The sequence below is a fragment of the Pseudomonas sp. CFBP 5748 genome, from assembly GCF_053850495.1.
The window spans coordinates 1-115,343 of the sequence record NZ_JBSPTN010000006.1; the positions used below are offsets into that span (position 1 = coordinate 1).

General features: G+C 60.8%; 96 protein-coding genes and 3 pseudogenes (1 of these 99 running past the window's edge). 46 read left to right on the forward strand and 53 right to left on the reverse strand.

Features of this window, described 5'->3' with window-relative positions; all coding sequences use genetic code 11:
- Positions 1-549: 549 nt before the first annotated feature.
- The 5 genes from ACWNZ1_RS14990 to ACWNZ1_RS15010 all read right to left on the reverse strand — a co-directional run bounded on the left by ACWNZ1_RS14990 (position 550) and on the right by ACWNZ1_RS15010 (position 8,569).
- Positions 550-2,046: a sensor domain-containing diguanylate cyclase gene (locus ACWNZ1_RS14990; protein WP_135847081.1), complete on the reverse strand. Its 1,497-nt coding sequence runs from the start codon at positions 2,044-2,046 to the stop codon at positions 550-552.
- A gap of 229 nt (positions 2,047-2,275) precedes the next feature.
- Entirely contained in the window at positions 2,276-3,637 is a 1,362-nt protein-coding gene (locus ACWNZ1_RS14995) for a heavy metal sensor histidine kinase (RefSeq protein WP_406550148.1), read from the reverse strand.
- Positions 3,630-4,304: a heavy metal response regulator transcription factor gene (locus ACWNZ1_RS15000; RefSeq protein ID WP_135847079.1), complete on the reverse strand. Its 675-nt coding sequence runs from the start codon at positions 4,302-4,304 to the stop codon at positions 3,630-3,632. Before ACWNZ1_RS15000 ends, ACWNZ1_RS14995 begins: the two co-directional genes overlap by 8 nt.
- Before the next feature lie 9 nt (positions 4,305-4,313).
- Positions 4,314-7,415, reverse strand: coding sequence for a multidrug efflux RND transporter permease subunit (locus ACWNZ1_RS15005; RefSeq protein ID WP_256453719.1), 3,102 nt, complete (start codon positions 7,413-7,415; stop codon positions 4,314-4,316).
- Complete coding sequence (locus ACWNZ1_RS15010) at positions 7,412-8,569, reverse strand: efflux RND transporter periplasmic adaptor subunit (RefSeq protein ID WP_256453718.1); 1,158 nt, start codon at positions 8,567-8,569, stop codon at positions 7,412-7,414. The genes ACWNZ1_RS15005 and ACWNZ1_RS15010 overlap by 4 nt, the downstream gene beginning before the upstream one ends.
- A gap of 237 nt (positions 8,570-8,806) precedes the next feature.
- On the opposite strand from ACWNZ1_RS15010, the gene ACWNZ1_RS15015 reads away from it, so the two are divergent.
- Positions 8,807-9,064, forward strand: coding sequence for a hypothetical protein (locus tag ACWNZ1_RS15015; protein WP_135847076.1), 258 nt, complete (start codon positions 8,807-8,809; stop codon positions 9,062-9,064).
- Between the two features lie 28 nt (positions 9,065-9,092).
- Here ACWNZ1_RS15015 and ACWNZ1_RS15020 read toward each other — a convergent pair whose 3' ends face one another.
- The gene (locus ACWNZ1_RS15020) at positions 9,093-10,061 is read right to left on the reverse strand and encodes a LysR family transcriptional regulator (protein ID WP_135847075.1); all 969 of its coding nucleotides are present in this window, start codon (positions 10,059-10,061) and stop codon (positions 9,093-9,095) included.
- A 259-nt stretch (positions 10,062-10,320) separates the two neighbouring features.
- On the opposite strand from ACWNZ1_RS15020, the gene ACWNZ1_RS15025 reads away from it, so the two are divergent.
- Genes ACWNZ1_RS15025 through ACWNZ1_RS15040 form a run of 4 tightly spaced genes read left to right on the forward strand, consistent with a single transcriptional unit; the run spans position 10,321 to position 15,069 of the window.
- Positions 10,321-11,793, forward strand: coding sequence for an efflux transporter outer membrane subunit (locus ACWNZ1_RS15025; protein WP_265072372.1), 1,473 nt, complete (start codon positions 10,321-10,323; stop codon positions 11,791-11,793).
- Between the two features lie 7 nt (positions 11,794-11,800).
- Entirely contained in the window at positions 11,801-14,005 is a 2,205-nt protein-coding gene (locus tag ACWNZ1_RS15030) for an FUSC family protein (RefSeq protein WP_135847073.1), read from the forward strand.
- Positions 13,995-14,195 (forward strand): DUF1656 domain-containing protein, encoded by a 201-nt coding sequence (locus ACWNZ1_RS15035; RefSeq protein WP_265072371.1) that lies wholly within the window; start codon positions 13,995-13,997, stop codon positions 14,193-14,195. The genes ACWNZ1_RS15030 and ACWNZ1_RS15035 overlap by 11 nt, the downstream gene beginning before the upstream one ends.
- A gap of 10 nt (positions 14,196-14,205) precedes the next feature.
- A complete protein-coding gene (locus ACWNZ1_RS15040; RefSeq protein ID WP_265072370.1) occupies positions 14,206-15,069 on the forward strand; it encodes an efflux RND transporter periplasmic adaptor subunit in 864 nt (287 codons plus the stop codon).
- Between the two features lie 108 nt (positions 15,070-15,177).
- Here the strand turns inward: ACWNZ1_RS15040 and ACWNZ1_RS15045 are convergent, their stop codons facing one another.
- The 14 genes from ACWNZ1_RS15045 to ACWNZ1_RS15110 form a co-directional block, all read right to left on the reverse strand.
- Positions 15,178-16,002, reverse strand: coding sequence for an SDR family oxidoreductase (locus ACWNZ1_RS15045; RefSeq protein WP_135847071.1), 825 nt, complete (start codon positions 16,000-16,002; stop codon positions 15,178-15,180).
- A 34-nt stretch (positions 16,003-16,036) separates the two neighbouring features.
- Positions 16,037-16,501, reverse strand: coding sequence for a multidrug transporter (locus ACWNZ1_RS15050; RefSeq protein ID WP_456027733.1), 465 nt, complete (start codon positions 16,499-16,501; stop codon positions 16,037-16,039).
- A gap of 162 nt (positions 16,502-16,663) precedes the next feature.
- Positions 16,664-18,115 carry a mannose-1-phosphate guanylyltransferase/mannose-6-phosphate isomerase gene (locus ACWNZ1_RS15055; protein ID WP_135847069.1) on the reverse strand — a complete coding sequence of 484 codons (1,452 nt, stop codon included), beginning with the start codon at positions 18,113-18,115 and terminating at the stop codon, positions 16,664-16,666.
- Positions 18,116-18,266: 151 nt separating this feature from the next.
- Positions 18,267-18,932, reverse strand: a complete 666-nt coding sequence (locus tag ACWNZ1_RS15060; protein WP_135847068.1) for an alginate O-acetyltransferase AlgF — start codon at positions 18,930-18,932, stop codon at positions 18,267-18,269.
- 14 nt (positions 18,933-18,946) lie between these two features.
- Positions 18,947-20,122: an alginate O-acetyltransferase gene (locus tag ACWNZ1_RS15065; RefSeq protein ID WP_256453714.1), complete on the reverse strand. Its 1,176-nt coding sequence runs from the start codon at positions 20,120-20,122 to the stop codon at positions 18,947-18,949.
- 11 nt (positions 20,123-20,133) lie between these two features.
- A complete protein-coding gene (locus ACWNZ1_RS15070; protein ID WP_135847066.1) occupies positions 20,134-21,699 on the reverse strand; it encodes an MBOAT family O-acyltransferase in 1,566 nt (521 codons plus the stop codon).
- Between the two features lie 220 nt (positions 21,700-21,919).
- Positions 21,920-23,044, reverse strand: coding sequence for a mannuronate-specific alginate lyase (locus ACWNZ1_RS15075; protein WP_135848064.1), 1,125 nt, complete (start codon positions 23,042-23,044; stop codon positions 21,920-21,922).
- Between the two features lie 23 nt (positions 23,045-23,067).
- Positions 23,068-24,516: an alginate O-acetyltransferase gene (locus ACWNZ1_RS15080; RefSeq protein WP_135847064.1), complete on the reverse strand. Its 1,449-nt coding sequence runs from the start codon at positions 24,514-24,516 to the stop codon at positions 23,068-23,070.
- A gap of 11 nt (positions 24,517-24,527) precedes the next feature.
- Positions 24,528-26,117 (reverse strand): mannuronan 5-epimerase AlgG, encoded by a 1,590-nt coding sequence (gene algG, locus ACWNZ1_RS15085; RefSeq protein WP_135847063.1) that lies wholly within the window; start codon positions 26,115-26,117, stop codon positions 24,528-24,530.
- A 26-nt stretch (positions 26,118-26,143) separates the two neighbouring features.
- Positions 26,144-27,628, reverse strand: a complete 1,485-nt coding sequence (locus ACWNZ1_RS15090; RefSeq protein ID WP_135848063.1) for an alginate export family protein — start codon at positions 27,626-27,628, stop codon at positions 26,144-26,146.
- A 5-nt stretch (positions 27,629-27,633) separates the two neighbouring features.
- Entirely contained in the window at positions 27,634-29,139 is a 1,506-nt protein-coding gene (gene algK / locus ACWNZ1_RS15095; RefSeq protein ID WP_135847062.1) for an alginate biosynthesis TPR repeat lipoprotein AlgK, read from the reverse strand.
- Positions 29,140-29,154: 15 nt separating this feature from the next.
- Positions 29,155-30,324, reverse strand: coding sequence for an alginate biosynthesis protein Alg44 (locus ACWNZ1_RS15100; RefSeq protein WP_135847061.1), 1,170 nt, complete (start codon positions 30,322-30,324; stop codon positions 29,155-29,157).
- Positions 30,325-30,359: 35 nt separating this feature from the next.
- Entirely contained in the window at positions 30,360-31,841 is a 1,482-nt protein-coding gene (alg8, locus tag ACWNZ1_RS15105; protein WP_406550147.1) for a mannuronan synthase, read from the reverse strand.
- A gap of 101 nt (positions 31,842-31,942) precedes the next feature.
- Entirely contained in the window at positions 31,943-33,259 is a 1,317-nt protein-coding gene (locus ACWNZ1_RS15110) for a nucleotide sugar dehydrogenase (RefSeq protein ID WP_135847059.1), read from the reverse strand.
- Between the two features lie 472 nt (positions 33,260-33,731).
- On the opposite strand from ACWNZ1_RS15110, the gene ACWNZ1_RS15115 reads away from it, so the two are divergent.
- Positions 33,732-34,061 (forward strand): hypothetical protein, encoded by a 330-nt coding sequence (locus ACWNZ1_RS15115; RefSeq protein WP_135847058.1) that lies wholly within the window; start codon positions 33,732-33,734, stop codon positions 34,059-34,061.
- A 9-nt stretch (positions 34,062-34,070) separates the two neighbouring features.
- Here the strand turns inward: ACWNZ1_RS15115 and yaaA are convergent, their stop codons facing one another.
- On the reverse strand, positions 34,071-34,850 hold the full coding sequence (yaaA, locus tag ACWNZ1_RS15120) for a peroxide stress protein YaaA (protein ID WP_135847057.1): 780 nt from the start codon (positions 34,848-34,850) through the stop codon (positions 34,071-34,073).
- A gap of 286 nt (positions 34,851-35,136) precedes the next feature.
- Here yaaA and ACWNZ1_RS15125 point away from each other — a divergent pair, with 286 nt between their 5' ends.
- From ACWNZ1_RS15125 to ACWNZ1_RS15150, 6 genes are all read left to right on the forward strand, one after another.
- The gene (locus ACWNZ1_RS15125; RefSeq protein WP_256453712.1) at positions 35,137-36,261 is read left to right on the forward strand and encodes a polysaccharide deacetylase family protein; all 1,125 of its coding nucleotides are present in this window, start codon (positions 35,137-35,139) and stop codon (positions 36,259-36,261) included.
- Between the two features lie 336 nt (positions 36,262-36,597).
- Positions 36,598-37,992: a PhoH family protein gene (locus tag ACWNZ1_RS15130; RefSeq protein WP_025215363.1), complete on the forward strand. Its 1,395-nt coding sequence runs from the start codon at positions 36,598-36,600 to the stop codon at positions 37,990-37,992.
- A gap of 261 nt (positions 37,993-38,253) precedes the next feature.
- Positions 38,254-38,727 carry a cyclic pyranopterin monophosphate synthase MoaC gene (gene moaC / locus ACWNZ1_RS15135; protein ID WP_135847055.1) on the forward strand — a complete coding sequence of 158 codons (474 nt, stop codon included), beginning with the start codon at positions 38,254-38,256 and terminating at the stop codon, positions 38,725-38,727.
- Complete coding sequence (moaD, locus tag ACWNZ1_RS15140) at positions 38,724-38,966, forward strand: molybdopterin converting factor subunit 1 (RefSeq protein WP_135847054.1); 243 nt, start codon at positions 38,724-38,726, stop codon at positions 38,964-38,966. The genes moaC and moaD overlap by 4 nt, the downstream gene beginning before the upstream one ends.
- A gap of 3 nt (positions 38,967-38,969) precedes the next feature.
- Complete coding sequence (gene moaE / locus ACWNZ1_RS15145; protein ID WP_135847053.1) at positions 38,970-39,422, forward strand: molybdopterin synthase catalytic subunit MoaE; 453 nt, start codon at positions 38,970-38,972, stop codon at positions 39,420-39,422.
- 268 nt (positions 39,423-39,690) lie between these two features.
- Positions 39,691-40,467 carry an ABC transporter substrate-binding protein gene (locus ACWNZ1_RS15150; RefSeq protein WP_135847052.1) on the forward strand — a complete coding sequence of 259 codons (777 nt, stop codon included), beginning with the start codon at positions 39,691-39,693 and terminating at the stop codon, positions 40,465-40,467.
- Positions 40,468-40,609: 142 nt separating this feature from the next.
- On the opposite strand, the gene ACWNZ1_RS15155 is transcribed toward ACWNZ1_RS15150, so the two are convergent.
- From ACWNZ1_RS15155 to ACWNZ1_RS15175, 5 genes are all read right to left on the reverse strand, one after another.
- Positions 40,610-41,236 (reverse strand): helix-turn-helix transcriptional regulator, encoded by a 627-nt coding sequence (locus ACWNZ1_RS15155; protein WP_135847051.1) that lies wholly within the window; start codon positions 41,234-41,236, stop codon positions 40,610-40,612.
- 87 nt (positions 41,237-41,323) lie between these two features.
- A complete protein-coding gene (locus ACWNZ1_RS15160; protein WP_135847050.1) occupies positions 41,324-42,451 on the reverse strand; it encodes an NAD(P)/FAD-dependent oxidoreductase in 1,128 nt (375 codons plus the stop codon).
- An 86-nt stretch (positions 42,452-42,537) separates the two neighbouring features.
- Entirely contained in the window at positions 42,538-43,491 is a 954-nt protein-coding gene (locus ACWNZ1_RS15165) for an ornithine cyclodeaminase family protein (RefSeq protein WP_135847049.1), read from the reverse strand.
- Positions 43,492-43,615: 124 nt separating this feature from the next.
- Positions 43,616-45,091 carry an ATP-dependent RNA helicase RhlB gene (gene rhlB, locus ACWNZ1_RS15170; protein ID WP_135847048.1) on the reverse strand — a complete coding sequence of 492 codons (1,476 nt, stop codon included), beginning with the start codon at positions 45,089-45,091 and terminating at the stop codon, positions 43,616-43,618.
- A 92-nt stretch (positions 45,092-45,183) separates the two neighbouring features.
- Complete coding sequence (locus ACWNZ1_RS15175) at positions 45,184-45,840, reverse strand: alpha/beta hydrolase (RefSeq protein WP_135847047.1); 657 nt, start codon at positions 45,838-45,840, stop codon at positions 45,184-45,186.
- Positions 45,841-46,313: 473 nt separating this feature from the next.
- On the opposite strand from ACWNZ1_RS15175, the gene ACWNZ1_RS15180 reads away from it, so the two are divergent.
- From ACWNZ1_RS15180 to ACWNZ1_RS15195, 4 genes are all read left to right on the forward strand, one after another.
- Positions 46,314-47,345 (forward strand): amino acid ABC transporter substrate-binding protein, encoded by a 1,032-nt coding sequence (locus ACWNZ1_RS15180; RefSeq protein ID WP_135847046.1) that lies wholly within the window; start codon positions 46,314-46,316, stop codon positions 47,343-47,345.
- Positions 47,346-47,410: 65 nt separating this feature from the next.
- Positions 47,411-48,592 carry an amino acid ABC transporter permease gene (locus ACWNZ1_RS15185; protein ID WP_135847045.1) on the forward strand — a complete coding sequence of 394 codons (1,182 nt, stop codon included), beginning with the start codon at positions 47,411-47,413 and terminating at the stop codon, positions 48,590-48,592.
- A 10-nt stretch (positions 48,593-48,602) separates the two neighbouring features.
- Positions 48,603-49,700 (forward strand): amino acid ABC transporter permease, encoded by a 1,098-nt coding sequence (locus ACWNZ1_RS15190; protein ID WP_135847044.1) that lies wholly within the window; start codon positions 48,603-48,605, stop codon positions 49,698-49,700.
- Between the two features lie 10 nt (positions 49,701-49,710).
- Positions 49,711-50,475 carry an amino acid ABC transporter ATP-binding protein gene (locus tag ACWNZ1_RS15195; protein WP_003178331.1) on the forward strand — a complete coding sequence of 255 codons (765 nt, stop codon included), beginning with the start codon at positions 49,711-49,713 and terminating at the stop codon, positions 50,473-50,475.
- Between the two features lie 56 nt (positions 50,476-50,531).
- Here ACWNZ1_RS15195 and ACWNZ1_RS15200 read toward each other — a convergent pair whose 3' ends face one another.
- Positions 50,532-51,014, reverse strand: a complete 483-nt coding sequence (locus tag ACWNZ1_RS15200) for a type II toxin-antitoxin system MqsA family antitoxin (RefSeq protein ID WP_135847043.1) — start codon at positions 51,012-51,014, stop codon at positions 50,532-50,534.
- The gene (locus tag ACWNZ1_RS15205; RefSeq protein ID WP_256453708.1) at positions 51,011-51,322 is read right to left on the reverse strand and encodes a type II toxin-antitoxin system MqsR family toxin; all 312 of its coding nucleotides are present in this window, start codon (positions 51,320-51,322) and stop codon (positions 51,011-51,013) included. Before ACWNZ1_RS15205 ends, ACWNZ1_RS15200 begins: the two co-directional genes overlap by 4 nt.
- A gap of 161 nt (positions 51,323-51,483) precedes the next feature.
- On the opposite strand from ACWNZ1_RS15205, the gene ACWNZ1_RS15210 reads away from it, so the two are divergent.
- From ACWNZ1_RS15210 to ACWNZ1_RS15230, 5 genes are all read left to right on the forward strand, one after another.
- The gene (locus tag ACWNZ1_RS15210; protein WP_256453707.1) at positions 51,484-52,143 is read left to right on the forward strand and encodes a FadR/GntR family transcriptional regulator; all 660 of its coding nucleotides are present in this window, start codon (positions 51,484-51,486) and stop codon (positions 52,141-52,143) included.
- A 36-nt stretch (positions 52,144-52,179) separates the two neighbouring features.
- Positions 52,180-53,484: a CynX/NimT family MFS transporter gene (locus tag ACWNZ1_RS15215; protein WP_256453706.1), complete on the forward strand. Its 1,305-nt coding sequence runs from the start codon at positions 52,180-52,182 to the stop codon at positions 53,482-53,484.
- An 88-nt stretch (positions 53,485-53,572) separates the two neighbouring features.
- Positions 53,573-54,043 carry a nuclear transport factor 2 family protein gene (locus ACWNZ1_RS15220; RefSeq protein ID WP_265072369.1) on the forward strand — a complete coding sequence of 157 codons (471 nt, stop codon included), beginning with the start codon at positions 53,573-53,575 and terminating at the stop codon, positions 54,041-54,043.
- A gap of 41 nt (positions 54,044-54,084) precedes the next feature.
- On the forward strand, positions 54,085-54,408 hold the full coding sequence (locus ACWNZ1_RS15225) for a GIY-YIG nuclease family protein (protein ID WP_256453704.1): 324 nt from the start codon (positions 54,085-54,087) through the stop codon (positions 54,406-54,408).
- A gap of 79 nt (positions 54,409-54,487) precedes the next feature.
- The gene (locus ACWNZ1_RS15230) at positions 54,488-55,426 is read left to right on the forward strand and encodes a glutathione S-transferase family protein (RefSeq protein ID WP_265072368.1); all 939 of its coding nucleotides are present in this window, start codon (positions 54,488-54,490) and stop codon (positions 55,424-55,426) included.
- A 577-nt stretch (positions 55,427-56,003) separates the two neighbouring features.
- Here the strand turns inward: ACWNZ1_RS15230 and ACWNZ1_RS15235 are convergent.
- The 3 genes and pseudogenes from ACWNZ1_RS15235 to yejK all read right to left on the reverse strand — a co-directional run.
- Positions 56,004-56,087: pseudogene (locus ACWNZ1_RS15235) on the reverse strand (hypothetical protein); the annotation flags it as partial.
- Between the two features lie 111 nt (positions 56,088-56,198).
- Positions 56,199-56,555 (reverse strand): glutaredoxin family protein, encoded by a 357-nt coding sequence (locus tag ACWNZ1_RS15240; protein WP_256453702.1) that lies wholly within the window; start codon positions 56,553-56,555, stop codon positions 56,199-56,201.
- On the reverse strand, positions 56,555-57,559 hold the full coding sequence (gene yejK, locus ACWNZ1_RS15245; protein ID WP_135847036.1) for a nucleoid-associated protein YejK: 1,005 nt from the start codon (positions 57,557-57,559) through the stop codon (positions 56,555-56,557). Before yejK ends, ACWNZ1_RS15240 begins: the two co-directional genes overlap by 1 nt.
- Before the next feature lie 395 nt (positions 57,560-57,954).
- On the opposite strand from yejK, the gene ACWNZ1_RS15250 reads away from it, so the two are divergent.
- Positions 57,955-58,236: an HU family DNA-binding protein gene (locus tag ACWNZ1_RS15250; protein WP_007905514.1), complete on the forward strand. Its 282-nt coding sequence runs from the start codon at positions 57,955-57,957 to the stop codon at positions 58,234-58,236.
- A 175-nt stretch (positions 58,237-58,411) separates the two neighbouring features.
- On the opposite strand, the gene rlmF is transcribed toward ACWNZ1_RS15250, so the two are convergent.
- The 5 genes from rlmF to ACWNZ1_RS15275 all read right to left on the reverse strand — a co-directional run bounded on the left by rlmF (position 58,412) and on the right by ACWNZ1_RS15275 (position 65,073).
- Entirely contained in the window at positions 58,412-59,437 is a 1,026-nt protein-coding gene (gene rlmF, locus ACWNZ1_RS15255; protein WP_135847035.1) for a 23S rRNA (adenine(1618)-N(6))-methyltransferase RlmF, read from the reverse strand.
- A gap of 193 nt (positions 59,438-59,630) precedes the next feature.
- A complete protein-coding gene (locus ACWNZ1_RS15260; protein ID WP_135847034.1) occupies positions 59,631-62,477 on the reverse strand; it encodes a valine--tRNA ligase in 2,847 nt (948 codons plus the stop codon).
- 243 nt (positions 62,478-62,720) lie between these two features.
- Positions 62,721-63,086: a DNA polymerase III subunit chi gene (locus ACWNZ1_RS15265; RefSeq protein WP_135847033.1), complete on the reverse strand. Its 366-nt coding sequence runs from the start codon at positions 63,084-63,086 to the stop codon at positions 62,721-62,723.
- Between the two features lie 7 nt (positions 63,087-63,093).
- Entirely contained in the window at positions 63,094-63,522 is a 429-nt protein-coding gene (locus ACWNZ1_RS15270) for a DNA polymerase III subunit chi (RefSeq protein ID WP_135847032.1), read from the reverse strand.
- A gap of 60 nt (positions 63,523-63,582) precedes the next feature.
- A complete protein-coding gene (locus ACWNZ1_RS15275; protein WP_135847031.1) occupies positions 63,583-65,073 on the reverse strand; it encodes a leucyl aminopeptidase in 1,491 nt (496 codons plus the stop codon).
- A 316-nt stretch (positions 65,074-65,389) separates the two neighbouring features.
- Here ACWNZ1_RS15275 and lptF point away from each other — a divergent pair, with 316 nt between their 5' ends.
- From lptF to pdxJ, 8 genes are all read left to right on the forward strand, one after another.
- Positions 65,390-66,511, forward strand: a complete 1,122-nt coding sequence (lptF, locus tag ACWNZ1_RS15280) for an LPS export ABC transporter permease LptF (RefSeq protein WP_135847030.1) — start codon at positions 65,390-65,392, stop codon at positions 66,509-66,511.
- Positions 66,504-67,565 (forward strand): LPS export ABC transporter permease LptG, encoded by a 1,062-nt coding sequence (lptG, locus tag ACWNZ1_RS15285; RefSeq protein ID WP_135847029.1) that lies wholly within the window; start codon positions 66,504-66,506, stop codon positions 67,563-67,565. Before lptF ends, lptG begins: the two co-directional genes overlap by 8 nt.
- Positions 67,566-67,764: 199 nt before the next feature.
- Positions 67,765-69,564 (forward strand): translation elongation factor 4, encoded by a 1,800-nt coding sequence (gene lepA, locus ACWNZ1_RS15290; RefSeq protein WP_135847028.1) that lies wholly within the window; start codon positions 67,765-67,767, stop codon positions 69,562-69,564.
- Between the two features lie 5 nt (positions 69,565-69,569).
- On the forward strand, positions 69,570-70,424 hold the full coding sequence (gene lepB / locus ACWNZ1_RS15295; protein WP_135847027.1) for a signal peptidase I: 855 nt from the start codon (positions 69,570-69,572) through the stop codon (positions 70,422-70,424).
- Between the two features lie 184 nt (positions 70,425-70,608).
- Positions 70,609-71,298, forward strand: coding sequence for a ribonuclease III (rnc, locus tag ACWNZ1_RS15300; RefSeq protein ID WP_135847026.1), 690 nt, complete (start codon positions 70,609-70,611; stop codon positions 71,296-71,298).
- Complete coding sequence (gene era, locus ACWNZ1_RS15305) at positions 71,291-72,193, forward strand: GTPase Era (RefSeq protein ID WP_135847025.1); 903 nt, start codon at positions 71,291-71,293, stop codon at positions 72,191-72,193. Before rnc ends, era begins: the two co-directional genes overlap by 8 nt.
- 167 nt (positions 72,194-72,360) lie before the next feature.
- The gene (recO, locus tag ACWNZ1_RS15310) at positions 72,361-73,050 is read left to right on the forward strand and encodes a DNA repair protein RecO (protein ID WP_135847024.1); all 690 of its coding nucleotides are present in this window, start codon (positions 72,361-72,363) and stop codon (positions 73,048-73,050) included.
- A 49-nt stretch (positions 73,051-73,099) separates the two neighbouring features.
- Positions 73,100-73,843 (forward strand): pyridoxine 5'-phosphate synthase, encoded by a 744-nt coding sequence (gene pdxJ, locus ACWNZ1_RS15315; RefSeq protein WP_256453698.1) that lies wholly within the window; start codon positions 73,100-73,102, stop codon positions 73,841-73,843.
- Between the two features lie 125 nt (positions 73,844-73,968).
- Here the strand turns inward: pdxJ and mltF are convergent, their stop codons facing one another.
- The gene (gene mltF / locus ACWNZ1_RS15320; RefSeq protein ID WP_135847022.1) at positions 73,969-75,429 is read right to left on the reverse strand and encodes a membrane-bound lytic murein transglycosylase MltF; all 1,461 of its coding nucleotides are present in this window, start codon (positions 75,427-75,429) and stop codon (positions 73,969-73,971) included.
- A 288-nt stretch (positions 75,430-75,717) separates the two neighbouring features.
- Here mltF and purL point away from each other — a divergent pair, with 288 nt between their 5' ends.
- Entirely contained in the window at positions 75,718-79,614 is a 3,897-nt protein-coding gene (gene purL / locus ACWNZ1_RS15325) for a phosphoribosylformylglycinamidine synthase (RefSeq protein WP_135847021.1), read from the forward strand.
- A gap of 4 nt (positions 79,615-79,618) precedes the next feature.
- The gene (locus tag ACWNZ1_RS15330) at positions 79,619-79,930 is read left to right on the forward strand and encodes a Nif3-like dinuclear metal center hexameric protein (RefSeq protein WP_135847020.1); all 312 of its coding nucleotides are present in this window, start codon (positions 79,619-79,621) and stop codon (positions 79,928-79,930) included.
- Between the two features lie 86 nt (positions 79,931-80,016).
- On the opposite strand, the gene ACWNZ1_RS15335 is transcribed toward ACWNZ1_RS15330, so the two are convergent.
- The 3 genes from ACWNZ1_RS15335 to ACWNZ1_RS15345 form a co-directional block, all read right to left on the reverse strand.
- Entirely contained in the window at positions 80,017-80,940 is a 924-nt protein-coding gene (locus ACWNZ1_RS15335; RefSeq protein ID WP_280944361.1) for a scabin-related ADP-ribosyltransferase, read from the reverse strand.
- 632 nt (positions 80,941-81,572) lie between these two features.
- The gene (locus tag ACWNZ1_RS15340; protein ID WP_135847018.1) at positions 81,573-82,079 is read right to left on the reverse strand and encodes a L,D-transpeptidase family protein; all 507 of its coding nucleotides are present in this window, start codon (positions 82,077-82,079) and stop codon (positions 81,573-81,575) included.
- 41 nt (positions 82,080-82,120) lie between these two features.
- Positions 82,121-82,672, reverse strand: a complete 552-nt coding sequence (locus ACWNZ1_RS15345) for an NUDIX hydrolase (protein ID WP_135847017.1) — start codon at positions 82,670-82,672, stop codon at positions 82,121-82,123.
- A gap of 145 nt (positions 82,673-82,817) precedes the next feature.
- Here ACWNZ1_RS15345 and ACWNZ1_RS15350 point away from each other — a divergent pair, with 145 nt between their 5' ends.
- Genes ACWNZ1_RS15350 through ACWNZ1_RS15360 form a run of 3 tightly spaced genes read left to right on the forward strand, consistent with a single transcriptional unit; the run spans position 82,818 to position 84,164 of the window.
- On the forward strand, positions 82,818-83,417 hold the full coding sequence (locus tag ACWNZ1_RS15350; RefSeq protein ID WP_135847016.1) for a CoA pyrophosphatase: 600 nt from the start codon (positions 82,818-82,820) through the stop codon (positions 83,415-83,417).
- 16 nt (positions 83,418-83,433) lie between these two features.
- Positions 83,434-83,958 (forward strand): gamma carbonic anhydrase family protein, encoded by a 525-nt coding sequence (locus ACWNZ1_RS15355; RefSeq protein WP_256453696.1) that lies wholly within the window; start codon positions 83,434-83,436, stop codon positions 83,956-83,958.
- The gene (locus ACWNZ1_RS15360; protein ID WP_135847014.1) at positions 83,955-84,164 is read left to right on the forward strand and encodes a DUF1289 domain-containing protein; all 210 of its coding nucleotides are present in this window, start codon (positions 83,955-83,957) and stop codon (positions 84,162-84,164) included. Before ACWNZ1_RS15355 ends, ACWNZ1_RS15360 begins: the two co-directional genes overlap by 4 nt.
- Positions 84,165-84,312: 148 nt before the next feature.
- Here ACWNZ1_RS15360 and ACWNZ1_RS15365 read toward each other — a convergent pair whose 3' ends face one another.
- Entirely contained in the window at positions 84,313-84,951 is a 639-nt protein-coding gene (locus tag ACWNZ1_RS15365; protein WP_256453695.1) for a Pr6Pr family membrane protein, read from the reverse strand.
- A 9-nt stretch (positions 84,952-84,960) separates the two neighbouring features.
- Entirely contained in the window at positions 84,961-85,191 is a 231-nt protein-coding gene (locus tag ACWNZ1_RS15370; protein WP_135847012.1) for a VF530 family protein, read from the reverse strand.
- A 532-nt stretch (positions 85,192-85,723) separates the two neighbouring features.
- Between ACWNZ1_RS15370 and ACWNZ1_RS15375 the strand changes: the two genes are divergently transcribed.
- Positions 85,724-88,138 carry a glucose/quinate/shikimate family membrane-bound PQQ-dependent dehydrogenase gene (locus ACWNZ1_RS15375; RefSeq protein ID WP_135847011.1) on the forward strand — a complete coding sequence of 805 codons (2,415 nt, stop codon included), beginning with the start codon at positions 85,724-85,726 and terminating at the stop codon, positions 88,136-88,138.
- Positions 88,139-88,333: 195 nt separating this feature from the next.
- Here the strand turns inward: ACWNZ1_RS15375 and purT are convergent, their stop codons facing one another.
- The 4 genes from purT to ACWNZ1_RS15395 all read right to left on the reverse strand — a co-directional run bounded on the left by purT (position 88,334) and on the right by ACWNZ1_RS15395 (position 91,563).
- Complete coding sequence (gene purT, locus ACWNZ1_RS15380; RefSeq protein WP_063324546.1) at positions 88,334-89,515, reverse strand: formate-dependent phosphoribosylglycinamide formyltransferase; 1,182 nt, start codon at positions 89,513-89,515, stop codon at positions 88,334-88,336.
- A 102-nt stretch (positions 89,516-89,617) separates the two neighbouring features.
- On the reverse strand, positions 89,618-90,085 hold the full coding sequence (locus ACWNZ1_RS15385; RefSeq protein ID WP_135847009.1) for a VUT family protein: 468 nt from the start codon (positions 90,083-90,085) through the stop codon (positions 89,618-89,620).
- 133 nt (positions 90,086-90,218) lie between these two features.
- Positions 90,219-91,004 (reverse strand): siderophore-interacting protein, encoded by a 786-nt coding sequence (locus tag ACWNZ1_RS15390; RefSeq protein ID WP_256453694.1) that lies wholly within the window; start codon positions 91,002-91,004, stop codon positions 90,219-90,221.
- Positions 90,997-91,563 (reverse strand): PadR family transcriptional regulator, encoded by a 567-nt coding sequence (locus ACWNZ1_RS15395; protein ID WP_135847007.1) that lies wholly within the window; start codon positions 91,561-91,563, stop codon positions 90,997-90,999. The genes ACWNZ1_RS15390 and ACWNZ1_RS15395 overlap by 8 nt, the downstream gene beginning before the upstream one ends.
- Positions 91,564-91,992: 429 nt before the next feature.
- Here ACWNZ1_RS15395 and ACWNZ1_RS15400 point away from each other — a divergent pair, with 429 nt between their 5' ends.
- From ACWNZ1_RS15400 to ACWNZ1_RS15440, 9 genes and pseudogenes are all read left to right on the forward strand, one after another.
- The gene (locus tag ACWNZ1_RS15400) at positions 91,993-92,478 is read left to right on the forward strand and encodes a CS1 type fimbrial major subunit (protein ID WP_256453693.1); all 486 of its coding nucleotides are present in this window, start codon (positions 91,993-91,995) and stop codon (positions 92,476-92,478) included.
- Positions 92,479-92,604: 126 nt separating this feature from the next.
- Positions 92,605-94,095 (forward strand): annotated as a pseudogene (locus ACWNZ1_RS15405) (TcfC E-set like domain-containing protein); the annotation flags it as partial.
- Positions 94,096-94,106: 11 nt separating this feature from the next.
- A pseudogene (locus ACWNZ1_RS15410) lies at positions 94,107-95,371 on the forward strand (hypothetical protein).
- 216 nt (positions 95,372-95,587) lie between these two features.
- Complete coding sequence (locus ACWNZ1_RS15415; RefSeq protein ID WP_265073112.1) at positions 95,588-96,787, forward strand: hypothetical protein; 1,200 nt, start codon at positions 95,588-95,590, stop codon at positions 96,785-96,787.
- 67 nt (positions 96,788-96,854) lie between these two features.
- Positions 96,855-98,090, forward strand: a complete 1,236-nt coding sequence (locus ACWNZ1_RS15420) for a hypothetical protein (RefSeq protein WP_256453691.1) — start codon at positions 96,855-96,857, stop codon at positions 98,088-98,090.
- 61 nt (positions 98,091-98,151) lie between these two features.
- Positions 98,152-98,895 (forward strand): molecular chaperone, encoded by a 744-nt coding sequence (locus ACWNZ1_RS15425; RefSeq protein ID WP_256453690.1) that lies wholly within the window; start codon positions 98,152-98,154, stop codon positions 98,893-98,895.
- Between the two features lie 47 nt (positions 98,896-98,942).
- Positions 98,943-99,425, forward strand: a complete 483-nt coding sequence (locus tag ACWNZ1_RS15430) for a CS1 type fimbrial major subunit (protein WP_256453689.1) — start codon at positions 98,943-98,945, stop codon at positions 99,423-99,425.
- A 214-nt stretch (positions 99,426-99,639) separates the two neighbouring features.
- Positions 99,640-100,137, forward strand: a complete 498-nt coding sequence (locus tag ACWNZ1_RS15435) for a CS1 type fimbrial major subunit (protein WP_256453688.1) — start codon at positions 99,640-99,642, stop codon at positions 100,135-100,137.
- 189 nt (positions 100,138-100,326) lie between these two features.
- Positions 100,327-100,821 (forward strand): CS1 type fimbrial major subunit, encoded by a 495-nt coding sequence (locus tag ACWNZ1_RS15440; protein ID WP_256453687.1) that lies wholly within the window; start codon positions 100,327-100,329, stop codon positions 100,819-100,821.
- 21 nt (positions 100,822-100,842) lie between these two features.
- Here ACWNZ1_RS15440 and ACWNZ1_RS15445 read toward each other — a convergent pair whose 3' ends face one another.
- Positions 100,843-103,950, reverse strand: coding sequence for a transglycosylase domain-containing protein (locus ACWNZ1_RS15445; protein ID WP_135847000.1), 3,108 nt, complete (start codon positions 103,948-103,950; stop codon positions 100,843-100,845).
- 512 nt (positions 103,951-104,462) lie between these two features.
- On the opposite strand from ACWNZ1_RS15445, the gene ACWNZ1_RS15450 reads away from it, so the two are divergent.
- Complete coding sequence (locus tag ACWNZ1_RS15450; RefSeq protein WP_135846999.1) at positions 104,463-105,884, forward strand: amino acid permease; 1,422 nt, start codon at positions 104,463-104,465, stop codon at positions 105,882-105,884.
- Positions 105,885-106,023: 139 nt separating this feature from the next.
- On the opposite strand, the gene ACWNZ1_RS15455 is transcribed toward ACWNZ1_RS15450, so the two are convergent.
- The 6 genes from ACWNZ1_RS15455 to ACWNZ1_RS15480 form a co-directional block, all read right to left on the reverse strand.
- Entirely contained in the window at positions 106,024-107,643 is a 1,620-nt protein-coding gene (locus tag ACWNZ1_RS15455) for an FMN-binding glutamate synthase family protein (protein WP_256453685.1), read from the reverse strand.
- A 255-nt stretch (positions 107,644-107,898) separates the two neighbouring features.
- The gene (locus ACWNZ1_RS15460; protein WP_135846997.1) at positions 107,899-109,305 is read right to left on the reverse strand and encodes an ATP-binding protein; all 1,407 of its coding nucleotides are present in this window, start codon (positions 109,303-109,305) and stop codon (positions 107,899-107,901) included.
- Positions 109,302-111,104, reverse strand: coding sequence for a DAHL domain-containing protein (locus ACWNZ1_RS15465; protein WP_456027734.1), 1,803 nt, complete (start codon positions 111,102-111,104; stop codon positions 109,302-109,304). The genes ACWNZ1_RS15460 and ACWNZ1_RS15465 overlap by 4 nt, the downstream gene beginning before the upstream one ends.
- Positions 111,101-112,060, reverse strand: a complete 960-nt coding sequence (locus ACWNZ1_RS15470; RefSeq protein WP_456027735.1) for a cytochrome-c peroxidase — start codon at positions 112,058-112,060, stop codon at positions 111,101-111,103. The genes ACWNZ1_RS15465 and ACWNZ1_RS15470 overlap by 4 nt, the downstream gene beginning before the upstream one ends.
- Positions 112,061-112,103: 43 nt before the next feature.
- The gene (locus ACWNZ1_RS15475; protein WP_135846994.1) at positions 112,104-113,978 is read right to left on the reverse strand and encodes a two-component system response regulator; all 1,875 of its coding nucleotides are present in this window, start codon (positions 113,976-113,978) and stop codon (positions 112,104-112,106) included.
- Positions 113,975-115,343, reverse strand: partial view of a GGDEF/EAL domain-containing response regulator gene (locus tag ACWNZ1_RS15480; protein ID WP_256453682.1) — the 3' portion only. 923 nt of this gene lie beyond the right edge of the window; only the last 1,369 of its 2,292 coding nucleotides appear in the window; its start codon lies beyond the right edge, outside the window — the gene reads right to left on this strand; it ends in the stop codon at positions 113,975-113,977. The genes ACWNZ1_RS15475 and ACWNZ1_RS15480 overlap by 4 nt, the downstream gene beginning before the upstream one ends.

A 115,343-nucleotide genomic window follows, 5' to 3' on the forward strand; every position in this document is an offset into this window, starting at 1 on the left:
CAGCGCGGCTATCCCGGCATCCATGCCGGGATGCCCACTGCGCAATACCTGCGTTCGGCCATCGTGGTTAACGGGGCGCCGAGATCAACGTCCGCCGCGAGGCGGCCTGACAGCCGGCCTGGCTCTTGCGGGCGGTGTACACCAATCAGAGCTGTTTGGGCCGGACCTATGGGAGCAAAGCTTGCTCGTGAGGCGGCCTTACAGCCGACCTGGCTCTTGCGGGCGGTGTACACCAATTAGAGCTGTTTGGGCTGGACCTGTGGGAGCAAAGCTTGCTCGCGAGGCGGCCTGATAGCCGGCCTGGCTCTTGCGGGCGGTGTACACCAATCAGAGCTGTTTGGGTTGGACCTGTGGGAGCAAAGCTTGCTCGCGAGGCGGCCTGACAGCCGGCCTGGTTCTTGCGGGTGTACTCAATTCAATTGTGGGAGCGGGCTTGCTCGCGAAAGCGGCGGGTCAGTTTGCGGTGATGTTGGACCGCCAGTGGCCGTTACTGCAGCAATGGGTGTACACACCTACCCAAATCGGTCGAATAGCCACAGGGAGGGGGCATTACATCGCACAAACCACGCGATTACGCCCACTGGCCTTAGCCTGGTACAGCGCCTTGTCAGCGGCAAACATGAGTTGTTCGAGTTCGCCATACGGCCCTTGGGCCCAAGTGGCGATGCCGATGCTGACCGTCATGGGATCATCACCGTCGAGAGCGGGTGGCAATTGCTCCACTGCTTCGCGAATGTTCTGGGCCATGGTAAAGGCTCCGGCGGTGGTGGTTTCCGGCAGTACCACCGAGAACTCCTCACCGCCGTAGCGCGCTGCCAGGTCGGCTGGTCGGCGAACGTGCCTGCTGATCAACTGCGCCAGGGTTCGCAAGGCCTCGTCACCGCCTTGGTGGCCATGACGATCGTTGAACGCCTTGAAGTGGTCGGCATCAATCATCATGACCGACAGCGGCTGGCCTGAGCGCTGGGCCCGTAGCCATTCCTGTTGCAGCTTTTCGTCCAAAGTCCGGCGGTTGGCCAGGCCTGTCAACGAGTCGACGGCCGCCCTTTGGGCCAGTTCCCGCTCAGCGGCGTGGCGGCGCCTCAGTTCGCGGCGCAGCAGCCAAGTGAGCCAGAGCAAGCCGATGCACAGCGCGCCGGTAGCGCCGCTGACCAGTAGCGCCGTACGTTGCCATGAAGCAAAAACGTCCTGGGCCGAGAGCGCGACCACGACAATCAACGGCAAGTCGCCCACCTGGGAAAAGGTGTACAGGCGCGGCTTCTGGTCCTGACCGGACACGCTGGTGAAGCTACCGTTGCCTTCGCGCAGGATGCGCACGAAATTCGGCCGGTTACTGAAATCCTTGCCTGTCAGGTCTTCGGCCAAGGGCGGTTCTTGCGCCAATAGAATACCGTCTCGGCTGACCAGATTGACTGTACCGCCATGACCGATGTTCAGACTCTTGAACAACTGATTGAAGTAGTTCAGACGCATCGCCGCCTCGGCCACACCCATGAACTCACCCCGTTCATCGCTCAAGCGATAGCTGAAACTGATGCGCCAGTCCTGCGCGTGACTCCTTGACCGAAACGGGCGGCTGATCATCATGCCCGGGCTCGGGTCCTGGACATGGGACTTGAAATACTCCCGGTCGGCGTAGTTACCCTTTCGAGGCTCAATCGAGGCGGAATCGGCGACCACATCACCGTGCTTGTCGAGCAGCAGGATGTCGCCTTTATAGGGGGCGGCGGTGGCGCGGTCGAAGAGGGCGAGGTGGCGAATTGTCGGCGAAACGTCCTTCAGGTCGTCGCGTTGGGCGGCGGCGACCAGGCCTTGTAGCGACAGATCGTAGAGCTCCACGTTGCGCAGCACGTCGGCATCAATCAGTTGCACGATATTGGTCGCTGCGCGTGTCGCGGCCTGTTGGGCGGCGGCGTGTTCGCGGATCAGCAGAAAGGTCACGATGCTCAGGATGGCAATGACCACCAACGAACTGGCCAGTACGAGTACCCGTTCCGAACGTATCGAAAATGGGGTGTTGCCGGGGGTCGCACTGCTCGCGCTCATGGTTCCGATTTCTGCATTTGTCATGTGGCGGGGATCCGTCCCAAAGGGTTGCATAACCGGCAATGCACCAGATGCTGGCCTTTTGCTGATTGTGCTTGGATCGGTGAGAGCGGGCAATCAGTGTTCGCGCAATAACGCGTATGAGCTGTTGAGGGCGGCGATCTTTTTATTTTGCTTCATTTGGCTTTCGCCCAGCATTCAATCGCCTGGCGTTAAGCATCGGGGAGCGTCAGGCTGGCAAGCGGATCCCGAAGGTATTCACGCCTCGGTCACTGCGCACGAACACATCCCCGCCGTGCATCAGTGCAATCGCCTTGACGATGGCCAGCCCCAACCCGTGGTTGGCGCCGCTGTTGCTGCGGGAGGCATCGACTCGATAGAAGCGTTCGAACAGGCGCGGCAGGTGTTCACCGGCAATCGGCTCGCCAGGGTTGGTGACACCGAGGCTGATCTGCTCGCCAAGGGTTTCGATGCGCACGTCGATGACTTGCCCGGGCGCGGTGTGCTGCACCGCGTTGCTTAGCAGGTTGATCAGTGCCCGACGCAGGTGGGCGATCTCGATGTTGGCCTGGGCGTCACCGCTGACCCGCACCTGGACCTGGGCGTCTTCCAGAATGAAGTCCAGGTATTCGAGAGTGGTCGCCACTTCGCCGGCCAGGGAGGCGCTGGTCAGCTTGGTGGCCTTGCTGCCCTGGTCTGCGCTGGCCAGGAACAGCATGTCGTTGATGATCGAGCGCAGCCGCTCCAACTCCTCGAGGTTTGATTGCAGCACTTCGAAGTAATGTTCGGCCGAGCGCCCGCGGGTCAATGCCACCTGGGTCTGGCCGATCAGGTTGGTCAGGGGCGAGCGCAGTTCATGGGCGACATCGGCATTGAACGACTCCAGCCGTGAATACGCCTGTTCGACCCGGTCGAGGGTGGCGTTGAAGGAGCTGACGAACTGACTAAGCTCCGGCGGCAAGGGCGACAATCGCAGGCGCCCGGACAGGCGGGGCGGGGTCAGGCGCCGGGCCTCAGCGGAGAGTTTGATCAAGGGTTTGAGGCCGATGCGTGCGACCCAGTAGCCCAGCAAAGAGGCCAGCAGTACACCGACAATCGCCAGGCTCACCAGCGCCACCAACAGACGATGCTGGGTCTGGTAGAACGTCTCGGTGTCAATGCCGATCATGAAACGTAGCGGTGGGCGCTGGTCCTTGGCCGGGAACTGGCTCACCAGCACCTTCATCGGGTATGGCCGATGGGGTAACTTGAGGTCGTGTTTGCCCAGCGGTCCTTCGGCAAAGGCACGAATCTGCGGGTCGGGGTCGCCATATTCAAAGTGCGGATCGCCGCTGACGATCCAGAAGTGGATGCGCTTGTCTTCCTCGCCCAGCAATCGCAGTTTGTTGTTGATCTTCACCCAGTGCTCGGACGTACCGTAACGGCCCACCGTCGACTCGAGCACGCTGTAGCGCGCGTCGAGTTCGGCCTCGGGCAACAGGCCCAGGCCCTTGGCGACCTGCTGGTACAAGGCCCCGCCGATCAACAGGAACACCAGCGCCGCCACCAGCGTGAACATGCCGCTCAGGCGTAGCGCGAGGCTGTTACTCACTTCTGCTCTCCAGCACGTAGCCCATCCCGCGAATCGTGTGCAGCAACTTCTGTTCAAACGGCCCATCAAGCTTGGCCCGCAGGCGTTTGATCGCCACTTCCACCACATTGGCGTCACTGTCGAAGTTGATGTCCCAGACCATTTCGGCGATGGCGGTTTTCGAGAGGATTTCGCCCTGGCGGCGAGCGAGGACGCTGAGCAGGGAGAACTCCTTGGCCGTCAGGTCCAGGCGTTGGCCCGCGCGCGTGGCCTTGCGGCTGATCAGGTCGATCCACAGGTCGGCGATGCTCACCTGCACCGGTTCATGGCCGCCGCTGCGACGGGTCAGGGCTTGCAGGCGGGCCACCAGTTCAAGGAAAGAGAAGGGTTTGCCCAGGTAATCGTCGGCACCGTCGCGCAAGCCCTTGATACGGTCTTCCACCCGTTCTCGGGCGGTGAGCATGATGACTGGTGTCTGCTTGCGGGCGCGCAAGGCCCGCAGCACGCCGAAGCCGTCCAGGCCCGGCAGCATCACGTCGAGCACGATCACGGCGTAGTCGGTTTCCAGGGCCAGGTGCAGCCCCTCGATACCGTCCGGCGCCACGTCCACGGTGTAGCCCTGTTCGGTCAGGCCGCGGTGCAGATAGTCCGCGGTTTTTTCTTCGTCTTCGATAATCAGAACGCGCATGGTCCCGCCTCAGTCTGTGCTCGCCAGAGCCGCCGTCGGAGCGGGTCCAGGCCGATGGAACAGTCGTTCGAGCCACAAGTATATGACCGGTGTGGTGAACAGCGTCAGCGCCTGGCTCACCAGCAGGCCGCCCACCACCGCGATGCCCAGGGGCTGGCGCAGCTCCGCGCCAGGGCCATGGCCGAGCATCAGCGGCAGGGCGCCGAGCAGGGCGGCCAGGGTGGTCATCATGATCGGCCGGAAGCGGGTCAGGCACGCCTGGAAAATCGCCTCCTGGGGCGTCATTCCGCCGTTGCGCTGGGCGTCGAGGGCGAAGTCGATCATCAGGATGCCATTCTTCTTGACGATCCCGATCAGCAGGACCAGCCCGATCAACGCCATGATCGAAAAGTCCTGGCCCAGCAGCCAAAGCATGATCAGTGCGCCGAGGCCGGCCGAAGGCAAGGTGGAGATGATTGTCAGCGGGTGTACGAAACTCTCGTAGAGCACGCCGAGGATGATGTACACCGCCACCAGTGCGGCGAGGATCAGCCACGGCTGGCTGGCCAGGGAACTCTGGAATGCCTGGGCGGCGCCTTGGAAGTTGCCGGTGATGGCGGCCGGCATGCCGATCTCGTTCTTCGCCTGCTCAAGCATGAGTACCGCGTCCCCCAGGGCCACGCCGGGCGCCAGGTTGAACGACAGGTTGGCGGCCGGGAACATGCCGTCGTGGGCGATGGACAACGGACCATTGCTTGGCGCATCGAAGCGGGCCAAGGCCGAGAGCGGTACCATTTCCCCGCTCAGGGGCGAACGAAGGTAGAAATAAGCCAGGCTTTCGGCCTTGCCGCGTTGTGCGGTGTCGAGCTCCAGAATCACGTTGTACTGGTTGGTCTCGGTCTGGAATTCGTTGATCTGCCGCTGCCCGAAGGCGTCGTACAGGGCCTGGTCGACGTCGCTGGCGGTGAGGCCGAAGCGCGCCGCCGCACTGCGGTCGATGTTGATGTGGGTGATGCTGCCGCCCAGTTGCAGGTCGTTGGAAATGTCGCGGAACGCCGGGTTGCCGCGCAACTTGTCGGTGAGTTTTTGTGTCCAGGCGTTGAGGCTCGGCCCGTCGTTGCTCTTGAGTACATATTGATACTGGGCGCGGCTGGGGCCGGAGCTGAGGTTGATGTCCTGCCCGGCCCTGAGGTACAGCACCACACCGGGGATTTTCAGCAGTTTGGGGCGGATCCGGTCGATGAACCCGCTGGCCGAGACGTCCCGCTCGCCCCGAGGCTTGAGGGCGATCCAGAAGCGGCCGTTGGCGATGGTCTGGTTGTTGCCCGAGACGCCGACGGAATGGGAAAAGGTCTGCACCGCCGGGTCGGCGGCAACGATTTCGGCCAGGGCCTTGTGCTTGGCCACCATGTCCGGGAACGACACATCAGCGGCGGCTTCGCTGGTGCCCAGCACCAGGCCGGTATCCTGTACCGGAAAGAAGCCCTTGGGGATGAACACGTAGCCCACCACCGCCAGCGCCAGGGTCAGGGCGAACACGCCGAGCATCAGCTTCTGATGGGCCAGGGCCCGACGCAGGCCCCGCTCGTACCCGCCCAGCAGGCGCTCGCCGAAGCCGGTCTTGCTGTGGGCATGATGCACCGGGGCGCGCATGAACAACGCCGCCAGGGTCGGCGCCAGGGTCAGGGACACCACCACCGAAATCAGGATGGTCGAGGTGGCGGTCAGGGCAAACTCCTTGAACAGCCGTCCGACCACGCCGCCCATGAAGAGCAGTGGAATGAACGCGGCGATCAGCGAGAAGCTGATGGAAACCACCGTGAAGCCGATTTCGCTGGCGCCCTTGATCGCCGCTTCGCGCATGCCTTCGCCGGCCTCCAGGTGCCGATGGATGTTTTCCACCACCACAATCGCGTCGTCCACCACGAACCCCACCGAGATGACGATGGCCACCAGGGTCAGGTTGTTCAGGCTGAAGCCCATCACGTACATCAGGGCGAAACTGGCGGTCAGCGATACTCCCAGCACCGCCGAGACGATCAGGGTTGCCGAGAGCTGGCGCAGGAACAGCGCCATCACCGCCACCACCAGCAGCACCGCGATCAGCAAGGTGATTTCCACTTCATGCAGCGAGGCGCGGATGGTCTGGGTGCGGTCGATCAGCACCTTGACCTGCACGGTGGCGGGCAGCATGGCTTGCAGGGTGGGCAAGGCGGCCTGGATGCGGTCGACGGTCTCGACGATGTTCGCCCCCGGTTGCCGGAAAATCACCAGGTTGACCCCCGGTTCGTTGTCGGACCAGGCCTGGACGTAGGCGTTTTCCGAACCGTTGACCACCTTGGCGATGTCCTTGAGGTGCACCGGTGCCCCGTCCTTGTAGGACACGATCAACTCACCGTATTCCTCGGGCTGGAACAACTGGTCGTTGGTGGACAGGGTGGAAACACTCGACTCGCCGTACAGGGCACCCTTGGCCAGGTTAAGGCTGGCCTGCTGGAGCGCCACGCGGATGTCCGCCAGGGTCAGGCCGATGGCGGCGAGCCGGTCAGCCGAGGCCTGGACGCGGATCGCCGGACGTTGTTGGCCGGTGATGTAGATTTGTCCTACACCATCGATCTGACTGATCTGACGGGCCAGCAGGGTTTCGACGTAGTCGCTCAGTTCGGTGCCAGGCATCAGGGTGGAGCTGATGCTGAGGATCAGCACCGGGCTATCGGCCGGGTTGACCTTGCGCCAGGTGGGCAGGTTCGGCATGTCGTTGGGCAGTTTGCCTGCGGCGGTGTTGATGGCTGCCTGGACTTCCTGGGCTGCGGTATCGATGCTTTTATCAAGGCTGAACTGCAGGGTCAGGTTGGTCGAGCCCAAGGCGCTGCTGGAGGTCATCTGGGTGATGCCGGGGATAGCGCTGAATTGCACCTCCAGTGGGGTTGCCACCGACGAAGCCATGGTCTCGGGGCTGGCACCGGGGAGCTGGGCGTTGACCTGGATCGTCGGGAATTCCGCCTCCGGCAATGGCGCGACCGGAAGTTTGGGAAAAGCGATAAAACCCAGGAGTACCAGGGCAAACGTCAGCAACACCGTGGCGATGGGGTGATCGATGCACCACGCCGAAACCGAACCACGGCCCTTCACGGCTGAAGCTCCGAAGACTTGGCCACGGCCGGCGGATCACTGAGCACCTGGATACTGGCGCCCGGCTTGAGCCGTGACTGGCCGTCGCTCACCAGTTGGTCGCCGGCGTTCACGCCTTTGATGATGTGCATGTCGCTGTCCTGGTAAACCATCACTACCGGCACGCTCTCGACCTTGTCACCCTTGATCCGGTAGACGAAGTGCTGCTCAAGGCCCCGTTGGACCACGGTGGGAGGAACCACCAGGGCGTCTTTTTCGAGGGCGGTCTGGATCTTCAGTGTTACCAGCTGTCCTGGCCAGAGCCGTTGCGCGGTGTTGTTGAATTCAGCCTTGGCCCGCAGGGTGCCGGTGTTGGCGTTGATCTGGTTGTCGATGAGGCTCAGCCGTCCCTCGCCGAGCAGTTCCCCGGCAGTGCCATCGGCGCCGATGTAGGCCTTGACCAAGGCTTGCTCGGGCGCGGCGATCAACCGTTGCAAGGTGGGCAGCATTTGCTGGGGCAGGGAGAACTCCACCGCGATCGGATCGATCTGGGTCACGGTGAACAGACCTTCGGTGTCGCTGGTGCGCAGGAAGTTACCTTCATCCACGTTGCGAATACCGACGCGACCGCTCACCGGGGAACGGATCTGGGTGTAGGACAATTGCACCTGGGCTGAATCGATGGCCGCCTGATTGCCCTGGGCCGTGGCCTTGAGCTGATTGACCAGCGCCTGTTGCTGGTCGTAGGTCTGTTTCGAGACACCGTCGTCGACACTGAGCAATTTGTAGCGCTTGAGATTGACCTGGGCCACCGCCAGTTGCGCCTGGCTCTCGCCGAGCTGGGCGCGGGCCTGGTCGAGGCTGGCGCGGATGGAGCGATCATCGATGGTTGCCAGCAGGTCACCCTTCTTGACCCGTTGCCCTTCCTTGACCAGCAGCTTGGTGAGGATGCCGTCGATCTGCGGGCGGATCACCACGCTGTGCAGTGACAGCACCGTGCCGATGCCGCTGGCAAAACGGGGCACGTCCTTTTGCACCACGCTGACGACCCGTACCGGAACGGCAGTAGGCACACCGGGTTTGGCGGTGACAGGCTTCATGACATACCAGAGGACAAGCGCCCCCAGGGCGACCAACAGCGCAACGAGCAGGACAGTTTTTTTCTGGATGTGCATGGATGCGAAGAGCCGGTTCAGGACGGAAGGATATCTATCTTTCTTATATAGCGTTGCGAGACGGTCAGGAAGGTGACGCCTAACTGACAGGCTTGTCAGTTTGGTCCCGACTTCCTGTAAGACGAGTGATGACGCTGGTCGAATCTGCCCTGCGCGCCCCGGTATCGGGCAGGTATACTGGCGCCTTTCGCGGCTCGTTCTCCGGGCCCGACTTGCACGCATTACCCGGAGCTTTACATGACTTCCCCAACACCTTCGCCCGCGGACGAACGCCCGAGCGGCGAACAGGCCGACCTGCCTGACAGCGATGTTTCCAGCGACGAGAACGCCCAAGCGGCGATCCCTGCCTTCAAATTCCCGTTCAAGCCCGGTGAACTGGCTGCGGCCAAAGGTGCCGGGCAACAGCCGTGGTACAAGAACGGTGCGAAGAACGGCCATACCAAGACCCCGGGCGCCGCGCCTCCCGGCACGCGTCGCTCGATGGGCAAGCGCTGAGCATCATCCTCGGAGTGCGGGGGCGACTTCAGTTCGCTGCCCGTGCGCCCGCCAGGCTTCCACTCAATTCATAAGCCGTCAGCTCGGCCTGGTGCGCCGCGAGGATTTCTGGCAACGAGCCTCGCAGGTATTCGACCCACGTCTTGATTTTCGCATCCAGGTATTGGCGCGAAGGGTAGATGGCATAGAGGTTCAGTTCCTGGGAACGGTAGTTGGGCATCACCCGCACCAGGGTGCCGTTGCGCAGGCCTTCGATGGCGGCGTACACCGGCAATACCCCCACACCCATGCCGCTGGTGATCGCGGTTTTCATCGCATCGGCGGAATTCACCAGGAACGGTGAGCTGTTGATGGTGACCATTTCCTGGCCTTCCGGGCCGTCGAACACCCATTTCTCCAACGGAATGACCGGGCTGACCAGGCGCAGGCAGGCGTGGTTGAGCAAGTCGCCGGGTTTTTGCGGGCAGCCGCTGGCTTTCACGTAGGCCGGCGATGCGCAGACGATGCTGTAGGTGATGCCAAGGCGCTGGGAGACGAAGCCCGAATCCGGCAACTCGCTGGCGAGCACGATGGAGACGTCGTAGCCCTCGTCAAGAATGTCCGGCACCCGGTTGGCCAGGGTCAGGTCGAAGGTCACGTCCGGATGGGTCTTGCGGTAACGGGCGATGGCATCGATCACGAAATGCTGGCCGATGCCGGTCATGGTGTGGACCTTCAACTGCCCGGCGGGGCGTGCATGGGCATCACTGGCTTCGGCTTCGGCTTCCTCGACATACGCCAGGATCTGCTCGCAACGCAGCAAGTAGCGTTTACCCGCCTCGGTCAGGGCAATACGACGGGTGGTGCGGTTGAGCAGGCGCGTTTGCAGATGGGCTTCCAGGTTGGAAACCGCGCGCGAGACGTTGGCTGTCGTGGTGTCCAGTTGCGCGGCGGCGGCAGTGAAACTACCGGCTTCGGCAACGCAGCTGAATGCGCGCATGTTTTGCAAGGTGTCCATGGAGGGCTCTCTTGGGCGGTGGCAAATTGTGACATGAAGTTACAGCGCTACGGGACCCGACTAATGGATTATCGCGTTAACGGTAACAAAGATTCACAGAAAGGTCGGCTTATCGCCGGGGAGGGCGATGCCTAGAATTGCCGCCAAAGCAGGAGCGGGCCTTGGCGGGCACCTGTGGGAGCGAGCTCGCTCCCACAAGTTTTGCGTTAACAGGCAGCCATCCTCGTCGTCATGCCCCCCTCTCAGGAATTTTGCGCAAGTGCCGCGTTGCATCAGCAGAGAGCTGAAGACTCTCAGTGTTTGGGTTCTGACATTCACCATCAGTGGTTGCATCGGGACAGGAGGGATTGGGCCGCAAAGCCAGGTATTACCGGCCAACCAATTGGCTACCGATGCGACCATCCGCGAGGCCGCCCGCGACGCCCACTGGCCTACCCGCCAATGGTGGAGCGCCTATGGCGACCCGCAGTTGAATCGCTGGATCGACCTGGCCGTGCACGATAGCCCGAGCCTGGCCATGGCGGTGGCACGGGTGCGTCAGGCCAAGGCCATGGCCGGTGTGGCCGAGGCCGCCGAGTCGCTGCAGATCAATGGCCAGGCGACCTTCAAGCGTCACAACTGGCCCACCGATCAGTTCTATGGCCCTGGCGAACTCGCCGACACCACCACCTGGGACAACAACGCTGGCCTGGGCTTGAGCTACGCCCTGGACCTATGGGGCCGCGAGCGTAATGCCAGTGAGCGGGCGGTTGACCTGGCCCATGCCAGTGTCGCTGAGGCGCGGCAGGCGCAACTGGAACTGCAGAGCAACATCGTGCGCGCCTATATCCAGTTTTCGTTGCATTACGCCCAGCGCGATATCGCTGTCGCCACGCTCCACCAGCAAGAGCAGATTCTCGACCTGGCGCAAAAACGCCTGGACGGTGGCATCGGTACCCATTTCGAAGTCAGCCAGGCCCAGGCGCCGTTGCCTGAGACCCATCGCCAACTCGACGCCCTCGATGAAGCCATTGCCTTGAGCCGCAATCAATTGGCGGCATTGGCGGGCAAGGGGCCAGGAGAGGGCGCGCGGTTGCAACGTCCAACCCTGGCCCTCGGCGCGCCTTTGAAGCTGCCGTCGGCATTACCCGCCGAACTGCTGGGCCAGCGCCCGGATGTGGTGGCCGGGCGTTGGCAAGTGGCGGCCCAGGCGCGGGGCATCGAGGTGGCCCGCGCCGGCTTTTATCCCAACGTCGACCTGGTGGCGAGTGTCGGCTACATGGCCACTGGCGGTGGGGCGCTGGAGTTTTTGACCGGCAAAAAACTCACCTATAACGTCGGCCCGGCCATCTCGCTGCCGATCTTCGACGGCGGGCGCCTGCGCTCACAGTTGGGCGAGGCGGCCGCCGGTTATGACATCGCCGTTGCCCACTACAACCGGACCCTGGTGAACGCGCTCAAGAGCATTTCCGATCAGTTGATCCGTCGTGAATCGATGGACAAGCAACAAGCCTTTGCCGCCGAGTCGGTGGCGGCCGCCCAGCGCACTTACGACATTGCGCTGGTGGCGTTCCAGCGCGGGTTGACGGACTACCTCAACGTGCTCAACGCCCAGAGCCTGTTGTTCAAGCAGCAACAGGTGCGGCAGCAGGTAGAAGCAGCGCGCCTGATGGCCCATGGCGACCTGGTGACGGCGTTGGGCGGTGGGCTGGAAGCCGGCAACGACACCCCTGACTTGAGCCAGGCTAAGTAGGTCTATTGTGACGTCTTTACTCGCCCCCGTACGCTGGCTGTACCGCCTCGAATGGCGCCGTGGTTTCTTCGACTGGGCCCGCAGCGATGGGGTGACCTGGGTCTACATCTTCAAAGTCCTGTTCGCCGCGTTCCTCACGCTGTGGCTGGCGATGCGTCTGGAACTGCCGCAACCGCGTACGGCGATGATCACCGTGTTCATCGTCATGCAGCCCCAGAGCGGCCAGGTGTTCGCCAAGAGTTTCTATCGTTTCCTCGGCACCCTGGCGGGCTCGGCGGTGATGGTGGCGTTGATCGCTCTGTTCGCCCAGAACACCGAACTGTTTCTCGGCTGCCTGGCCATTTGGGTCGGCATCTGTTCGGCCGGTGCCGCGCGTTATCGCAACTTCCGCGCCTATGGTTTCGTATTGGCCGGCTACACCGCGGCGATGATCGGCCTACCGGCCCTGGCTCATCCGGAAGGGGCGTTCATGGCGGCGGTCTGGCGGGTGTTGGAAATTTCCTTGGGGATTGTCTGCGCCACTCTGGTCAGCGCCGCGATCCTGCCGCAAACCGCCAGCGCCGCCATGCGCAACGCCTTGTACCAGCGCTTTGGGGTGTTTGCCCTGTTCGTCACGGATGGCTTGCGCGGGCGCAGCAAACGGGAGACCTTCGAGGCGCGCAACGTGGGCTTCATTGCCGAAGCGGTGGGCCTGGAAAGCCTGCGCAGCGTCACCGTGTTCGAAGACCCGCATATGCGTCGGCGCAATGGTCGGCTCAGTCGCTTGAACAGCGAGTTCATGGGCATCACCACCCGTTTCAATGCCTTGCATCAGTTGCTGGAGCGCTTGCGCAGCAGTGCGGCCGATGATGTGGTGAACGCCATCAAACCCGGGTTGCAAACGTTGGCTGAATTGCTCGACGGTTTCAGCGCACGGGCCCTGACCGACGCCGATGGGGCGCGTCTGGCGGCGGCGCTGGCCGACTACAAGGCTGAGTTGCCGGCCCAGGTGCGGCGACTGCGGGCGTTGTTCCAGGAATCGGCGCCCAGTGATGGGGCGCAACTGGACTTCCACACCGCCTACGAATTGCTTTATCGCTTCGTCGACGACTTGCACGGCTATGCCTTGACGCACGCGTCCCTGGCCGACCATCGGCACGAACGCGAGCGTTGGGACGAACCGTTCGTGCCGCAGACCAATGGGTTGGCTGCGGCGGCTTCGGGGTTGCGCGCCGCCTTCATCCTGTTGGTACTGGGCAGTTATTGGGTCGCCACGGCCTGGCCAAGCGGCGCGACCATGACCATGATCGCCGCGGCCACGGTGGGCCTGTCTGCCGCGACGCCGAACCCCAAGCGCATGGCATTCCAGATGGCCTGCGGCACGTTGTTCGGGGCGTTGATTGGCTTCGTCGAGATGTTTTTCATCTTCCCGCTGATCGACGGTTTTCCTCTGCTCTGTGTGATGCTCGCGCCAGTCATCATGCTCGGCTCGTTCCTCAGTTCGCGACCGCAATACGCCGGGGTCGGGTTGGGGCTGCTGATCTTTTTCAGCACCGGCTCGGTACCGGACAACCTGACGGTCTACAACCCCTACGCCTTCATCAACGACTACTTCGCGATGATCCTCGGCATGCTGGTGTGCGCCGCCGCCGGGGCGATCATCCTGCCGCCCAATAGCCGCTGGTTGTGGCGCCGGCTGGAGCAGGATTTGCGCGAACAAGTGGTGTTTGCCATCAGCGGCAAGCTCAAGGGCCTGGCGTCGAGCTTTGAAAGTGGCACCCGCGACTTGCTGCACCAAGCCTACGGGCTGGCGGCGGGGCAGCCCCAGGTGCAACGGGGATTGCTGCGTTGGATGTTCGTGGTGCTGGAGGTCGGCCACGCGATTATCGAGTTGCGCAAGGAGCAGGCGATTTTGCCCGTGCATCCGGCTTATGCCGAAAGCCAGCCGTGGCGCCAGGCGATCCGTGTGATGGGGCGGGCGCTGGTGCGGCTGTTCCGCCTGCCGAGCCAGAGCAATCTGGAGCGCGCGTTGGTGGCGGTGGATCACGCCATCAGCCGCGTTCAGGCCACCGACGAACCCTTCGCCCCGCATTTCGACACCTCAGCCCTGCGCCGGGTGAAAAGCTACCTGCATTTCATCCGCACTTCGCTGCTGGACCCGCAATCGCCGTTGGCCGGCTATGCCATACCGCATGCCACAGCGCTGTCCCAGGAACCTGAACATGCCCCGTGAGATCGCCTTCCATGGCGTGTACATGCCCACCATGACCTTGATGTTCTTCATCGCCGCGGCCCTGGCCTGGGCGTTGGATCGCTTCCTGTCGGGGCTGGACCTGTACCGCTTCTTCTGGCACCCGGCGTTGCTGCGCCTGAGTCTGTTTACCTGCCTGTTCGGCGCGTTGGCGCTGACGGTCTACCATTGAGATCGATGCGATGAAAAAGTTTTTCAGCCTGCTGGCGACGTTGTTGGTGCTGGCCTTGGCGTTGTGGATCGGCCGTGCGCTGTGGGTGCATTACATGAACACCCCCTGGACCCGCGATGGCCGGGTGCGGGCCGACATCATCAACGTCGCTGCCGATGTCAGTGGCGAGGTGGTCGAGGTGCCGGTGCGCGACAACCAAACCGTAAGAAAGGGCGACCTGCTGCTGCGCATCGACCCCGAGCATTACCGCATCGCGGTCAAACAGGCGCGCGCCCTGGTGGCGTCGCGCAAGGCCACCTGGGAAATGCGCAAGGTCAACGCCCATCGCCGCGCCGACCTGGACAGCCTGGTGATCTCCCGGGAAAACCGCGACGACGCCAGCAACATCGCCGACTCGGCCCTGGCCGATTACCAGAACGCCCAGGCGCAACTGGAGGCGGCCGAGCTGAACCTTGCGCGCACCGAAGTCCGCGCGGCGGTGGACGGCTACGTCACTAACCTCAACGTGCACCGTGGCGACTATGCGCGCATCGGCGAGGCGAAAATGGCCGTGGTGGACATGAATTCGTTCTGGGTCTATGGCTTCTTCGAAGAGACCAAGTTGCCCAAGGTGCGGATCGGCGATGCGGCGCAGTTGCAGCTCATGAGCGGGGAAATGCTCAAGGGGCATGTGGAGAGCATCTCCCGCGGCATCTACGACCGCGACAACCCCGAAAGTCGCGAGCTGATCGCCGACGTCAACCCGACCTTCAACTGGGTGCGCCTGGCCCAGCGGGTGCCGGTGCGGATTCATCTTGATGAAGTGCCGCAGGGTGTGCTGCTGGCGGCGGGGATGACCTGCACAGTGGTGGTCGAGCCCCAGGGCGAGCGCTGAGATCGCTGGTTATTTCAGTATTGATGTTGACTGTGCCGACGCCTTCGCGAGCAAGCCCGCTCCCACAGTTTTCGAGGTGGCCGCGACAATCGCATCGCTGCATAGCCATCAAAGTGACCCACCCAAGCCAAACCGCTTCATCAACCCTTTCTCCAGCAAGCCCTTGGGCAGCAATCCGGCCATCAACGGCAAGGCCCGGCTGCCATTGCCCAGGCGCAGCAGGCGCGGTGGTTTGGGTTGTTGTACGGCCTTGAGCAGGCCAGTGGCGAATTCGCTGGCGGGGGTTGGTTTGTCCTGGGAGGCCTTGGCCCGGGCGCGGATGCCGTCGCGCAGGGGCCACCAGGGTGATTGTTCGCTGATCAGCTGTTCGGCTTCATGGCCGGCATTCTTGGCGAAGCTGGAGGCAATGGCGCCGGGTTGGACTTCCATCACGCGGATGCCGAACGGCGCCAGTTCCATGCGCAGCGCATCACTCAGGGCGTGCACCGCTGCCTTCGAGGCGCAATAGGCGCCGGCAAACGGGGTGACCAGCACACCGGAAACGCTGCCGATGTTCACCACCAGGCCTTTGGTCCGGCGCAGCACCGGAAACAGTGCACGGGTTACGCCGACGAGGGCGAATACGTTGGTCTCGAACTGGCGCTGCATGGCCGGTACGCCGCCGTCCAGCAGCGGCCCCATGGCGCCGTAGCCGGCATTGTTGATCAGCACATCGAGGCCACCGTGTTGCTGGTTGATTCGCTCGCTCAACTGCTCCAGGGCCTGGCCGTCATTCACGTCCAATTGCACCGCCGTGAACCCGGCAGCGCTGAGCACTGCCACGTCCTCAACTTTGCGCGCACTGGCCCAGACCTGGTAGCCAGCGGCCTTGAAGGCGTCGGCGAGGGCGCGGCCGATGCCGCTGGAACATCCGGTAATCAACGCGACGGGCATGGCGCATTCCTTGTGCAAAAAGGGAGGAGGGCAATCAGTTGGAGAAGCTACCTTGCAATCGCTCGGCGCGAAACTCCAGGGTTTGCGGGCGATAGCCAGGGCGCAGCGGCGGCAGGGGCAGGCAGTCCTGCCAACTGGCGCCGGCTTGCAGTTCGCCCGGACCCCGGTAGCGGGGCGCGGTGTAGGGGGTGTCGGCCAGGTTGATGGTATCGCCGGGCGCGTAAGCGGCGATCCGCCAATGCAGTTCGGTCAGCGGCACGTCGTTGCCGTTGTTCATGTTCAGCAGCAGTGGACGATCGGCGGGGCAGTGTTCGGGGGCGTACGTGATGCGCAGTTCCAGGCGCTCCACCTGTCGGGTTTTACGGTTTTCCTGCCAGAGCACCCACGCGGCCACCAGGCCAAGCCCGATGAACGCCGCCAGGGACACCGGCAGCGCCTTGGCTGGATAGCGCAACAACAGGATGAGCCAGGTGATGACCAGCAAGACGCCGATAAGCATGGTTGAAGTCTCCGATACCGTAGGCACATCCTACCTAAGGGAACCGGCAATGTTGAAGCGATGATGTTCGTCCATGGCGCGTCTCAAAAAAAAGCCCCCACCCAACCCACTGCAGATAGGGGACGCAGTGGGCTGGATGGGGGCTTCTCGTGTGGCTGATCGTTACTGCGCGATGGTTTTCACCGACACGCCGCGCTCAACCGGGGTGGAACGACCGTAGATGTCCTCGAAGCGCTCGATGTCGTCTTCGCCCAGGTAGCTGCCGGACTGCACTTCGATGATTTCCAGCGGGATCTTGCCCGGGTTGCGCAGACGGTGAACCGATGCGATCGGGATGTAGGTCGACTGGTTTTCGCAGAGCAGGAACACGTTCTCGTCGCAGGTCACTTCGGCGGTGCCGCTGACCACGATCCAGTGTTCGGCGCGGTGGTGGTGCATCTGCAGTGACAGGCACGCGCCCGGCTTGACCGAGATGTGCTTGACCTGGAAGCGACCGCCCATGTCCACCGAATCATAGGAACCCCATGGACGATAGACTTCGCAGTGGTTCTGGGTCTCGGTACGGCCCTGTGCGTTGAGGGTGTTGACCATCTGCTTCACGCCTTGGACCTTGTCCTTGTGGGCGATCATCATGGCGTCCTTGGTTTCGACCACCACGATGTTTTCCAGGCCGATCACCGACACCAGTTTGCCGTTGCCGTGGATCATGCAGTTGCGGCTGTCCTGGATGACCACGTCGCCTTTGGTGACGTTGCCGTTACTGTCTTTTTCATTGACTTCCCACAGCGACGCCCAGCAGCCGACATCGCTCCAGCCAGCCGACAGCGGCACTACGCAGGCGCGTTGGGTTTTTTCCATCACGGCGTAGTCGATGGAGTTGTCCGGGCAGCAGGCGAAGGTGGCTTCGTCGAAGGTGATGGTGTCTGCGGTCTGCTCACTGCGCTCCAGGGTCAGCAGGCAGGTGTCGTAGATATCCGGGTCGTGCTTTTTCAGCTCTTCGAGGAAACGGCTGGCGCGGAACAGGAACATGCCGCTGTTCCAGAAGTAACCGCCGGCGTTGACGAACTCGGTGGCGCGCTTGACGTCGGGTTTTTCAACGAAGTGCGAGACGCGGCTCACACCTTCAGGCAGCAGCGCATCGTTGGTCGACTTGATGTAGCCGTAGCCGGTTTCCGGTTTGGTGGCCGGTACGCCGAACAGCACCATTTCGCCACGCTCGGCGGCCACGGTGGCCAGGGCCAGGGCGCGTTGCAGGGCTTTCTGGTCTTCGATCACGTGGTCGGCCGGCAGCACCAGCATCAGCTCGTCGCGACCTTCATTGACCAGCATCATCGCGGTCAGCGCCACGGCCGGCGCGGTGTTGCGCCCGAACGGTTCCATCAGGATGCGCTGGACTTCCAGTTTGCGATTGCTCAGTTGCTCGTTGACGATGAACCGGTGGTCTTTGTTGCAGACCACGATCGGCGTGTCCATGCCTTCGAACACCAGGCGCTCGAGGGTCTGCTGGAACAGGGTGTGTTCGCCGGTCAGGGCCAGGAACTGTTTAGGGAATTGCTTGCGCGAAAGCGGCCAAAGACGTGAGCCGCTACCACCTGACAAGATCACCGGAATCATGTTTGTTACTCCTACAAATCGAAATGGTTTTAGAGCTACTGCGTTCTGTCGTTTCACTCTCTTGTTATTGTTCCGTGCCCGAATGACACCCCGATTCAGGGTGGGAGCAGGCCCGCTCCCACAGGGGGACAACGTCAATCAGGCGAATTCATCAGCGGGTCGACGCCGGGCGTTTCACCCATACTGGCGACAGGCTGCTGCCACTGCCTGTGACGTACAGCACGGCCGCTTCGCCGCGTTCCAGGGCCACTGGCTTGAGGTCGCCGACTTTCTTGTCGCCTTCGAACAGCGCCAGGGTCACCTTCACTGGGTTGATTTCACGCTCGCCACGACCTTTGGCCGCTACGTTCGGCACCACTTCGGTCTTGCCATCGGCGGTCTTGAGGGTCAGTGCCTTGTCAGTGAGGTTCTGCACACGGACCAGGGATTTCTGCTTGTTCTTGAACGGTGGTTCTTCGATCAACTGAGGCTGGCCGCTGGCGTTGTTGACCAGGGTGTAATAGTGATCGGGGGCCAGTTTAACCGGAACGGTCTGGCTGCCGACCTTGGCGCTGTAGTCACCGCCAGGCATGAAGCTGAAGTCACTGCTGGCCAGCGGAGCCACGTCGCTCAAGTTGGTGCTGCCAACGGTGGCGCTGACTTCGGCGTTGCTGGCGTTGTAGACACGTACGAAGCTCGAGCCTTTTGGCGCGACTGGGCCGTACAGGGCCGAATCACCTGCAAAGGCCGACAGGGAAAGGGCGCTCATGCTGGCGACGAGGGCAATGGCCTTGAAGGAGCGAGCAGCGAGACGGCGAGGAGTAGTGTTGAAAGTCATGGTGGACCTCTCTTTCAGTTTTGCGCCCGGTCGGGCGTCTCGGATTGGGTGTTGGCGGCTACGTTTTGTTGACGTGCGCCGGCTTGTTTGAGCTCTGCGACCCACTGCGGGTCGGCGTCGCCGATTTCGTTGTTCACGGGCAGATAACGTTCAGGAAACTCCCAGATCAGCACCTGTGGCGGGCTGTTCTTGAAGGCGTCGCTCTTGAGGTAGCTGAGCATCGGCAGAATCGGGCCATGGCCGTCTTCGGCGTAGTTCACGACGTCGCTGTGCAGGGCTTGCTTGAGTGCACCGACGAAGTTCCAGTTGGGGTTGGCGCTGTAGCTGGTGCCGATCAGGGCCACAGGCACCTGGGCGTCGGCAAACAACGCGTCATCGCTGGCCGGCTGATCGTCGGCTTCGCGGGTGTTGCGCTTGACCAGTGGCTCCTGGGCAGGCATCAGGTTTTCGAACAATGGGTCCAGCGGCAGGAACTGGCGCAGGTCGCCCTTGTGGGTGATTTTTTCTGCAGGCGTGGTGATAAAACGCTGCGGCTCACCGTTGAGCGGCGTCTTCTCGGCAATGGCTTTGGCCAGGTTCTCGGCGGCCACTTGCGCGCCTTCCGGGGTCCAGTGGGTGTCGGTGCGCAGGAACACTTGCTGGCCGTTCTGTTTGGCCTGTTGCAGCGGGCCGAGCAGGTCAGGGGCGATGATCTTGTCTGCCGCCACGCGAGCGTGGAAGTCCTGGTAGAGGTTGGTGTGAATGCTGGACGGCTTCACTTCACCCATGTGTTCTGGATACAGGCGCGCCTTGGCCGGCAGGATCGCCATCACCAGGGTGATGCCTTGTTCCTTGAGCTTCTGGCGTACGCCTTCGACCAGCGCGTAGTTGCCTTGCAGGTTCAACTCTTCATTGACGATCGGGTTGAACTCCTCGTCGCTGTACAGCCACTGGTCGCGGCCCAGGACCACGCCTTTGCGGCCTTCGTTGAACAGCTTGTAGTCCAGCGCCGCCCAGATGTTGGTACCCAGGCGCTTGATCGGGAACTCTTCGTCGTAGTGAGTTTCCACGGCCTTGGCCCAGCGACCGTTAAGCACGGTCGCGTCGGGGTTGGTGCTGAAGCCGAAGAAGCTGCGCATCGACCACATGCCCAGTGCTGTCAGGATCAGCATGAACAGTGCGATGTAAAAGATGCGTAATGAGCGGGTCATGTTCAGATCCCTCAGAACTGGAAGTAAAGGAACGGCGAGAAGCTTTGCGCCGAGAGTTTGAGAATCGAGGCGATGAACAACAGCAGCACCAGGGCGCGCATCGCGTAGCGTGACCAGTCCGCGGTCCAGTAGGCCGGTTGCACCTGGGCTTCGACGCCAACGGTGTAGCCAGGTTCATGGATATTCGTCGGATTTTCACCCGGCACGGCTTTGATCAGACCCGGTTGTGCAGTGGCCGGACCATCAGCCTCGGTGCTCACTTCAGGCTTGGTCTTGACCGGCGGACGATTGGTGTAGAAGTCCCGCAGGCCGAAGAAGGCGAGGGTGATGTAGGCCACCGCCAACGTAGCGATTTGCAGGCCAGTGAGATTGGCGCGGGTCAGTTCCGACAGCGACCAGTCGCCGAAGCTGAACATGGCGCCGTACATGCGACCGGCCACGTGCAGGTTCTCTGCGCGGAAAATCACCCAGCCCATGACCACCAGCAGGAACGTCAGCGCCCAGCGGATCGGGTTGATGCTGCGTGGCGTGGTGTTGATGCCCACGGCTTTTTCGATGGCCAGCCACATACCGTGCCAGGCACCCCAGATCACGTAGGTGATGTTCGCACCGTGCCACAGACCACCGAGCAGCATGGTCAGGAACAGGTTGCGGTAGGTCATCAGCGTGCCTTTGCGGTTACCGCCCAAGGTGATGTAGAGGTAGTCACGCAGCCAGGTGGACAGGCTGATGTGCCAGCGCCGCCAGAACTCGGTGATCGACTGGCTGATGTAGGGCTGCTTGAAGTTTTCCATGAAACGGAAACCCATCATCAGGCCCAGGCCGATGGCCATGTCGCTGTAGCCGGAGAAGTCGAAATACAGCTGTGCGGTGTAGGCCAGGGCGCCGAGCCAGGCGTCGCCCGTGGTCGGGTTCTGCAAGGCGAAGCAATGGTCGGCCACCACGGCGAGGGTATCGGCGATGAACACTTTCTTGATGAAGCCCTGCATGAAGCGCGTGCAGCCTTCGGAGAACTTGTCCAGGGTGTGGGTGCGGTTGTTGAACTGATCGGCCAGGTCGCGGAAACGCAACACGGGGCCGGCGATCAGGTGCGGGAAAATGGCCACGAACGCTGCGAAGTCGATCAGGTTGCGGGTCGCCGGGGTGTCACCGCGATAGACGTCGATGATGTAGCTGATGGACTCGAAGATGTAGAACGAGATCCCGATCGGCAACAGCACGTGGGTCAGGATGAACGGATTCAAACCGAAGCCGGTGATGATCGCGTTGAGGCTGTCCACGCCGAAGTTGGCGTACTTGAAGTAGCCCAGGATGCACAGGTCCACGCCCACGCCGAGCAACAGCCAGCGTTGGGCCGGTTTGGTGCGCACGCCAGCGGCGCCGACCTTCAGGCCGATCCAGTAGTTCCACAGGGTTACGCCGGCGAACAGTGCCAGGAAATCCACCCGCCACCAGGCATAGAACACATAGCTGGCGAGCAGCAGCAGCAGGTTGCGATAGCGTTGCCCGCTCAAGTAGTACAAGCCGAGAAAGATCGGCAAGAACAGAAACAGGAACACGTTGGATGAAAATACCATCCCGATCTCTCCATGTTGAATCAACAGTCAAGGGCCAGAGCCCCCCCAAACCCCCCCATGAAAACCGGGGGGCGTAACACAGTTCATGTCTGACACTGCCCTGTGGGAGCGGGCTTGCTCGCGAAGGCGGTGTATCAGTCGACATCATTGCTGGATGACAGACCGAATTCGCGAGCAAGCCCGCTCCCACAAGGTTCCCTGCCAGGCAGGGGATACGGCATCAGCTTCCTTTTTCACCTTTTTCCCACGAAGGGTCATACACCTTGGTCAAGTCCCCACCGAGGCGGAAAGTCTTGAACGGTTGCATTTCATGCTTGCGCTCCAGCACATCCGCGGGGCAGGTGTAGAGGCTGCAGAACGGTTCGAGCCAGGCGAATTTCGAATCGATCTTCAGATCCTTCATTTCCTGTTCGTCGCCGTTCTTCTCTTCGAAGATGTCCGGATCTTTCACCCCGGCCAGCACCCGGTCACCCAGTCGCTTGAGGGCACCGTTGTTTTCCTGGCGCAGGTCCACGCCGTTGACCTGGGCGAAACTGGCGATCATCGCCAGCGGCGGCAGGGCATAGTTGTGGTAGGACAGGGCCCGTTGCTTGCGCTTGAGCTCGTTGGGCAGGAAGCCCTCGGCGTCGACTTGATTGACACCGACCTTGTATTCCTTGACGGCCCAGTCGAACAGGTCGCGACGGTTGGTCGCCACAGAGGTGGCCATCACCGACCAGGCGGCCCAGTAGGAATGGTTGTTGGTCTTGTCCAGTGGCAGGTTGTCCCAGTCGCTGACCACCTGATCGGCCATCCGGCTGAACCAGCCTTCGATCAGTTGTGCCTGTTCCTGGTGATTGGCCAGTGGGCGGGACTCGGAGAACTTCAGGCGCACATAGGCCGAAGCCATGCTGCCCAAGGCCCATTTGCGCATGGACTTGCCGGTGTGGTTGAAGTCCTTGGACATCAAGGCGTCGGCCTTGGCCCAGGCAGTCAGCCAGTTCAGGGTGCATTCCAGTTGCTCGGGGCGACCGTCACGCATGAATTGCATCACTTGCTTGCTGACGCCGCGCTCGATCTTGGTGATGTCGGCGGTGCTGTCACGGAAGGCTTTTTCCGATTGCACGTTCAAGGTTGCACGGGCCTTGTCGGAGCCTTCGTACTTGCTGCGAAACTGCAAGGAGCCGGTATAGGGTGTTGGTGTCGCGTCGCAGCCTTGGGCCGCGTCGCCCGTCTTGACCTTTTCGATCGGTGCGAAGTAACCCTGTGGCGGGCGCAGCGGGGCTGCCGCCTGCGTGGCCCCGGCGAATATCGCCAGGGTCAGCAGGGACGGCGCCAGCAGCGTTTTCAACGTTCGGGTGCGCATGGTTCTAGTCATGAGACGAGACCTCATTGTCCGATTTGAGCCGTTTGTTCGGCTTGCGGAGATACGTTGCGTTTGCAGACTTTCGCCTCAACTTGCAGTGGCTCCTTACCGGCTTCAGGCCCCTGGACTTCTACAGCCAGCAGGGTCTGGGAAGCCCAGTCCTCATCAGTACGCAATTGGAAGGCGAAACGTCCGTCAGTTTCCGAGGTATCCGGTTTTTCGATCTTGATATCCTCGTGGCGCCCATTCATGTACCAGAGGGTGGCTTGCAAGGTTTTCACCGACGTATCGGCGAAGCGGATGTCGATCTGGTGACTGCCGTTACGCAGGTCCATATTCTTGCTATTGACCATCAATTCGTTCTTGCCAGGCTTGAGCGCAGTCTTGCTGCTCATCTGTGCCGGCTTGCCTTCGCAACCGTTGTTGTCCAGCAGCGCCATCATCTGGCGGTAGATGGTTTCCTGGTCCAGGCGATAGAGCGGCGAGAATTCCCAGATCAGGATCTTCGGTGGATTCTTCTGGAATTCTTCGCTGCCCAGGTACTGGATCATCGCGCCCTCCAGACCGCCGCCAGGGAAGGCAACGTTGAGGATGTCGGCGCCGATGGCTTCTTCCAGGAAGCCGGCGAAGTTGTAGTTCTTACCGCTGTGGCTGGTGCCCACGAGGGTGATCTGCGGGTTGCCGGAATCGCCGAACAGGTCGCCGTCGCCAGCCTCGCCTTTAGGCTCGGTGGTGAACTGGTCCATGTACTGGATCGCATAGCTGGTGCCGCACAGCTGCCCGGCCATGTTGTGCAGGGTGCCGGTCTTGCCCATGCGGCCGGACTTCTTGGTCTCGAACTCACGCTTGGGAATGTCGGCGAAGGCCGGGATGCGCTTGACGTTCTCGGCGACGATCTTGGCGGTGCGCTGGGCGCCGTACGGCGTCCAGTGCTGGTCGCCACGGAAGTAGAAGTCGTGGGCCGGCAGGGTGTCGGGCAGGCTTTCATTGGTCAGTGGCGACAGGTCCGGCACCACATAACCCATCTGGGCGAAACGACCGAGCATGGACTTGTAGTTGCCTAGGGCCTTTTCGTAGTCGAAAGCGGCTTTTTCCTGTGGATTGAGCTTGTTGCGGTTCACCAGGCCACGGGTCGGCTGGTAGACGAGTACCAGCTCGATGCCTTTTTCCTTGAACGCATCGTGCAGCTGCTGCATGCGCTTGTAGCCGGCCGGGGTGGTGTTGAATTCGGTACGCAGGTCTTCCTGGGTCCGGAACAGCCAGTCACCCTGGGCCTGCACCAGCGTGGTGAAGTTCTGCTGATAACGCGTGGTGTAGTTCTTCGCATCGTGGGCCGCTGGGCACAGGTTGCAGCATGGTTCGGCGGTGAAGGTCGGTGCCTTGGTTTCGTCGGCGCGCGCGCCGCTGGTAGCGGCGAGAATGCCGGCAGTCAGGGCGGACAGGCCCAGAAGTTTGATCATTTGTGGGTTCATAAAGGTCATCCTCAGTCCCGCAATTCGGTCTGGCGTTCGACAGGGTCGATCAGCACGGCTTTCTGCTGGCGCACCAGCAGGTCGAGAATTTCATCCTGGCGCTCGCCGAGGATTCCCGTGAAGCTGATGCCGCTGGATTTGGTCGGCGCGAGCATGGACACGCGGTACAGCTCAACGCTCAAGGGCGAGTCGATGGACAGCGGGCCGCTGCCGTTGGCAGCCAATTCACCACCGACCACGATCAGCGAGACTTGGGCATCGAACGGGTCGAGCTTGATGTCCCGGTCGGTGTCGGACAGGTCCTTGATGTGGCCGTAGACACCGGTCAGGCCGTTGGCCATGGAGACGTTTTCGTAGAGGCGGATGTTCACGCTGTTACGAATCCGGATGCCGTGGCGTTGGTTGCTGATCACTTTGTTGCCCCACAGCAGGTTGTCACCACTCTCATAGAGCGTGATGCCGTCGGTGTGGTTCTTGTAGATCTCGTTGTAGGCGATCAGGTTGTTCACGCTGTTACGGTCGATCACCAGGCCCGAGAGTTTGTTGTCGTAGCTGCGGTTGTTGAAAATGAAGCTGTCGTTGACCTCACGGGAAATAATGATCCCGTGCTTCTTCTTGGTCCCGTAGACGGTGTTGTCGGCGATGATCAGCCGATGGGAACGGTCGTGGGGGTCGATGCCGTAGACGATGTTGTCTTTGTAGGTGTTGCCCTTGACCACAAAGTCACGAGTCTCGTAGCAGTAGAAGCCGTACCACATGTCCGAGAACTCGGAACCGATGATCCAGCCGGTCGGTTCGGGGCGCTTGAGGACCTTGGCCATGTTCGGCGTGTACTGGGAAATACTCACCCCGTACGACTTACTGTTGGCGTAGCCGAAGCTGGCCATCTTGGTGTTGACGATGTAGGTCTCGGTACCGCCCCACGACAGCAGGAACGGACGGAATTCCTTGGGCGAGCGGAACGTGGCGGGGCCATTTTCCTTTTCGCGCCAGCCGGTGACCTTGGTGTCGCGGATGAACATCTGGCCATCGTTGACCAGGAACGCGCCGCCCTCCTGGGACAGGCGCAGTTCCTGGGTCTGTTTGTCGATTTCCAGGATGCCTTTCTGGCCGACCACGATCGGAATCCTCGCCAGGTAGATACCTGGCGAGGTTTCGATGACGTACTTGGGGACCTTCTTGGCCAGGTCCTTGAGGTTCATATAGCCATCGTCGACGAAGATGGCCTGTGGGATACCGTGCTGACGCACCACCCACTCGGCCATCTTGTTGTCGCCGCCGATGAAGTCCTTCAAGGCGTTTTCCTGCATCATCCGGCGCACACTGACCTTGCCGGGCTTGGTCCGCACGATTTTCTTCGCGACCGCTTCGGCGGTGAAACCGGTGAGGTCGGGCAGGGTCGGCTTGGCCAGTTCCAGCGGTGCGGTCGGTGCGCTGCTGACGGTGTAGGTCTTGGCTTGTTGCAGACCTTTGACCACGTTGCCCGGCTTGACCACCGGTTCAACGTTGGCGAACGCCGGCGAGCCGGCCAGCAGCATCGCTGCGACCAACAGGCTGATCGAACCTTTCATCGCCTGGCTGTTCCTGAGGTAGCGGTTCATATCGGGCACTCCCATGGTCATTCGCATCAGAAGCGCCAGATCACGTCGACAAAGGCGCGATGCATGTACGAATCGACCTCTTTGCCGTAGGCGTCGCCTGGCTTGAACACCCCGCCACGAAAGCGCACCAGCGCCGACGGCTCATCGATGGACTGGCTCAGGGCGGCTGGCAACAGGCCTTGCTTGAAGTACTTGGTGACCACCAGGTCGACTTCCTGGCCCAGGTCCTTGTTACCGTCACGCAGCGGCAGGGACGAGGTAGACAGAATTGCGCCGGTCACGTCGTCAGTGTTGTTCTCCACGGCATTGATGCCGTTGCTACCCACCGGCTTGTTGCCGTCCACACGCCAGAACTTGTGGTACACCAGGCTGGCGTCATATTCGTCACGCAACTGCCAGGAACCGAACAGGCTGGCGCTTTGGGTGTTAGCCATTTCGCCGCGGAAAGCCTCGCCGAAACGGTGGACCCGCGAGCGGGTGCCGGTGTAGTTCGAGCGGTTGCTTTGCAGGCCGTTCTGTTCGTAGTCCTCGCTGGCGCGGGCATAGGCCGCGCCGACTTGCCATTGCGGGTCGAGGCGCAGGCGGATACCCAGGTCAGTGGCCCAGCCGTCGACGTCGTCACTGCGCTTGGCTTCTGTCGGACGCGTGCCGTCGGCGTTGAGCGGGTTGGCAGTGTTGCGGTCGCCGGTCATGCCGGTCAGGCTCGCCCAGTAATTGACGGTGTTGGTGTTGCGCCAGTTGTAGGCGTCGCTGTTGGCTTCCAGGCCCAGCCAGGAGATGTCGCCGTTCTGGGTCTTGTCCAGGGTGTCGGTGGCTTCGCCCGGGGTCGGGTAATCGAGGCTGCCATTGTCATGGGAGTGGTGGGCACGGATACCGGCCCATTGGCCGGGCATCCACTGGTAACCCACGTCACCGTAGACGTGCAGGCGATCCTTGTCCTGGGGCGACAGCTCCTTGAGGTCAGTGCGGTATTCGCTGAAGCGTTCGGCGACACCCAGATTGGCGCGCAGCAACGTGGTGTCGAAGGTCCAGTTCAGGGCTTCGATGTTGGTGTCGCGCCATTGGCCGTCGTCGTTGCGCAGGCGCTGGCGCCCGAACTTCAACTGCTCGCCCGGATAAGGGGTCAGGCCCCGATAGCCAATCCAGAATTCGCGCATGGCCAGGTAGCTTTTCTTGGCTTCGCGATCGCCGCTGTCGGTTTGCTGGGTCGCGTCATCGGACTGTTGCAGCGTATCGGTCTCGATGATGTCGGTAGACGTCACGGCCTGGGCCATGGCGTAGGCGCTCCAGGCACCGCGTTCGCCATAGATCCATGGGCGTACGTCCAGGCCGATACCGTTGACATCGCCGCCGCTCTGGGTGCCGAGGTCACGGTCGTCTTCGGACTGGCCGGTGATTTTCACTTCCAGGCCGAAGTTCTTGTCATCGGTCAGGGCCGCCAGGGTCGGACAGGACCACAACAGGGCAAACGACAGGCCAATACCGGCCTGAACAAAAGGATTGAGCTTCAAAGGCTTCATAGAGGTTCCTCGCCGTCATCTTCTTTTAGGGCTTGCAGTTCCAGCGTATCGGGGCTCATGGCGCCGCGAATGGCCTGCTCTTGTTTTAGCAGGCGCTGGGCTTGTGCGAGCTGCTCCGGCGGTAATTGGGCTTCGAGGGTCTGGGCCAGTTCAGTGGCTTGCGGGGTGTTCTGGGCCTTGGCCAACTGGCTGAACACATATGCGTTGAGCGGGTTGGGCTTGGTGCCCTTGCCCTGGGAGAACAACTGGGCAATGGCAAAGTCGGCGCTGTTCTGGCCGTTGCGCGCGGCCTTGAGCAGATGGTCCAGGGCCTTTTGCGAGTACACCTGGCCCAGGTAACCGCGGCGATAGATCTGGCCGAGGTAGTAATCGGCGGCCACTTCGCGGCCAACGGCTTTCTGGAAATGCGCCTCGGCGGCCTTGGCGTCAGCCGGAACCCACTTGCCTTCGTAGTACAGCTTGCCCAGCAGCAGCTCGGCACGAGGCTGGTCGGCGGCACGGCCGTTTTCCAGGTATTGCATCATCTTGTCGACGTCGCCCAGTTCGGGGAAGTCGTAGAGAATCTGCGCCAGGCTGACCCAGGCAGCGGGGTAGGCAGGGGCGATTTCTTCGAGCAGCGACTGGGCGGTTTTTTCGTCGGTCTTGCCCAGGCTGGCATCGGCCAGGACTCGGGCGACGCTGTCCACGCGTTGGGCGGATACCACGCCAGCGCGGTGACCGGCTTGCATCTGCTTGAGCAACTCGGCCTGCTGTTCCGGCTGGCCGCGTTTCTGATAGACCGTGGCCAGTTCGACGTAGCAGATGTCGGTGGTGGCCAATGCGGCCTTGCAGACCTTTTCCACTTCGTCCAGATGCTGGTCGTAGGTGCCTTGTGTGCGGTAGAGCAGGATCTGCGCCAGGCCCGCTTCCGGGTAGCCGGCACTGCGCCATTGGCTGATCTGCTGCTGGGCATTGACGTTCGGGAAGCTGTGGGGATATTGCAGGTACAGCATCGCCAGCGGGATGAGGGTGCCACCTTCACCGTTGGCGAAAGCTTTCTTCAACAGGCCTTCTGCTTCGTGTTTTTCAGCCTCGGTGGAACCGGGCTTGGCCACCAGCAGGCGACCCAGGCGAGCCTGGGCGCGTGGCGAGATGTCAGCCGCGGCGCGGTAAGTCGCCTCGGCTTTTTTCATCTGCTCCGGATCGTGGCTGTCCACCTGAATGTCGGCCAGGCCCACCTGGGCTTCGCTGTAGCCCAGGTCTGCCAGTTGCTGATAGTTCTGCTGCGCCAGCGACGTGTCGCCGCGCTTGAGCGCTTCGTTGGCCAGGCGCTGGTCGGGCAGGCCAGCGCAGCCGCTGAGGCCGATCGCCAGCGCCAGTGCACAAAAAGCATAGCCAGTGGGGAAGCGAGCTTGCTCGCGATGCAGGCGCTGCGGTGCCACGGTAAGACCGCGTTGATCCTTTCGCGAGCAAGCCCGCTCCCACAGGAACTGTGGCGTGTTCAGGATTTTTGTAATGGTCACGGGCATATCCTCGACTTAAAGACCGACGGCCATGGCTTTGTCGATCAGCCAGCTCAGGTTCGGGCCACGGTCGCTGTTGACTTCTACTGGACGGCCAGCCAGCGAGCTGTCCAGCGGCTCGTCAGGCTTGATCAGCACACGGATATCGGAGGACAGGTCGGCGCTTTTCAGGCTGGTGCTGCTAACGATCTTGCCGGTGCGAATGGTGTCTTCGCCGGCAACCTGGAAGCTGACCTGGGTACCTGGACGCACGTCGCCGAACTGGCGATAGGAGAAACGCGCCTCGACGTTGGCTTCGGTGCCTCGTGGGACCAGTTGGAAGATTGTGTCGCCCTTGCTGGCGTACTGACCGTCAGACACCAATTGCTGGGCCACGATGCAGTCGCACGGGGAGGTCAGGGTGCCGGTCATTTGCTTGCCGAACAGTTCCTCGACCTTGGCCGGTTGCAGCTGGTTGTCGTCCAGATGGCCCTTGAGCACGTCGAGCATGCTGGTGCTGAAGGTTGCCAGCGGGGCGCCCTTGGCGGCCACGCCGTCAGCCTTGACCAGGCTTTGCACGGTGCCGTCGCGCGGCATGGTGATGGCCGTGCCCGTTACGTTCACCAGGCCCGCCTGGGCGTGGCTGACGAAGTACATGCCGTACACCGATTTGAAGATGAAACCGAACGCCGCCAGGCCGACGAGGAAGATCGCCAGGCTGAAGGTCACGGCCCGCAGGCGGGCGATGGCGCTCATGCCGCCGTTCTCATCTTTTTGCTTGCGCGCCTTGGTGAAGTTGTCGCGCTGCAAGGTCGCCAGCACATCGCCGACGCCGACGATGTCACCGGCCAGGTGCGAAGTGATGATGTGACGCAGTGTCGAGATGTCCCGAGGCTCCAGGTTCTGGAACTGGCAACCGGTGCGACCGGTCTGGCGATCGTAGGAGCGGATCTGCAGATCCACGTCCATGGCCAGGCCAAGGTTGTCGATCACGAACTGCAGGCGGCCCTTGTAGGACTCGCCGACCTTGAGCGGCATCTGTCCGGCGTTGAAGCACAGGCCACCGGCGGAGAGGTCCAGGACCTTGACTTCCATCGGCGTTCGGTCTGGGCCGAAGAAGCGCAATTTGGCCGGGATTTTCACTCGGGCGTGTTGGCGCTGGGCTTCGGATTCATGCACTACGTTGACATTCACGGCGGTGTTCATAGGGGCGATTTCCTAGTTAATTCATTCAAGTCCGGTCAGACCATCGTCAGCAGCACGGCGACAAAAATGCTGCCGGCGGAGAAGGTCATGGTCCGAGACGACCAAGTGTTGAACCAACGTTGAAAGCTGGCGAGATCACGGGTCAGATGGGTGGGCTGGCGAGTCCAGGACTGTTGGTCGAGGCGGAAGAACACGTAAATCTTCACCAGTGCACCGACGATCTGGTTGTAATAGAGAATCGCCGGGTAGGCAGGGCCGATCCGGTGTCCGGAGCACGACAGCAACAAGGTCAGGATCAACCGAGTGATGCCGATCCACAGCAGGTACACCAGGATGAATGCGGTGCCGTACTTGAAGCTGGCGATCAGTGCCACGGTCAGACCCAGCAGCGAGGTCCACATCGACACGCGCTGGTCGAACAGCACCACCGAGGTAAACAGGCCCAGACGCTTCATGCCCAGGCCTAGTGCCCGGGAGTTCTGCCGCAGGTTGTTGCCGTACCAGCGGAACATCAGTTTTCGACTGGCCTTGATGAAGCTCTTTTCCGGCGGGTGCTCGACGGTGTTGATCGCGGCGTCGGGCACGTAGAAGGTGTCGTAGCCCAGGCGCATCAGGCTGAACCAGCTCGACTTGTCATCACCGGTGAGAAACTTGAAGCGGCCCAGGCGCCAGTGTTGCAGCGAGTCGCTTTCCACGTCGGCGATGAAGTCCGGGTTGGTCACCACGGTGGCACGGAACACCGACATGCGTCCGGTCATGGTCAACACGCGCTTGGACAAGGCCATGGAGCACATGTTGATATGGCGCTGGGCGAAACGCAGCTTGTGCCATTCGCTCATGATGTAGCCGCCGCGCACTTCGCAGAACTCGTTGGTGGTCAGGCCGCCGACGTTGCCGAACAACTGGAACCACGGCACGGTCTTGCGTACCACGCCTTCGGCGAGCACGGTGTCGCCGTCGATCACGGCTACCACCGCACGATCGTCCGGCAAGTGGCGGGAAATGGCGCGGAAGCCGAAGGCCAGGCCGTCACGCTTGCCAGTACCCGGGATGCGCACGAAGTCCAGCTTGACCCGCTCTGGTGGGTTCATGCGGGCCCAGAGGCTCTTGACCAGCAGCTCGTCGGACATTTCCACGATGGAGCAGACCACAGTGGTGGGCAGCCCGCAGTCGATGGCTTCGCGAATCACCGAGCTGTAGACCTGGGCGGTGGTCAGCGCGTCGATTCGAAAGCTGGTGACCATCAGGTACACGTGGGACGGATCCGCCGCCTTGCCCAGCTTGCGTACCTTGCGGCGCAGGTGAGGGTAGACGATGTACAGGAAGATCATGCCGCGCACGAAATGCGTCGCTCCCATGGAGTAACGCCAGATGCCCACGGCGCCGATCAGGAAGATGAAATCCTTGGATTCGGAGTCGAACGTGGACGCAGGCAACGCCATGGCGATGCCCATCAATAAAATCAAGTAAAACAGCCAACCGGCGGCCTGAAGCAGGCCGTGCTTTAGCCTGTGCATAATCTGCATCCGTCTCTATTCTCGGGCGGGCCTTGTGGGCGGCCCGATGGGTTAAGGCAGGCGAAAGGCCGGCCGGGCGCGAACCCGACCGGCAAACAGACTTACCAGCAGATGCCTTCGGTCCGGCCACTCGCGGAGGTGGCCTTGGACATGAAGCCAACCAGGTCGATGACCTGCTTGCCTTCCGGTACGTTCTCGGTCAGTGCGCGGAACTTCTCATCGCGGTTGCCCAGGATGATGATGTCGGAGCTATCGATCACTGCGTCGAAATCGGAGTTGAGCAAGGACGAGACGTGAGGGATCTTCGACTCGATGTAGTCCTTGTTCGCGCCGTGGACGCGGGCGTATTCGACGTTGCTGTCGTAGATTTTCAGCTCGAAACCCTTGCCGATCAGCATTTCCGCCAGTTCTACCAGCGGGCTCTCGCGCAGGTCGTCGGTGCCGGCCTTGAAGCTCAGGCCCAGCAGGGCGACCTTGCGCTTGTCATGGCTGGAAACGATGTCGAAGGCGTTCTGCACCTGGGATTCGTTACTGCGCATCAGCGAGTTGAGCAGTGGCGCTTCCACGTCCAGGGAACTGGCGCGGTAGGTCAGGGCGCGGACGTCCTTGGGCAGGCACGAGCCGCCGAAGGCGAAGCCAGGGCGCATGTAGTACTGGGACAGGTTCAGGGCCTTGTCCTGGCAGACCACGTCCATCACCACACGACCATCGACGCCGACGGCCTTGGCGATGTTGCCGATCTCGTTGGCGAAGGTCACCTTGGTGGCGTGCCATACGTTGCAGGTGTACTTGATCATTTCAGCGACGGCGATGTCCTTGCGGATGATCGGCGCATCGAGCTCTTCGTACAGCGATTGCAGAACGTCGCCAGAGGCTTTGTCGAACTCGCCGATCACGGTCATTGGCGGTTGATCGTAGTCTTTGATCGCGGTGCTTTCGCGCAGAAACTCAGGGTTGACCGCGACACCGAAATCAACGCCGGCCTTCTTGCCGGAGCAGTCTTCGAGGATCGGGATGACCACGTTTGCCACGGTACCTGGCAGTACGGTGCTGCGAACCACGATGGTGTGGCGGGTCGTCTTGTCACGCAGGACAAAACCGATCTCGCGGCACACGGCTTCGATATAGTTCAGTTCCAGATCGCCGTTCTTCTTACTCGGAGTACCGACGCAAATCATCGACAGGTCAGTATCGCGAATGGCTTCGGCGAAGTTGGTGGTGCCGCGCAGGCGGCCTGTTTCGATACCTTGAGCCAGCAACTCGCCAAGACCCGGTTCAACGATCGGCGATTTACCGGCGTTGATCATGTCGATTTTGTCTTTGGCGACATCTACGCCAACTACATCATGGCCCCGTGCAGACAGGCAACCGGCACATACTGCACCGACGTAACCCAAACCAAATATGCTAATGCGCATCGCATTTACCTCTGTTTTCATGCCAATAAATGGCCGGAGTTAATAGTGTTCAGCGGTCATCGAGCACTCGGAAGTGTGGAATGCAGGCGCCACAGTGCCGTGTGCAGGCATACTAAGTTCCGAGTGTCTAAATAAGTGCACTCAAGTTGTGCGCAAAGCGGCCTAGTTGTTATGACCTGCCCTGTTATGCAGCCAGTCCTCATTATCGAGAACACTCGTGCAAAAAATCCTTTACCCCTGATCCCTGGCAAAAAGCCCACAAAATCAGAAGCTTGTGTGCTCGGGTGAGCACGTTATAGGGGCGCAGCCTTGGCCTTGTAGGGGATAGTAATGGTGCGTTATCTCCTGTCCTTCATAAGATGGATCCAAATAGGCGACCGTTTCACTAAATTGCCATGACAACTTGGTTACTTGGATCGACGGCCTATGTAAGTCATCTCTTACACGCTCCGTGAGAATCGTTACGGGTGGTATGAGCCGTGCAATTTCACATAGTTCCGATCCGCTCATCGCGATTTTCGAAATTTTTCGAAATATTATGAAAGATGGCACTGCTCTCAATATGATGGCACTTGCCATTTTGGCCTTTATAAATGGGGAGTTAGGTCGGCTGGATGTTTTTTTGCCACTACTGGCGAAAAAAATTGGTGCCACTACGCAAAAAACTGACGAGTGTCGAGTGAAAAAAAAGTTAGCGAGGGGGAGGGGTGATTTATTGGCGCCATGGAACTGGCGAAGTGGTGGGGTAAGTTGGATGACAGGTTCGAGTTCAATCGAAGCCCCCGATCAGGGGGCGATATAAAGGGGTGCATTATTCAGGGGCGTGGTCGCGCAGGAAAACCAGTTTTTCCGGGGTCGACTGTTGGGCGTTGAAGCGGTAGCCCTGCACGTCGAACTGTTTGAGTGCCGCAGGATCGTCGATACGTTCCTGGATCACGAAGCGACTCATCAAGCCCCGGGCCTTCTTGGCGTAAAAGCTGATGATCTTGTACTGGCCGTTCTTCAGGTCCTTGAATTCGGTATCAATGACGCGCGCTTTCAGTGCGCTGCGCTTGACCGCCGAGAAGTACTCATTGGAAGCCAGGTTCAACAACACGTCATCGCCCTGGTCAGCCAGGGCTTCATTCAGCCATTCGCTGATCCGCGTTCCCCAGAAGGCATACAGGTCCTTGCCCCGGGCATTGGCCAACTTCGTGCCCATTTCCAGGCGATAGGGTTGCATCAGGTCCAGCGGGCGCAGCAAGCCATAAAGGCCGGAGAGCATGCGCAGGTGCTGTTGGGCGTAATCGAAATCAGCTTCGTCAAAGCTTTGTGCATCAAGGCCGGTGTACACATCACCCTTGAAGGCCAGCAGGGCCTGTTTGGCGTTGGCTGGGGTGAACGCTGGCGTCCAGCTGCCGAACCGCGCGGCATTGAGGCCGCCGATCTTGTCAGAGACGTGCATCAGTTCGCTGATTTGTGCCGGCGAGAGCTCACGTAGTTGTTCGACCAGCGCCTGGGAGTGGTCCAGGTATTGCGGCTGGGTAAAACGCTCGGTGGCCGGCGGTGTTTCGTAATCGAGGGTCTTGGCGGGGGAAATCACCATCAGCATGCAATCGTCTCCTTCAAAGGTGCCGCGATTCTAGGGGGTTGTTTGGGTGGACTCCAGCTATTGGGGCGATAGGTGATCGGTGGTGGCGGGCGTTGCACGAGCTATACCCGTACGGCGAGTGCTTTATAGGGCTATAGGGCGGGCGCTTTTGTGACGAGGGAGCGAGCTCCCTCGCCACAGAAACCCTTTAGCCACAGTCGCGCCTTTGCCACGAGGCATTCGCAGGCGGGTCTTGTGCCTGGATCAGCTATGATGCCGCGCGGGTTTCGTTATGGAGACATTCCTTTTGCGTATCGTCCTTTTGTTATCGGCCTGGCTGTTGAGCCTCGGCGCCGTTGCCGCGCCCAACGACGTCGCCAGCCTGGACCGCAGTACCTGGCCGGAGCAACTCAGCAACCCGACCCTGTTCGACGTGGCTTCGCGGGCCGAGATCCTGATGTTTGCGCGAGTCTTGCTGGACACCGATGCCATGGACGAAATCGCCCTCAAGCAGTACCTGGGGCTGCGCACGGTCAATATGGCGGCGATCGATACCCTTCGCGCGCGGCTGTGGCAGCGCTTGCTGAGCAACTACAACTTCGCCCAGCGCAGCTGTGATCAGGATGCTTCTTTCTGTTACCTGGTGGAGAACATGGCCACCCTGCGCGAAGAGGCAGGCAGATTCCAGCTTGACGACAACTCCTATTACATCAAGTGGGCCGAGCCGAGCCGGATCTTCCACACCCAATACCGCGATGAATTGCTGCGCAAGGCCGCGCTGTTTCCGCAGACCAGTAGTGAAATCGAACGTTTCGGCGACTACGAGCGCAACGGCGACGACATGAACGACCGCATGTTCCTGCTGACCTTCGACAGCGGGGCCAACGTCGTGCCGGACCATACGCCGTGGCTGACCGAGTATCTGCGCAAGTCGAACATGAGTGGCACCTTTTTTGTGCTGGGCAAGGACATCCAGACACGCCTGGCGGATCGCTCCGTCAACAGCCTCCAAACGCTGTATTCAGGCCAGTGCGTGGGGGTGCAGGGTTGGGAGTTTCGCTCCCACAGTCATTGGCAAGACTGGCAGGATTCGGTAAGGCGCAGCGTCGAGCTGGTCAAGGGGAAGTTGCCGGAGAATTATGTGCCGCTGTTCCGCCCACCCCAGGGCCAGCGCCGTGGCGATGCCCAATCGTTTTTCAGGAACCAGGGCCTGCAAGTGGCACTGTGGGATATCGATCCCCAGGATAGTAATAGTCGGCTCAAACCCGAGCAAAGCGCCCAGCGCGCGCTGACACTGATGCTGTTGTGGCGCCACGGGGTGATCAACTTCAACGCCAAGCAGGATGCGGTGAAAACAGCGATGCCCTGGCTCATCACGCAAACGGCGCAAAGCGGGATCGGTTGGGAGGATTGTCAGGACGCGTTTCGCTGATGTCGCGAAAGGCCCGTAAACACTGGGGAGGAAGGAAAAATCGGCATACATTCATGATGACCGGACTTCCGACTTTAACGGTGCGACGGCGGTACGCCAAGGGTTATTCGTCACTCTGAAAAATAAACTTCAAAAAAACGTCAAAGTACTTTTTCCTGTCATGGTTTTTGGAGTATCAAGAAGACAGACCGCCGAAACCTGCAACACAGGTGGCGTCTTCCAAGACCCAGATTGTGTGCAGTTCACCTGAATCCTCGCGGGTGAATTCGGTGGCTACTTCGAGGCGCAGCACTGTCACGGTATTGCGTCGAATGGCCCCCACATAGGTGACCGAGTATGGATGACCACGGACGTAGCCCTTCCTCCAACCAGCCAATCCTCTATGTACTCGATACCAACGTATTGATCCACGATCCAAACGCACTGCTGAACTTCGAAGAACACCACGTTGCCATCCCGATGACCGTGCTTGAGGAGCTGGACAAGCTCAAGAGCGGGCACCATAGCGTCGCCGCCGAATGCCGGCAGGCGATCCGCCTGATCGACAAAACCCTGGGTGATGCCTCTCCCGAGGACGTTGAACTCGGGGTGTCGATCCAGCGTGGCAAAAGTGGACCCAAGGGCCTGCTCTCGATCCTGATGAGCAAACGCACCGAACCCAACCTGGTGCTGCCGGAACACCTGAACGACAACATCATCATCAACCAGTTGATCGACCTGCACGCGCGCAACAAGGATCAGGCCGTGGTGCTGGTGACCAAAGACATCAACATGCGCCTCAAGGCCCGCGCTTGCGGGATCGCGGCGGAGGACTACAGCACCGACCAACTGGTCGACGATGTCTCGCTGTTGCCCAACGGCTACCACAACATGACCGGCTCCTTCTGGGACCGTGTGAGCAAGGTTGAAACCCGCCAGGACCATGGCCGCACCTGGCACCAGGTGCAACTGATCGACAACCTGCCAGCGGTGCACATCAACGAGTTCATCATCGACGAACAAGGATTCGTCGGCTGGATCAAGGAAATCCACGTCGACAAGCTGCTGATCCTCGACCTGCACCAGGAGCCCTTGCTGCATCAGGAAGCCTGGGGCCTCAAGCCGCGTGACATCTACCAGAGCCTGGCCCTGTTCGCCTTGCTCGACCCGGATATCCACCTGGTCAACCTGTCCGGCGCCGCCGGTTCCGGCAAGACCATCCTGGCCCTGGCCGCCGCCATCGAGCAGACCATGGTCAGCAAGCGCTACCGGCGCATTATCGCGACCCGCAGCGTGCAGGGCCTGGACCAGGAAATCGGCTTCCTGCCCGGCACCGAAGCGGAAAAAATGGAACCTTGGCTGGGCGCCATCACCGACAACCTCGAAGCCTTGCACATGGATGACGAAAGCACCCATGGCAGCGTCGACTACATCCTCAGCAAAGTGCCGTTGCAGTTCAAATCCCTCAACTACATTCGAGGCCGCAGCTTCCAGCAGAGCCTGATCCTGATCGACGAATGCCAGAACCTCACCCCGCACCAGATGAAAACCATCATCACCCGTGCCGGCGCCGGTTCTAAAGTGGTGTGCCTGGGTAACCTGGCGCAGATCGACACCCCTTACCTGTCCGCGACCAGCTCCGGGCTGACTTACCTGACCGAACGCTTCAAGGATTTCCCCAACGGGGTCCACATCACCCTGCAGGGCGTACCGCGCTCGATTCTGGCCGAATACGCCGAATCGCATCTGTAACCCCACCCAGACCGGGCGACCAAAGGGTCGCCCGGTTTTTTATGGATGTACGAAAAAAACCTGTGGGAGCGGGCTTGCTCGCGAAGGCGGCGTGTCAGACAGCATATTTGTAGCTGATACGCCGCCTTCGCGAACAAGCCCGCTCCCACAAGAGGATTTGTTGTTTGGGAAGTTACCGGCCCCCACACAGGTGCGACAATCAGCCCTGCCGGAATCTGACCCACAGGTTTACAATCGACACTCCCGATCAGGAGTAACCCTGTGCTGACTCATCTCGATTCCCAAGGTCGCGCCAACATGGTCGACGTGACCGACAAGGCCGTGACGTTCCGTGAAGCCACGGCCGAAGCCTTTGTGCGCATGTTGCCCGACACGCTGCAGATGATCGTCAGCGGCGGCCATCCCAAGGGCGATGTGTTCGCTGTTGCGCGCATTGCCGGCATTCAAGCCGCGAAAAAAACCAGTGATCTGATCCCGCTCTGTCATCCGTTGATGCTCACCAGCGTCAAGGTCGAGCTCAATGCCGAAGGCGAGGACCGGGTGCGCATCGTTGCCCGTTGCAAGCTGTCGGGGCAGACCGGCGTGGAGATGGAAGCACTGACCGCCGCCAGCGTTGCCGCGCTGACCATCTATGACATGTGCAAGGCCGTGGATCGGGGCATGACCATCGAAGGCGTGCGGGTGTTGGAAAAGCTCGGCGGCAAGAGCGGCCATTTCCAGGCGGATGCACAATGAAAATCACGGTGAAGTTCTTTGCCCGTTACCGGGAAGCGCTTGGGGTGGATTCGGTAAAGGTGGAAGGTGATTTCGCCACGGTTGACGACGTGCGCGCGCTGCTCGCTCAACGTGACGGTGCCGAGGTGCTGAGCGAGCAAAACCTGATGTGCGCTCGCAACGAAGACCTGTGCCAGCTCGACGAGCCGCTGGTGGATGGCGACGAAGTGGCGTTCTTTCCCACCGTGACCGGAGGCTGAACCATGGCTATTCGTGTGCAGGCCGAGCCATTCGACCCGGGTGCCGAAGTCAACGCGATGCACGCGGCCAATGTCGGTGTGGGGGCGGTGGTGAGTTTTGTCGGCTACGTGCGTGACTTCAATGACGGTCTCGAGGTATCCGGGATGTTTCTGGAGCACTACCCGGGCATGACCGAAAAGGCCCTGGGCAAGATCGCCACCGAGGCCGAGCAGCGCTGGCCGCTGCTCAAGCTGGAGGTGCTGCACCGCATCGGTGCCCTGGAACCGGGCGAACCGATCGTCTTTGTCGCGGCCGCCAGTGCCCATCGCCAGGCGGCATTCGACGCCTGCGCCTTTGTCATGGACTACCTCAAGACCCGCGCGCCGTTCTGGAAGAAGGAAAACACCGCCGACGGCCCGCGCTGGGTGGAAGGGCGCGACAGTGATCATGCGGCGGCGGGTCGCTGGAAGCAGTAGGCAGCCTGTCAGTCATTTGGAGGCTGTGAGTCCGCCTTCGCGAGCAAGCCCGCTCCCACAGGGAATCTGTGTCGTACACATATTTGTGCTCAACGCAGGGCCTCTGTGGGAGCGGGCTTGCTCGCGAAGGGGCCATCAGCCTTCCATCATTTTCCCGCTTTCCCCAATTGACGATGTGTACATTAAAGTCCAGTATGGATTTATAAGTACAAAATAGTCACGCCCACCTTTCTCTGCCAAACCAACAACAACCCGCGAGAGATCGATCATGAACAAACGCCACCTCATCACCGGCCTGGCCTTGAGCCTGCTGGCCTCCAGCAGCCTGTTCGCCGCCGAGAAAACCTTGCGCATCGGCATCGAGGCGGCTTACCCGCCGTTTGCTTCCAAGACCTCGGAAGGGAAAATCGAAGGTTTTGACTACGACATCGGCAATGCCTTGTGCGCGCAGATGAAGGTCAAGTGTGAGTGGATCGAAGGTGAATTCGACGGGCTGATTCCATCGCTGAAGGTGAAGAAAATTGACCTGGCGCTGTCGTCCATGACCATTACCGAAGAGCGCAAGAAGTCGGTGGATTTCACCCACAAGTATTACTTCACCTCATCACGGTTGGTCATGAAGGAAGGCGCGGTGGTCGATGACCAGTACGCCAGCCTCAAGGGCAAGACCGTGGGCGTGCAGCGCGCTACCACCACCGACCGCTTCGCCACTGAAGTCTTCGAACCCAAGGGCGTGACGGTCAAGCGCTACAGCAACAACGAAGAAATCTACATGGACCTGGCGTCCGGTCGCCTGGACGCGATTTTCGCCGATACCATCCCGCTGGAGGACTTCCTGTCGATGCCTCGGGGCAAGGGCTACGCGTTTGTCGGGCCGGAACTCAAGGATCCGAAATACGTTGGTGAAGGCGCGGGTATCGCGGTGCGTAAAGGCAATACCGAGTTGGTGGCGGACTTGAACAAGGCCATCGATGGGATTCGGGCCAGTGGGGAGTATCAGAAGATCCAGGCCAAGTATTTCAAGTCGGATATCTACGGCGACTGATCAATCGCCATTGCGAGCAAGCTCGCTCCCACAACGGATTTGCGGCGGACACAGTTTTTGTGTTCAACGAGATCCACTGTGGGAGCGAGCGTGCTCGCGATGAGGCCAGGCCAGGCCAGGCCAGGCCAGGCAACAAAAACCCTCAGCCCTTCAACTCCTTCAAATGCTTGTACACCGTCGCCCGCCCCATGTTCAGCACATTGGCCACGTAGTTGGACGCGCTCTTGCCCTTGAACGCGCCCTCGGCGTGCAGCGCCAGCACCAGTTCGCGTTTGTGGTCGCGGGTCAGCAGGTTCAGGCTCAGCTGGCGTTCGCGCATCCAGGCATGGAGAAAGGTGTTGATCCGCTCCTGCCAGTCATCGCGAAACAGTGAGTCCGGCTGCGGGATCAACTTGCTCGGCGAGAGGAACAGGTCCAGCGCGGCCTTGGCATTCTCGAACAGCGAAATATTCAGATTGATGCACAGTACTGCCAGCGGATGACCGTCGGCGTCGCGCAGGACGCTGCTGAGGCTGCGAATCTTCTGCCCATCCCAATTCAGCTTTTCGTACGGCCCGATGTTACGTTCGCTGACGTCTTCGCTGAGCATGTCTTCCAGGGATGAGTCATCGCCAATCTCACGCTTGGACAGGTTGTTGGCGATGTAGTCGACTTTCTGCGAGCGAAGGTCGTGCAGCACCACCTCGGCGTGGGGGTAGAACAGGGTGGCGATGGCGTCGGCGATGGTGTGGAAATTATCCAGTGCCGGATCAGTGTGAGGGGCGTTCATGACAGGGCTCCAGGCAGCGTCAGCGCCCCGTGAAGCAGGGGCGCGGGGAGTGTGCCGCAATCGAGGCGATGCGTCACCTGGGTGGATTCAACCCAGGCGTGTCGGCGAGAGCATGGCGCTGCTCAGGCCGAAACGGGCCAGGGCCTCGGGCAGCGGTTCGCCACGTACCAGCGCCGCGCTGGCCTGGCCCATGGCCGGGGAGGTCTGGATGCCATAGCCGCCCTGGGCCGCGACCCAGAACAGCCCGGGGACCTGTGGATCGAAACCGGACAGCAGGTCCCCGTCGGGGACGAAGCTGCGCAACCCGGCCCAAGTGCGGGTCGGGCGGCGGATGGTCAGGGTGGTGGCCTCTTCGATCTGGTAGATGCCCATGGCGATGTCCAGCTCTTCGGGCTGCACATCATGAGGCTCCACCGGGTCGGCGTTGGCCGGTGAGCCGAGGAACATGCCGGCGTCTGGCTTCATGTAGAACGATTCGTCGAGGCTTACCAGCATCGGCCAATTGTGGATATCTACACCCTCGGGGCCGGCGAAGATGAAGGCCGCGCGCCGCTTGGGTTGCAGGCCCAGCCTTTGCGCACCGGCCATCTGCGCAACCTGGTCGGCCCAGGCTCCGGCGGCGTTGATCAGCACCGGCGCACTGAAGGTCTGGTCGGCGGTTTTTACCTGCCACAGCCCTTGGTCGTCACGGTTCAGGCCGAGGACTTCGCTGTCGGTGTGCACTTGGCCGCCGCTGCGACGGATACCGCGCAGGTAGCCTTGGTGCAGCGCGTCGGTGTCGATGTCGCAGGCTGTGGGGTCGTAGATTGCACCGTGGACCTTGTCCCGTCGCAGGATCGGCAATCGCACGCAGGCTTCTTCGGCACTGAGCAGTTGCATCTGCGGCACCGTGGCCTTGGCGCTGAGGTACTGGTTGTTCAATTCGGCCGGGTCGCCGGTGAAGTCCACGGTCATTTCGCCCCGTGGGGTGAGCAGCGGGTGTTCGCAAAAACCGGCTGGTGGGGCATCGAAAAAATCCCGACTGGCCTGGGTCAACGCCCGCACCTGAGGCGTGCCATAGGCCGCGGTGTATAGCGCCGCCGAGCGTCCGGTGGAATGGTAGGCCGGATGGGATTCGCGCTCGAGCACAATGACCCGGCCATGGGGGGCCAGCCAATAGCCGGTGGAGGCACCGGCAATGCCGCCGCCGATGATGATGAAATCTGCTGAGGTCATGACGCTCTCCTGTGGAGCAGGGTGCCGGGCGTTCGTAGGAACTTGTGGGAGCGAGCAAGCCCGCTCCCACAGGGAATCGAGTCGTGTCAGTTGTGGTGGTGCAACCGGTAAAGCGCATTCGCCAACGCAACGTCTTCCAACCCCAGGCCGATGGAGCGGAAGAACACGTGGCGTTGGTAGTCGGGGCGTGCCACGTAGTCGCTGAGCAGTTCGGGCAAATCGCCGACGATGTTCGAGGCGTCCCAGCCGTGCTGTTCGCCGGCAATCAGCATTTCACCGGCCGAGCCCGGGGTGGTCTGACGATAGTCGCAGAACACGTCCATGTCGTTGAGGCTTTGCGGCGGTACTTCGTGGGCGCGCGGAGCGTTGGTGCTGATGGAGGTGATCAGGGCTGGTTTGCTCAAACTCTGCGGGTCGAGCACCGATTTGGCGGACGAGGTGCAGAGCATCACCACATCGGCGTCATGCAGCGCCGTTTCAAGGCTGTCGGCGATGTGCAGGCGCGGGTCCAGGCCGGTGATCAAGGCGTGCTCTTGTGCCGTTTTGCCCTTCAGGCTCGGCGAATAGAGGCTGATGTCTTGCCAGTCCCGCAGGCCCTTGACGTACTGCACGTGGGCGCGCGCCACCGCGCCGCTGCCGATGACCGCCAGGCGCCTGGCCTCGCGTGGGGCGAGGGCATCGACGGCGACGGCGGTGGTGGCGGCGGTGCGGGCGGTGGTCAGTTCGGTGGCATCGCACAGCAGCAGCGGCTGGCCGGTCTGCATCGACATCAGCAAGGTCCAGGCGGTGACCAGCGGGCCTTGCTCGCGCACGATATAGGGTGAGGTCTTGATCCCGTAGACCTGATCCTCAGCCAGCACGCCCAGGTAGTTGATGAAGTCCCCGGCGCCTTGGGGAAAAACCACCAGTTGCTGGGCTGGTTGGACGGCCTGCCCGGCGGCGAGGTCGCGGAACAGCTTGCGTAGGATCTGCGGTACGTCGACTTGTCCGAGCAGTTCTCGGGCCTGGGCTTGGGTCATCACGTAGGGCGTGCTGGACATCGGGACTCCGGGGTGCTTGTGTAAACTAATTTGTCCATTATGGACTTTTAGTTCTGTTGGGCAATATCCCGGGCGAAAAAAAAGCGCAGCGTTTGCGGCTGCGCTTTCTGGTTCCAGGCGACGGTTAAGGGCGCTTGCGCTCAACCGGCCGAAGCAGATGAGTCGGTGGGGTTTCGCAATTGATCTTCTTCCCTAGCAGCGCTTCGATCGATGGCAACTGATAGGAGTCATCCTCACCGGCGAAGCTGATCGATACGCCAGCAGCGCCTGCACGCCCGGTACGGCCAATCCGGTGCACATAGTCATCCGGCACTTCCGGCAACGTGAAGTTGATCACGTGGCTGATGCCGTCGATGTGGATACCGCGTCCGGCCACATCAGTGGCCACCAGCACGCGGATCTTGCCTTCGCGAAAGCCTTCCAGCGTCTTGATGCGCTTATGCTGTGGTACGTCGCCCGACAGTTGCGCGGCGTTGACGCCATCGCGCACCAGGCGTTCTTCGATGCGCCGTACTTCGTCCTTGCGGTTGGCGAAGACCATCACCCGTTCCCAACCGTTGTCGTTGACCAGGTTGTAGAGCAGCTTGTACTTGTCGGCACCGGCCACTGCATAGATGTGCTGTTCGACGTTTTCGCTGGCGACGTTCAGCGCCTCGATCTCGACGATGGACGGGTCGGTGGTCCATTGCTTGGCCAGGTTCATCACGTCTTCGGTGAAGGTGGCGGAGAACAGCAGGGTCTGGCGTTCGCTTTTCGGTGGGGTCTGGCGAATGATCTGGCGCACCTGCGGGATGAAACCCATGTCGAGCATGCGGTCGGCTTCGTCCAGCACCATCACCTCGACCATGTCCAGGTGCACGTCGCCACGCTGGTTGAAGTCCAGCAGGCGGCCCGGTGTGGCGACCAGGATGTCGCAGTGGCGCGCTTCGAGGTGCTTGAGCTGTTTATCGAAGTCCATGCCGCCCACGAACGTCATCACGTTCAGGCCGGTGTACTTGGTCAGGTCGGCGGCGTCCTTGGCGATCTGTACCACCAGTTCGCGGGTCGGGGCGATGATCAGTGCCCGCGGCTCGCCCATGTAGCGCTCTTTAGGCGGCGGGGTCTGCAGCAACTGGGTGATGATGGAAATCAGGAACGCGGCGGTCTTGCCAGTACCGGTCTGGGCGCGGCCGATGGCGTCTTTGCCGGCGAGGGTGAAACCCAGCACCTGGGCCTGGATCGGCGTGCAGTACGGGAAGCCCAGGTCCTGGATGGCGTGCATCAGCTCAGGGGCGAGTTTGAAGTCGTGGAAGCGGGTCTTGCCTTCCTGGGGTTCTACGACGAAGTCCTCGAGCTTCCAGGCGACGACCGGCGGTTTCGGTGCGCGTTCGCGGCGCGGCTTGGGGGCTTCGTTGCGTGGCTTTTCTGGTTCAGGGGCCGTAGCAGGCTGGGCGGCGGGTGGGGTCACCGGCTCTTTTTTTGCCTGTGCAGCAGGGGCAGCACGGCGCGGTTGTTGCGCATCGGTACGGCTCTGGCCGTTGACAGGGGCGCTTGCGCCAGGCGCGAGTTGCTCGGCCTCGCTTTTACCGAACATCTTCTTGAGTGCTTTGAGCACGGTCATCTCATCGATTGGTTAAGGAATGTACGCCGGCCAGTGTAATGCAAGAAACGGGCGCGGCGTAGTGTGATCATCAAAGGTGGCGATGAGCCTTTTTAGTGCAGCTGCTCGGTCAGCCAGGAACCGATGTCGCGAATCTCCTCGGGTAACACTTCGTGGCCCATTGGGTATTCTTGCCATGTCACGGTGACACCATGCTGCTTTAAATACTCTTTTGCGGTACGGCCCATCGGGTTGAGCACGACCTCGTCGTATTGCCCGTGCAGCGCCAGTACCGGAATGCGTTGCTGGCTGGCCGACAATTGCAGTTCATCGCTGAAAGTCGGTGCATAAGTAGACAGCGCGATCACGCCGCCCAACGGACCCTGCCATTTCACGAATGCCGTGTGATAGACCACCGCGCCGCCCTGGGAGAAACCTGCCAGGAAAATCCGCGAGGCGTCTATTCCGCTGGATCGCTGGATGTCGATCAAATCACTGACCCGCTGCGCCGAGGCTTCCAGTTGCTGTTCGTCAATGGCCCGCGCCGGGCTCAAGGCGCGGATGTCGTACCAACTGGGCATCTCATAGCCGCCGTTGATCGTTACTGGCTGGGTCGGTGCCTGGGGCAGAACGAAACGCGTGGTGAGCAGTTTTTGCTGCAACATTTCGGCGACCGGCAGGAAATCATAACGATCGGCGCCCAGGCCGTGGAGCCAGATAACGCACGCGTCGGCAGTGCCGCTGGGCTCGAGAATCAAGGGGTCGGTCATGGTTGTGCTCCAAATCTGTGCGGGCGCGCCCAATCAGTGCGTGATTACAGTGCGTGCCCGGTGCCTCAGTTAATTAGATGTCGCAAAGTTGAAAGTTTTTGTCTTGACGTGTTTTACAAGGGCCAAGCGCAGCGGTCTGGTACGGGCTTTGCTATGGGTATAGCTGAGTGATGATTCTCATGCTGCGCGGTAACACTATCAGTTCGACGCGCCGCATGGGATATCAGAAATCCGGTGATGAATGTTCGCCAGTAGCCGCTTCGGGCTTCGCGAACGTGAAGGGCTACAGCCCGTTCGGCCGATTGGTGAGAGGTGGGTATGACCACTGTGTGTGGACGTTCTCATTAATAGACTCATAGCGAAGGTCCAAACGTCGGTTGACCCGAAAAAAAGCCAACAAGGGTCGGCAATGCCTCAAAAGGGTGCGACAGGGCTCGAGCTCCGACACAACAAGAGCAAAACTGGAGGTTTGAATGAAGTTACTGAAATCCACCCTGGCCGTCGTGACTGCAGCGGCAGTACTCGGCGTCAGCGGGTTCGCTCAGGCGGGTGCAACCCTGGATGCCGTACAGAAGAAAGGCTTTGTGCAATGTGGTGTGAGTGATGGCTTGCCGGGTTTCTCGGTGCCTGATTCGACCGGCAAGATCGTCGGTATCGACGCTGACTTCTGCCGCGCCGTGGCCGCTGCTGTATTTGGTGATGCGACCAAGGTCAAATTCAGCCAGTTGAACGCCAAGGAGCGCTTCACTGCGCTGCAATCGGGCGAAATCGATATGCTCTCGCGCAACTCCACCATGACCAGCTCCCGTGACGCTGGCATGGGCCTGAAGTTTCCAGGTTTCATTACCTACTACGACGGCATCGGCTTCCTGGCGAACAACAAGCTGGGCGTCAAGAGCGCCAAGGAACTGGACGGTGCAACCATCTGCATCCAGGCCGGTACCACCACCGAGCTGAACGTTTCCGACTACTTCCGCGCCAACGGCCTGAAGTACACCCCGATCACTTTCGACACCTCCGATGAAAGCGCCAAGTCGCTGGAATCCGGTCGTTGCGACGTGCTGACCTCCGACAAGTCCCAGCTGTTCGCCCAGCGCAGCAAGCTGGCTTCGCCGAAGGACTACGTGGTTCTGCCGGAAACCATTTCCAAGGAGCCTCTGGGTCCGGTCGTGCGTAATGGCGACGACGAGTGGCTGGCCATCGTGCGTTGGACCGGCTACGCGCTGCTCAACGCTGAAGAAGCCGGTGTGACCTCGAAGAACGTCGAGGCCGAAGCCAAGGCCACCAAGAACCCTGACGTCGCTCGTATGTTGGGCGCCGACGGTGAATACGGCAAAGACCTGAAACTGCCGAAAGACTGGGTCGTGCAGATCGTCAAGCAAGTCGGTAACTACGGCGAAATGTTCGAGCGCAACCTCGGCAAGGGCACTCCGCTGGAAATCGATCGCGGCTTGAACGCTCTGTGGAACGCTGGCGGCATTCAATACGCACCACCAGTGCGCTGATGGTTCTATCACCCGGTGGGCCAACCACCGGGTGATGTTCTGTTCCATTCTTTGCGGGGCACTTCATGCAAAATTCAATCGGCGCACCTAAGCAGAGGCTCAGCCTCAGCGATCCACGAGTGCGTGCGTGGGTATTTCAGATCGTCACGGTCGTGGCGGTTATTTCGCTGGGCTGGTTTCTGTTCGATAACACGCAGACCAACCTCGAGCATCGGGGTATCACCTCCGGCTTCGGCTTCCTGGAACGCAGTGCCGGGTTCGGCATTGCCCAACACCTGATCGACTACACCGAAGCGGACAGCTATGCCCGCGTCTTTGTCATCGGGTTGCTCAACACGCTGTTGGTGACCTTCATCGGCGTGATCCTGGCGACCATCCTCGGGTTCATCATTGGCGTGGCGCGACTGTCGCAGAACTGGATCATTTCCAAGCTGGCGACTGTTTATGTCGAGGTCTTCCGTAACATCCCGCCGCTGCTGCAGATCCTGTTCTGGTACTTCGCGGTGTTCCTCAGCATGCCTGGCCCGCGTGCCGCCCATAACCTGGGCGACACCTTCTTTGTCAGCAGCCGGGGCTTGAACATGCCGGCCGCCCTGACCGCAGACGGGTTCTGGCCGTTTGTGATCAGCATCGTGCTGGCCATCGTCGCCATCGTGCTGATGACGCGCTGGGCGAACAAGCGTTTCGAGGCGACCGGCGAGCCGTTCCACAAGTTCTGGGTCGGCCTGGCGCTGTTGCTGGTGATCCCGACCCTGTGCGCGCTGCTGTTTGGTGCGCCAGTGAGTTGGGAAATGCCGGAGCTCAAGGGCTTCAACTTCGTCGGTGGCTGGGTGCTGATCCCGGAACTGCTGGCCTTGACCCTGGCCTTGACCGTGTACACCGCGGCGTTCATCGCCGAGATCGTGCGCTCGGGCATCAAGTCGGTGAGCCACGGCCAGACCGAAGCGGCCCGTTCCCTGGGGCTGCGCAACGGTCCGACCCTGCGCAAGGTGATCATCCCGCAAGCCCTGCGCGTGATCATTCCACCGCTGACCAGCCAATACCTGAACCTGGCGAAAAACTCGTCCCTGGCAGCCGGTATCGGTTACCCGGAAATGGTTTCGCTGTTTGCCGGTACGGTGTTGAACCAGACCGGCCAGGCCATCGAGGTGATTGCCATCACCATGAGTGTGTACCTGGCGATCAGTATCAGCATTTCCTTGCTGATGAACTGGTACAACAAGCGCATTGCGCTGATCGAGCGGTGAGGAAACGCGCATGACGACTCATACTTTCAAACCTGACATGCCCCCGCCGGGCAGCAGCATCGGCGTGGTGGCGTGGATGCGCGCCAACATGTTCTCCAGCTGGATCAACACGCTGCTGACGCTGTTCGCGTTTTATCTGATCTACCTGATCGTCCCACCGCTGTTGCAATGGGCGATCCTCGATGCCAACTGGGTCGGCACCACCCGCGCCGACTGCACCAAGGAAGGCGCCTGCTGGGTGTTCATCCAGCAGCGTTTCGGTCAGTTCATGTACGGCTACTACCCAGCGGACCTGCGCTGGCGTGTAGACCTGACCGTGTGGCTGGCGGTCATCGGTGTGGCGCCACTGTTCATCTCGCGCTTCCCGCGCAAGGCGATCTATGGCCTGAGCTTCCTGGTGCTGTACCCGATCATCTCCTGGTGCCTGCTGCACGGTGGCGTGTTCGGCCTGGACGCCGTGGCGACCAGCCAATGGGGCGGCCTGATGCTGACCCTGGTGATCGCCACCGTCGGTATCGTCGGCGCTCTGCCGCTGGGCATCGTCCTGGCCTTGGGTCGCCGCTCGAACATGCCGGCGATCCGTGTGGTCTGCGTGACCTTCATCGAGTTCTGGCGCGGCGTGCCGTTGATCACGGTGCTGTTCATGTCGTCGGTGATGCTGCCGCTGTTCCTGCCCGAAGGCATGAACTTCGACAAGCTGCTGCGGGCGCTGATCGGGGTGATCCTGTTCCAGTCGGCCTACATTGCCGAAGTGGTACGTGGCGGCCTGCAAGCCATTCCCAAGGGTCAATACGAAGCGGCCGCCGCGATGGGCCTGGGCTACTGGCGCAGCATGGGCCTGGTGATTCTGCCGCAAGCCTTGAAGATGGTGATCCCCGGTATCGTCAACACCTTCATCGCGTTGTTCAAGGACACGAGCCTGGTGATCATCATCGGTTTGTTCGACCTGCTCAACAGCGTGAAACAAGCTGCCGCCGACCCGAAATGGCTGGGCATGGCCACCGAAGGCTATGTGTTCGCCGCCCTGGTGTTCTGGATTTTCTGTTTTGGTATGTCCCGCTATTCCATGCATTTGGAACGCAAGCTGGACACTGGCCACAAGCGTTAGGAGTTGACTCATGAGTGAAGCGATCAAACAGCCTGTGAGCCCTGAAGGCATTATTCAGATGCAGGGCGTGAACAAGTGGTACGGCCAGTTCCACGTGTTGAAAGACATCAATCTGAACGTCAAGCAGGGCGAGCGTATCGTGCTGTGCGGCCCGTCGGGTTCCGGCAAGTCCACCACCATCCGCTGCCTCAACCGCCTGGAAGAGCACCAGCAGGGCCGCATCGTGGTCGACGGGGTGGAACTGACCAACGACCTCAAGCAGATCGAAGCGATCCGCCGTGAAGTCGGCATGGTGTTCCAGCACTTCAACCTGTTCCCGCACCTGACCATTCTGCAGAACTGCACCCTGGCGCCGATGTGGGTACGCAAGATGCCCAAGCGCAAGGCCGAGGAAATCGCCATGCATTACCTGGAGCGCGTGCGCATTCCAGAGCAGGCGCACAAGTACCCGGGCCAGCTCTCCGGCGGTCAGCAACAGCGTGTAGCCATCGCCCGAGCCCTGTGCATGAAGCCGAAAATCATGCTGTTCGACGAGCCAACTTCGGCCCTCGATCCGGAAATGGTGAAGGAAGTACTGGACACCATGATCGGCCTGGCCGAAGACGGCATGACCATGCTCTGCGTAACCCACGAAATGGGCTTTGCCCGTACCGTGGCCAACCGCGTGATCTTCATGGACAAGGGCGAAATCGTCGAGCAGGCGGCGCCGAACGACTTCTTCGACAACCCGCAGAACGACCGCACCAAGCTGTTCCTGAGCCAGATCCTGCATTGATCCCTTAGGCAGTGAAATAAACCCGGACTTGTCCGGGTTTATTTTTTGCAGCAGGTTCAATGATTCGTGAGGGTTTCGTGCTCTTTGTGCACCGTTGTCCTGAATTTTCTCAAGTCCGTTTCTTCAGCTAACGCCTGTGCATCTGCAAGCAAATGCGGGTAACGGTCAAGCAGGCGCATCAGCAACGTCAATGCTTTTGGTGGTAGTACCTCGCCGCGCTCATAGCGGGAAAACGCGTTGTGGCCGCCGCCTGATAACAATGCCACCGCTTCTTTTTGAGACAAGTGCAGTTTGCGACGGATGCGTTTCATTTCTTCGCCGATCATCTTCCTGGCAGCGGTGACCAGCTCATCTCCCGCATCTGTATAGCGATCCGAGCAACTGGTATCGAGCTCGACCTCGCCGCACATCAGGCATTCCCAGCCAGACAAATCATCGACCCGGCGCTCCAGTCCCTTGACGCACAGGGTTTCTGCGCGGCCTTCGAAATGCAGCATGCCCTGCGGAGCACCACAGCTGAAACACTGTTGAGTCTTCATGGGTTTTTCTCCTTGAATGAAATCACCGGTGGGCCTGCGCTTGGGCGGTAGGTCACTTTGATGTAAATCTCCAGACCGTGTGAGTGGGTGCGATAGACGTCATGCCAAACCCGATGATCGTCGTAGGTCGTCACGGATTTGTAGAACTGCTTGCGCTCAAGCTCACAAACAACCTCCAACATGTCCGAAACGTTCAAGCCAAGCGTCCACGCGGTTTTTTTTGCAGTGGTGGTAAAAGCGTTTCTTCCAAGCCGCTTGATGTCCGCCTTGATCACAGCCATATCGTAATGAGGTGTGCTCTTGTCCATAAAGCCCTGTGTCTTATCCTTAAATTACCCTATAAGGGTAATTTTGACTAATCGAAAATTCTGCTTCTTCCCTCCATTGACCCTAGGCGGTTGCCGTCCTACGCGAAGCTGACTAACATGTCAGGAAATTCATCCTATGATTGGATGAAAAGGCGAATCCGATGTCAGACATTTCTCCATTAATAAAGCGCTCCCTGGTTGATCAGGCCTTGGAGCAATTGCGGCGGCGCATCAGCGACGGCGTGTGGGCTGTCGGCCAGCGCCTGCCTACCGAACCGGAGCTGGTGGCGGAGCTGGGTATCAGCCGCAACACCGTGCGCGAAGCTATGCGTGTGCTGGCGTTTTCCGGGTTGATCGAGATCCGCCAGGGCGACGGCAGCTACGTGCGGGCGGTGGTTGATCCGCTGGATACCCTCAAGGTGTTGTCGCGCTGTTCGTTGGAGCAGGCCCGGGAAACCCGGCATATCCTGGAGGTCGAGGCCATCGGCCTGGCCGCGCTGCGACGCACCGCTGAAGACTTGATTGCCTTGCGCCAGGCGCTGCAGGACAGCGGTGAGCATTACCACGGCGACCTGGAGCACTACATTGCCTGCGACCTGGTGTTCCATCGCCTCCTGGTGGATGCCGCGCACAACCCTGCGCTCAGTGAGCTCTATCGCTACTTTTCCAGCGTCATCGGCGCACAGTTGCGCCAGAGCCTCAACATCACCCCGCGTCATCAACATGTGTTCGACCTGCACGTCGAAATCCTTGAAGCCGTCGAGCAACAGGATCCGCAACGGGCCAAGTCCCTGTGCCGTCAGTTGATCAATGAACCCTGAGCTCTTGAAGTCCTGAGCCCCGAACTCGAGTTTTCCATGTCCCGCGATCTGCTTGACCGTACCCACTCGACGACGCCCAAACGCACCGCCGAACTTGAACAACTGTTGATCGACGCCGAGGCCGATGATGAGCAGGCCCAGCAGCGCCAGCCGTTGGTGCGCCGGCCCTGGCTGTTGCTGCTGGGGCTGATCCTGGTGGCGCTGAACCTGCGTCCGGCGCTGTCGAGCATGGCGCCGTTGCTCGGTGACGTATCGAAAAGCCTCGGCCTGTCGGCCGCCCAGGCCGGTTTGCTGACCACGCTGCCGGTGCTTTGCCTGGGCCTGTTCGCGCCACTGGCGCCCGTGCTGGCGCGGCGCTTCGGGGCCGAGCGCGTGGTGCTGGGGATTTTGCTGATGCTGGCTGGCGGGATCATTGTGCGCAGCTCATTCGGCCAGGTCGGCCTGTTCGCGGGCAGCATCCTGGCCGGTGCGAGCATCGGCGTGATTGGCGTGCTGCTGCCGGGCATCGTCAAGCGCGACTTCGCCAAACAGGCCGGTGCCATGACCGGTGTCTACACCATGGCGCTGTGCCTGGGTGCGGCGATGGCGGCCGGGGCAACGGTGCCGTTGAGCGAGCACCTGGGCCACAGCTGGACCCTGGGCCTGGGTTTCTGGGTGGTTCCGGCGCTGCTGGCGGCAGTGTTCTGGTTGCCGCAAGTGGGCCAGAAACACGGAGCCCACCAGGTGGCGTATCGGGTCCGCGGTTTGCTGCGTGATCCCCTGGCCTGGCAGGTGACGTTGTACATGGGGTTGCAATCGTCCCTGGCCTATATCGTGTTTGGCTGGCTGCCGTCGATCCTCATTGGCCGGGGCCTGACCCCGACACAGGCCGGGCTGGTGCTGTCCGGCTCGGTCATCGTGCAGTTGATCAGTTCCCTGGCCGCGCCTTGGCTGGCAACGCGGGGCAAGGACCAGCGGCTGGCCATCGTGATCGCCATGCTCATGACCCTTGGCGGGCTGTTCGGTTGCCTCTATGGCCCTATCGAAGGCTTGTGGGGCTGGGCGATTCTGTTGGGTCTGGGGCAGGGCGCGACATTCAGCCTGGCGCTGACGCTGATCGTGCTGCGCTCGCGGGACGCCCATGTCGCCGCGAACTTGTCCAGCATGGCCCAGGGTTTCGGTTATACGCTGGCGTCGCTGGGGCCGTTCGCGGTGGGCGTGGTGCATGACGTGACGGGCGGTTGGAATGCCCTGGGCTGGATCTTCGGTCTGATCGGTCTTGGCGCGATCGTCGCTGGCGTCGGCGCGGGTCGGGCGTTGTACGTGGGGGTCAGCAGCGAAAAAGTCACCGATCTTCGTTGATGTCATTTTCATGGCGAATGCCGATAGTCTTCCCCGCCGTGGGAGATTATCGTTGCAGGTCTATTGAAGCGAATTTCGGAGTCTGTCCATGAGTGATGCCCACAACGCCTTGATCACCCGCTTTTACCAGGCCTTCCAGCGCCTGGACGCCGAAGCGATGAGTGCCTGCTACACCGACGACGTGCTGTTCAGCGATCCGGCGTTTGGCGAGCTGCGCGGGCGCGATGCCGGCGACATGTGGCGCATGTTGACGACCCGGGCCAAGGACTTTTCGCTGACCTTCGATAACGTGCGCAGCGACGAGCGTACCGGCGGTGCTCATTGGGTGGCGACCTACCTGTTCAGCCAGACCGGTAACATCGTGATCAATGACATCCAGGCGCGGTTCGTTTTTCGCGACGGCAAGATCTGCGAGCACCATGACAACTTTGATCTGTGGCGTTGGTCCCGCCAGGCGTTGGGCACCAAGGGCTTGCTGCTGGGCTGGACACCGCTGGTGCGCAACGCGGTCAGGGCCCAGGCGCTCAAGGGGCTGCGGGCGTTCCAGGCCAGTCGCTGATAAGATCGCGGCTTGTTTCCTTTACGCTCGTTGAACCTGTCGTGACGACTGCCAATCCCTCTTCCGATCTGCCTGTGCAAGCCACGACCGAACCGGGCAAGCCTTGGTTCGTCTACCTCGTGCGGGCCGCCAACGGCTCGCTGTACTGTGGCATCAGTGATGACCCGGTGCGGCGTTTCGCCAAGCACCAAAGCGGCAAGGGCGCGCGCTTCTTCCTGTCCAGCCCGGCGGTGGCGCTGGTGTACACCGAGGTCTGTCGCGACAAGGGCGAGGCCCTGCGCCAGGAGCGGCTGATAAAAAAGCTCAAGAAAAGCGCCAAGGAATGCCTGGTGGCCAGTGCGCTGTCGCTTCATCAGCCTGGCTGATAGGCCTTTATCAGGCCGGTAGGCTGGTCCGGTCAGGCGCGCTAAGCTGCAAGACTTCATTCCTGCAGTGGCGAACTCCATGTCAGAGCTGATTCTTCATCATTACCCGACGTCTCCTTTCGCAGAAAAGGCCCGGCTGTTGCTGGGCTTCAAGGGCCTGTCCTGGCGTTCGGTGAGCATCCCACCGATGATGCCCAAGCCTGACCTGACGGCACTGACGGGTGGCTATCGCAAGACGCCGGTATTGCAGATCGGCGCGGACATCTATTGCGACACGTCGCTGATCGCCCGTCGGTTGGAGCAGGAAAAAGCCTCGCCGGCCCTGTTCCCCGAAGGCCGGGAAATGCTGGCTGCGTCCTTTGCCGCCTGGGCCGATTCGGTGGTGTTCCAGCATGCCGTGAGCCTGGTGTTCCAGCCTGAGTCGGTGGCGGTGCGTTTCGCCAAGCTATCGCCTGAAGCCATCAAGGCGTTCATCAGCGACCGCGCCGGGCTGTTCAGTGGCGGCACGACCACGCGCTTGCCCGCCGATCAGGCCAAGCACCAGTGGCCGACGATCATGGCCCGCCTGGAGCAACAGTTGCAGCGCGAGGAGGGCGATTTCCTGTTGGGTGATCCGTCGATTGCCGACTTCGCCATGGCCCATCCGCTGTGGTTCCTCAAGGGCACCCCGGTGACTTCGCCGCTGGTGGACGCGTATCCGGCTGTTTCGGCGTGGTTCACGCGAGTGCTGGGTTTCGGCCATGGCGCGTCGAGTCAGATGAGTGCCGAAGAAGCCTTGGACGTTGCCCGCAACGCGACACCGGCAGCGCTGCCGGAGGAGTCGTTCGATGAACCGAACGGGTTCACGGCAGGGCAGCAGGTGACCATCGCCGCGACGGACTATGGCGTCGATCCGGTGGCTGGGGAGTTGTTGTTTGCGGGTAGCGAAGAATTGATTCTGCGTCGCGAAGACGAACGTGGCGGGGTGGTGCATGTGCACTTTCCAAGGCTAGGCTTCAAATTTTTTTCGAAAACGTGAATGTTGGTTAGATTACGAGGAGTTGCCCTTGTTTCTAAGGGCAACCCCAGATTTTTTATTGTTCAAAGGTAGAACATTAAGTCTGTGGCATAACCCGACGAGTCCGTGGGAGTCGTGCAGATTCCACCGATCACTAACACCGCGCCAGAATTTTGGTGGCTTGCTTGAGTGAGATCTAACGTGGTAGCAAAATCTCCATTTACATTGCAAATAGCGGTTCCCAGAGTGGCGTTGGTGTTGGTTTCCCAAATGGTTACTGCACTATATGGGTGACCCCTACCAGTGACGTAAGGAGGATTATTTCCTCTACTATTTGGTGCGGGGCTAGTAAAAGCGGGGGCTGTAAGAGTCATTTTTTTCTCCGGTTGCTCTGAGTTTTAATATTAAGAGGGCTGAAACGCTGAAACTCCTCTAAATATTAAGTTATGCAGTAGCTTGAGGAGGGGGTACTGTCAGGGTCGACAGTTTTTTATGATGATTCGCTATTAGGTTTTTATTTCTTGTGGCTAAGTACTTAACGCCCCAGGGTAGTTTTGAGGTTGCGCAGATTCAACTCCACATGCCGTCGGTCGTTGCCGAACTGGTTGAGGGTACGTTTATCCGCCGGGATGTCCGGGAACAACCCGTAGTCCTTGTTGCGGATGTGGTCGTAGACAGCTCGCAAAGAACCAGGTGTGCCGCATTGGGAGGAATCAGACCTCGCAGGTTGAAGATCGTTGTTGCGGGGCTGATTGAACCGCTCGTGCTGCTCCCGTTGAAAATGCCATCAGAACTATAAAGCGGACAACGCCTTGAGAATGTTCTCCGGTTCATACCCACGAATCAACGTGCCATTCACATCGAGGATCGGAATTCCCCGACCGCCCAGCGCCTCGTAGGCCTTACGCGCCTCGGCATCTTTCTCGATATCGAACTCGCGAAACGGCACGCCTTTCTCATCCAGGAACCGTCGTGTCGCCTTGCAGTAGCCGCACCAGTCGGTGGCATACAGCACGACCCGGGCGTTGCTGCGAATCTGCTGTGAAACCATCTGCGACGGGTTGAACACCCGTTCGATCTTGCCCCAGTTCTGGTACGCCACCACTACCAGCAGAATCAGCAGAAACTTCTTCAGTACCCCACCCAGCATCAGTTGCGTCGCTTGAGCTGATCGGTCAGGGACGTGGGCAAGCCCTTGATGATCAGCGTGCCGGCTTCTTCGTCATATTCGATCTTGGAGCCCAGCAGGTGCGCTTCGAAGCTGATGGACAGGCCTTCGGCGCGGCCGGTGAAACGGCGGAACTGGTTGAGGGTGCGTTTATCCGCCGGGATCTCCGGCGACAGCCCGTAGTCCTTGTTGCGGATGTGGTCGTAGAAGGCTTTCGGGCGATCTTCGTCGATCAGTTCGGACAGCTCTTCCAGGCCCATCGGCTCGCCGAGCTTGGCCTGGCTGCTGGCGTAATCCACCAGGGTCTTGGTTTTTTCTCGAGCGTCGTCTTCCGGCAGGTCCTCGCTTTCGACAAAGTCGCTGAAGGCCTTGAGCAGGGTGCGGGTCTCGCCGGGGCCGTCGACACCTTCCTGGCAGCCGATGAAGTCGCGGAAGTACTCCGAGACTTTCTTGCCGTTCTTGCCCTTGATGAAGGAAATGTACTGTTTGGATTGCTTGTTGTTCTGCCATTCCGACACGTTGATCCGCGCCGCCAGGTGCAACTGGCCCAGGTCCAGGTGCCGGGACGGGGTCACGTCCAGTTCATCGGTCACCGCTACGCCTTCGCTGTGGTGCAGCAGGGCGATGGCCAGGTAGTCGGTCATGCCTTGTTGATAATGCGCGAACAGCACGTGGCCGCCCACCGACAGGTTGGACTCTTCCATCAGCTTTTGCAGGTGTTCCACCGCCACGCGACTGAAGGCGGTGAAATCCTTGCCACCCTCCAGGTATTCCTTCAGCCAGCCGCTGAACGGATGTGCTCCGGATTCGGCATGGAAGAAGCCCCAGGCCTTGCCTTGTTTGGCGTTGTAGCTCTCGTTAAGGTCGGCGAGCATGTTCTCGATGGCCGTGGACTCGCTCAGTTCAGAGTCGCGGGCATGGAGCACTGCGGGTGTGCCGTCGGGTTTTTTGTCGATCAGGTGGACGATGCAATGACGGATCGGCATGGGTTTCTCGGCTGATGAAAGAGAGGAGGGGGCGCTCCCCAAAAAAGGCCCAGTGTACCGCAATCACTGGTTTTGGAACCTTGCAAAGGCCCTTTCAGACCCTTGCGACAGCCCATATGCAATTTTTTACCGTTTTAGCGCAAGAAACCTGACCAAATGGGTAGCTAGAAGCGGATATTTCCCCTGCTCTGTGCTAGTTTTGCCCGGTCTTACGCGAAGTCACTGCGTTAAGCGTGCATTCAGCATTTGTCAGGTCGAACCAAACCCGGTTTTCGGCATCTATTACCCCGATCCGTCGTGGTGATTGCCGAGGGTGCCTGATCAAGAGAGATCGGGCTCGATGGCTGACACTGCACTCTGCAATCCATATGAATTTGATAGGGAAGGAACACTACATGGCTCTTACTAAAGACCAACTGATCGCTGACATCGCTGAAGCAATCGACGCGCCGAAAACCACCGCGCGTAACGCTCTGGACCAACTGGGCCAAATCGTTGCCGATCAGCTGGAAAATGGCGGCGAAATCACTCTGCCAGGTATCGGCAAGCTGAAAGTCACCGAGCGTCCTGCCCGTACTGGCCGTAACCCTTCGACTGGCGCTGCCATCGAAATCGCTGCCAAGAAAGTGATCAAGCTGGTTGTGGCCAAAGGCCTGACCGACGCGGTCAACAAGTAAGACTGCTGCAATAAAAAAACCGTGCCGCGGAGTGATCCGGGCACGGTTTTTTGTTGTCTTGGATAAAGGGGCCTGTGGCGAGGGGAGTTTGTGGGAGCAAGGCTTGCCCGCGACACAGGCGATGCGATCTTTCTGAAACCGAGTCACCTTCATCGCGGGCAAGCCGTGCTCCCACTCAGTTCTTGCGGGCCCACCGCGACTGGCGCCAAGCTTGCTGTTGCTCCTCAGTCTGGAAGGTCCAGGCCACGAAGCGGCTCTGCTTTTGCCCCTGGGACATTTCCACCACCTGGCTGTGCAGTGCGCCGGCCTTTTTCAGCGCGGCCTGAATCGCCGGCAGGTTCGACGCCTTCGACACCAGCGTGCTGAACCACAGCACTTGCCGGGCAAGCTGTGCGCTTTCGCTGATCAGTTGCGTCACGAACCGGGCTTCCCCGCCCTCGCACCACAGTTCGGCGGCCTGACCGCCAAAGTTCAGCACCGGCAGCTTGCGTTTCGGATCGGCCTTGCCCAGCGCCCGCCATTTGCGCTGGCTGCCCTTGGTGGCTTCCTCCAGCGACGCGTGGAACGGCGGGTTGCACATCGTCAGGTCGAACCGCTCGGCGTCCTCCAGCAAGCCCAGCAGGATGTGCTTGCGATTGGCTTGCTGACGCAACTGGATGACCTTGTTCAAGCCGTTGGACTGGACAATGGCCTTGGCCGAGGCGATGGCCGTCGGGTCGATCTCCGAGCCCAGGAAGTGCCAGCGGTAGTCGCTATGGCCGATCAGCGGATAGACGCAGTTGGCGCCGGTGCCGATGTCCAGCACCTTGACCGCCGCCCCGCGCGGGATTTCACCGTCGTTGTGGCTGGCGAGCAAGTCGGCGAGGAAGTGCACGTAGTCCGCACGGCCTGGCACCGGAGGGCACAGGTAATCGGCCGGAATGTCCCAATGGGCGATGCCATAGAAGGATTTGAGCAGCGCCCGGTTGAATACTCGCACGGCTTCGGGGCTGGCGAAGTCGATGCTTTCCTTGCCGTACGGATTGATGATCACGAACTTGGCCAATTCAGGCGTGGACTTGATCAACGCCGGGAAGTCGTAACGGCCCTGGTGGCGGTTGCGCGGGTGCAGGCTGGCCTTCTCCCGCGGTGCCACGGCTTTGGCCTCGGTGGCGGGTTTGGGCTTTTGGCGTGCAGGTTTGGGTGTGCGGGGGGCGGTCATGGGCGGGTCGATTCGGGGAGGGTTCAAAAAGTGGCGGGTATTGTCCCACATCCAGCCCTGTCTTGATGACTGCGCGGTTTAAATGTGGGAGCGAGCAAGCCCGCTCCCACAAGGGGTCTTCATTGTTTGGGAAAAAGTGCCAGGCATAAAAAAGGAGGTCCATCAGGACCTCCTTCTTCATTGCGAGCCACCGTTACAGGCTGGCAATCCGCGCGTGCTGCTCGGCCAGCTTGCCCAAGGCCTGTTCGGCCTCGGCCAGTTTGGCCCGTTCCTTCTCGATGACTTCGGCCGGGGCCTTGTCGACGAAGCCGGCGTTGGACAGCTTGCCACCGACCCGCTGCACTTCGCCTTTGAGGCGCAGGATTTCCTTGTCCAGGCGCGCCAATTCGGCGGCCTTGTCGATCAGGCCGGCCATCGGCACCAGCACTTCCATCTCGCCGACCAGGGCGGTAGCGGACAACGGCGCTTCTTCGCCGGCCGCCAGGACGGTCACCGATTCGAGCTTCGCCAGTTTCTTGAGCAGCGCCTCATTTTCGTTGAGGCGGCGCAGGTCTTCGGCGCTGGCGTTCTTCAGGAACAGGGTCAGGGGTTTGCCCGGGCCGATGTTCATTTCGGCGCGGATGTTACGCAGGCCCAGCATGAAGGTCTTGAGCCATTCGATGTCGTCTTCGGCCGCCGGATCGATGCGGGTTTCGTTGGCCACCGGCCAAGGTTGCAGCATGATCGTCTTGCCTTGGGCGCCGGCCAGCGGTGCGATGCGCTGCCAGATTTCCTCGGTGATGAACGGCATGAACGGATGCGCCAGGCGCAGGGCCACTTCCAATACGCGCACCAGGGTACGGCGGGTGCCGCGCTGGCGTTCGACCGGTGCGTTTTCATCCCACAGTACAGGCTTGGACAGTTCCAGGTACCAGTCGCAATACTGGTTCCAGATGAACTCGTACAAGGCCTGTGCCGCCAGGTCGAAACGGAACTGATCGAGCTGGCGCGTCACTTCGGCCTCGGTGCGTTGTAGCTGCGAAATGATCCAGCGATCGGCCAGGGTCAGTTCATAGGCTTCGCCGTTCTGGCCGCAGTCTTCGCCTTTGTCCAGCACGTAGCGCGCGGCGTTCCAGATCTTGTTGCAGAAGTTGCGATAGCCTTCGACGCGGCCCATGTCGAACTTGATGTCGCGACCGGTGGACGCCAGCGAGCAGAAGGTGAAGCGCAGGGCGTCGGTGCCGTAGCTGGCGATGCCCTCGGCGAACTCTTCGCGGGTGGCCTTCTCGATCTTTTTCGCCAGTTTTGGCTGCATCAGGCCGGAGGTGCGTTTCTGTACCAGGGTTTCCAGGTCGATACCGTCGATGATGTCCAGCGGGTCGAGGACGTTGCCCTTGGACTTGGACATTTTCTGGCCCTGGCCATCGCGCACCAGACCATGGACGTAAACGGTCTTGAACGGTACCTGTGGCGTGCCGTCCTCGTTTTTCATCAAGTGCATGGTCATCATGATCATCCGGGCGACCCAGAAGAAAATGATGTCGAAACCGGTGACCAGTACGTCGGTGGAGTGGAATTTCTTCAGGAACTCGGTCTGTTGCGGCCAGCCCAGGGTGGAGAAGGTCCACAGGCCCGAGCTGAACCAAGTGTCGAGTACGTCGTTGTCCTGTTGCAGCGCTACGTCCGGGCCGAGGTTGTGCTTGGCACGGACTTCGGCCTCATCGCGGCCGACGTAGACCTTGCCCGATTCGTCGTACCAGGCTGGGATTCGATGGCCCCACCACAGCTGACGGCTGATGCACCAATCCTGGATGTCACGCATCCACGAGAAATACATGTTTTCGTATTGCTTGGGCACGAACTGGATGCGACCGTCTTCCACGGCGGCAATTGCCGGCTCGGCCAGCGGCTTGGTGGACACGTACCACTGGTCGGTCAGCCACGGCTCGATGATGGTGCCAGAGCGGTCGCCTTTCGGGACTTTCAGGCCGTGGTCGTCGACGCTGACCAGCAGGCCGGCGGCGTCGAACGCCGCAACGATCTGTTTGCGCGCTTCGAAGCGGTCGAGACCGGCGTATTCGGCCGGGATCTGGCCGTCGACGCTTTCGTTCAGGGTGCCGTCGAGGTTGAACACCTGGGCGGCGGGCAGAACATTGGCGTTCTTGTCGAAGATGTTCAGCAGCGGCAGGTTGTGGCGCTTGCCGACTTCGTAGTCGTTGAAATCGTGGGCCGGGGTGATTTTCACGCAGCCGGTGCCGAATTCAGGGTCGCAGTAGTCGTCGCCGATGATCGGGATGCGCCGGCCGACCAACGGCAGTTCGACGAACTTGCCAATCAGGGCCTGGTAGCGCTCGTCATTCGGGTTCACTGCCACGGCGGCGTCACCGAGCATGGTTTCCGGGCGCGTGGTGGCGACGATCAGGTAATCCTTGCCCTCGGCAGTTTTCGCGCCGTCGGCCAGCGGGTATTTCAGGTTCCACAGGAAACCTTTCTCGTCATGGTTTTCCACTTCGAGGTCGGAAATCGCCGTGTGCAGCTTGGTGTCCCAGTTGACCAGGCGCTTGCCGCGATAGATCAGGCCGTCTTCATGCAGGCGCACGAAGGCTTCTTTCACCGCTTCCGAGAGGCCATCGTCCATGGTGAAGCGCTCGCGGCTCCAATCCACGGACGAGCCGAGGCGACGGATCTGCCGGCTGATGTTGCCACCGGACTCGTCTTTCCATTCCCAGACTTTCTCGAGGAATTTCTCGCGACCCAGGTCATGGCGATTCTGGCCCTGGGCTTCGAGGCGACGCTCCACCAGCATCTGCGTGGCGATACCCGCGTGGTCGGTGCCCGGCTGCCACAGGGTGTTACGGCCTTGCATGCGGCGGAAACGGATCAGGGCATCCATGATCGCGTTGTTGAAGCCGTGGCCCATGTGCAGGCTGCCGGTGACGTTCGGCGGCGGGATCATGATGGTGTAGGAATCGCCCGCGCCTTGCGGAGCGAAATAATTCTCGGACTCCCAGGTGTTGTACCAGGAAGTTTCAATGGCGTGCGGCTGGTAGGTCTTATCCATGCGCGGCGGGACCCTATTGGCATTTATTCAGGAAAAGCCGGGAAGTATAGCGGGCGGGGGAGATGCAAGCCACAAGCGGCAAGCTGTAAGCGAGCAGCCCGACGGATAGTTTGTGAACACAGTTGAGCAATGTGGAAGCGGGCTTGCTCGCGAAGGCGGTGTGTCAGGTTTAAATGTGCCGGCTGGCACACCGCCTTCGCGAGCAAGCTCGCTCCCACAGGGTTATTCGGTGGGTAGAACGGGTTACTCGTACTGACTCAACAACCGCTCCATCCGCGCATCCAGTCGGCGCTTGATCTCGGTCTCGATATGCGGGGCGAAGTCGTCGATGACGTCTTGCATGATCAATTGCGCGGCGGCGCGCAGTTCGCTGTCCAGGTGCAGCAGGGCGTCGGGCCCTTTGGGCTCGGCCTTGGCGGCAGGTTTGGGTTGGGGTTGGCCGTTGACCGGCTCGAACAGCAGGGGAATCTGTTCGTCGTGGACGGGCTCGTGCTCCACTGTATCGGTCAGCAGCGGTGGTTGCAGGTTGTCGTCGCCGAGCAGTTGGCGGATCGACTCAAGGTCGTCCAGCAAGTGCGCGGGTTTTTGCGGCGTTTTTGGAGTGTCCATCGTAGGCTCAGAGTCGCTGTAAACGGTGGTCTTGCAGAGGATAGCCCTGTTCGCGGTAGAAACGGAAACTCTCCCGCGCGGCTTGACGGATGGCCGGGTCTTCCACCACCACTTCCGCCACACGGGCGAAACGCTGGGCAAAGGCCGGTACTTTCAGATCAAGGTTGACCAGCAGGTCCTGGTGCTGACCGCAGTCATCCCCCAGTCCGAGCACGATCAACCCCTCGGGTTCGCTTTCCGCCGGGCCGTGGGGTACGAAGCTTTCGCCCTTGAAGGCCCACAAGCGTGCGTCCAAATCCTCGCGCTGGGCGGCATCGCTGCAATGCAGGTAGATGCGGTGGCCCATGCGCCAAGCCTTTTCGGTGAGCTTGCAGGCGAAATCCAGCCGCGCCGACGGATCGGCGCTGGGCAGGATGTAGAAATCGACTTTGGTCATTGCAGTTCCTGAGCCGCCGATGGCGCCACCTGAGGGTGACGCCAACGACGGTCATCGGTGTCAGGCCTTGGCGCGGTCCAGCAGGTATTGGGTCAGCAGGGGGACCGGACGGCCGGTGGCGCCCTTGTCCTTGCCGCCGCTGGTCCAGGCCGTGCCGGCGATGTCCAGGTGCGCCCAGTTCAGGTTCTTGGTGAAGCGCGACAGGAAGCACGCTGCGGTGATGGTCCCGGCTTTCGGGCCACCGATGTTGGCGATGTCGGCGAACGGGCTGTCCAGTTGTTCCTGGTACTCATCGAACAGCGGCAGTTGCCAGGCGCGGTCGTCGGCCTGCTGGCCGGCGCTGAGCAATTGTCCGATCAGTTCGTCGTTGTTGCCCAGCAGGCCCGAGGTGTGGGAGCCCAGGGCGACGATGCAGGCACCAGTCAGGGTCGCGATGTCGATCACCGCTTGCGGCTTGAAGCGCTCGGAGTAGGTGAGGGCGTCACACAGCACCAGGCGGCCTTCGGCGTCGGTGTTGAGGATTTCCACGGTCTGGCCGCTCATGGTGGTGACGATGTCGCCCGGGCGCGAGGCCGTGCCACTTGGCATGTTCTCGGCGCAGGCCAGGATGCACACCAGGTTGATCGGCAGCTGCAGTTCGAGCACGGCCCGCAGGGTGCCGAACACGCTGGCGGCGCCGCCCATGTCGTACTTCATTTCATCCATGCCGGCACCGGGCTTGAGGCTGATGCCACCGGTGTCGAAGGTGATGCCCTTGCCGACCAGCGCGTAAGGCTTCTCGGATTTCTTGCCGCCGTTGTATTGCATGACGATCAGGCGCGGCGGCTGGGCGCTGCCCTGGCCGACGGAGTAGAACGAACCCATGCCCAGGTCCTTGATTTTTTTCTCGTCAAAGACTTCGACCTTCAGGCCCTTGAACTCCTTGCCCAGTGCCTTGGCCTGTTCGCCGAGGAACGTTGGGTGGCAGATGTTCGGCGGCAGGTTGCCCAGGTCGCGAGTGAAAGCCATGCCATTGGCAATCGCGGTGGCGTGGGTCACGGCGCGCTGGACTTCGGCCTGGGCGGCCTTGATGGTCAGCAGGGTGATTTTTTTCAGGGCACGGGGTTCGGCTTTCTGGCTCTTGAACTGGTCGAACTGGTATTCGCCGTCCACCAGGGTCTCGGCCAGCAATCGGTTCTTGCCGTAGCTGTCGCGGCCCTTGACCACCACCTCGTCCAGCGCCAGGGCGGCATCAGCGCCACCCAAGCCCTTGAGGGTGCCCAGCACGCCGGCGATGATTTTACGGAACGCACGGTCGCCCAGTTCGGCGTCCTTGCCCACGCCCACCAGCAGCACGCGCTCGGCCTTGAGGTTGGGCAGGTTGTGCAGCAACAGGCTCTGGCCGACTTTGCCGGCCAGGTCGCCGCGCTTGAGCACGGCGCTGAGGGCGCCGCCGCTGAGGGTATCGAGCTGGGTGGCGACCACGCCGAGTTTGCGATTTTCACCGACGGCGACCACCAGCGTGGCGGTTTTCAACGTTTCTGGGCTGACGCTTTTTACAACCAGTTCCATGTCCGGATCCCTGAGTCAATGATCAAGATGCCAGGCGCCGAGACGATGGCGCGCTGCGCGAGCTTCTTCTATATAAAAGAAGCGCCGGTGTTTGCCGGCGACAAAGGCCGCAGTTTGAACCCCGGCGCCCGAGCCTGACAACCCCACTGGCAACGCTAACTTTGCGGCTTTAAGCAGCGGTTTAAAGCGTGCGCAGTGACAGGCGCCTCCAATCACAGGATAATGCGGCTCTTTTTTCGGCGGTTCGCGTTGGCGGGCCGGCTCGATACGTTTGCTTGTTTGGCCGCCTTAGCCTGACAACCCTGGAGTGTCTGGTTTGATCGTCTTTCGTTATCTATCCCGCGAAGTCCTGCTGACCTTGAGTGCCGTGAGCGCCGTGCTGCTGGTCATCATCATGAGCGGACGCTTCATCAAATACCTCGCCCAGGCGGCCTCCGGCGCCCTGGACCCGGGCTCCCTGTTCCTGATCATGGGGTTCCGCCTGCCGGGCTTCCTGCAACTGATCCTGCCGCTGGGGCTGTTCCTTGGCATTTTGCTGGCCTACGGCCGCTTGTACCTGGACAGCGAAATGACCGTGCTGTCGGCCACCGGCATGAGCCAGCAGCGCCTGTTTCGCATCACGCTGTTCCCGGCCACATTGGTGGCGCTGGTCGTGGCCTGGCTGAGCCTGAGCCTGTCGCCCCAGGGCGCCAACCAGTTCCAACTGCTGATCAACCAGCAGGACGCCATGACCGAATTCGACACCCTGGTGCCGGGTCGTTTCCAGGCCCTGCGCGACGGTAGCCGGGTCACCTACACCGAACAGCTCTCGGACGACCGGATCAACCTGGGCGGCGTCTTTATCACGCAAAAGAACCTGTCTTCCGATACTAAAAAGGATCGCGGCATTTCCGTGCTGGTGGCTGAGAAGGGCCGCCAGGAAATCAACCCGGATGGCAACCGCTACCTGATCCTGGAAAACGGCTACCGCTACGACGGCAAACCGGGCCAGGCCGACTACCGGGCGATCAAGTACGACACCTATGGCGTGCTGCTGCCCAAGCCTGAGGTCAGCGACGAAGTCACCGACCGTGACGCGATGCCCACCGCCAGCCTGCTGGGCAGCGATGACATCCGTGCGCGCACCGAGCTGCAATGGCGCCTGTCGCTGCCGCTGCTGGTGTTCATCGTGACCCTCATGGCGGTCCCGCTGTCGCGAGTCAACCCGCGCCAGGGTCGTTTCCTCAAGCTGCTGCCGGCGATTCTTCTGTATATGGCTTACCTGACCATCCTTATTTCTGCTCGCAGTGCGCTGGAGAAAGGCAAGATTCCGCCGACCCTGGGCTTGTGGTGGGTGCACTCGATCTTCCTGGCCATCGGCCTGGGCTTGCTCTACTGGGAGCCACTACGCTTGAAACTGGCCAGTCGCCGCAGCGTGCTGGAGGTGGCCCGTGGTTAAGCTCGATCGCTACATCGGCAGCAGCGTGTTCATGGCGATCCTTGCGGTGCTGGGGATCATCCTTGGCCTGGCGACCCTGTTTGCCTTCATCGATGAAATGAGCGACGTCAGCGACACCTACACCCTGACGGACGTGGCGAGCTACGTACTGCTCACTGCGCCGCGGCGTCTGTACGACATGTTGCCGATGGCCGCACTGATCGGTTGCCTGATCGGCCTGGGCAGCCTGGCCAGCAACAGCGAGCTGACCATCATGCGCGCCGCGGGTGTGTCCATTGGTCGGATCGTCTGGGCGGTGATGAAGCCGATGCTGGTGTTGATGCTGGTGGGTGTGTTGATCGGCGAATACATCGCCCCGGCCACCGAAAATACCGCCCAGGCCAACCGTTCCCTGGCCCAGGGCGGCGGCGACGCGCAAAGCGCCAAGCATGGCCTGTGGCACCGCCAGGGCGATGAGTTCATCCACATCAACTCGGTCCAGCCCAATGGCATCCTCTATGGCGTGACCCGTTATCGCTTCGACGAGCAGCGGCACATGCTGTCGTCGAGCTTCGCCAAGCGCGCCAAATTTGCCGAGGATCACTGGCAACTGAACGATGTCACCACCACCTTGTTCCATGACAAGCGCACCGAAGTGGTCGCCGCCCCGCAGGAGCGTTGGGACGTGTCGATCAGCCCGCAATTGCTCAGCACCGTGGTGATGGCGCCGGAGTCCCTGTCGATTACGGGTTTGTGGGGATATATCCACTACCTGGCGGACCAGGGCCTGAACAATGGCCGCTACTGGCTGGCTTTTTGGGTCAAGGTGTTGCAACCGCTGGTCACCGCCGCCCTGGTGCTGATGGCGATCTCCTTCATCTTCGGCCCGCTGCGTTCGGTGACCCTCGGTCAACGGGTATTTACCGGTGTGTTGGTGGGCTTCACTTTCCGTATTGCCCAGGATTTGCTGGGGCCGTCGAGCCTGGTGTTCGGTTTCTCGCCGCTGTTCGCGGTGCTGGTACCGGCTGCTGTCTGCGCACTGGCCGGGCTCTGGTTGCTGCGTCGGGCGGGTTGATCGCGCACCTGTAGCAGGGGGCTGTGGGAGCAAGGCTATGTGGGAGCAAAGCTTGCTCGCGACACAGGCGATGCGGTCTTTCAGAAACTAAGGTGGCTGTTTCGCGAGCAAGCTTTGCTCCCACTTGCGCGGTGTATCAGGTACAATTCCCGGCTATTTTTCGGCGGGCCATGCCTGCAGCCTTTTTGAGTGTTGATCCGTGAGTGATTTGAGTCATATCCGCAATTTCTCCATCATCGCCCACATTGACCATGGCAAGTCGACGCTGGCTGATCGCTTCATCCAGATGTGCGGTGGCCTGGCCGAGCGCGAAATGGAAGCCCAGGTCCTGGACTCCATGGACCTCGAGCGTGAGCGCGGGATCACCATCAAGGCCCACAGCGTTACCCTCTACTACAAGGCCCGCGATGGCGTCACCTATCAGCTGAACTTCATCGATACCCCGGGCCACGTCGACTTTACCTATGAAGTCAGCCGGTCGCTGGCGGCCTGTGAAGGTGCCTTGCTGGTGGTCGATGCCGGCCAGGGCGTCGAAGCCCAGTCGGTTGCCAACTGCTACACGGCCATCGAGCAGGGCCTGGAAGTCATGCCGGTGCTGAACAAGATCGACCTGCCCCAGGCCGATCCGGACCGCGTGAAGGAAGAAATCGAGAAAATCATCGGCATCGACGCCACCGACGCGGTCACCTGCAGCGCCAAGACCGGCCTGGGCGTGGACGAAGTGCTCGAACGCCTGGTGGCCACCATTCCCGCGCCGACCGGCAACATCGAAGATCCGCTGCAAGCGTTGATCATCGACTCCTGGTTCGACAACTACCTGGGCGTGGTCTCCCTGGTTCGCGTGCGCCATGGCCGCGTGAAGAAGGGCGACAAGATCCTGGTCAAGTCCACCGGCAAGATCCACCTGGTGGACAGCGTCGGTGTATTCAACCCGAAACACACTGCCACCGTCGACCTGAAGGCCGGTGAAGTGGGCTTCATCATCGCCGGCATCAAGGACATCCACGGGGCGCCGGTTGGTGACACCCTGACCTTGAGCTCCACCCCCGACGTCGATGTGCTGCCAGGTTTCAAACGGATCCAACCGCAAGTCTACGCCGGCCTGTTCCCGGTCAGCTCCGACGACTTCGAAGACTTCCGCGAGGCCCTGCAAAAGCTGACGCTGAACGACTCGTCCCTGCAATACACCCCGGAAAGCTCCGACGCCCTGGGCTTCGGTTTCCGTTGCGGGTTCCTGGGCATGCTGCACATGGAAATCATCCAGGAGCGCCTGGAGCGCGAGTACGACCTGGACCTGATCACCACGGCGCCTACCGTAATCTTCGAGCTGCTGCTCAAGAACGGCGAAACCATCTACGTCGACAACCCGTCCAAGCTGCCGGACCTGTCGGCCATCGAGGATATGCGCGAGCCTATCGTGCGGGCCAACATCCTCGTGCCTCAGGAACACCTGGGCAACGTCATTACCTTGTGCATCGAGAAGCGTGGTGTACAGCACGACATGCTGTTCCTCGGCACGCAGGTCCAGGTGACCTACGACCTGCCGATGAACGAAGTGGTACTGGATTTCTTCGATCGCCTGAAATCCACCAGTCGCGGCTATGCTTCGCTGGACTATCATTTCGATCGTTACCAATCGGCTAATCTGGTGAAGCTGGATGTGCTGATCAACGGTGAGAAGGTCGATGCCCTGGCATTGATCGTGCACCGTGACAACGCGCACTACAAAGGTCGTGCATTGACCGAGAAGATGAAGGAACTGATTCCGCGGCAGATGTTCGACGTGGCAATCCAGGCCGCCATTGGCGGGCAGATTGTGGCGCGTACAACCGTCAAGGCGCTCAGAAAGAACGTATTGGCCAAATGCTACGGCGGCGACGTCAGCCGTAAGCGCAAGCTGTTGGAAAAGCAGAAGGCCGGTAAAAAACGCATGAAGCAGGTCGGTAATGTGGAAATTCCACAGGAAGCCTTCCTTGCGGTGCTCAGGTTGGATAGTTAGGTCCTATGTCGCTAAATTTCCCGCTGTTGCTGGTTATCGCCGTGTTCGTCTGCGGCCTGTTGGCGTTGCTTGATCTGTTGTTCCTGGCGCCTCGGCGCCGGGCGGCCATTGCCTCTTATCAGGGCAGCGTCAGCCAGCCTGATGGGGTGGTGGTCGAAAAACTCAACAAGGAACCGCTGCTGGTCGAATACGGCAAGTCGTTTTTCCCGGTGTTGTTCATCGTGCTGGTGCTGCGCTCGTTCCTGGTGGAGCCGTTCCAGATCCCGTCCGGCTCGATGAAGCCGACCCTGGATGTAGGCGACTTTATCCTGGTGAACAAGTTTTCCTACGGGATCCGCCTGCCGGTGATCGACAAGAAAGTCATCGAGGTCGGTGACCCGCAACGCGGCGATGTGATGGTGTTTCGCTTCCCGAGCGACCCGAACGTCAACTACATCAAGCGTGTCGTTGGCCTGCCGGGCGACTCGATCCGCTACACCGCCGACAAGCGCCTGTTCGTCAATGGTGCACTGGTGGCCGAACAACTGATCGGCTCCGAGCCGGGTACCCTGGGCAGCGCTGAGCTCTACCAGGAAAAACTCGGTGAGGCCGAACACCTGATCCGCAAGGAAATGAGCCGCTACCGCGCCGCGCCGGACCGCTCGTGGACCGTGCCGGCCGGGCACTATTTCATGATGGGCGACAACCGTGACAACTCCAACGACAGCCGTTACTGGGATGATCCAAACATTCCCAAGGACATGCTGGGCATGGTCCCCGACCGGAATATCGTCGGCAAGGCCTTCGCGGTCTGGATGAGCTGGCCGGAACCCAAACTCAGTCACCTGCCGAATTTTTCGCGGGTTGGCCTGATCAAGTAATCACACACGGCGCTGTTGAACACAGCGCCGAATGCATTTCTGGAGCCCGTACAAGGCTGCCCGAAGGCATGAAGCCAACGATACTCAGGACGTTATTTTTGAACACAGCGTTAATTGTCCCAAGCCAACGGTGCCTTGCCGCCGTGGCGGTGGAATCCAGCCACGAACTCAGCGTGGGTAAACCGTGAGCGCTTCTCTAAGTCGTCTCGAGCGTCAGCTCGGCTACACCTTCAAGGACCAGGAACTGATGGTCCTGGCCCTCACTCACCGCAGTTTTGCCGGGCGCAACAACGAACGCCTGGAGTTCCTCGGTGATGCCATCCTCAACTTCGTGGCTGGCGAGGCGCTGTTCGAGCGTTTCCCGTTGGCCCGCGAAGGCCAGCTGTCGCGTTTGCGCGCACGATTGGTAAAAGGTGAGACCCTGGCCGTGCTGGCCCGTGGTTTTGACCTGGGCGAATACCTGCGCCTGGGGTCCGGTGAATTGAAGAGCGGCGGTTTCCGTCGCGAGTCGATTCTGGCCGACGCCCTGGAGGCGTTGATTGGCGCGATCTATCTGGACTCGGGCATGGAGATGGCGCGCGAGCGCGTGCTGGCCTGGCTGACCTCCGAGATCGACAGCCTGACGCTGGTGGACACCAACAAGGATCCAAAGACCCGACTGCAGGAATTCCTGCAATCGCGCAGTTGCGAACTGCCGCGCTACGAAGTGGTGGATATCCAGGGCGAGCCGCATTGCCGAACGTTCTTCGTCGAATGCGAAGTTGTCCTACTGAATGAAAAAAGCCGAGGTCAGGGTGTGAGTCGTCGTATTGCCGAACAGGTAGCGGCCGCCGCAGCACTGATTGCCCTGGGCGTGGAGAATGGCAATGACTGATACAACCGTCACCCGCTGCGGCTATGTCGCCATCGTCGGCCGGCCGAACGTGGGCAAGTCCACGCTGCTGAACCACATCCTGGGCCAGAAGCTGGCGATCACCTCGCGCAAGCCCCAGACCACTCGCCACAACATGCTGGGCATCAAGACCGAAGGCGCCGTGCAGGCGATCTACGTTGACACCCCGGGCATGCACAAGGGCGGCGAAAAGGCCTTGAACCGCTACATGAACAAGACCGCTTCGGCGGCGTTGAAAGACGTCGACGTGGTGATCTTCGTGGTCGATCGCACCAAGTGGACCGACGAAGACCAGATGGTCCTCGAACGCGTCCAGTACGTGACCGGTCCGCTGATCGTGGCACTGAACAAGACCGACCGCATCGAAGACAAGGCTGAGCTGATGCCGCACCTGTCCTGGTTGCAGGAACAGCTGCCGAACGCCCAGATCATTCCGATCTCTGCCCAGCACGGGCATAACCTCGAGGCGCTGGAGCGGGTGATTGCCGAGCACCTGCCGGAAAACGATCACTTCTTCCCGGAAGATCAGATCACCGACCGCAGCAGCCGTTTCCTCGCCGCAGAACTGGTGCGCGAAAAAATCATGCGCCAGATGGGCGCCGAGCTGCCCTACCAGATCACGGTCGAGATCGAAGAGTTCAAGCAACAGGGCAAGACTCTGCACATTCATGCGTTGATCCTCGTCGAACGTGACGGCCAGAAGAAAATCATCATTGGCGACAAGGGCGAGCGCATCAAGCGCATCGGCACCGAAGCGCGCAAGGACATGGAGCTGCTGTTCGACTCCAAGATCATGCTCAACCTGTGGGTCAAGGTGAAGGGCGGTTGGTCCGATGATGAGCGGGCGTTGCGGTCGCTGGGTTACGGCGACCTGTAACTCGTCCAGCGGCACACCACCGACCTTGTGGGAGCGGGCTTGCTCGCGAAGGCGGTGTGTCAGTTAACGATTATGTTGACTGACACACCGCCTTCGCGAGCAAGCCCGCTCCCACATTGGTTTTATGTTGTTTATAAATTGTGCTCGGCCCGTGAGACTTCGTTTCCATGTCCCAGACCCAACCCATCGCCCAACCCGCCTACGTCCTGCACTCACGCGCCTACCGCGAAAGCAGCGCCCTGGTGGATTTCCTCACGCCGCAAGGTCGGCTGCGGGCGGTGTTGCGGGGCGCGCGGGGCAAGGCTGGGACGCTGGCGCGGCCGTTTGTGCCGCTGGAAGTCGAATTCCGCGGTCGGGGCGAGTTGAAGAATGTCGGGCGCATGGAAAGCAACGGCGTCGCGGCGTGGCTCAACGGCGAGGCGTTGTTCAGCGGTTTGTACCTTAATGAATTGCTGATCCGCCTGCTGCCCGCTGAAGATCCCCATCCCGCCGTCTTCGACCATTACGCCGCCACGCTGCAGGCCCTGGCCGAAGGCCGTGCGCTGGAGCCGCTGCTGCGCTCGTTCGAATGGCGGCTGCTGGACGACCTCGGCTACGGGTTCGCCCTGAACACCGACTTGCACGGCGAGCCTATCGCAGCAGACGGTCTGTACCGCTTGCAGGTGGATGCTGGCCTGGAGCAGGTCTACCTGTTGCAACCCGGGCTGTTCAACGGTGCCGAGCTTTTGGCCATGGCCGAGGCGGACTGGAGTGCGCCGGGCGCGTTGTCGGCGGCCAAGCGTCTGATGCGCCAGGCCCTGGCGGTTCATCTGGGCGGTCGGCCGCTGGTCAGTCGCGAGCTGTTTCGCAAGCCCTGATCAACCCGTATGCTGTGGGCCGACTATTTGTCCATTCAGGAGCCTTTTCGTGAGCACCAGCAATCGCATTCTTCTCGGCGTGAACATCGACCATGTCGCCACCCTGCGCCAGGCCCGCGGTACGCGCTACCCGGATCCGGTCAAGGCCGCACTGGACGCCGAAGAGGCGGGTGCCGACGGCATCACCGTGCACTTGCGTGAAGACCGTCGCCACATCCAGGAGCGCGACGTGCTGCTGCTCAAGGACGTGCTGCAAACCCGCATGAACTTCGAAATGGGCGTGACCGAAGAAATGATGGCGTTCGCCGAGCGCATCCGCCCGGCACACATTTGCCTGGTGCCGGAAACGCGTCAGGAGCTGACCACCGAAGGCGGCCTGGACGTGGCAGGGCAGGAAGCGCGGATCAGGGTGGCGGTGGAGCGGCTGTCGAAGATCGGTGCCGAGGTGTCGCTGTTCATCGATGCCGACGAGCGGCAGATCGCAGCCTCCAAGCGTGTCGGCGCCCCGGCCATCGAATTGCACACCGGCCGTTATGCCGATGCCGAAACGCCAACGGCCGTGGCCGATGAGCTGCAACGGGTGGCCGATGGCGTGGCCTTCGGCCTGGCCCAGGGCCTGATCGTCAACGCCGGCCATGGCCTGCACTACCACAACGTCGAAGCCGTCGCGGCGATCAAGGGCATCAATGAACTGAACATCGGCCATGCGCTGGTGGCCCATGCGTTGTTTGTCGGGTTCAAGTCGGCGGTGTCGGAAATGAAAGCGCTGATCCTGGCTGCCGCTAAGCCTTGATCCAACACTATCCCCTGTGGGAGCGGGCTTGCTCGCGAAAGCGGTGTATCAGTCGACATAATCGTTAACTGACAAATCGCATTCGCGAGCAAGCCCGCTCCCACATTAAGGGTGGTGTATGGCAATCAGAGCGGTGGGGTTTCCTGGTTCGGCTTGCTCTTGTCGACACCCGGCACGTGCAGGTTGCCCTCGGCCACCTGGTTGCCTTCGAGTTGCGGCTGCGTGACCCAGGTCAGGATGTCGTAGTAGCGACGGATGTTCGCCACGAAATGCACCGGCTCGCCGCCCCGGGCGTAGCCGTAGCGGGTCTTGCTGTACCACTGTTTCTGGGACAGGCGCGGCAGGATCTTCTTCACATCCAGCCACTTGTTCGGGTTCAGCCCTTCCTTGGCCGCCAGTTTGCGGGCGTCGTCCAAGTGACCGCTGCCCACGTTATAGGCGGCGAGGGCGAACCAGGTACGGTCCGGCTCCTGGATGCTCTCGTCCAATTGGTCCTTCATGTAGGCCAGGTACTTGGCGCCGCCCATGATGCTCTGCTTCGGATCCAGGCGGTTGGACACGCCCATGGCCTGGGCGGTGTTCTGGGTCAGCATCATCAGGCCACGCACGCCGGTCTTGGACGTCACCGTCGGTTGCCACAGCGATTCCTGATAGCCGATCGCGGCCAACAGGCGCCAATCGACTTTCTCTTTCTTGGCGTAGGCCTTGAAGTGTTGCTCGTATTTGGGCAGCCGTTGCTGCAAGTGCTGGGCGAAGGTGGTGGCGCCCATGTAGCCGAGGACATCGACGTGCCCGTAATAGCGGTCTTTCAGGCGTTGCAGCGTGCCGTTCTTCTGGACCTTGTCGAGGTAGCTGTTGATCTCGTTGAGCAGGCTGTTGTCTTCGCCGGGCGCCACCGCCCAGCTCTGGCTGCGGGCGTCGCCCAGGTCGAAGGCCACGCGTACGTTGGGGAAGTACACCTGGTTCATCGCCACTTCGTTGGAATCGACCAGGGTCAGGTCGATCTGGCCCTCATCGACCATGCGCAACAGGTCGACCACCTCAACGGCGTCGGACTCTTCGTATTCAATGCCTGGATATTGCTGTTTCAACTGCGCCAGTTGTTCGGCATGGGTGCTGCCCTTGAGCACCATGATCTTCTTGCCGGCCAGGGCGGCCGCGTCGGTGGGGCGGGACTGGCCGTTGCGATAGATGATTTGCGGGGTGACTTCCAGGTAGGCGTGGGAAAACCGCACCTGTTTCTTGCGTGGCTCGCTGCTGACCAGGCCGGCAGCCGCCAACACCGGGCCGTTGGGTTTGCCGACCTGGTTGAACAGGTCATCGAGGTTGTCGGCGGTCTCGATCTTCAGTTCCACCCCCAAATCCTCGGCGAAGCGCTTCACCAGCTCGTATTCGAAGCCGGTTTCACCGTTGCGATCCTCAAAGTAGGTGGCAGGGCTGTTTCGGGTAACCACCCGCAGCACGCCATCCTCCTTTACGCGCTCCAGTGTGTTGGGTTTCTCAACACAACCACTGAGCACCAGGAAGAGTCCGGTAGCGATCAGCCATTTGGCGTACCGCGGACGCAAAGCCGTTGGGGAAAACATCTGCGCAGTATACGCAAACGGCCCCTGCCGCCATATCTCGACAGCAAAAGGCCAGTCTGCTAGCCGTTGCAAAACATGTCCGTAACGCAGGCGGGCTGGCGTGGGACGAGCTTTGCACCGCTGAAAAATAACTCGCCATGGTCACGGCATTAGGCCCCCGACAGGGTCATTGGCGCACAGACCGACATTCGGCCTGCACCGCACGTGCCGTTTCGGGTGCCGTTGCCGGCGGTTTAGGCTAGAATGCACGGCCTCAAAGCACACCCCCTTCCCGAGGCTGTCCCGAAGATGTTGATCCTGCGCGGCGCTCCTGCCCTTTCTGCCTTTCGCCACAGCAAACTCCTTGAGCAACTGAGCCAGAAGGTACCGGCTGTCAGTGGCTTGTATGCTGAATTCGCTCACTTCGCCGAAGTCACCGGCGGTTTGACCGGCGACGAACAGCAGGTGCTTGCGCGCCTTCTGAAGTACGGTCCCAGTGTTCCCGTCCAGGAGCCGGCCGGTCGCCTGTTTCTGGTGTTGCCGCGTTTTGGCACCATTTCGCCGTGGTCGAGCAAGGCCAGTGACATTGCCCGCAACTGCGGCCTGGCGAAAATCCAGCGCCTGGAGCGCGGTATTGCCTTTTATGTCGCCGGTGAGTTCAGCGAGGCCGAGGCCCAACTGATCGCCGACGGCCTGCATGACCGCATGACCCAGGTCGTACTGGGCAACCTGGAACAGGCCGCCGGCCTGTTCAGCCACGCCGAACCCAAGCCACTGACCGCCATCGACGTGTTGGGCGGCGGCCGCGCCGCGCTGGAAAAAGCCAACGCCGAGCTGGGCCTGGCCCTGGCCGAAGACGAGATCGATTACCTGGTCAACGCCTTCCAGGGCTTGAAGCGCAACCCCCACGACATCGAACTGATGATGTTCGCCCAGGCCAACTCCGAGCACTGCCGCCACAAGATCTTCAACGCCAGTTGGGACATTGACGGCCAGAGCCAGGAAAAAAGCCTGTTCGGCATGATCAAGAACACCTACCAGATGCACAACGAAGGTGTGCTGTCGGCCTATAAGGACAACGCCGCGGTGATCGTCGGCAACGTCGCCGGTCGCTTCTACCCGAACCCTGAGACCCGCCAGTACGGTGCGGTCCAGGAGCCGGTGCACATCCTGATGAAGGTCGAGACCCACAACCACCCGACCGCGATTGCGCCGTTCCCGGGTGCGTCTACCGGCTCCGGTGGCGAGATCCGCGACGAAGGCGCCACCGGTCGCGGTGCCAAGCCCAAGGCTGGCCTGACCGGCTTCACCGTGTCGAACCTGCAGATCCCCGGCTTCGAACAGCCGTGGGAAAAGCCATACGGCAAGCCTGAGCGCATCGTCAACGCCCTGGACATCATGATCGAAGGTCCTCTTGGGGGCGCGGCGTTCAACAACGAATTCGGCCGTCCGGCCCTGACCGGTTACTTCCGTACCTTCGAACAGTCCATTACCACTCCGCGTGGTGAAGAAGTTCGCGGTTACCACAAACCGATCATGCTCGCCGGCGGCATGGGCAACATCCGCGCCGACCACGTGCAGAAAGGCGAAATCCTGGTCGGCTCCAAGCTGATCGTCCTCGGTGGCCCGGCCATGCTGATTGGCCTGGGCGGCGGCGCGGCTTCCTCCATGGCCACCGGCACCAGCTCGGCGGACCTGGACTTCGCCTCGGTCCAGCGGGAAAACCCGGAAATGGAACGTCGTTGCCAGGAAGTCATCGACCGTTGCTGGCAGCTGGGTGAACACAACCCCATCAGCTTTATCCACGACGTCGGCGCGGGTGGCCTGTCCAACGCCTTCCCGGAACTGGTCAACGACGGTGGCCGTGGTGGCCGCTTCGAACTGCGCAACATTCCGAACGACGAGCCGGGCATGGCCCCGCACGAAATCTGGAGCAACGAATCCCAGGAGCGTTACGTCCTGGCGGTCGGCCCGGCCGACTTCGAACGCTTCCAGGCCATTTGCGAGCGCGAGCGCTGCCCGTTCGCCGTGGTCGGTGAAGCCACCGCCGAGCCGCAACTGACCGTCACCGACAGTCATTTCGGCAACAGCCCGGTGGACATGCCGCTGGAAGTGTTGCTGGGCAAGGCCCCGCGCATGCACCGTTCGGCCGTTCGCGAAGCCGAGCTGGGCGATGATTTCGACCCGTCGACGCTCGACGTTGCTGATTCCATCGAACGTGTACTGCACCACCCGGCCGTGGCGAGCAAAAGTTTCCTGATCACCATTGGCGACCGCACCATCACCGGCCTCGTGGCCCGTGACCAGATGGTCGGCCCGTGGCAGGTGCCGGTGGCCGACGTTGCCGTGACCGCCACCAGCTTCGACGTCTACACCGGCGAAGCGATGGCCATGGGCGAGCGTACGCCGCTGGCACTGCTGGACGCTCCGGCGTCGGGCCGCATGGCGATTGGCGAGACCCTGACCAACATCGCGGCCTCGCGCATCGGCAAGATCTCCGACATCAAGCTGTCGGCCAACTGGATGTCCGCCGCTGGCCACCCGGGTGAAGACGCCCGTCTGTACGACACCGTCAAGGCCGTCGGCATGGAGCTGTGCCCGGAGCTGGGTATCACCATCCCGGTGGGCAAGGACTCCATGTCCATGGCCACGCGCTGGAACGATGAAGGCGTGGACAAGAGCGTGACCTCGCCACTGTCGCTGATCGTCACCGGTTTTGCTCCAGTCACCGACATCCGCCAGACCCTGACCCCGCAACTGCGCATGGACAAGGGCACCACCGACCTGATCCTGATCGACCTGGGCCGTGGCCAGAACCGCATGGGCGCCTCGATCCTGGCCCAGGTGCACGGCAAGCTCGGCTCGCAAGCGCCGGACGTCGATGATGCCGAAGACCTGAAGGCGTTCTTCGCCGTCATCCAGGGCCTCAACGCCGACGGTCACTTGCTGGCCTACCATGACCGTTCCGATGGTGGTTTGCTGACCACCGTGGTGGAAATGGCTTTCGCCGGCCATTGCGGCCTGAGCTTGACCCTCGACAGCGTTGCCGAGTCCACCGCTGAAATCCCGGCCATCCTGTTCAACGAAGAACTGGGCGCGGTGATCCAGGTTCGCCAGGACGCCACCCCGGACATCCTCGCCCAGTTCAGCGCGGCTGGCCTGGCCGACTGCGTCTCGGTGATCGGTCAGCCGATCAACAACGCCCACATCAACATCACCTTCAACGGCGACACCGTCTTCGAAGGCCAGCGCAGCCTGTTGCAGCGCCAGTGGGCGGAAACCAGCTACCAGATCCAGCGCCTGCGCGACAACGCCGACTGCGCCGAGCAGGAATTCGACGCGCTGCTGGAAGAAGACAACCCGGGCCTGAGCGCCAAGCTCAGCTACGACGTCAACCACGACGTGGCCGCGCCTTACATCAAGAAAGGTATTCGCCCACAGGTGGCGGTGCTGCGTGAGCAGGGCGTCAACGGTCAGGTGGAAATGGCGGCGGCATTCGACCGCGCCGGTTTCAGCGCGATCGACGTGCACATGAGCGACATCCTGGCTGGCCGTGTCGACCTGAACGACTTCAAGGGCATGGTCGCCTGTGGCGGTTTCTCCTACGGTGACGTACTGGGTGCCGGTGAAGGCTGGGCCAAGTCGGCACTGTTCAACAGCCGCGCCCGTGATGCGTTCCAGGGTTTCTTCGAACGGACCGACAGCTTCACCCTCGGCGTGTGCAATGGTTGCCAGATGATGTCCAACTTGCACGAGCTGATCCCGGGCAGCGAGTTCTGGCCGCACTTCGTGCGTAACCGTTCCGAGCAGTTCGAAGCCCGCGTGGCGATGGTCCAGGTCCAGGAGTCGAACTCGATCTTCCTGCAGGGCATGGCCGGTTCGCGCATGCCGATCGCCATCGCCCACGGCGAAGGCCATGCCGAATTCGAAAGCGAAGAAGCCCTGCTCGAAGCCGACCTGTCCGGTTGCGTGTCGCTGCGTTTCGTCGACAACCACGGCAAGGTCACCGAAACCTACCCGGCCAACCCGAACGGCTCGCCGCGCGGAATCACCGGCCTGACCAGCCGCGACGGCCGCGTCACGATCATGATGCCGCACCCTGAGCGGGTTTTCCGCGCAGTGCAGAACTCGTGGCGTTCGGACGACTGGAACGAAGACGCGCCATGGATGCGCATGTTCCGCAACGCCCGCGTCTGGGTGAACTGAGGCGGTGTACAAGCTCTGCTTCTTCGTCCCGGCCAGCCACCTGGAGGTGGTCAAAAGCGCCGTATTCTCCGCCGGTGGCGGGCGTATCGGCGACTATGACCACTGCGCCTGGCAAGTGCTGGGCCAGGGCCAGTTTCGCCCCTTGGACGGCAGCCAGCCGTTCATTGGCGAAGCGGGGCAGGTCGAGCAGGTCGAGGAGTGGAAGGTGGAGCTTGTCGTTGCCGATGAGTTGATCCGTTCGGTGGTGGCGGCGTTGAAGCAGAGCCATCCCTACGAGACACCGGCGTATGAGGTGTGGCGGTTGGAGGATTTTTGATCCTTCTGGCGCTTGAATGAAAAACCCGCTGATTGATTCAGCGGGTTTTTTATTGGGCGTGATTAATGCTGAAAACCCGACCTACTCTATTGGTGGATGTTCTCGAGCCTGCAAGCTTCCTTTTCTATGCCGATGCACTCGACCGGTTCACTCACGCCTTTCGCGAAACGACGGGCGTTCAACAGCAGGCCTCCCTTGATACCGCCGATGAACGCGAAGCCGCCTTCACGCGGACCAGCATTAGGTACCGACAAATCCACCGCTACGACGTTGGACCTGACTTCATAGACCCAACCGCCGTTTGAGGCTCTCTCGGTTGCCCAGAACTTGGCTTCGCTATAGTCTCGAAATGCCATAACGATCGAATGAGCCAGGTGGCTCTCCTGATCCAACGCGTATCTCAAGTTCGGTGGCAAAGAATTCCAGCCCCGTAACCCATGGGTAAGCGCATCCGCGCCCTGCACGGGGTTGACCGTCGTAGAGCCGACTGCCCAGAGGGATTGTTTGGTCGTTACCCATGCCAGTCCCACTGGAGGCGTCAGCCGGCGCCAGTCGATGGACATCGCGGCGACGTCCTGCATCGTCTCGCGGCCGGTGGGTTCACGGTAGTTTGGGTTCTGCACGCAATCGACAAAATCGATTGGCTTGCAGGCCTGCTTGATGAAGTGCCCCTTGACCCCGCCCGGGAAGCTGATTTCCTCCTCGCCGGGAAAGTGCCCCCCCGATTGCACCTGGTCGATTCCATGGGGGGCTTTGAACTCGTACAACCACTCGCTGGCGTAGTGCTCGGCGACGCTCTTTTTGCGCGTTGTGCTGCTAAACACAGACTTAGCGATCCCGCCTCCGTGGCTGTACCAGTCGTACCTCCATTCGATCTTGGGGAAGTCCACTGCTTTGGGCAACAGCCCCTTCGTGAAGGCACTGAGGCCCTGACCCGTCGTATCCCCCCGGTAGAGCGTGTCCATGTCGGTACGCCAGCGCAACGAGGGCGTGGTTTTGTGGATATCCACGCTTGGATCCGCCGTGACCTGAAGCCAGGCGGTATACCACTGCTCCTGTTTTTCATCGGCCCCCCACGCTTTGGAGCCCGACTGCCACACACACGCGCACGCTACCGCGACGACAGCTGTCGCCCGGGTAAACCGTTATGAGTTGTCATGATTTGATGTCTCATCTGGAACGGTGAAGCCCTGTCGAATCACATACGTCATGACTACCTATGCTTCGACGTGACACGTCTCACTTTGAATTCTGCGGGGGCGACCTACTGGGCAGAGCCTCGACCCACCGCATCAGTTCTGAGGGTAGATCAAGGTGGGGGGGACGGTTGCGTTGCGCTTTCGGGGACTTGTAACAAGAAGTGGGAGGGACATAGCCCCAAGTCCTGACAACTCGGTATGTCAGGCATGACTGCTTTGGGGGCTGCTGCGCAGCCCAGCGGGAGCAAGCTCTCATGGAACAAATCACAATCATGTGATTTTTAAGGCTGAAAAAACACATCGATCGTTCCCACGCTCCTGCGTGGGAATGTCGCCAGGGACGCTCCGCGTTCCGCTTCTGGAAGGTGACGCAGAGCGTCACGGGATGCATTCCCACGCAGAGCGTGGGAACGATCAATCCCCCTCGCCACAGAAGCGTGAGGCTACGGACGGATCTCGATCATCGTCCCATCCGGCACCAGGTTCCAAACCTCGCGCATGTCGACATTGCGCATGGCAATGCAGCCATCGGTCCAGTCCAGCGTATGGAACAGTTGCTCGGGGTTTTCTTCCGAATCCGGGGTGCCGTGGATCATGATCATGCCCCCCGGCTCCACGCCTTCGCGTCGGGCGCGGGCGGAGTCGCTGATGTTGGGGTAGGAGATGTGCATCGACAGGTAGAAACGGTCGCTGGTCTTGCGCCAGTCGATCCAGTAGAAACCCTCGGGAGTGCGCTTGTCGCCTTCGATCAGCTTGGGGCCCTTCTTGGCGCCCTTGCCCAGGGAGATGCGATAGGTCTTGAGCGGCTTGCCGTCGTTGATCAATTGCAATTGATGGGCGGACTTGAGCACCAGCACTTTTTCGATGGTTTTGCCGTTGTAGGTTCCCAGTGCAGAGGCCTGGGACACAGCGGTGAACGACAAGCAGAACAGGACAAGCAACCAGCGCATTGAAACGATATCCCTAGAGGTGTCGCGGCTATATTGATTTTTTATGTATTGGCAGGCTGAGCCAGTGGCGGGATCGATTCGGATCGCACCGGGTAATCCTCGGTTCGTCGGTCCGCGTAAAAATATTCCAGGGTCCGGCCCACCGTGCGGAACGCCAGTTCATCCCAGGGAATCTCCGCTTCTTCGAACAGTTTCACTTCCAGGCTCTCGGGCCCGGCGGAGAAATCCTCGTCCACCAGTTCGGCGCGGAAGAATACATGCACTTGGCTGATGTGCGGTACGTCGATCAGCGTATAGATGCTTAAATTTCGCACGCGGGCGCAGGCTTCTTCGGCGGTTTCGCGCACGGCGGCCTGTTCGACCGTTTCGCCGTTCTCCATGAAGCCCGCCGGCAGGGTCCAGTAACCACGCCGTGGCTCGATGGCGCGGCGGCACAACAAGACTTTGCTGCCCCAGGTCGGCACGCAACCGGCGACGATGTTGGGGTTCTGGTAATGGATGGTGTGGCAGGTGTCGCAGACAAAGCGCAGGCGCGAGTCGCCTTCGGGTATGCGCTGGGTCACCGGGTTACCGCACTGGCTGCAGAATTTCATGCTTGGATTCCTGAATGCTGCGCCTATCTTGGCGTGCGAGGGCGGGGTCGGCAAGTTGTCGTTTCGCGACACGACGCGGTGCGGGGGTTGGGCCCCTTGCTTGATTGGTGCATGATGCAAGGTAGCGAATAAATCGAGAAGTCTCATGCTGGACGAGCTACTGCATCGAGTAAGCAACCATACCCCGCGAACCCTGGAGACCGACCGACGTTTTCCTGAAGCGGCGGTGCTGGTGCCGATTACCCGCAGTGATGAACCGGAACTGGTCCTTACCCTGCGCGCCAGCGGTCTCTCGACCCATGGCGGCGAAGTGGCGTTCCCCGGCGGGCGTCGCGACCCGGAAGACCCGGACCTGATTTTCACCGCCCTGCGCGAAGCCGAGGAAGAAATCGGCCTGCCCCCCGGCCTGGTGGAAGTGATCGGTCCCCTCAGCCCGCTGATCTCACTGCACGGCATCAAGGTCACGCCTTATGTCGGGGTGATTCCCGATTACGTCGAGTACCAGGCCAACGATGCCGAGATCGCCGCGGTGTTCAGCGTGCCGCTGGAGTTTTTCCGCAAGGATCCCCGTGAGCACACGCACCGCATCGATTACCAGGGTTGCAGCTGGTACGTGCCCAGCTATCGCTTTGGCGAATACAAGATCTGGGGCCTGACGGCGATCATGGTGGTCGAGCTGGTGAACCTGTTGTACGACGCTGGCATCGATCTGCACACACCGCCCAAGAGTTTCATCAATACCTGAAGCCCCGAGGATTCCCATGAAATACCGCCTGGGCGATGCCCATGTCGAAACCCACCCACAAAGCTGGGTCGCGCCCAACGCCACGCTGGTGGGCAAGGTCCGCCTCGAAGAGGGCGCCAACGTCTGGTTCAACGCGGTACTGCGCGGCGACAACGAGCTGATCCTGATCGGCAAGAACAGCAATGTGCAGGACGGCACGGTGATGCACACCGACATGGGCTACCCGCTGACCATCGGCACTGGCGTGACCATCGGCCATAACGCCATGCTCCACGGCTGCACGGTGGGCGACTACAGCCTCATCGGCATCAACGCGGTGATCCTCAACGGCGCGAAGATCGGCAAGAACTGCATTATCGGCGCCAATGCGCTGATCGGCGAAAACAAAGAGATCCCCGATGGCTCGCTGGTGATGGGCTCGCCCGGCAAGGTGGTGCGGGAATTGACCGAGGCCCAGAAGAAAATGCTCGAAGCCAGCGCGGCCCACTACGTCCACAACGCGCAGCGCTATGCCCGCGACCTCGCTGAGCAAGAACAATGAATGCCCCCGAACGCCCGGTGCCTTCGCCCTGCGTGAACATCTGCGCGCTGGACGATGACGACATCTGCACCGGCTGCCAGCGCACCGTGGCGGAAATCACCCGTTGGAGTCGGATGGACAACGAGGAACGGCGCAGTGTCTTGGCGTTGTGTCATGAACGGGCCAAGAGCAGTGGGCTGGTGTGGATGTTGCCGGTGAGGCGGTGACTGTGGATACAAATCCCTGTGGGAGCCAAACCTGTGGGAGCAAGGCTTGCCCGCGATGAACGATAACGCGGTCCATCTGAAAGACCAGGGTGCCTGCATCGCGAGCAAGCTTTGCTCCCACAGGTTGGCTCTCAGCTTCCACAGGCTTCTATTTCAGCCCCAACCACCGATCCACTCCCACCACCGCCAACGCAATCCCGACAAACCCGGCCAATATCCCCCCGGCATTGATGAACACCTGTGGATAACCCAGGGTCGCCACATCAGTAAAAGGGTAGGGGTAGGCCGCCAGTAATTCCCCGCGCAGCAGGAGCCAGGCGAAATACACCAAGGGGTAGATCACCCAAAGCCCGATGTGGCCCAGACGCAAGGTCCCTTTTGGCACAGAGAGCCACCAATAGGCGAGGTACATCAACGGCACCACGTCGTGCAGTAACTCGTCGGCCACGAACTGCCAGCCTTCGGGTTGCCACAGGTGCCGCAGCAGCAGGTTATAGGCCAGGCTGACCAGGGCGATGCTCACGGCGATGCCACTGCGCACGCCGGGCAGCAGGAACCAGCGCCGCGCCGCAGATTTGCGAGGGGTCAGTTCCCAGGTCAGCACCACCGCCACCAGGGTGTTGGTCACCACCGTGAAAAAACTGAAGAAGTTCACCAGCCCGCCCAGCAGGCTTGCCCCCAGTTCCCACCGGCCCAACAGAATCAGGTACAGCTGGACGCTCAAACCGGTCCAGCCGAGCAACGCCGCCACCGCCACGAGCTGCGCGGGACGAAGACGCAGATCCATGGCCACGGCTCAGACTGGCCGCTTGGTGCGCATCAACTTGATGTACAGGCGCTCGACTTTCTCCCGCGCCCACGGCGTCTTGCGCAGGAAGGTCAGGCTCGACTTGATGCTCGGGTCGCTCTTGAAGCAACGGATATCGATGCGCTCGGCCAGCCCCGACCATTCGTAGTGCTGCACCAGGGCGTTGAGGATCTGCTCCAGCGTCACGCCGTGCAGCGGGTTGTTGTTCGGTTCGTTCATGGCAGGCCTTTGCGCGAAAAGGGTGTAAAGCCGCGCACCTTAGCCGAGGTGCCCCTGTGGTGGAAGCATAGCCTTCATCATCTCGTCTCAAGGCCTGGATCGTGCCCGGCACACTGTTACCAAAACCGAAATGATCCATGTCAACAAAAGCGCTTTCTCTATTGAGAACAGAACATTATCCTTGCGCCGCCTGCTGAAACGCTTCTTCTGTTGTGGCGAAGCTTCTGCGTTCAGCTCATTTCCAGTCAAAGATCAAAGAAAGCCTTCTCTATGCTCAAGGTTCAGACTCTGAAAGACAGCGCTGTCTTTGGGCGCATGACGAACGACTTTCTGTGGGAGTGGGCTTGCTCGCGAAGACGATTTCACCTCCGGCGTAGAAGTCGCCTGACACACCGCTTTCGCGAGCAAGCCCGCTCCCACAATGGTCCGCGTCCACCCAATTACCTTTTTTACTGAACCATGCCCCCGCAAGATCGTCATCTACAGTGACTACTTGCGCGGGACTCCTTAAAACGTCACGGAGAATCACACTATGAGCACTGAGGGTGCTTTGAGTCGAAGCCGTCTGCTACCGAGCCTGCTCGGCATTCTGCTTCTATTGATGGGCCTGGCCCTGTTGGCCGGGGGAGTCAAGCTGAGCACGCTTGGCGGCTCGTGGTATTACCTGCTGGCCGGTATCGGCCTGGCGCTGACCGGCGTGCTGCTGATCATGGCCCGTCGTGCGGCCCTGGGCCTGTACGCGCTGGTGCTGTTCGCCAGCACCGTGTGGGCGTTGTGGGAAGTGGGCCTGGATTGGTGGCAACTGGTGCCGCGCCTGGCGATGCTGTTTGCCCTGGGCATCGTCATGTTGCTGCCGTGGTTCCGCCGCCCGCTGTTGAGCGCCGATGCCCCGGCCACGGGAACCCGCGCATTGGGTGCCGCCGTGGTCATCGCCGGTGTCGCCGCCCTCGCCAGCCAGTTCACCAACCCGGGCGAGATCAAGGGCCAACTGGACCGCGACAGCGTGCCAGGGATGACCAACACTGCACCGGCGATGCCGGACGGCGACTGGAATTCCTATGGCCGCAGCGCCCATGGCGATCGTTACTCGCCGCTGGCGCAGATCACCCCCGAGAACGTCAGCAAACTAGTGCCGGCCTGGACCTATCGCACCGGCGACCTGCCAGGGCCGAACGATCCGGGTGAGACCACCGCGGAAAATACCCCGCTGAAGGTCAACGGCATGCTCTACGTGTGCACGCCCCACAGTCAGGTGATTGCCCTGGAGCCGGAAACCGGCAAGGAAATCTGGCGTTTCGATCCGAAGCTTTCCACGCAAAAAGCCGAAAACTTCAAGGGGTGGGCCCACATGACCTGCCGTGGCGTGACCTATCACGATGACGCCGCCTACGCCTCGGCCGAACAGAGCCCCACCGGCACTGCCAGCACCACGCCGGCCAGCACCTCGTGCCCACGGCGGATCTTCCTGCCGACCGCCGATACCCGTCTGATCGCCCTCAACGCCGACACCGGCAAGATGTGCGAAGACTTCGGCGACAAAGGCCAGGTCGACCTGACCGCCAACATCGGTGGCTTCACGGCGGGCGGTTACTACTCGACATCGCCACCGGCAGTCACCCAAAACCTGGTAGTGATTGGCGGCCACGTCACCGATAACGTCTCCACCGACGAGCCAAGCGGTGTGATCCGCGCCTACGACGTACACACCGGCAAACTGGTGTGGAACTGGGACAGCGGCAAACCGGATGACACCACGCCGATTGCCGAAGGCCAGACCTACACCCGCAACTCACCGAACATGTGGTCGATGTTCAGCGTCGATGAAAAACTCGGCATGCTCTACCTGCCGATGGGCAACCAGACCCCCGACCAGTTCGGTGGTAACCGCACGCCGGAATCGGAAAAATACGCCGCTGGCCTGACCGCCCTGGACATCGCCACCGGCAAGGTGCGCTGGTACTTCCAGTTCACCCACCACGACCTGTGGGACATGGACGTCGGCGGTCAACCGACCCTGATGGACCTGAAGACCGCCGACGGTGTGAAACCGGCTGTGTTGGCTTCCACCAAGCAAGGCAGCATCTACGTGCTCGACCGTAGCAACGGCCAGCCGATCGTGCCGATCAAGGAAATCCCGGTGCCGCAAGGCGCGGTGGAAGGCGATCACACTTCGCCGACTCAGCCGATGTCTGACCTGAACTTCGTGCCGCCGGTCCTTCAGGAACGGGACATGTGGGGCGTGACCCCGTTCGACCAGATGCTGTGCCGGATCGATTTCAAGTCGCTGCGCTATGACGGCATGTTCACGCCGCCATCGCTGCAAGGCTCGATCGTCTATCCAGGTAACTTCGGCGTGTTTGACTGGGGCGGCATTTCGGTTGACCCAGTGCGCCAGATCGCCTTCGTCAACCCGAGCTACATGGCGTTCAAGTCCAAGCTCGTACCGGCGGCAGAAGTGGCCGGTGGTCCGGGTCGCAAGAGCGAGACCGAAGGCGTACAGCCGAACAAGGGCGCGCCCTATGGCGTGATCCTCGAAGCGCTGCTCTCGCCCATGGGCTTGCCTTGCCAGGCGCCTGCGTGGGGTTATGTCGCGGCGGTGGACCTGACCAACAATAAAACCCTGTGGAAGCACAAGAACGGCACCGTGCGTGACAGCTCGCCGGTACCGATCCCGCTGAGCATGGGCGTACCGAGCCTGGGTGGCCCGTTCACCACCGCCAGCGGCCTGGCGTTCCTGAGCGGCACCCTCGACCAGTACCTGCGTGCCTATGACGTGAAAAACGGCAAGCAACTGTGGGAAGGCCGCCTGCCAGCCGGCGCCCAGACCACGCCGATGACCTACACCGGCAAGGACGGCAAGCAATACGTGCTGGTCGTTGCCGGTGGTCATGGTTCCCTGGGCACCAAGCAGGGTGACTATGTGATCGCGTACAAGCTGCCGGATTAAGCAAAACCGGCGCTCATGAAAAAGGCGACACCTTTGCGGGTGTCGCCTTTTTCTTTAGCCCGATGTCACCCCAAGTTAACTGTGGGAGCAAAGCTTGCTCGCGATGCTGGCGCCCTGGTCTTCAGGTGGACCGCGTTATCGTTCATCGCGGGCAAGCCTTGCTCCCACAGATCACCATGAGGCAAGCGATACTGCTTACAACTCGATCTTCACCGCCTGGGACGCCCGGGTCGCCTTGGCGCGGGCGGCTTCGATGGATTCGTCGCGGGCCAGGGCCACGCCCAGGCGGCGCTGGCCGTTGACTTCCGGCTTGCCGAACAGGCGCAGGGCGGTGTCCGGTTCGCTCAGGGCGGCGCCGAGGTTGGCGAAGGCGGTCTGGGTCGACTGACCTTCCACCAGGATCACCGCCGAGGCCGATGGGCCGAACTGACGGATCAGCGGGATCGGCAGGCCGAGGATGGCGCGGGCGTGCAGGGCGAACTGCGACAGGTCCTGGGAAATCAGCGTCACCAGCCCGGTGTCGTGGGGGCGCGGCGAAACTTCGCTGAACCACACCTGATCACCTTTGATGAACAGCTCGACGCCAAACAGGCCGCGACCACCCAGGGCCTCGGTCACTGCCTTGGCCACGCGCTCGGATTCGGCCAGGGCCACCGGGCTCATGGCTTGCGGCTGCCAGGACTCCTGATAGTCGCCCTTTTCCTGACGGTGGCCGACCGGCGCGCAGAAGGTGGTGCCGCCGACATGACGCACGGTGAGCAGGGTGATTTCATAGTCGAAATCGATGAAGCCTTCGATGATCACCCGGCCCTTGCCGGCACGGCCGCCTTCTTGGGCGTAGTCCCAGGCTTTCTGCACGTCATCGGCACTGCGCAGCAGGCTCTGGCCTTTGCCCGAGGAACTCATCACCGGTTTGACCACGCAGGGGAAACCTAGGGTTTCGACGGCCTTGCGGTAGTCTTCGACGGTGTCGGCGAAGAAGTACGGCGAAGTCGGCAGCCCCAGCTCTTCGGCGGCCAGGCGCCGGATGCCTTCACGGTTCATGGTCAACTGCGCGGCACGGGCGGTAGGGATCACGGTGAAGCCTTCGGCTTCCAGTTCCACCAGGGTGGCGGTGGCGATGGCTTCGATTTCCGGCACGATGAAATGCGGCTTCTCGGCCTCGATCACCGCACGCAGGGCGGCGCCGTCGAGCATGTTGATCACATGGCTGCGGTGGGCCACTTGCATGGCCGGCGCGTTGGCGTAGCGATCCACGGCAATCACTTCAACGCCCAGGCGCTGCAGTTCGATTACCACTTCCTTGCCCAGCTCACCGCTGCCACACAACAAAACGCGGGTCGCGGTGGGCGACAATGGAGTTCCGATACGGGTCATCTGAAGGTCCTCAAACAGGAGCGGATCATCGCGGGTTGCGCGCCGGGCGAGCTTCCCATAGGGAGAAAGCGCGGCATTTTACATGAACCACGGGGTTTGGCTTCAGCCGGCGACGGTTTGCTTGCGTAAACGCCAGGCCATGATCAGCCAGACCACCGTGACCCCGGCGAATTTCGAGGCCAGGGCGGTGATCACCACGGGCGGCGTCAGCGCGTCGATCAGGCCGAAAAAGATAAAGGTGTCCAGGGGAATGCTCAGGGCCGAACTGATCCACAGCCGATCATGCAGCGGACGCTTGGTGATGGTGAACACCAGCCAGTCGATGCACTCGGAGACCGCGAACGCCGTGGCGCTGGCCAGGGCGATGGTCGGGTCCGAGGTGACATAAGACAACACCAGCGCCGCCAGCATCGCCACGATGGCGCCATGGCCGAAGCGGGTCTGCACCATGTCCCGCAGGATAAACACCAAGCCGCCCCAGGCCGACCAGATGATGTCCAGGTGCGGTGCGGCGGAGAATGCATAGTTGATCAGCACGACGCTGGCGATGTAGGCGAGCAGGAAAAGCATGGGGCGGGGTACCTGGTGGAGTTTTGATCAAGCATTCAAGAGCAACGATAGCCCTGTGGGAGCAAAGCTTGCTCCCACACAAGTGTGCACGGTCAGTGGTGCAGGGTACTTTAGCAGGCCAGCACGCCGCACCTCATTCCTCCTCACTCCCCTCCGCCTTCCAATACCCCACCGCCTTCAAGAACTCCTGATCCACCCCCTTCTCCTCGAGCAACACCTTGCGAATCTGCCGCGATACCTTGCTCTCGGTGGCGACCCAGGCGTACAGCTTGCCACTGGGCATTTCCAGCTGTTGCACGGTGGTCAGCAGGTTGTCCCGGCGACCTTCGCGCAGCACCCAGATCACCTGCACGTGTGCCGGGCTCTGGAGAATCTGCTGCTCGGCGCCGTTTTCCACTTCCACCACCACCAGCGCCCGGCGGTTGGGCGCCAGGCCTTCGAGGCGGCGGGCGATGGCGGGGAGGGCGGTTTCGTCGCCGATTAGCAGGTAGCTGTCGAAGATGTCCGGCACGATCATCGAACCCCGTGGCCCGCCGATGTTGAGGTATTGCCCGGGCGTCGCCTGGGTCGCCCAGGTCGCGGCAGGGCCGTCGCCGTGGAGCACGAAATCGATGTCCAGCTCCAGGGTGTCCAGGTCATAACGGCGCGGGGTGTAGTCGCGCATTTCCGGCATCGGGCCCTGGGCCTTGCCGGCGCTCGGGTCGATGGTGTCCAGGGCGGCGCGTTCCTCGGCATTCTGCGGGAAAAACAGCTTCACGTGATCATCCGTGCCCAGGCTGACGAACCCGGCCAGTTCCGGCCCTCCGACGGTGATGCGGCGCATGCGTGGGGTCAGGTCTTGCACGCGCAAGACTTCCAGGCGGCGGCGTTTGATCTCGTGGTTGACGCGGTGAATGGTGTTTGGATCGACTTCAGTCATTGCTTGACTCCGAAACAGGTGGACGGTCGGGGCCGTCGATGATGGCTTTGGCGGTGTCGTTGAGCAGGTCGCGCACCCGCTGGGTTTCTTCCGGGCTCCAGCGGCCGTGGTGCTTTTGCAGCGCATGTCGCAGGTTATACACCGCTTCGTGGATTTCCGGGGGGCGATCCTGTCCGCGCAACGTGCGCTTGCTGGTTTCAATGCGCATCCGCACCTCCTCCAGCGCCACGGCCTGCTCTTCAAGGGATAGACGTCCGGCGTCGGTCACGCTGTAGCATTTTTTTCCGTCGTCGACCCCGCAGGTGACCATTGAGCTCATTTCCAGGAAGGTCAGGGCCGGATAGATCACGCCGGGGCTGGGGCTGTAGGCGCCGTCGAACATCTGCTCGATCCGGCGGATCAGGTCATAACCATGGCAAGGCTGTTCGGCAATCAGCGCCAGCGACAGCAATTTCAGGTCACCGGAGGCGAAGATCCTCGGTCCACGGCTGCCACGCTCACGGACTGCCGGGCGACCTTCGAAGCCATCGTGTTTGGGAAGGGAATAAGTAACTGTCATATGCCTGTTCTCCATTCTGCATAAGATAGAATTGAGATATATCTTTATCCAAAGATGTATCTTTGATATGTTCTGGAACTAAGATGTATTTTTATTTACCGGGACTTACTTGGGTTTTGCAAAAAAACCTTACACGAATGCTCTATGTCCGGGGCCGGCAGGGATAGGGGTTGCATACATTTGTAATGATTAAGTCCCGTGTAGCCTGGTTATGTGGGTTGTTTCTGACATCCAAACTTCTTTTTTATCAAACTTAGTGTCTTTTTCTCTATTTCATATACCGGATGTACTACGCGCTTGTGGGAAAGTGCCTGCTTATTTTTTATTAAAGAGAGCCGATCATGCCCCGGCGTTGAAGGGACAGGCCAAGCGGTTGTTGGGCTGCAACTTCAACCCTTCTCTTTATGCTTAAGAACAGGTGTTAACAACATGCTCAAACAATTCGTATCCGGTACTGCTCTGGTTGCTGCTGCCCTGGGTTCTTCGGCGGCGTTCGCCGTCGACGATGCACGCTCCTCGATCCACATCACTGCGAACATCCCGACCGTGCAGTTCCATGTGCTGCCACGTGATCCGAACTTCGGTAAAGACGAGGTCATGAACTACAACCTCGTCGCTGGCACCTTGACTTCCCTGCGCCAGACCTTCGACGTGAAGAACACCAACGGTTCGGTCCATGCCTACATTGAGGGTGGCCCGGCAGCGTTGTACAACGGTCGTGATGCTATTGCCCTGACCACCAAGTTCAACGGCGTCACCCTGACCGCCACCCCTCAGGAAGTGGTCGATGATGCAACCTCCACTCCAGGTACCCAGGCTGACATGACCATCGTCGCGGCCAAGCCCCTGGATACCCAGAACGGCCTGTACACCGCTGACATGACCGTGATCTTCGACGCCGTGCCACGCCCGTGATGTCGATCGATGCCCGCTGAGTTTCACCTCGTTTAACGGGTATTGCCGCAGGCCGTCCGGCGCTCCCCCGCCGGGCGGCCCGCACCTGAAACGCCCTGATCGTTCGCTGATTATGAGAATCCGTTGATGTTTCCGATGACACCCATCGCGGGTGCCCTCGCGCTATGTTTGTGCGCGAGTGCATTGGCTGCGCCGACTGCCCCCGGCACCACACCCAGAAGCCTGCTAGCCCAGGCCAAGGGGCTGCCGGCCGAGTTTGAATCGCACTTTTTCGATGTGCCTCTGGCGGTTCGTGTCGAACTCAATCAACAGTATCTCGGTGAAGCCATGGTGGTCTTGACCCGGGATGATCGTATTACCCTGCTCGAATTCAACGACACGCAGGACAGCCCGATAAAAGCTGTCGAGCGCGAGCAATGGGAACAGCATCTCAAGCAAGGACCACAGTTGGGCGCCTGTGAAGACAAATGCCCATCCGGACTGCTGGCTGTGCACTACAGCCTGGAAAATTCATTGGTGTCGATCCTGACCAGGGACGTGGAGCGAGCCAACGAAATCAAGCGTTACCACGATCAGCCGGAAGGCGGCAGCCTCGGCCTGATCTTCAACAACCAACTGAACATCAATGGCGGCCAGGAGCAGGACACGGGCGGGCGTTATGGCCTCAACGCCAGTTCCAGCCTGGGCAACTGGAGCCAGTCATTGGACCTTCAGCTTTCGCGTCTTGGCGGCCCGGACGACAAGCTGTACCACGCCGTCCATGAGCTTTACACCCAACGGGAGATGGAAGGGAGTTTTTTCCGCCTGGGTTATTTCACCCCCAGTTCCGATGGCTTGAACCGTCAGATCCGTGCGTTCGGTGCCAACCCGGACACCGCACTCGGCGTGATGTACGGCAGCTCCGACAGCCTGGTGATGGAGAATCCCAAACCTAGCGTCTACCCCATTTATGTCACCGCCAGCCGTCAGGCTTCGGTGGAGATCTATCGCAACGGCCTGCTGATCAATACTCAGGCGGTCAGTGCCGGTTTGCAGAGCCTGGACACCCGGCCCTTGCCCGGCGGCATCTATGAAGTGGAAGTGCGCCTGGTCGAGGACGGGCAAACCACCGCCACCAGCCAGGAGCTGGTCTACAAGCCCAATAATTGGAGCAATTCCGAGGATCGCTGGCGCTACAACCTGTTCGCCGGGCGCGAAACCAGGCTCTGGAGCAACTGGGAAGACCAGCCCTCGGGTTTCACCACGGCAGGCGTGGGCCTCAATTACCTGCTGCATCCCCGGGTGATCCTCGGTGCCTCCACGCGCCAGGTGCAGGACAAACTGCAAGTGGGCACCTCGGTGGACTGGACGCTGGGCAGCAACACCAGCCTGTACGCCAACGTCTATCAGACCCAGCAGTACGGCACCGGCATGGACGTGCAAGGCCTGTACAGCTACGGCCAGGGCAGCATCGTGGCGAGCCACAACCGCAGCTGGCTGGACACCCGTAACACCTATGAAACCCTGGCGGACGGCACCCGCATCCGCCAACGCAATGTGTTCGTCGGCCAGACCAGCAATTCCTCGCTGTCGGTCAACCATCGCTTGAGCAACAAGACCTCTATCAATGGACGGTTGAGGTTGTATTGATGAAATGTTTATCGACGGCAGGACGCGGCATGGTTTCGGTGTTGTTTGCCGCGCTCCTTGCTGGTCTATCAACGGCTAATGCCGCTACCAGGGAAATCACCGCAGTATTCCGGCCCGATCCGGCGAAGCCTATGGACAATAAATTCGTCAATACCACGCTGGTTTCGGGGTTTTGTCACACATTCCCGGCACAATGTGCCGCCGAGGGCCTATTTAGTATGTTGGTGAGGGGGCTGGATTTTGAGTCATCCGGTCCCATTCAACCCGATCAGCCAGACATCCGTCAGGGGGCCATGGTCACGATACCGGGTGGCTGGCGAACGATGCAGATCGTTAATTCGGCGACTGGCGAAAGTGAGGAGCTTTCCGTGCGCATCGCTGGTTGGGGGGGGGGTACACCTTGTCCGAGAGTGTGATCGACATCGTCGGGGGGGGGGGGAGTATCTACGAGGGCCACGAAAAACTATGGGTAGGAGGTAATTGGCGGCGTGCCCCCCAGCCATGCAGAGCCACTTCGGTAAGTAACCACTTCGGTTTTACCGGTTTTGAGTTTTTCTGGATAACCCCGGAACAGGATGTGACGTGCGCCAAGCAAACCAAATATCTGATTCCGGGATTCAAATATTCACAGATGAATCTTGCCTACGAATTGCGCACGCCCAACCCGTTGAAAATGTCGACGGGGCATTACACGGGGTCGATTACTTATAGCGTTGGGCCGGGACAGGACTTCGACATGGGCGACATCATGCTCCCGAACGACTCGGCGCTCACCCTCAATTTCAATCTCGAAGTCCAGCACACCCTCAAAGTCGAAGTCCCCCCCGGCGGCAACCGTGTCGACCTGGAGCCCCAGGAAGGCTGGCAAGCCTGGCTCAACAGCGGGCGCAAACCGACCCGGCTGTTCCGTGACCAACGCTTTCATATCTCGGCCTCCTCGCGTTTCAAGATGGCCCTCGAATGCCAATACGTCAGCGGCAATACCTGCGCGGTCGCGGAACCCGACACCGGCCATGCCGTGCCGGTGGATGTCAGCGTCAGCCTGCCCGAGGGCTTGACCGACGCCGCTGGGCAACCGGTCAACCGGCGTCGGCTACTGCGTGATGGCAGTGGCACCGAACTGTTCCAGCCGGGTTTTTATGTCGAGCGTCGATCAGGGACCCTGCACTTCGAAGTAGGGCGCAGTCAGGTCGAAGAGATGCTCGACAGTGGCGCCAAGGCTTATAGCGGCAATGTCACGGTGATCTGGGATTCCGAGGTATAGGCCATCCCCTGTGGGAGCGAGCCTGCTCGCGATAGCGGTGGGTCAGCTTGTCTCGATTTTGAATGTGCCGCCGTCATCGCGAGCGGGCTCGCTCCCACAGTTGGGTGGCTTACCTGTCGCAGTTTTATTGGAGTGAACATGAGTCGTTCGAACATCCTCAAGCGAGGTGTTTCTCTATATCGAGTAGCCACGGTATTTGCCTTGTTGTTTGCGGGCATGCCGACGGCCTATGCCTTGAGCCGGGATATCAGCGCAGTATTCAGGCCCGATGCCTCGAAGCCGAACCTGAATCAATTTACCAATACCACGCCGGTCTCTGGTTACTGCACCTTCTTTCCGACGGATTGCGCAGCGACGAAGATATTCAGCATTCAGTTGCCTATCACATTCAATTCGGTCAGCCCTATCCAGGCGAATCATACCGACTATCGGCAAGGGGCAACGTTCAAGGTGCCCGCCGAGTGGCGTACCGCACAGGTGACTCATGCGGGTACGGGTGAAACCGAAACCGTTGAAGTGCGCTTTTCAGGGATCGGCTCGAGATATCGACTTCCAACGAGCGTCCTGAATCTCATAGGTAATCCGGATATTGACATTACATTGGCCCATAACCGGTTATGGGGTGGGTATGGGAATAGTTGGGTGAATCCCCCCCCACCTTGCGGATATACCGGTCATGGGGGCTTGAACGCGACTACATACCGTTTTTTTTGGAAAACCCGGGTCGAAGCTGCGTGCTCCAAAAAAGCTAGTTTTTTGATCCCGAGCTTTACCTACGATTATCTGGATTTTGCCTACGAGTTGCGGACCCCAAACCCTCTGAAAATGTCGAGCGGTCTCTACACGGGGTCGTTGACTTACAGCGTTGGACCGGGCCAGGACCTTGACATGGGTGATGTCATGATCCCTTCCGATCCGATCCTCACCCTTGATTTCAGGTTGACTGTTGAGCACACCCTCAAGATCGAAGTACCCCCCGGCGGCAACCGGGTCGACCTGGAGCCCCAGGAAGGCTGGCAATCCTGGCTCAACAGCGGGCGCAAACCGACCCGGCTGTTCCGTGACCAACGCTTCCATATCTCGGCGTCCTCGCGTTTCAAGATGGCGCTCGAATGCCAATACGTCAGCGGCAATACCTGCGCGATTTCCAAAACCGCCACCGGCCATGCCGTGCCGGTGGATGTCGGCGTCAGCCTGCCCGATGGCTTGACCGACGCCGCCGGGCAACCGGTCAACCGTCGCCGGTTACTGCGCGACGGCAGTGGTACCGAACTGTTCCAGCCGGGGTTTTATGTCGATCGCCGATCCGGAACCCTGCACTTTGAAGTTGCCCGCAACCACGTCGAAGACATGCTCGACAGTGGCGCGAAGGCGTACAGCGGCAACGTCACCGTGATTTGGGATTCGGAAGTTTAAAACCCTTGGTTTGCTCAACGGACGTTTTCCCCAGCCACGATTCGCTCGGATGCATGAGGTTGCCTAGATGAAACTAGAAAGGAAACTTGCAAGCGGTATGGCTACAGCGGTGTGGTTTGCCTACTTGCCGGCTGTCGAGGCCGCCACCGTGGACATTACCGCGCAATTCAGGGCCGATAGCGCAAAGCCGCAAGAGAATAGGTTCGTCAATACCACGCGAAACAGCGGTTATTGCGAACAGTTTGTCGCGCTGTGCCAGTCGGCAGGGATGTTCAGCCTGAGATTGGGCACGGCTGCTTCAGGGGGGCCTATCCAGGCCAATCATGAAGATATCCGGCAAGGTGCGATGCTCAAGGCGCCGGCCAACTGGCGTACGGTGCAGGTGACTCATTCAGGTACAGGCCACACTGAAACGCTGGAAATGCGCGTCGTTGGAATGGGCGGGGCGATCGAGCTGACACCCGACGCGCCTGACATTGTCGGAGGCGGCGTGAGTGCCGAAACCGCCTATAACATGATATTCGGCTCGACTTGGTGGCAAGCCCCGGCGCCCTGTGTGAGGCAGGGCGCCAGTCTTTCCCACGCGTGGTTCTTCTGGCGCACGCCGGTAGAGGGCGCATGCGCCAAACCGTCCCAATACCTGATCCCTCGGTTCGAGTATCAGGACCTGAGCTTCGCCTACGAGCTGCGTACGCCCAATCCCTTGAAAATGGCGGGCGGCCAGTACCGGGGCTCGCTGACGTTCGGCATCGGGCCGGGCCAGGACTTCGACTTCGGAGACGTCGTGGTCCCCAATGATTCGGCGCTCACGCTCAATTTCACACTGGATGTCGAGCATGTCCTCAAGGTTGAAATTCCACCGGGAGGAAACCGGGTTGAATTGGAGCCTCGGGAGGGCTGGAAAGCCTGGTTGAGCAACGGTAGCAAACCGACGGTGCTGTTTCGCGACCATCAGTTCCTGATCTCGACGTCTTCACCTTTCACGATGAAGCTCGAGTGTCGGTACATGGCCGGCACCGAGTGCGGTGTAACGGCACCTGGTTCCGCCATTTACTACCCGGTGGATGTCTATGTGACGCTGCCCGACGGTTTGACCAATCCCGACGGGCAACCGGTCTACCGTCGAACGGTGCCGGTTGGAAGTTTTGGCAATCCTGTTCGATTTCTCCCGCTCCGGTACATCGACCGCAAGCCCGCAACCCTGCATTTCCAGATCCGCAGCGCCAGTGTCGCGGCGATGCTGGACCGTGAGCCTGACACCTATACCGGCAGCGTTACGGTGATCTGGGACTCAGAGGTTTGAAGGGTGTGTGCCGTCCGTCCGTGTTTAGCAAGTTGCGTTTAATACATGAGGTTCAGAAGTGATGAAACATCTATTGGCATGGGTTGGTTTTTTTCTGTTTTGCAGCGCGGCCCAGGCCGGGCCGCAGATTGGTGTCGGGGTGGTCTACGACTACCTTGACGGTGACAAAAGTACCTACATGAAACGGGTGTTCAACGGGGGAACCTCCACGGCATTCGTCAAGGTCAACATCCTGGAGATTCTCTACAACGAGGATGGCAGCTACCAGGAAGTGCCCCTGCAGGACCAGGCCAGCGCTATGGCCAAGGATGGCCTGATGGCCAGTCCGGCCCGGCTGATCGTGCCGGCCAACGGCATGCAGGGCACCCGGTTGCTGTTCATGGGCAACCGCGACAAGGAGCGTTACTTCCGGGTGCGTTTCGTGCCGGTGGTGCCCGAAGCCGAGGATGAATTTGCCGTCAGTGCCGAGGAGCGCGAAGCCTACAAGAAGGAACGTGTGGCGGCGGGGGTCAAGGTCCTGGCGGGCTACGGCACGGTGTTTTTCGTGCGGCCCAAGGACACCCGTTTCGAGACGGTGATCGATGACAACGCCAATCGTTACGTGATGCGCAACAACGGCAATAGCGTCGTGGTGATCGATGAGTTCAAGGATTGCGTAGTGAAGCAGGAAAACGACTGCCGGCCGACCACCAAGCACCACGTCATGGCCGGTCGCACGTTTTCCTTCGACAAGGAGGCGGGGCGTGAATATCGCTTCACGCTGATCGAGGGCGGCAAGAGCAAAGCCGTCGAGATCAAGGGTTGACGGTTGCCGTCGCCCAACCGTCGCAGACGCCAAAGGTAATCAAAAATATGTCCAAGACACTGCTACGCCCCCTCGCGTTGACCGCCCTGATGTTGCCCTGGGCCCTGGCCTGGGGCGCGGTCGAGCGGGAAACGTTCGAACTCCACGTGACCATCCCGACGAACGATTTTTATGTGCTGCCCCTCGACCCGCAGTTGGTCCAGCGTGAGCAACGCTTGCCTTTCAGCAACATCACCAGCGAGCTCAGCCCGTTGCGCGCGACCTATGAGGTGAAGAACAGCAACGGGGCCATTGGTGCGCGCTTGGCCGAGGAGGCTTATTTATCCAATGGCCGTGAGCGTATCGATTTGAAGGTGAAGTTCAACAACGTCGAACTGACCCTGGACTCGACCCAGGTGGTGTCGGCCCTCGAGGCCAGGCCCGGACGCCAGGTGCCGCTGGAAATCGCCGCGATCAAGCCCGATGACGGCTACAGGACGGGTGAGTACTACGGCACGGTGCACATGGTGTTCGATGCAGTTGCACCGTGAGCCAGGTTCCCCGAAGGCGTCAGGGCAACGAGTCTTCTGTGGCGAGGGGATTTATCCCCTCTCGGCTGCGAAGCAGTCGTAACACAGGCGATGCGGTTTATCTGTTGCACCGCGCTGCCTGGTTTTTTTGGGGGGCTGCTGCGGTGCGACGTTTCGCAAAACACTCTCGCCACGGAATCTGCCTTTCATTTATTACAAAAAAGAGGTGTCAAGCATGTTAAAAAAAATGATATCCGCTATGACCTTGGGCGTTGCAGTTCTGAGTCCTTCATGGGCGTTGGCGGCTGATGATGCACTTACAGCCATCCATATCACCGCGAACATTCCGAACAAGCAATTCCATGTGCAGCCACGCAACCCAGACTTTGGCAGGGACGAGGTGATGCACTATGACCCTGTGAAAAACAGCTTGAGTTTCATACGCCAGACCTTTGATGTGAAGAATACCGACGGCTCGATCCACGCCTACATACAGGAGGGTGGGGCTTATCTGAACAATGGCCGGATTGATATTCCTCTGGGTGTCATCTTTAACGGCGTGTACCTCAATGGCTCGCCTCAAGAAGTCGTGGATGATGCCTCGTCCACGCCAGGCACCCAGGCCGAGATGGTCATCCGTCCTATTGGCATGCCGGTCGAACGCCAACCAGGCTTGTACACCGGCCAATTCACCGTGATTTACGATGCAGTTCCTCGGTCTTCTGCCCTGTAAGGCGCATAAAGGCTGCAGATCGTTTCAAAACTCTGCGTGGGAATACATCCCATGACGCTCTGCGTCACCCTCCTGAAGCGGAACGCGGAGCGTCCCTGGCGGCATTCCCACGCGAGAGCGTGGGAATGATCGAACCCTGTAGCTCGTAGTGCCACGGGTATTTTTTGTTTATTACTTAGAAGAACAGATATGTTTAAAAAAATAGTGTTCGTTACGGCCTGGGCTGTTGCAGCCCTGAGTCCTTCATTAGTGTTGGCCGCTGATGATGCGCGCGCCGCCATCCATATCACCGCGAACATTCCGAACAAGCAGTTTCATGTGCAGCCACGGGATCCGGAGTTTGGTAAGAACGAGGTTATGCACTACAACCCCGTGAGCAAAAGATTGAGTCCTGTGCGCCAGATGTTCGATGTGAAGAACACCGACGGTTCGGTCCATGCTTACATTGATGGGTCAAACTGGTTGGACAATGGCCGTAATCGACCGATTTTTATTGCCGTCATGTTCAACAACGTTTATCTGAACCACTTGCCGCAGGAAGTGGTAGATGACGCCACGTCCACGCCAGGCATGACGGCTGAGATGCACCTCTCCGCGCCGATTTCGATTACTCCATCCCAGTCAGGTTTTTACACCGGTAATTTCACCGTGGTATTCGACGCAGTTCCTCGGGTCAGCCTGTAACTCACCGCGCCACGCCGTGACTCATTGCCGGGCCACCAACGGCTTGCATTGGGTATGACTCCCCGGCTGCAAGTAAGGCGATAGAAACGGCGCCATGCCCTTGAGCACTTGCACCGGCAGGGCTGAGGTGAACTTGAAGTTCTGCGCCGAAGCCCCCGGGACAAAGGCGGTGAGAGTGCCGAAGTGGCTGTCGCCGATGTAGAACACAAAGGTGGCGGTGCGGTTGATCGATTTGGAGCTGATCACCCGTCCCCCGGAACCGACGGCTTCGATACGGTTGTCGCCGGTGCCGGTCTTGCCACCCATGGCCAGCGGGGTCCCGTCGGCCAGTTTGAAACTGCCGGCAACGCGTTTCGCGGTGCCGGCATCCACCACCTGGGACAGCGCGCCGCGCAGGGCCCGGGCCACTTCCACCGGCATCACCCGCTTGCCGTTATCCGGGTTGCTCACCAGCCGTGTCTCGTATGGCGTATCGACGGCAAAGTCCAGGCTGTCGACGCGCAGCGCCGGTTGGCGGATACCGTCGTTGAGGATGGTGCCTACCAGTTCCGCCAGGGCGGCAGGGCGGTCGCCGGAGCTGCCGATGGCGGTGGCCAGCGAAGGCACCAGATGGTCGAACGGGTAGCCGACTTTCTGCCAGCGCTGGTGGATGTCCAGGAACGCTTCGATTTCCAGCATGGTGCGGATGCGACTGTCCCGGGCGCTCTTGTGCCGGCTCTTGAACAGCCAGCTGTAGACCTCTTGGCGCTCGAACTCACTGGCCTTGACGATCTGGCTGAATTTGGCGTCGGGGTTGTTCAGCAGGTAGCCCATCAACCACAGGTCCAGCGGGTGGACCTTGGCGATGAAACCCTGGTCCGGCAGGTCATAGGCGCCGGGGCCGTAGCTTTGGTAGAGCCGTTCCAGGCGTTCGTCGGTCAGTTTTTCGGCGCTCTTGGCCGACTTGAGGTGTGAGCGCACGAAGAGGTTGAAGCTCTCCTGGCTGTCGCCGGGAAAGAAGTAGCGGTGCACGGCGGCCAGGCGGATCGCAGTGGGGCGCATGCCGTCGAGAAAGGTTTCAAGGCGCTGGCCAGTGTCTTTCTTCTGGTACTTCTTCCAGAACTTCAGCAGAAACGAAGTGCCCTCGCGGTCAGCGAACTGGGCCAGGTATTCCTGACGGCGCGGGTCTTTGTCGTCCTTGAGCAGTTCGGAGCTGTTGTTCGGCCCGGCGTAGGTGGCGTGGCGCACCAGGTCGCGCATCAGGCGGATGAACGGCAGGTTGATCGATTCACGCAGGGAGTCGCGCAAGGTGGGGATGCGCCCGTTGTCCTCGTTGCGGAAGTTGTGGAAGGTATGCAGCCCGCCGCCGGTAAAAAACGCCTCGCCCGGGCTGGCCGAATAGGTGCGATCCAGCGCCGCTTCAAGCATTTTCGGCAGGCTGCGGTCGCTGTTCTGGATCAGGTAGTCGACGGCCCAGCGCGAGAGGTGGTCCGGCTCGGCGACCTCGACTTTTTTCAACGCCGCCGGGGTCTCCTGGGCATAACGTTCATGCAGTTCGGCGATGATCTGCAGGTATGTGGTGAGGACCCGCAACTTGGCGGTGGAGCCCAATTCCAGTTTGCTGCCTTCGTTGATATCGAAAGGCTGGTCGGTGCTGTCGGTTTGCACGCGTACCCGCGAGCCGTCGGGGGTCAGTTCCAGCAGGGTGAAGCTGTAGCGCACCTGGGTGGTGCTGGTGGGGGTCAGCAGGCGTTCACCCATCAGGCCGATCTCGGCGGCGAACGCCGGGTCGGCCAGGCGCTTGAGGTACTCGGTGGCCTGCGCCTGCAAGTCGCTTTGCAAGGTGCTGGTGGCGGAGAGGTCCAGGCGATCGAGGTCGTATAAAGGACGGTTGAGCAGTGTGGCAAGGCGACTGCGGGCGGCGCTGATGCCTTTGTTGGTTTCGTTGGGCTGCACGGTCGGGTCCTGGACCCAGTCGCGATAGCTGACCTTGCTCGCCAGGGCCGCCTCGGCCAGCGCGCCGTCAATCACGCCGTTTTGCGCTAACAGCCGGACGTGGCTGTCGGTCAGGCGCGCCAGTTCCTCGCGGCCCTTGGACAGGTAATGGGACGGCCGGCGCTGGGCGATCATCAACGACAGCATTTCCCGCAGGGCCAGGCCTTTTTCCGCCAGGCTCTGGGGATCCGTCGCGGTGCTGAACAGGCGCTCATTGGCTCGCTTGAAATCGGCGCCGTACCAGACCCGCAGGCCCTCAGCCATACCGTGCACTTCACCATGCCCGGGCACGGCGGAGAGCGGCACGCTGTTGAGGTAGTCGCGCACGATCCGCTGCCGTGCTTCGAGGGTTTGCGGGCCCGCCTGGTAGGCGCGCACGCTGGCGGAAATCATCTGGCGGATCTTCTCCGCGCCCGACACGGTGAGGCCTTCGGGGGAGTGGCGGTACTTTTCCAGTTGTGTCGCCAGCGTACTGCCGCCGGCGGACTGCCCTGGCAAACTCAACAGCTTGGCCACTTGCGACCACGCCGCCATGCCGAAGCGCGGCCAGTCCACCGCCGGGTTGGCCAACGGTTGCTTGGGGTCGAGCAGAAAGCGGTTTTCGATAAACAACAGGCTTTGCACCACCACCGGCGGGATCGCTTCGAAACTCGCATACAGTTGCTGCGGGTACTTGAACTGATACACCGGTGCGGCGCGGCAATCGGTAATGGTCAGCCCGACCTGGATCTTCTCCGCGTAGGGCACGAACAGGCCTCTTTCGACGTAGTCCATCAAGGCCGGCGAAAAGCGCGCCTGGGCCTGGATCACATAATCGCGCTTGAGCAAGCGCGGCAGGAATTCCCCCATTGAGCTATAGCCCAACCTCCGGTCGAACGGGCCCGTACCCGGATAGACGATGGCATCGCTGGCCCCCGGCTGTACCGAATAACTCAAGGACGCGGCGTACTTGCTGATCTCTCGGGCCTGAAATCGCGACGTGCGCATTTCCTTGGCCACAGCCAGGCCGACCACTACGACGATAATCAACAGCAACAACCAAAACGCCCGCCAGCCATGTCGTGCGCGGCGTTTTTTTGGGGGTAAAGGTGCTTCTTCCATACGTTCAGTCGGGGCCATAGGAGTATTCGAATCGGTTTGCCACAAAGCGCCCATAGTCGACTGATCCATTCACGCAGATTGATCGGACTTGGTTGAAGCTTAGACGGTGGTTGGCGTGGGGGGAGGGGAAATTGTTGGCAGCCAATTCACAAGGGCTCGTTGACGTCATTGTCTAATGGGCTCCCTCGCCGCAGGCTCAACTGTGCCAAAGAGCCTTGTGCTAGAGCCATCGGATGCCGAACGCCGTCGCTGTGCCACGGCATGACGCTGCACCCTCTCTGTGCAATACTCGCCTGCGTTTACATCGCTGAAATATCTGCAATCCCAGGCAATGCATCTCCATAAACCCAGTTTTTACTGCGGCTTATCCCTGAATTTCCCTGGTTTTACAGTGAAACTCTCTATCCCTGGCTTTTTATACTGCACGACCCGCTGACCCTGAGGGCGTTGTTCTACAGGGCGGTCTGTCCACGAAGCAGACTGGTTTCGGCAAGGTGGCAGGTTTACCAACCTGCGGCTTTGGAGACTCGGTGGTTAATCCAATAACAAGACGAGGTTGTATCCCTATGCCTGTCGGCAATCATCTGCCCCATGGCGAGACCGCTCAGGGTGGTCCGCTCAAACGTGAGCTCGGTGAGCGGCATATCCGCCTGATGGCGCTTGGCGCCTGTATCGGTGTCGGGCTGTTCCTCGGGTCGGCCAAGGCCATCGAAATGGCCGGTCCGGCGATCATGCTCTCCTACATTCTTGGTGGCCTGGCGATCCTGGTGATCATGCGCGCCCTCGGTGAGATGGCCGTGCACAACCCGGTGGCCGGTTCGTTCAGCCGTTATGCCCAGGACTATCTCGGGCCGCTGGCCGGTTTCCTGACCGGTTGGAACTACTGGTTCCTGTGGCTGGTGACTTGCGTGGCGGAGATCACCGCGGTGGCGGTGTACATGGGCATCTGGTTCCCCGACGTGCCCCGCTGGATCTGGGCCCTGGCCGCACTGATCAGCATGGGCTCGATCAACCTGATCGCGGTCAAGGCCTTCGGTGAGTTCGAGTTCTGGTTCGCCCTGATCAAGATCGTGACCATCATCGCCATGGTCATCGGCGGCGTCGGCATCATCGCCTTCGGGTTTGGCAACGACGGCGTGGCCCTGGGCATTTCCAATCTCTGGACCCACGGCGGCTTCATGCCCAATGGCATGCAGGGCGTGTTGATGTCCCTGCAAATGGTGATGTTCGCTTACCTGGGCGTGGAGATGATCGGCTTGACCGCCGGTGAAGCGAAGAACCCGCAGAAAACCATCCCCAACGCGATCGGCTCGGTGTTCTGGCGGATCCTGCTGTTCTACGTTGGCGCGCTGTTCGTGATCCTCTCGATCTACCCGTGGAACGAGATTGGCACCCAGGGCAGCCCTTTCGTGATGACCTTCGAGCGCCTGGGCATCAAGACCGCCGCCGGGATCATCAACTTCGTGGTGATCACCGCGGCGCTGTCGTCCTGCAACGGCGGTATCTTCAGCACCGGGCGGATGCTCTACAGCCTGGCGCAGAACGGCCAGGCCCCGGCCGGTTTTGCCACCACCTCGGCCAACGGCGTGCCGCGCCGCGCGTTACTGCTGTCCATCGCCGCATTGCTTCTGGGTGTGCTGCTCAACTACCTGGTGCCAGAGAAAGTCTTCGTCTGGGTGACCTCCATCGCCACCTTCGGCGCGATCTGGACTTGGGTGATGATCCTGCTGGCCCAGCTCAGATTCCGTAAAAGCCTGAGCGCTTCAGAGCGTGCGGCCCTGAAATACCGCATGTGGCTTTACCCGGTCAGTTCGTACCTGGCGCTGGCGTTCCTGGTGCTGGTGGTGGGCCTGATGGCGTACTTCCCGGACACCCGCGTGGCCTTGTACGTGGGCCCGGCGTTCCTGGTGCTGCTGACGGTGCTGTTTTATACCTTCAAGTTGCAACCGACCGGTGACGTGCAGGGAGCGGTGCGTTCGGCGTCGTAAGTTAACCGCGATGTAAAACAGAGCCCCGGTCGGATGATCGGGGCTTTTTGTTGGGGCGGCCGATGTACCCACGGGCGGGGCACCTGTTAGTTCTTACAGTAGACCGGCTACCGACAGAACCCAGGATTAGGTACCGCCGCTACGCCGCCGCCACCTCCCGCGGTTCAAAACTGTCCGCCCGCGCCATCTGCCACATCCGCGAATAAAACGCCCCATTGACCTCACCGGTCAGCAATTCCCCCGGCTTCAAGAACACATGCAACTGGGAAAACAACTTGATTTCAGTCGCGGACATACGCCGCACCAAATGCTTGGGTTGCAATTGCGATGGATGCTCGAGGCCTGCGGCGGCGAGCATTTCGGCCAGGGCCTTGAGGGTGTTGCGGTGGAAGTTGTAGACCCGTTGGGCCTTGTCCGGGACGACCAGGGCGCGCTGGCGCAGGGTGTCCTGGGTGGCGACGCCGGTGGGGCATTTGTTGGTGTGGCAGCTTTGAGACTGGATGCAGCCGATGGCGAACATGAAGCCGCGCGCGGCGTTGGCCCAGTCGGCGCCGATGGCCAGGACGCTGGCGATGTCGAAGGCGCTGACGATCTTGCCGCTGGCGCCGAGCTTGATCTTGTCCCGCAGGTTCAGGCCCACCAGGGTGTTGTGCACAAACAGCAGGCCCTCGCGCAGTGGCGCGCCGATGTGGTCGGTGAATTCCACTGGCGCCGCGCCCGTGCCGCCTTCCTTACCGTCCACCACGATGAAGTCGGGCAGGATCCCGGTTTCCAGCATGGCCTTGGCGATGCCCATGAATTCCCACGGGTGACCCAGGCAGAACTTGAAGCCCACCGGTTTGCCACCGGACAGTTCACGCAGTTGCTGGACGAACTGCATCAATTCGATCGGTGTGGAAAACGCGCTGTGGCATGACGGCGAAACACAATCCTCGCCCATGAGGATGCCGCGGGTTTCGGCGATTTCCCGGGTGACTTTGTGCTTGGGCAGAATTCCGCCATGGCCGGGTTTGGCGCCCTGGCTCATCTTGATTTCAATCATTCGCACCTGCGGGTTCTGCGCCTGGGCGGCGAAGCGCTCCGGGTCGAAGCGCCCGTCGCTGGTGCGACAACCGAAATAGCCGCTGCCCAGCTCCCAAGTCAGGTCGCCGCCGTGTTCGCGGTGGTAGGGGCTGATACTGCCTTCACCGGTGTCGTGGGCGAAGTTGCCGAGTTTGGCGCCCTGGTTCAACGCCCGGATGGCGTTGGCGCTCAGGGAACCGAAGCTCATCGCGGAGATGTTGAGCACAGAGGCCGAGTATGGCTGGGTGCATTGCGGACCGCCGACCGTCACGCGAAAACCGCTGGGGTCGCTCAGCGGTGCCGGGCGCATGGAGTGGCCAATGAATTCGAAGCCGGTCTGGTAAACGTCGATCAAAGTGCCGAACGGTTTGTCGGCGCTTTCGTTCTTGGCCCGGGAATACACCAGTGAGCGTTGGGCGCGGGAGAAGGGCAGGGCGTCGCTGTCGGATTCGAGCAGGTACTGGCGGATCTCCGGACGGATGCCTTCGACCAGGTAGCGGATATTGCCCAGGATCGGATAGTTGCGCCGCACGGCGTGGCGGCTTTGCAGCAGGTCGAACAGCCCCAGCAGACTCAACAGCCCGGTCACCAGTGTGAATGGCCAGAGCCAGTCGTGTTGCAGAAACGGCAGGCTGGCGAGGGTGAAGATCACACAGCCAGCAAAAAAGGCGTAACGGCTCAACAGAGACAGGCTCATGCGGTTTCCTTGGGTTTGAGCAATTAGCGAGACATTAGCTTGGAATGCAATCCGTGGCGAGGGAGCTTGCTCCCGCTAGGCTGCGAAGCGGCCCCCAATTGGATCACTGCGATAGTTCAGGCAGACCGCGTCAGCCGGTTTTACGACGGCTGCGCCGCCGAGCGGGAGCAAGCTCCCTCGCCACAAAGGCCAGTTCGATCGTTCCCACACAGTGGGAACGATCGAATCCAGTGAATTATCAAGCACGGTTTGCGTTCAGACCGCCTGTTTCAGCTGCCGCATCGGCAGTTCAATGCGGAACGTCGTGCCCACGCCGACTTCGCTGTGTACCGTTATCTCGCCGTGGTGCTTTTTCACGATGCCATAGGACAGTGACAGCCCAAGTCCCGTGCCCTGGCCGACGGGTTTGGTGGTGAAGAACGGGTCGAAGATTTTTTGCAGGGTTTCCGGCGGGATGCCCGAGCCGTTGTCGGCCACTTCGATCCACACGCGGTCACCGACTACGCCGTTGCGCAGGGTGATGGTGCCGCGCTCGGGGCCGATGGCCTGGGCGGCGTTGACGATCAGGTTCATGATCACCTGGTTGATCTGCGAGGGCAGGCATTCGACTTCCGGCAGCGGGGTGTATTGCTTGACCACGTCGGCCTTGTACTTGATTTCATTGGCGACGATGTTCAACGTCGAATCCATGCCCTGCTGCAAATTGGCCATCTGCCATTCCTGGTTGGAATCCACACGAGAGAAGTCCTTCAGGTCCTTGACGATCTGCCCGACTCGGCCGATGCCATCCTTGGATTCCTTGATCAGCAAGGGGATGTCCTCGACGAGGAAGTCCAGCTCCACCTGTTCGCGCAACTTCCTCAAATTCACCACCAGTTCCGGCGAGGCGATGGCCCCCTCGGCGCTGCCATAGGCCGTGAGCATTTCCTGGAGTTTGCCAAAGTAGCCGTCCAGGGCGCCCAGGTTGGAGGAAATGAAACCGATCGGGTTGTTGATTTCATGGGCCACCCCGGCCGCCAACTGACCCAGGGAGGCGAGTTTTTCCGACTGCACCAACTGGCTTTCCAGCATCTTGCGTTCGTCGATTTCCATTTGCAGCAGCTCGCTGGCCTGTTTGAACGCCAGGGTCCGCTGTTCCACCAGGTCCTCGAGCTTGTTCATTTTCAGTTGCGCACGGGAGGTCATTTCCCATTTGGTGGTCAGGGTGTTGGCCATCTGCTGGACTTCGATGTTGTCGAAGGGTTTTTTCAGGATAAGTAGCCGATCATGGCCGTTCAGGCGGTCCAGCAGTTCATCCCAGGAATAATCCGAATACGCCGTGCAGACCACCACCTGCAACAGCGGGTCGCGCTTCCAGAGTTCTTCGATGGTCTTGGCGCCATCCCAGCCTTCGGGCATGCGCATGTCGACGAAGGCCAGGGCGTAAGGACGCTCTTTGGCTGTCGCCTCCAGCAATTTGTTCAAGCCTTCCTGGCCGCCATAGGCCGAGTCGAGTTCGAACACCGTGGTGACAGGTTTCGGCGCTTCGCCGAACAGCGCGCTTTCCATGTCCTGCAAGTCGGCGTTGCTCTCATCCTGCGGGGTGAGGATCTTGCGAAAATCATCATGAATGGCGGGCGTGTCGTCGATCAGCAGGATGCGGCGGTTACTCATGCTATTCATGGTTCACCTTCTGCGAGTTTCAGGGGCACTTGCAATTGGAACGTCGCCCCCTTGCCTGGCCCCTCACTGTGGGCGGTGAGGTGGCCGTTCATTTCAATGGCCGCCAATGCGCAGCTGTGCAGGCCAAAACCGTGGCCTTCCTTACGGGTCGTAAAACCGTGGGCGAAGATGCGTGTCATGTTTTCCTCCGGAATGCCTTCGCCTTCGTCCTTGACGCTGATTTGCAGAGTCTCGCCATCGACGACTTCGGCCTTCAGGGTCATGTTCCGTGCATGGTTGGAAATCCCCCCCATGGCGTATTTGGCGTTGCTGATCAGGTTGATCAGAATCAACAGCAAGCGGTGTTTGTCGCCCATGATCCGCGGCACGTCGCCGTATTCCTTGATCACCGTAACATGATGGCGGGTGAGTGCGCCGGAGTTCATGCGCAAGGCGTCTTCGAGCAACTCGCTGACCACCAGGGGCTCCAGCAGGCTGCTGGCGCCGGCATAGGATTGCTGGGTGGAAACGATGTCCTTGATGTGGTCCACGCTCTTGCTCAACTGGGCCAGTTCGTCGGTAAGGCCTTGCTGTTCGACCGCGATGGCTTCGACCAGTTGGTTGAGGTAGCCAGGCAGCAGCTTGCCTTTTTCGTCTTCGGTGAGGAAGTGCCCCAGGTCGTGGGGATGCTCGTTGATCAGTTGCATCGCCTTGCCCAACCCCTGGGCCTTGCTGCTGCGCAGTTTACGACTGACCAGGTCGGCGGAAATGTTCACGCTGTTGAGCACATTACCTACGTTGTGCAGGACGTTGGTGGCGATTTCCGCCATGCCGGCCTGGCGAGCGGTGTCCATCAACTCGCTCTGGGTATCCTTGAGCTGGCGGGTACGCTCTTCGACCCGTTGTTCCAACTCGTCGTTGGCGGTTTGCAGGGCGTTGTTGACCCGCTTGATCTCAGCGAAGCTGCGCACCAAGCGAATCGCCAGCCAGATCAGGATCAGCACCAGGAATGTGGCGAACACCAGCAGGTAAACGTGGTTGCGCTGGTACTTGGCGGCGGCTTTTTCCTGGTCTTTCTCAAGCAGGTTGGTGATGGTATCCAGGCGATCGGCCACAGGGATCGCTTCGATTCCCTGTAGCAACTCATTGACTTGGGGCTGTTCGCGCAGGATCACCCCAATGTGTTTGCGCACGGTTTCGACGGAGTTGCGCAGCCCCTCCGGCAGGCGCTCCTTGTTGACATCCAGCTGGTTCAAACCCAGCAGGACCTCGGCGGCTGTATCGCTGGTGCTGACCTGGGCGAACTCCATGCTGCTGAGCAACAGGTCGTAGGTATCGATGGCAACGTTCTGCAACTCCAGTCTGTACGTGTCGGGCAGTCGGGCGAACTGGCCTTGGATGTCGTCCTCGGCGGTGGGCAGGAAGTGCAGGGAGTTGCGCAACACCGAGTTGTGGGATTTGAACTGTTCCACCAGACGGGTTTTTTCCTTGACGGCCTTGAGGTATTCGTCGCGTTGGGCCTCCCAGAGTGACGGCTTGTGGCGACCCGGCTCCGATTCAATGGCGTCAAGGCGCTGCCAGAGGCGCGCCATCTCGTGCAGCGGCGAGACCAGGGGGTCGTAATTGTGGCTCAGGGCAATCCGCGCCTTGAGCACTTCGTTGTCCCAGATGGCATCCTGCTGCTTGAGCAGGCGGATCAGGTCCCGGGATTCTATGTAGGAGGCGGCCTGTTGGGCACCTGAATTGATGTACATGAACAGCAGGACGGAAGCCAGCAACAGGCCGATGAGCGCCAGACCGATGCGACGAAGGAGTGTCATAAGGGCTTGCCCTCCCGTTCACCGGTCAGGGTCTTGAGGAATTCGACGATCAATTGCATATCGTTCTTCACCGGCTCGCGTCCCAACTGGTACTTGAACATGACCTCCACCGCGCGCTCGAGGGTCGGCGCGGATCCATCATGGAAATAGGGGGCGGTGACCGCCACGTTACGCAAGCTGGGTACCTTGAAAACCTGGCGGTCGGCTTCATCGCCCGTGATGTTGAAGCGCCCTTCGTCGGCCCGGGTAGGGTTGCCCCGGTCGTTGAAGTAGTCGCCCATCACACCGAATTTCTGGAACATGTTGCCGCCGATATTTACGCCCTGGTGACAAGCGATGCAGCCGTATTCCTTGAAACGCTGGTAACCGAACTTTTCCCGGGGCGTCAGGATGTCGGTATCGCCCAGCAGATACTGGTCGAAGCGCGAGTTGGGGGTCAGCAGGGTGCGTTCAAAGTCGGCCAGGGACGTCTGGATGTTGCGTTGGGTGACGCCGTCGGGGTACGCCTCTTTAAAGTCTTTGGCATAGCCCGGGTCATCGGCGATGCGCTTGACCACCGATTCCCAGGTGCTGCCCATTTCCACGGGGCTGGTTACCACGAGGTTTACCTGTTCCTCCAAGGTGTCGACGCGGCCATCCCAGAACTGATGGAAGTTCAGGCTGGCGTTGAACACGGTAGGCGTATTGACCTCCACCGGTTTGCCGTCAAAGCCCAGGGATAACGGCTTGTCGTCGGCACCGCCCTTGTCCAGGCGGTGACAACTGGCGCAGGACAGGGTGTTGTTGACCGACAGGCGCGGGTCATGGAACAGCCGCTGGCCCAACTGGACGCGCTTGGGGTCCAGTGTCGGGGCGGGAGGGAGTGGTTTGAGGGGTTCGTCCAGCGGCTCAGCATGGGCGGCCATGCTTAATCCCACGAGCAGGCCGAAAGCCAGAATCAGTCCATGTGATGCCATGGGATGTTTTCCTTGAAACTTTTGGTTTATGAGTCTCAGCTGTTCACGAAAACGGGTTCTGGCGTTTTTCCCATTCGGTCATCCAGTCGGCGAAGGCCTGTGGTTCCACCGCCTTGCTGAAGTAATAACCTTGGGCCTCCTCGCACTCGTGGAGCTTGAGAAACTCCAACTGCTCAAGGGTTTCCACGCCTTCGGCGATGATGTGCAGGTTCAAGCTCTTGCCCAGGCTGATGATGGTGCTGACCAGTTTGGCGTCGTTGCTGTCGATACTCAGGTCGCCCACGAACGACTGGTCGATCTTCAACACGTCCACGGGAAATTTTTGCAGGTAGCTCAGGCTTGAGTAGCCGGTGCCGAAATCGTCAATGGCCAGCCGTATCCCCAGGTGCTTGATGGCCTTGAGGGTGGCGACGGTGGTATCGATGTTCTGCATCAGCACGCTTTCGGTGATCTCCAGTTCTAACTGTGTCGGGTCGAATCCGGTTTCCTTGAGCGTACGGGCGATGCCTTCGACGAAGCCGCGCTGGCGAAAGTCGATGGCCGAGATGTTCACCGACAGGTACAGCGGCCGCATCCCCTGGGCTTGCCAGCGGCAGGCCTGTTGGCAGGCTTCCTGGAGCACCCATTGGCTCAGCGGCACGATCAGCCCGCTGTCCTCGGCCACCGGGATGAAGTCTGACGGGAAAACCAGGCCATGCTCCGGGCGGTTCCAACGCACCAGGGCTTCGACGCCGACGACTTTGCCACTGGTCAGGTCGAGCTTGGGCTGGTAATGCAGTACGAACTCTTTGCGTTGCAGCGCCAGGCGCAGGCCGGACTCGATGGTCTGTTGCTGTCGGGCCCGGCGGTTCATGTCTTCGGTGAAAAAACGGTAATCGTTGGGGCCGGTTTCCTTGACATTGCGCATCGCCGTCTCGGCTTTCTTGATCAGCGCCACCGCATCGAAACCGTCGGCCGGATACACGCTGACGCCCAGGCTTGCGGTGACAGTCAGGTCATGGCCGTCGATGGGTTGAGGGGTGTTGATGGCCGCCAGCAGTTTTTCCGCCACGCCTTTGGTCTGTTGCGGGTCGGCGACGTCCCCCACCAACACCACGAACTCGTCGGAACCGTAGCGAAACACCGAATCGGACTCACGCACCACGGATGCCAGCGACCGGGCCACCCGCTTGAGCATTTCATCGCCCACTGGATGGCCCAGCGCGTTATTGACGCGCTTGAAGCGGTCCAGGCCGATGAACATCACCGCCAGTTGCCGGTCATGCCGGCGACACTGGGCCATGGCCTGGGTCAGGCGATCGCCCAGCAACATGCTGTTGGGCAGCTCAGTGAGCACGTCGTATTGCAGCAGGTGAGACACCTTGAGCAGTTCCTGGACCCGCTCTTCAATCGTGCGCTCCAGGCTGCGCATTTTTCTCGCCGCGTCCTGGGCCAGCTGCCATTTCCAGGTCATGGCACTGGCCATCTGGCGGATTTCCAGGGTGTCGAACGGTTTCTTGAGGATCAGCAACTGATCATCGAACTCGATCCGTTCGGCCATGGTTTCCCAGGAATAATCCGAGAACGCCGTGCACAGGGCGATTTGCAGGCGCGGGTCGGCTTTCCACAGTTGCTCGATGGTTTGCAGGCCGTCCCAGCCCGGGGGCATGCGCATGTCGGCGAACACCAGCGCATAGGGCTGGCCTTCGGCCTGGGCGCGCTTGACCAGTTCCAGGGCTTCTTCGCCCTGATAGGCTGAGTCGATCTGAAATTGCAGCCGGTTGACTTGCGGTGTACCGAACAGCAGGCTCTCGGTGTCGTCCAGTGAGTCATCGTTACCGGCGGAAGGGCTGAGGATCTTGCGAAAGTCCTGGTGGATCGCCGGTGTGTCGTCCACCACCAGGATTCGCCGGTTGGCTGGCACCGACATGGGGTTCATGGGTTGCTCTCCGATAGCTGGTTGGCAGGTCGGGTCCAGTGGTCCGTTACCGGAACAATGGTGCCGGCCTTGAGCAGTTCGGCGGCCTGGCCGCTATCGACCACGGTACTGAAGTAATGCCCCTGGGCTTGCATCGCCCCGCCGCTGGACATCAGCGTGGTGCGCTGCTCCTGGGTCTCGACGCCTTCAGCAATGATGCCGATGCCCACATCCTTGGCAAAGTTGATGATCGCCCGCAACGTCACGGCGTTCTCTGGATCGTCGTTGGCGCTGTCGAGAAACCGCTGGGCGAGCTTGAGGTGGTTGACCCGATAGGTCTTGAGGTAGTCGAACGAGGAATATTCGGTGCCGAAATCATCGATGGCGATCTGCACGCCCAATTCGCAGAGGCGCGGCAGCACGTCGTTGTGGGTCCATTTGGTCTGGGCCAGGGTGGCTTCGGTGACGTCGAAACGCAGGTCCCAGGGCGCCAGTTCCCAACGCGCTGTGGTGCGCAGCACGTCGTAGATCAGTTCCGGGCCGGTCTTGAGCTGGGTCAGGGACAGGTCGATGGCGATCACCGGGGGCGCCATGCCTTGGTCGCGCCACTGGCGCATCTGTTGGCAGGCCTGGTCCAGCACCCAATGACCGAGGCCAATGATAATCCCGGTTTTCTCGGCGGCCGGCATGAAGGCCGCCGGTTCCAACCAGCCACGCTGCGGATGGTTCCAGCGTACCTGCACGCCCATGCCGAGGATCTTGCCGGTGCCGAGGTCGACTTCCGGCAGGTAGTGCAGTTGCAGTTCCTTGTTTTCGATGGCCTGGCGCAGGTCGTTGGCCAGGGCGACGCGGTCCGTGACCTCCTGGTTAATTTCTTCATTGTGGAAATGGTACTGGTTGCGGCCCTTTTCCTTGGAGCGGTAGAGCGCCATGTCGGATTGCGCCATCAAGCTGTCGGCACTCAGGCTCTGCGGGGTGTACAGGGCGATGCCGATGCTCACCGAGATCCGCACGTCGTTGCCGTCCAGGGAGTAGGGCGCCACCAGGGTATCGCGGATCTTGGCCGCCAGCGCGGCGCAATGGGTCGCTTCATGGACGTCCAGTTGCAGGATGGCGAATTCATCGCCCCCCAGGCGCGCCACCACGTCGTTCTCCCGGGTACAGCCCTTGATGCGCGCGGCGACCTCCTGCAACAACAAGTCGCCGATGGGGTGGCCCAAGGTGTCGTTGATCCGCTTGAAGTGGTCCAGGTCCAGGTAAAACATCGCAAACGGCGCCGCCCCCCGGCGAGCCGCGGCGAAGGCCTGGTGCAGCCGCTCGATCACGGTGGCGCGATTGGCCAGCCCGGTCAGCCCGTCGGTGCGGGCCAGCAGGGCGATCTTCTCT

Coding starts and splice junctions, on each gene's coding strand:
- ACWNZ1_RS15465 (WP_456027734.1), bottom strand. CDS start 111,104: ATGACACTCCTTCGTCGCATCGGTCTGGCGCTCATCGGCCTGTTGCTG.
- ACWNZ1_RS15390 (WP_256453694.1), bottom strand. CDS start 91,004: ATGACTGAAGTCGATCCAAACACCATTCACCGCGTCAACCACGAGATC.
- ACWNZ1_RS15430 (WP_256453689.1), top strand. CDS start 98,943: ATGTCCAAGACACTGCTACGCCCCCTCGCGTTGACCGCCCTGATGTTG.
- ACWNZ1_RS15395 (WP_135847007.1), bottom strand. CDS start 91,563: ATGACAGTTACTTATTCCCTTCCCAAACACGATGGCTTCGAAGGTCGC.
- ACWNZ1_RS15475 (WP_135846994.1), bottom strand. CDS start 113,978: ATGAACCCCATGTCGGTGCCAGCCAACCGGCGAATCCTGGTGGTGGAC.
- ACWNZ1_RS15210 (WP_256453707.1), top strand. CDS start 51,484: ATGTCAGACATTTCTCCATTAATAAAGCGCTCCCTGGTTGATCAGGCC.
- ACWNZ1_RS15435 (WP_256453688.1), top strand. CDS start 99,640: ATGTTAAAAAAAATGATATCCGCTATGACCTTGGGCGTTGCAGTTCTG.
- ACWNZ1_RS15205 (WP_256453708.1), bottom strand. CDS start 51,322: ATGGACAAGAGCACACCTCATTACGATATGGCTGTGATCAAGGCGGAC.
- ACWNZ1_RS15360 (WP_135847014.1), top strand. CDS start 83,955: ATGAATGCCCCCGAACGCCCGGTGCCTTCGCCCTGCGTGAACATCTGC.
- ACWNZ1_RS15175 (WP_135847047.1), bottom strand. CDS start 45,840: ATGACCGACCCCTTGATTCTCGAGCCCAGCGGCACTGCCGACGCGTGC.
- ACWNZ1_RS15200 (WP_135847043.1), bottom strand. CDS start 51,014: ATGAAGACTCAACAGTGTTTCAGCTGTGGTGCTCCGCAGGGCATGCTG.
- yejK (WP_135847036.1), bottom strand. CDS start 57,559: ATGCCGATCCGTCATTGCATCGTCCACCTGATCGACAAAAAACCCGAC.
- ACWNZ1_RS15075 (WP_135848064.1), bottom strand. CDS start 23,044: ATGCGCACCCGAACGTTGAAAACGCTGCTGGCGCCGTCCCTGCTGACC.
- ACWNZ1_RS15055 (WP_135847069.1), bottom strand. CDS start 18,115: ATGATTCCGGTGATCTTGTCAGGTGGTAGCGGCTCACGTCTTTGGCCG.
- ACWNZ1_RS15050 (WP_456027733.1), bottom strand. CDS start 16,501: ATGCTTATCGGCGTCTTGCTGGTCATCACCTGGCTCATCCTGTTGTTG.
- rlmF (WP_135847035.1), bottom strand. CDS start 59,437: ATGACCGCCCCCCGCACACCCAAACCTGCACGCCAAAAGCCCAAACCC.
- alg8 (WP_406550147.1), bottom strand. CDS start 31,841: ATGCACAGGCTAAAGCACGGCCTGCTTCAGGCCGCCGGTTGGCTGTTT.
- ACWNZ1_RS15065 (WP_256453714.1), bottom strand. CDS start 20,122: ATGACCCGCTCATTACGCATCTTTTACATCGCACTGTTCATGCTGATC.
- ACWNZ1_RS15350 (WP_135847016.1), top strand. CDS start 82,818: ATGCTGGACGAGCTACTGCATCGAGTAAGCAACCATACCCCGCGAACC.
- mltF (WP_135847022.1), bottom strand. CDS start 75,429: ATGTTTTCCCCAACGGCTTTGCGTCCGCGGTACGCCAAATGGCTGATC.
- ACWNZ1_RS15160 (WP_135847050.1), bottom strand. CDS start 42,451: ATGACCTCAGCAGATTTCATCATCATCGGCGGCGGCATTGCCGGTGCC.
- ACWNZ1_RS15045 (WP_135847071.1), bottom strand. CDS start 16,002: ATGCCCGTCGCGTTGATTACCGGATGTTCCAGCGGCATCGGCCGCGCC.
- ACWNZ1_RS15400 (WP_256453693.1), top strand. CDS start 91,993: ATGCTCAAACAATTCGTATCCGGTACTGCTCTGGTTGCTGCTGCCCTG.
- ACWNZ1_RS15445 (WP_135847000.1), bottom strand. CDS start 103,950: ATGGGCGCTTTGTGGCAAACCGATTCGAATACTCCTATGGCCCCGACT.
- ACWNZ1_RS15215 (WP_256453706.1), top strand. CDS start 52,180: ATGTCCCGCGATCTGCTTGACCGTACCCACTCGACGACGCCCAAACGC.
- ACWNZ1_RS15265 (WP_135847033.1), bottom strand. CDS start 63,086: ATGGACACTCCAAAAACGCCGCAAAAACCCGCGCACTTGCTGGACGAC.
- ACWNZ1_RS15240 (WP_256453702.1), bottom strand. CDS start 56,555: ATGCTGGGTGGGGTACTGAAGAAGTTTCTGCTGATTCTGCTGGTAGTG.
- ACWNZ1_RS15020 (WP_135847075.1), bottom strand. CDS start 10,061: ATGGACACCTTGCAAAACATGCGCGCATTCAGCTGCGTTGCCGAAGCC.
- ACWNZ1_RS15230 (WP_265072368.1), top strand. CDS start 54,488: ATGTCAGAGCTGATTCTTCATCATTACCCGACGTCTCCTTTCGCAGAA.
- ACWNZ1_RS15450 (WP_135846999.1), top strand. CDS start 104,463: ATGCCTGTCGGCAATCATCTGCCCCATGGCGAGACCGCTCAGGGTGGT.
- ACWNZ1_RS14990 (WP_135847081.1), bottom strand. CDS start 2,046: ATGAGCGCGAGCAGTGCGACCCCCGGCAACACCCCATTTTCGATACGT.
- ACWNZ1_RS15015 (WP_135847076.1), top strand. CDS start 8,807: ATGACTTCCCCAACACCTTCGCCCGCGGACGAACGCCCGAGCGGCGAA.
- ACWNZ1_RS15250 (WP_007905514.1), top strand. CDS start 57,955: ATGGCTCTTACTAAAGACCAACTGATCGCTGACATCGCTGAAGCAATC.
- ACWNZ1_RS15060 (WP_135847068.1), bottom strand. CDS start 18,932: ATGACTTTCAACACTACTCCTCGCCGTCTCGCTGCTCGCTCCTTCAAG.
- moaE (WP_135847053.1), top strand. CDS start 38,970: ATGGCTATTCGTGTGCAGGCCGAGCCATTCGACCCGGGTGCCGAAGTC.
- purT (WP_063324546.1), bottom strand. CDS start 89,515: ATGACCCGTATCGGAACTCCATTGTCGCCCACCGCGACCCGCGTTTTG.
- ACWNZ1_RS15220 (WP_265072369.1), top strand. CDS start 53,573: ATGAGTGATGCCCACAACGCCTTGATCACCCGCTTTTACCAGGCCTTC.
- ACWNZ1_RS15180 (WP_135847046.1), top strand. CDS start 46,314: ATGAAGTTACTGAAATCCACCCTGGCCGTCGTGACTGCAGCGGCAGTA.
- ACWNZ1_RS15425 (WP_256453690.1), top strand. CDS start 98,152: ATGAAACATCTATTGGCATGGGTTGGTTTTTTTCTGTTTTGCAGCGCG.
- ACWNZ1_RS15340 (WP_135847018.1), bottom strand. CDS start 82,079: ATGCGCTGGTTGCTTGTCCTGTTCTGCTTGTCGTTCACCGCTGTGTCC.
- ACWNZ1_RS15190 (WP_135847044.1), top strand. CDS start 48,603: ATGACGACTCATACTTTCAAACCTGACATGCCCCCGCCGGGCAGCAGC.
- era (WP_135847025.1), top strand. CDS start 71,291: ATGACTGATACAACCGTCACCCGCTGCGGCTATGTCGCCATCGTCGGC.
- ACWNZ1_RS15195 (WP_003178331.1), top strand. CDS start 49,711: ATGAGTGAAGCGATCAAACAGCCTGTGAGCCCTGAAGGCATTATTCAG.
- ACWNZ1_RS15365 (WP_256453695.1), bottom strand. CDS start 84,951: ATGGATCTGCGTCTTCGTCCCGCGCAGCTCGTGGCGGTGGCGGCGTTG.
- ACWNZ1_RS15130 (WP_025215363.1), top strand. CDS start 36,598: ATGGATGACCACGGACGTAGCCCTTCCTCCAACCAGCCAATCCTCTAT.
- moaD (WP_135847054.1), top strand. CDS start 38,724: ATGAAAATCACGGTGAAGTTCTTTGCCCGTTACCGGGAAGCGCTTGGG.
- ACWNZ1_RS15010 (WP_256453718.1), bottom strand. CDS start 8,569: ATGCACATCCAGAAAAAAACTGTCCTGCTCGTTGCGCTGTTGGTCGCC.
- ACWNZ1_RS15345 (WP_135847017.1), bottom strand. CDS start 82,672: ATGAAATTCTGCAGCCAGTGCGGTAACCCGGTGACCCAGCGCATACCC.
- ACWNZ1_RS15270 (WP_135847032.1), bottom strand. CDS start 63,522: ATGACCAAAGTCGATTTCTACATCCTGCCCAGCGCCGATCCGTCGGCG.
- ACWNZ1_RS15040 (WP_265072370.1), top strand. CDS start 14,206: ATGAAAAAGTTTTTCAGCCTGCTGGCGACGTTGTTGGTGCTGGCCTTG.
- ACWNZ1_RS15440 (WP_256453687.1), top strand. CDS start 100,327: ATGTTTAAAAAAATAGTGTTCGTTACGGCCTGGGCTGTTGCAGCCCTG.
- ACWNZ1_RS15455 (WP_256453685.1), bottom strand. CDS start 107,643: ATGAGCCTGTCTCTGTTGAGCCGTTACGCCTTTTTTGCTGGCTGTGTG.
- ACWNZ1_RS15185 (WP_135847045.1), top strand. CDS start 47,411: ATGCAAAATTCAATCGGCGCACCTAAGCAGAGGCTCAGCCTCAGCGAT.
- lepB (WP_135847027.1), top strand. CDS start 69,570: ATGTCGCTAAATTTCCCGCTGTTGCTGGTTATCGCCGTGTTCGTCTGC.
- ACWNZ1_RS15115 (WP_135847058.1), top strand. CDS start 33,732: ATGAGCCGTGCAATTTCACATAGTTCCGATCCGCTCATCGCGATTTTC.
- ACWNZ1_RS15000 (WP_135847079.1), bottom strand. CDS start 4,304: ATGCGCGTTCTGATTATCGAAGACGAAGAAAAAACCGCGGACTATCTG.
- algG (WP_135847063.1), bottom strand. CDS start 26,117: ATGAACCGCTACCTCAGGAACAGCCAGGCGATGAAAGGTTCGATCAGC.
- ACWNZ1_RS15415 (WP_265073112.1), top strand. CDS start 95,588: ATGCCGACGGCCTATGCCTTGAGCCGGGATATCAGCGCAGTATTCAGG.
- ACWNZ1_RS15165 (WP_135847049.1), bottom strand. CDS start 43,491: ATGTCCAGCACGCCCTACGTGATGACCCAAGCCCAGGCCCGAGAACTG.
- ACWNZ1_RS15110 (WP_135847059.1), bottom strand. CDS start 33,259: ATGCGCATTAGCATATTTGGTTTGGGTTACGTCGGTGCAGTATGTGCC.
- ACWNZ1_RS15080 (WP_135847064.1), bottom strand. CDS start 24,516: ATGAACCCACAAATGATCAAACTTCTGGGCCTGTCCGCCCTGACTGCC.
- ACWNZ1_RS15150 (WP_135847052.1), top strand. CDS start 39,691: ATGAACAAACGCCACCTCATCACCGGCCTGGCCTTGAGCCTGCTGGCC.
- ACWNZ1_RS15375 (WP_135847011.1), top strand. CDS start 85,724: ATGAGCACTGAGGGTGCTTTGAGTCGAAGCCGTCTGCTACCGAGCCTG.
- ACWNZ1_RS15355 (WP_256453696.1), top strand. CDS start 83,434: ATGAAATACCGCCTGGGCGATGCCCATGTCGAAACCCACCCACAAAGC.
- ACWNZ1_RS15155 (WP_135847051.1), bottom strand. CDS start 41,236: ATGAACGCCCCTCACACTGATCCGGCACTGGATAATTTCCACACCATC.
- ACWNZ1_RS15385 (WP_135847009.1), bottom strand. CDS start 90,085: ATGCTTTTCCTGCTCGCCTACATCGCCAGCGTCGTGCTGATCAACTAT.
- ACWNZ1_RS15460 (WP_135846997.1), bottom strand. CDS start 109,305: ATGAATAGCATGAGTAACCGCCGCATCCTGCTGATCGACGACACGCCC.
- ACWNZ1_RS15260 (WP_135847034.1), bottom strand. CDS start 62,477: ATGGATAAGACCTACCAGCCGCACGCCATTGAAACTTCCTGGTACAAC.
- yaaA (WP_135847057.1), bottom strand. CDS start 34,850: ATGCTGATGGTGATTTCCCCCGCCAAGACCCTCGATTACGAAACACCG.
- ACWNZ1_RS15470 (WP_456027735.1), bottom strand. CDS start 112,060: ATGGCATCACATGGACTGATTCTGGCTTTCGGCCTGCTCGTGGGATTA.
- ACWNZ1_RS15420 (WP_256453691.1), top strand. CDS start 96,855: ATGAAACTAGAAAGGAAACTTGCAAGCGGTATGGCTACAGCGGTGTGG.
- ACWNZ1_RS15370 (WP_135847012.1), bottom strand. CDS start 85,191: ATGAACGAACCGAACAACAACCCGCTGCACGGCGTGACGCTGGAGCAG.
- ACWNZ1_RS15275 (WP_135847031.1), bottom strand. CDS start 65,073: ATGGAACTGGTTGTAAAAAGCGTCAGCCCAGAAACGTTGAAAACCGCC.
- ACWNZ1_RS15100 (WP_135847061.1), bottom strand. CDS start 30,324: ATGAACACCGCCGTGAATGTCAACGTAGTGCATGAATCCGAAGCCCAG.
- rhlB (WP_135847048.1), bottom strand. CDS start 45,091: ATGACCGTGCTCAAAGCACTCAAGAAGATGTTCGGTAAAAGCGAGGCC.
- ACWNZ1_RS15035 (WP_265072371.1), top strand. CDS start 13,995: ATGCCCCGTGAGATCGCCTTCCATGGCGTGTACATGCCCACCATGACC.
- recO (WP_135847024.1), top strand. CDS start 72,361: ATGTCCCAGACCCAACCCATCGCCCAACCCGCCTACGTCCTGCACTCA.
- purL (WP_135847021.1), top strand. CDS start 75,718: ATGTTGATCCTGCGCGGCGCTCCTGCCCTTTCTGCCTTTCGCCACAGC.
- ACWNZ1_RS15070 (WP_135847066.1), bottom strand. CDS start 21,699: ATGGTATTTTCATCCAACGTGTTCCTGTTTCTGTTCTTGCCGATCTTT.